Here is an 88365-nt window from a genome sequence, read left to right as displayed (position 1 = left end):
TCTTTTTATTTTATTTAATTACTAGCACCACTATATGCTACATGTCGTTTCTCAATTCTCTCTTCAATTTCTTTCATATTTTCTTTATTATTTAATAGTGATTGTTTATTTTCAATTAATAATTGTTTAAAAGATTTTCTCACTTTTTTTCTCATTTTCATTGTCCTCCTTGGGGGATGGTTTATATAAAAGATAAAGAATTATCTGTGTGTCCTTATAATAATTGATTGTTGTGAATTCTATTTGAACTTCATATGAAAATTCCGTTTATTTTCTGACAACTTTGTGAACACGAAAAAAAGACTCTCTAAAACTATGTTGAAATTAATTCACTTCATTATAAAAATTACTATTCCCCTCAACTTTTATCATTATATCTTGTCGAAACATTTATATATTTAAAATTGAGTTCGACATAATTTTATTTACTATAATACTGTTTACAAAAACAAAAAGAAGGTGTCACCAAGTCAAATTTCGACTTATGCAACATCCCTCTTTCCAAACTATTTATAGCATATTTATTAATATTTCAGGTCTTCCCCAATTCATTTCTTCACAAACAAATCTAAGTTTTTCTTCATCCATTGTGTGTAATCCCTCTTCTAGTAAACATGAAATTGGAACTTCACAGTGAATTTGTGCTAATTGCAACGAAATATTTAAGTTCTCTAAATCACTTTCAATCTTCGTACGCTGCGCTTTTGTTAATGATTCTACATTTTCTAGTACAGCGGATACTGTTCCGTGCTCTTGAATAAGCTTATACGCTGTTTTTTCACCGATACCTTTTACACCTGGATAATTATCACTTGTATCTCCCATGAAAGCTTTTGCATGGACGATTTGCCACGGCTCTACACCTTTTTCTTCCATGATTTTCTCCGGTGTGTAATATTCGTAATTTCCAATTCCTTTACGCAGAAGCATAACTGTAACGTTCTTATCAACAAGTTGAAGCAAATCCGTATCACCTGTTAAAATATAAACTTCAGCTTCATTGCAATATTGTTTTGCAAGCGTACCGATACAATCATCGGCTTCGTAGCCTTTCATACCGATAACTGGAATGGATAATTTTGCAGTCATTTCTTGCACTAAATCAAATTGAGGAATTAATTCTTCTGGTGGCGCTGCACGATTTGCTTTATAATTCGAGAACGATTCTGTTCTAAATGTCGTACTTCCCATATCCCAGCATGTAACGATATGTGTTGGTTCGATCGCTTGCGTAGCTGTTAATAAGTGTTTCATATAACCATGAATCCCGTTCGTAGGGGTTCCATCTTGTCGTTTCATAAATTGTCCGTAGACACTTGTTGCGTAAAAAGCACGAAATAATAGTGCCATACCATCAACTAATAATACTTTTTTCATAATTCCTCTCCTATTAAAAAAATAATAACCTTACGTTATCACGTAAGGTTATATAAATAGATTACCATTCTACGTTTTTGCTCAACTTTGTCTATTATACATTGTTTTTGTATATTTAGCATCATTAACACATTAAGACGTTCTACTACAACAAGTATGCAAGATACCTGAATACGTATTTTTTCCAGTAGAAACAACGATAGCTTTTGCATTTCCACTAACGATATGCGAACCTTTAAAACATACATTTTCAAGCTCAAGTGGATTATAATCTTTCATCCGTTTTAATGGAATAAATCGTTTACGTTCAAGGTGATAGCAGCTCTCAAACTTCTCTATATTCGCTTCGTTTCCCGTTAACACAGACTCATTCACTAATAAATCATCTGCATAAATAATACGTACATCAGCTGGCACAGCATCTCCAGCCGAAAGAAAAATCATATCTCCAGGTACAAGTTCTTGCACAGGTATCTCCATCATTTTCAGTTCACTATTTAGCCCTGTACTACTAGAATATTCTACTCTAGATACAGTAATCGTTTCACGTTGTAATTCATCACACACACGTTGTTTTGAAAAACCTGGAATCATGCCACCTAGCTTCATCATTACTTCCGCAAGAAGTGCTCTTTTTGAAGTTAGTTCATTTCGGCCATATACTTGAATACGTTTTTGTGCCTCTTTCATTGATAGTCCGTCTCTTGTTGTTTTAAAATATGCAAATACAGATTTTACATCTCTTGTTGCAATTTCAATTAATAAATCTTTATTTTTTTGGAGCATTGTTTGTTCTTTTATTGATTTTTTACTTAGTTTATATGACGTGTTACCCACAGTTTTGTTTGCATATAACATATTATCGTCTCCTCCTTTACAACATAGGAAGAAACGCTTTGTTTCTCAATTTATCCACTTTACTGTGAAAGTGTCTCGCGCTTTATAAACGCTACATTGTGATAAATATAGAGGGAGGAACAAATCGTTTCCTGCCTACATCATATATTTTTGATTTGAAGTATATGGGTAACGGAACCGAGTCAGAATTTGACATGCTCCTCACCTCCTCGTTTAATTTTATAGTTTATAATATGAAATTACTCATAGCTTGGTAACAAAAAAGACCCCTACCCTTAAGAGAGTAGCGGCCATTACATACACAAATAAACGATTTCTAATATAATTAGAAATCTACGGACCTCTCCCTCACCGAGTTTTAGCACTGTATAGCATAGGTACATTACCAGCTACGTTAAGAAAAACCTTAATTCGATCATTCCTGTTGACCCATTGGCGTCTCTCGACATTTTTGGGCAGTAGCATTTCTCTATACAGGAGCCTCACCTAACAGAGACTTATTTTCATTACATTGAAAATGTTACTCTTATTTAAAATAGATGTCAACCGTAGCCTACAATTTTTTCAAATGGTATGGCAAACTAACGTATATAAAGTGAAACTTTCATCAGTGGGGGTTTTGTTCATCCGCCACTGATTATTAGCCCTCACCAATCGGGCTGTCCGGCAAATAGCGGTATAAAATAAAAAACTTTACGTTTAAACGTAAAGTTTTTAATAAGTTATACAACCAGCGATTACAATCCCAATTGAAAGCGATAAAAACATAAGAAAAAGACCGACTGCTTGATTATCTTCTTCAAGACTTTTGTTTATATTAAAGCGTGGTGTAAGCCACTCAGCTAAATAAAAGACGATAATTTGAGCCAAAATCCCAACTGCTCCCCACGAAATCATATCAAGAAGTGAAATTGAATTAGCTGCTGTCGAATATAAAACGATAGCTAACCCAAGTAATCGCCCTCCAAGCACATAGCTTACCGCCTTATTCCCTTGAGCCATTAACTTAAATTCCTTAACTTTCGTTGTCACTTCCATCAAGAACAGACCAATACATAAAAGTCCAAGTGTTACTGCTAAATATAATAAAAAATTAATCATTTTTCCTCCTCCTTTTTATACCTACCGGTAAATAGTACGATTCATTTCCTGTAATCTTTTCTCCCGCGCGAATACCGATACTACTCGCTTTTCCAGCAATTAAAAAAGAACCAAACACATAGGACAGTTTCTCCATCCCCTTTTCTGTTTCCAAGGATACGACTGGCAGTTCTGTATACTTTTGAAATATCGGCAGTGCAGTTTTATACGTTTGATGTGCATTTTGAAGCATAATATTTTCATCCTTATCGCGAATCGTAATTGTATCTCCTTCTCTACCAAATGAAGGTTTTTGAACGAAAGAACCTTTTCCTAAAAATAAATCTGGTTCTAAATATGTAGGTAACATATATTCTTTAATCCACTGTTGTTCCTCGTTTGTATAAAAGACCTCTTCTTCTGCTAACCCCCAAATAAGACACTGAATCGATTTTGGCTGAAGTAAAAATGCTGACAAAGGATTTATTATAAAAAGCTTTCCGGCTTTTACAAGTTGCAGCAGTTCCACACCTACCAAATCTCCTGTTTCAGGATCTTGATCCTCAATTAAATCTTCTATCGGATATGTTTGGCGATATAAAACATCAATCTTCGCCCCATCTTTATCAACTAGAGCATCTTTTGTAATTCTAAGTTCTGACATTGGCACTACTTTATTTTCAACATGGCATAGCTGACTCAAATACATAGTCGTATTCCAATCCTCGATATGTTCATGATGTGCTGTAAAAACAACATTTGGATTGTCTAATTCCTTTGTCGCTTCCATTACAGCTTTCGTAACACCAGAAGATAGCAATCGTTCTTGATCTGAGTTTGGATCATCATAGCCTAGATTTTCACAAACTTTTCCATTCATTTGAAAACATTCCACAATAAAAGTTGGTGTATCACTATTAAACTCAAGCATTTTAATTTTGTTATCCTCTGTTACAGCAAAATCAAATCGCGAAATTACAGATTCAGGATAAAGCCCTTTCATTCTAATGAATGATAAACTCGCGGATGGAAAGCCAAGATCTAGAAGCTGTTCGTCACTTAAATTACGCAGCAGTCTAGCAGTCTTAAAAAATATTTTCCCCATTCGTTCAGTCGCTAAGTGTAATTGGTCCAAAGTCTGATTTGTTATAGAAAAAACATGAAACAAACTATACTCACATTCATATAAATCCGACCAAAAATTCGGATATTTTAAATAAAATTCTTTTCGATCCCTTATGTATTGCGACATATTTTAGCCCCCAAATCCTCCCTTTGAACCGCTTCCAATTCCACCTTTAAATTCAGCAGACGATTGATACGATTTAAACGCCGATGAATTTTTAAAAGTGGATTTATTTTGATAGTATCGCCCACCATAGAAATAATGCCCACGATAACCTGAACTACTATCATCACACTGCCATACCCCAAGTTCATCATCCCAATCCCAATCAGAACAACTATTATCATTCGGTTTTGGGGGAAGATCTTGTGCGCAACCAAATAAAGTGCCAGTCATTAAAGACGTTACGACACCACCTACTAACCATTTCGTTTTTGTCACCTTCGCACTCCCCTTTTTAAATTCTATTCCTATTATATAGGATGGCATGATAAAGTAGAAGAAAAAGGAAGAAGAGGGATTAAATGCGCTTAGAATATCGACTTAATGATGAAACGAAAGGGTATCCTGCTTTATGGAACTACGCCAATATTTCTAATTCTGAAATTATCGCACGCATGACTTGTGAATATTTTATTAAAGAGAAAAATACTTATGTTGTTACTGCAACTTCGGTTGATCCAGACGGAACAGCAGTTATTTATATTCAAAAAGAAGTTTTCGCCAATGACCCTTCAGACCCTACATACTCCCACATCGGTTTTGAAATTAGAGAACTAAGTGAAACGAGTTCAAGCTTAGTAGATAGTCAAGATGTATGGAACTACGAAGAAATTTTACCATCTCTTCATTCAGATATTATATATATTCAGCGAGACGGCATGTCTATGGAATTCTCCTTGGATTCAAGAGAGATTGATGAAGACAGAAAGTGCTACATTTATTACGGAAACTTCACAGGTGAATCAAGATAATATTAATATATCTATGCAACAAAAAAACCTTACGTATAAAACGTAAGGTTTTTATATAGCCCCACATATGCCGTTCTCTCTAGATGTCCATAAACCTGCTCTCACAGGTGGATGCCCTCACAAATGTTTGTAACTTCCTTCTTAAAAAGATGGCATGTTAGCTACATTTAAATATTGAACTTCCATATTAAACTTATTGGTTTAAGACATGCATAAGCTACGTACACCGTAGGAATTTTATATAAGGTTAGTTGAAATAAGACCCCCGCACGTGCCGCTCCTCGTAAATGTCCAAAAACCCGCTACTCGCAGGTGGATGCCCTCACAGTTACCGTACATCTTCCTCCACAAGGAAGGCTTGATGATGGTCGCTAAATATTGAGCTTCCGTATAACTAACATCGGTTTTAGACATAAATAAGTTACGCACACCGCAGGATGTATTATTTACTTGTCGTTATATTATCACATTGTTTCCAATGTGTAAAATACAAAGTTTTTCGAGCAATCTCTTGCTTGTGACCTTATTTTAATACAAATTATTTTTGCATGCAAGTGATTAATCTTCTTCTTTTGCAATTTGATTTTCTGGATAAGAAATCCAATCACTCCAGCTACCTGCATACAATTTAACATTTTGGAATCCAGCTAATTTTAATGCAAGGATGTTTGGACACGCTGTAACACCAGAACCACAATATACAATGGTTTCCTTATCTTTCGACAGGTTTTGGAATCGTTCTTGTTGCTCCGCTTTATTCTTAAATTGTCCTGATTGCAACATTCCATCCTTCCAAAAATGGTTTACTGCTGTTGGAATATGTCCTGCTTTATGATCGACAAGTTCCTCTACACCAGCATAACGTTTCGGCTCTCTTGAATCAATTAATGTAACATCCGCACCTGCACGGATATTCTCTCTGACCGTTTCCATCGTTACAAGCATATGATCTTGTATATTAGCTTTGAATGTTTTTCGTATAGCAACAGGAATTTCCGCTGTTGTCGGTAGTCCATTCTCTTTCCAAGCCTGGAAACCACCATCTAATATATATACTTTCTCATGTCCTACATAGTTACATAACCACCATAAACGAGCAGCATTTGCACCGGCTTGACTGTCATACGCAATTACTGTCGTATGTTCATCAATACCAGCCTTCGAAAGCTTGTCTGCAAACTCCTCAATATTTGGTAAAGGATGGCGGCCACCATGTTCTGCTATAGGACTTGATAAATCTAAATTCAAATCAAAATATAACGCATGAGGAATATGTCCTTCTTCATACTTTTCTCTACCCCAATTAGGATTCGCTAAATCAAAACGACAATCGATTATACGGACATTCTCATCTTCTATATGCTCACGTAACCATTCGACTGTAACTATCATCTTTAACGACCTTCTTTCTCTTTCAAACGACTTACATACTCCATAACCATTTCTTCTGTAACATATTTACGCTGCAAGGTAACACCATTTTTTGCAAGATCATTAATCTGCTTCGTTACAACATTAATTACATCAACCGAAAATTCTTTCCCATTTGACGCAAGAGATACGGCAGCTTCAATAGCTGCTTCACGCTGTGCATCTAATTGTAAACATGCTTTTACACTTTCATTTTGTTTACGAGAATGTGCTGTAATTGCTTTATGTACTTCCATCTTCTCTTCCCCCTAAATAGTTATACGTTTTTATTCAATTCCATTGCAAGGCGGATCATATCACGACATACAATTCCATTTTCAATAATCTCTTCTTCATAATGCTTCGAAAAGTAATCAAAATCAATAGAAAAAATACGAAATCCACATTTTTGATATAAAGCAAGTTGTGAAACACTAGAATTGCCTGTACCAACTTCAAGTTTTGACATACCATATCCTTTAGCAGTTTCTACAGCATGCCTTAATAGCTTCTTCCCAATCCCTTTTCCTTGCAAATGCTCTGCAACCGCAATATTCATGATTTCCATCGTCTTTGGCCTTGTTTCCAAAAGAACATATACACCGATAACGCTCCCCCCCTGCTTAGCTACGTATGTTAATCCTCTTTGTACATACGTAGCTATTTGCCGTTCACTTGGATCAGCAAGTAACAATAAAGCCTTCGGTATAGCCTCTTTTGGAATACGTTCTATTACAACAGACATAAAAAATTCCCCCTTCTCTATTGTTCTAAACCCTCCTTGTCTACCATAAATAATAGAAAGGAGGGATTCACCATGGACAACAATGAGAAAAAATGCAACGTCATCTCTATTGATGGAAAGAAGAAGAAAAGCGACACGTATTCCTATCCAAAATTAGTAGTTGAAAACAAAACATATGAATTTTCTTCATTCGTCTTATGCGGTGAAACACCAGATGGCAGACGACTCGTTCTTACTCATATGATTTCTACCGATGAATTTGCTGGATTTGTAAAATCTTTAGATACTGTACTTCAAAAGAAAATTGAACGAATCTTTTTCTCATAACGACTATATAACATAAATTTCTTTTTCAATCTCTACTAACTGCTTTTGCAATTGTTCTTTACTTTGTTCATAGAGAGATACATCGATCGTTTCAGCCAATGCAAACAATATACTTTCATAATAGTTCATCACATCTTGCTGCATCACTTTTTCGAATAAATTCCACTTCATATCCCACTCTTGCTTATAATGATGAACAAATAAATGTTTTTCATCAGCTACATAGTTTGATACGAGCGGTTCTAATACAGATTTAGCGTCTTCTTGCATAAAAGCCTTGTCATTCTTTTCAAAAAAGCTTTTCTCATTTTTAAAATGTGCCAGTGCTTTTTTGAAATCTTTTATTTCAACTGAAGGGAACGGTTCTTTATGTGTAATATCTTTGTATTCATACTCCACTGTTCCATTCATAGAAATTGATTCATTTTCTACTTTACAGTTCACTACAATTTCATCCTTTGCACGCTTCATCGCTTCGTCTATCCATTTTTCAAGGCGTAATGATGTCGCACGCATTTCTTGTAATAAATCATGCTGAATAAATGCTACTAATTCCATAACACACTGTTGCAATTGTGTTTTCACATTTCCATCCGTTCGAAGTGATGCCGGATTAATAAATTCAGTAAACACATCATTATAGCGGAGGAATAGACGCTGTTGCACGTAATAAAGCAACTCTTTCACTTCATTTTGCATCGCCTGTTCTTCAGCAAGTACACTATATGAAGAAATGATATGAAGTAGTTGATCACGCTCTGCTTCATATTTTTTCGTTTGCTTCTCTTTCTCTTCATTCCCCTGCTTTGCACCCTTTATCATGTTTACTAAAAGCTGATCTGCCCCTTGCAACGCACCATATAGAGCATGCACAGAAACAAGCATTAAATCTCTCATCATAAAGGACGTAAATGATTCCTCAAACTTAGTAATCCCAGAGTTTTGTAAAATACCATACTTCTCTTTTTCAACATTCTTTCCTTGTTTCTCTTCAAGCGCACATAAACTTGAAATTGCAAATAAACGCGGATTTCTAATACCGTATTGCAGTAGCTGATCTGCGATATAACCTTTTACCATTTCAAGTTCTTCTTCAGACTCTGCTAAATCCGCCGCATTAATTAAGAAGAACATTTTATCAAGGGCAAAAGTATCCTTTACACGACCAAGCTGAATTAAAAATTCACGGTCAGCACGAGAGAATACATGGTTATAATATGTTACAAATAAAATAGCATCTGCGTTTTTAATATACTGAAATGCAACATCCGTATGGCGAGCATTGATAGAATCCGCTCCAGGTGTGTCTACAAGCGCTACTCCCTGCCTTGTTAAAGCACAATCATAATAAAGTTCCATATACTCAACGAAGCATGATTTCTCTTCATTCGCTACATAATCAGAGAACTCTTCTAATGTAACTTTTACTTGTTCTCCTAAATAAGTAGAAACTGCATCATACCCTTTTTGTACCGCTCGTAAAAAGCTAAATGTTGTTTTTTGCTTCCCAGTTGGTGAAGGATATTTCATAACTTTATCAATTTGTGCTAACGCTTCATCTAACGTAGCAATCTCATAATGAAACAGCTTATAAACAGCTTTCATATCTTCTAATAACGCTTGCTTTGATTTAAACTGAACAATTACTGTTCCATGTGGTTTTTCCTCTGTAACCGGCAAAATTTGATTAATCGTTGCCGTCGTCGGGTTTGGTGATACAGGAAGTACTTTCTCACCGAGTAAGGCATTGGCAAATGATGATTTTCCAGCACTAAATGCCCCGAATAACGCTACTGTAAATTGTTTTGTTTCTACACGTCTTCTTTTCTCTATTACCTCTTGCTGTACATGTTTCAGCGCTGGCAATGGCTCTAATATCGTTTCAGCTTTTTTCACTTTCTCTAATATCCGCTGAATATTTAAAGCCGCCGTTCCTTTCAGCTCTTCTTCATGAATCGCTACGTTATCATTTACGATTTCCTGCTCTTGTAGTGTAAATTTCTCACTAACAATTTGCTTTTCCCTTTGCAATATCTCATCTATTTGCAAACCTTCAGGCGTAGCAACATGATCGTGCCAAACATTTCGTAAATAGTCTTCATATGCCGCCAAATTGTTATTGTATTGTAATTGTGTTTCTTTCGCCGTTTGCAACATCGTATATGTTTCAATCTCTTCTTCAATACGAGCAACTGCTTCCCTCACCTTTTGCTTTAAAACGACCGCACTTTTATCAAAAATTTGCTGTGCTTTTATAAAATAACGCTTCTTTAGTTCATTCGCTACATCCGCTGTATAAAGAAGTAAGTAATCACCTGTGAAACCTGCGCCTTGTTTAATTACCTCAGCCAACCTTTCTGGTCCGAAAGCAATTTCTAACCCATATATGTCTTTCCCAATTTCCTCCGTGAACAATCCTTCTTCTTTTAAGAAGGCTACAATAAATTCCTTCACATGAAAATCAAGCTGCGTTTCAACAGTCTTTTGAAGGGCAGAATAAAACGCCTCTACACGCCTTTGTTTTTCTTGCTCCGTCTTTCCTTTCGCAAATAGCAAACCGACTTTAAACTTTGTTAATTTCGTTTCTAAGTACGCATTTGCCAATTCTCTCATTTCAAATGGCATTAAATACGCGTTATCTAATATAGCTTGTAGGCCTTTTATAAATTCATTTCTCACATGAGACTCTTTACTTGCCTCACGATTTTTCGCTTCCGTTAACTCTTCCTTCTTTTCAACTACCTCTGAAATAGAAATTGGTGATGCTAACTCTTCCTCATATTTCAAAAGAGCTTTTTCATTTTCAGAAACAATAAACGAGAAATGTTCCCCCATTAAATATTCTGTTTCTCGCTCCATTCCAGTCCTTACATACTGCTCTTTTTCTTTCATAATAGAAGTAATTAACGTTTCTAAGCTTCCAATTTCATTATGTGGATGGTTCATCATTCGTAATGACGTATAATATACTCCATCTACTTCAATATCCCAGTTAAAGAACGATTGCTTTACACTATCTTTATAATTCTCAAACGACAATTCATTTTCTTTATGTTTATCTATTTGATTGACAACGAGATAAACCGTTTTATTACGTTGTTTCAATTCTTTAACAAATTGCAAATTCACTTCCGATTGGACGTGATTATAATCCATCATATAAAAAATTACGTCTGCTAGATGTAGCGTTGATTCTGTCGCTAATTGGTGGGCATCATCTGTTGAGTCAATCCCTGGTGTATCTACTAACATAACCCCTTCAGGAATTGGCGCATCATTCCGATAAATGTGAACACCAATTACCTCATCACCATCTTTACAAATTTGTTTTAATTCTTCAGCTGAATATGCACCGTCATACTCGTACTGTTCTCCAGATTTAACCGTTACAACAACACGATCCATTCCTTTTTCAATTTTGACAACGTTAGCGCTTGTCGGAATTGGACTTGTTGGTAACAACTGCGCTTTATATAGATGATTCATCATCGTTGATTTCCCTGCAGAGAAGTGACCACAGAACGCTATCATAAGCTGTTCTTGTTTATATTTTTGAATCACCTCAAACAACTTTAAACTATTCTCTGCATCGCCGTGTTTTTGCCACTCTTCATAAAAACAAACAAGTTTTTTCATACCGTTTGTCTGTACTATGTTTGTCATCCCCTTGTTCCCCTTTATCCAAGATGTATATACTTTTCCCCGCTATTTGCAAGCTCATAACCAGTGAGAGTTACACCTACCCATTGATTACAGTTTCACTTTACTATCATACTAAATTTTCAGCATATTCTCATTAAAAATAAAAAATCCCTTTCATTCTTTTTACAAATGAAAGGGATTTTATGTCATATCACTCATTTTGCTGTTCCTACTCCATTTAAAACATACTTCGCAATAACTGCATATACAGCGACTGTACCTGCTACTAATGCATATACCATACTTACACACCAACCTTTTTGATAATGATTATCAATTTTAAATATATTTTATCATTAAAGAGAATCATTATCAACACTTTTCATAAAGAAAGCTCCTTATAAGAAGGAGCTTTACTGCCTGTTTTGAAAAAGGTTAAAACTTGTTGTGCACTCTTATTATATCTCATCCTACATAACTTAACAGTTTAAAAAAATGGAAATATCCCCTATCCCCTCCATCTTACATTTTGTATAATAAAAGGGAATTACTTAACAAGGAGGAAAAAAATGACACAAAATATTTCACAAGGCGAGAGGATCCACTCCATCGATATTATTAGGGGAATAGCTGTACTAGGTATTTTTCTTGTGAACTGGCCTGTTATCGCTGGGATTGACTCACGTGATATTTCAGGAGTTTATGAAGGGCTAGATAGCTATATCCGTCTATTTTACGATATGTTTATTCAAACAAAGTTTTATACTATCTTTTCGTTTTTATTTGGCCTAGGCTTTTACATTTTTATGACTCGTGCTGAAGCAAAAACAGATCATCCGAAAATTTTATTTGTTCGCCGCTTACTTATTTTATTATTATTTGGTTTCTTACATTACGTTCTTTTATGGGACGGAGACATTTTACATACTTATGCGATTGCTGGATTTTTCTTATTTTTATTTTATAAGAGAGAACCTCGTACTATTTTAATATGGGCTATCGTTTTATTGAGTATTTTTCAATTCATTATGCTAATGGCTGGTATTACAGTTGCATTGGTACCAAAGGAAGAGCTAGGTTTTTCCTTACCTATCATGCCATTAGAAGATTGGCTGTCACAAATACAAAATCGTTTCCATGCATTTTACGCTGATGGAATTGGATTAAATTTACTTATGCTTCCAGAAACAGTTGGGCTGTTTTTACTTGGTTTATACGCCGGGAAAAAGGATATTTTCCGCCGCGCGAAAGAGTTAGATTCAAAGCTTAAAAAATGGCAAATTATTATGTTCCTTTTTACATTACCAATGTGGTTCTTCATGGTCCGTTACTTCTTATCAAAACCATTTTATGAACCAATTTATATGCAGGTCTTTACAATGTTTAGCGGAAAAACGTTATTCATATTCTACATTTTCACACTAATGCGTTTATTACAAAAAGAAAAATGGCAAACGTTATTACGTCCGTTCCAACACGTTGGACGAATGGCATTAACAAATTACATCTCGCATACAATTGTTACATTACTTGTATTTGGTCTATTCCTTAAAAATTATTATCCTGCTCCATTATGGGTTGGACCAATATTCTGCATTAGTTTCTACACGTTACAAATCTTTATTAGCCGCTGGTGGCTTTCACATTACCAATACGGGCCACTTGAGTACATTTGGCGTCTTGGTACGTACGGGAAAATGATGCCACTTAAAAAGAAAAGCAAGGTCTCATAACGAGACCTTGCTTTTTCACGCTTCTCTTACTGCACTTTGCATAGACACCGGCTCTTCTTCTACTTTCACTTTGCGCTGCGGCACCATATTAAATACGATATTTAAAAGTACTGCTGACGCACTTCCAAGTACAATTCCGTTATCTGTTAAAATACGAATGCTTTCTGGAAGTTGTGAAAATAATGTAGGAACGACTGTTACGCCAAGCCCAATTCCGACAGAACATGCAACGATTAATAAATTTTCTTGTTTACCAAAATCAACGCTACTTAACATTTTAATACCATATGCCATTACCATACCGAACATTGCTAACATCGCACCGCCCAGTACTGATTTCGGAATGATTGTTGTAATAGCTGCGATTTTTGGAATGAATCCAAGAACGATTAACATACCACCACAAGTATAAATAATAACGCGATTTCTTACTCCAGTTAATTGAACAAGCCCTACGTTTTGAGAATATGTTGTATATGGGAACGCATTGAAAATACCACCTAACACCATCGCTAATCCTTCTGCTCGATAGCCTTTTGTTAATTCTTTTTCACCAATCTTTTTATTGCAAATATCAGATAATGCAAAGTATACACCTGTTGCTTCTACAATCCCTACGCAAGCAACTAAAATCATCGTAATAATTGGCGTCAATTCAAATGTTGGTGTACCGAAGTAAAATGGCTGAATACCATGGAACCAATCTGCTTCTCCAACTGCTTGCAAGCTTACTTTCCCCATAAATGCTGCAACGATTGTACCGAATAATAGACCTAGTAAAATAGAGATTGAACGAATAAATCCGTCGAAGAAACGATACATAATGATGATAAATAGTAACACACCAAATGCTAATGCTAAATTTTCAAGACTACCGAAATCTTTACTTCCTACTCCTCCAGCCATATCATTAATAGCAGCTGGAACAAGTGTAACTCCAATTACAGTAACGACAGATCCTGTGACAACAGGGGGAAACAGTTTTACAAGCTTTCCAAATAATTTTGCAAAAATAACAACGAATAACCCGGCAGCAATAATTGCTCCATAAATAGAAGACACACCGTATTGTTTCCCGATTGCAATCATCGGTCCAACCGCTGTAAATGTACAACCAAGTACAACGGGAAGTCCTATACCGAAAAAGCGATTTGATAATGCTTGTAAAATTGTCGCAACGCCGCACATTAATAAATCAATTGAGACTAAATATGTTAACTCTTTTTGATTCAAACCAAGTCCACCGCCCACAATAAGCGGAACGATAATTGCTCCAGCATACATTGCAAGCATATGCTGCATACCAAGCGATGCAATTTTAAATGGATGCTGCTTCATCGTTTATTTCACCTCCGCAGTTTCTTGCTGTACAAATGTAACTGTGCCGTTATCAAGTGATGCAATTTCTGCTAGTGATTCAACACGAACGCCTTGTTCACGAAGCTTCTTTCCTCCATCTTGAAATGCTTTTTCAATAACAATTCCAATTCCTGCAATACTCGCTCCGGCTTGCTCTACTAAACTCATTAAACCTAAAGCAGCCTGACCGTTTGCTAAAAAGTCATCGATGATTAATACACGATCATTTTCATCGATATGATTTCGAGATAATGAAATTTCATTTGTTTCTTGTTTTGTAAATGAATATACGTTTGCAACGTACATATTATCTTGTAACGTTAACGATTTACGTTTTCGTGCAAAAATTACTTTTACACCAAGCTCTAATGCAGCCATAACCGATGGTGCAATGCCTGAAGATTCAATCGTCACGATTTTTGTAATGTTCTCTTCTTTAAAACGTTTAGCAAATTCTTTTCCGATTTCTTGCATAAGTACTGGATCAATTTGATGATTTAAAAAAGCATCTACCTTTAATACGTCACCAGATAAAACCTTTCCTTCGTTCAAAATCTTTTCTTGTAATACTTTCATGTTTGTTCCCCCTCTTATGCAATAAAAAAACTCCAAAAGCCGCCACCACTCGTTACAAGTGAGAGACGCGCTTTTGGAGTTTCGCAAAAAAAGAATGCTAAACAAGCAATTATATTCGTCCTCACTCATAGTCAAAGTATTTACGGTACTTCGGTAGAAACTTGCAGGCCATATCCCCGCGATTATATGAGTGTAGCTAACTATTTATTTTATAGAAGGATTATAACGTACTTTTTATGCTTTGAAAAGCATTTATCAAAAAAACACGTACAAATTTTTAAAAACCACTATCTTTGTTCGAGTTTTGCAAACTCTTTCATTCCCAATTACAACTTCGTTAAAATGATTGGCCCATCTTTTGTAATCGCAATTGTATGCTCATATTGAGCTGATAATTTCCCGTCCATCGTTCGTACAGTCCACCCATTTAAATCTACTTTAGAATATCGCATACCTATATTTACAATCGGTTCAATTGTAATTACCATTCCTTCTTGTAACTGAGGTCCTTGTCCTTGTTTCCCAAAATGAAAAATTGCTGGTTCTTCATGAATCTCTTTACCAATCCCATGTCCCGTAAAGTCTCTTGCGACAGAAAAACCTTCATTTGTTACATAACTTTCAATTGCATAGCCAATGTCTCCTACATGATTACCAATTACCGCCTGATCAATCCCTTTATACAAAGCATTCTCAGCTACTAACAACAACTTTTCTGCTTCATCAGAAACTTTTCCAACTCTATACGTCCAAGCAGAATCTGAAAGCCCCCCATTTAAGTTTACTACCGTGTCAATTGTTACAATATTACCCTCAGTTAAAGGAACATCGGCCGGAAACACATGACACATTTCATCGTTTACAGATGCACATATCGCATATGGATACCCGTTGTAACCTTTCTGTTCAGATGTGGCACCATGCTTTTTTAAATACATTTCAACAAACGTATCAATCTCTTGTGTCGTTATACCTGGCTTTATCATTTTCGCAATTTCTTTATGACATGAAGCAAGTAATTTTCCAGATTCATGCATCAAATCTATTTCATTTTTCGTTTTAATTGTAATCATACTACCTCTACCTTTCCTTGCTAAACCTACTATTTGCTACTAAACTTCTATCATACACACCCTCTACCAAAATTTCAAAAGCCTCAATTACAACAAGTAAACAATATGTATCATATATTTCTAAATCAAAATAAAAAAACAGAAGATCCTCTGTTTTTTAATCACGTTTACATATATAGTTCATTTTCAAGAACTCAAAACAACCACCATTTGTTTTCTGTATAAACGTTCCAACCGCTTCAAATCCCGCCCTTTTATACACTTTTATCGCTCTCTCATTAAATGTCGCTACTGATAGTGTTATATATTTGCATCCGTATTTTTCTTTGCTAAAAGCTAGTCCAGCATTCACGAACTGTAAACCAAATCCATTACCAGTTATATTAGGTCTCATTCCAAGTCCTATATCAACCGTTCCATTATTTATTTTACAAACCGTAAAGAACCCAATGAGAGTACCATTTTCTTTCACAGAAAACACATGATTCCCTCTACTCTCACCCTCTAAAAACTCAGCTAAATCTTCTTCATCTGCCTCTATATCGTAAAAGGAATATTCCCCTTTATAATGCCAGTTATACGCGATTTCCTCCGCTTCTTCTTGCTTCATTACTGTATATGTATACCCCATTCTCTCATCCCCTTTAATAAAAAGAGCTGCAATTAAGCAGCTCTTTTTTTACAACTCATAAATCTCTTTATATTTCGCTTCTAAATAATCGGCTAAGTAGTTTGCATTTAAGCCTTCACCTGTTACATCTTCTAAAATTTCAAGCGGCTTTTTCGTTTTACCATATTGGTGAATATGTTCTGTTAACCATTCACGAATCGGTGTTACGTTTCCTTCTTCTAATAATGCATCAAAGTTCGGAATGTCTTTTAACATTCTTTGCTTAAATTGCGCTGCATACATGTAACCAAGCGCATAAGATGGGAAGTATCCAAATGAGCCACCAGCCCAGTGAACATCTTGCAATACACCTTGCGCATCATTTTCCGGACGAATTCCTAAATATGCTTCCATCTTATCATTCCAAGCTGCTGGTAAGTCCTTCACTTGTAATGTACCATCAAATAATTCTTTCTCTAATTCATAACGCACCATAACATGAAGCGGGTATGTAAGCTCATCTGCTTCTATACGAATGAATGACGGCTTCGATTCGTTAATTGCATCATAAAACTCATCGACTGACATATCATCAAATTGACCATCGCTATACTCTTTTAATAAATCATAATTTTTCTTCCAGAATGATTTATTACGGCCGATAAAGTTCTCAAAGAATAATGATTGTGATTCGTGAATACCCATAGATGTACCACTGCAAAGTGGTGTACCTTCAAATTGTTCTGCAATGTTTTGTTCATATACTGCATGACCACATTCATGAATTGTTCCAAATACAGCCATACGGAAATCTTTTTCATCATAGCGTGTCGTAATACGAACATCCCCTCTATTTAATGTAATTTCGAAAGGATGTACTGTTTCATCAAGACGACCTGCTTCAAAGTCATAATTCAATTGCTTTAATAGTTCTAATGTAAAGTTCTTTTGTTTTTCTTTTGAAAACTGTTCCGATAAAGCACTTGTTTTTAATCCTTTTTTAGACTCAGAGATTTCTTTTACAAGCGGCACGATGCGCTCACGAAGTTGACCAAATACGTGATCTAAAACTTCTACTGTAATACCTGGCTCATACATGTCTAATAATGTATTGTATTTATATGTTTCATAACCCCAATATGTAATAAATTTCTTTTTAAATTCAACAATTTTTTCTAAGTACGGGCGGAACATTTCGAAATCAGATTTTTCGCGAGCTTCTTCCCACACACTCTCTGCTTTCGCTTCTAATTTCACATAAGCCTCATATTCAGCTTGTGGAATTTTTTTATTTCTATCATATTCTTTCTGACACTCTTCAACCATTTTCTTTGTCGTTTCAGAAAGTTTATCTTCACGTATTAAAGCTTCAAGTTCTGTTAAATAGTTTCCCATCTCATCTGAAGTCGACATAGCAAACACTTCTGACGAAAGCATACCAATTACTTCTGAACGCTGATCTACACCTTTTTTTGGTGCACCTGTTCTTAAATCCCAAAACATTAAACTTAATGCTTCTCCGTAATTCTGTATCTTCTTCACGTATGTTAAAAATTGTTTTTCTACCTCATATGTAGCAACTGTCATCGTATAAAAGCCTCCTTTTTCTACCTCAAACTTAATTCGACACGGAAACATAAATTCCTTTTATAATAGAAAAAAAGCTTGGCAAACGCCAAGCTTTCTCCTTATAATTCTTTACCTTCTACTGGCAGTACATTTTTCACAGCTGCAACTACTTTCTCATCTTCTGAATCAGATAAGAAGATTGATATAGCACCTTTATCTTCACTTGTACGAATTAAACGCCCAATTCCTTGACGAAGTCGTAAAATCATATATGGTACATCTACATCCCAGAATGGATCATTTACGTGCTTACGTTTCGCTTCAAACACAGGATCGTTTGGAGGGAATGGTAATGACCAAATAATAACGTGTGATAATGATGAACCAGGAATATCTAAACCTTCCCATAAATGAACCGCACAAAGTACAGTTTCTTCTTCATTTTGGAAACGAGAAACGAGCTGGCTAATTTCCTGATCTCCTTCATATAAGAACGGAACCGACATTTGCTCCTTACTTACATACTCTTTGAACGCTGCAAGCTCTTGCGTTGTACGGAATAATACAAGCGTACGTCCATTTGTTTTTTGTATATTTTCAAGTGTGTATTGACACTTTCTTTCCCATTCATTTTCTTTCGTATGCGATAGTAAGTTTACTGCCATTTGCTCTTCGTAATCAAACGGTGAAGCAACTGAGAATGATAAGTAATCTTTTACCCCTAGGCTATTAGCTGTAAACGCGAATGAATCATTGTTCGATAATGTCGCAGAAGAGAAAATATACGGTATTTTCTTCGAGAACACTTTCTCTTGTAATACTTCTTCAACTGCACGCGGCATAATCACTAACGTGAAGGCACCATCACCTTCTTCACCCCAAGTAATTACATTTTTCTCGTGCATGAACAGACGAAGTGAATGTTCTAATACATCTAAATGCTCATCAACAATATTTAAATCATACGTGTTTACTGTATGCATTTCACTTTCGAATACTAATGCATCTCCAACTTCACCAATTTTTGCATAAAGTCGTTTCGCTTCAGCTGTTACTTTTTCTGTCACAGTAATTTCTAAACGATCAGAACCAGCAATTTCTTTTTTGTTTTCTTGTAACACATCAAAGAATCGCTCTGTTTGCCAAATTGTTTCTTCTACTAAATGTGCAAACTCTTCACGAATATCGTTTTGTAATAATCTCGTTAAAAGTTGCTCCATCATCGTTTGCTTTAAACGATATGTTAAAGCTTTTTGAGCTGCATATTCTACAAGATGTCCTTCATCGAATACAACACAGCTACTTTCTGGTAATAACGGAATTTGCCCTTCACGCTTACGAGCATCGTACGTCCAAATATGATCCATATAGAAATCTTGAGAACAAATAATTAAATCTGCTGCTTTACGATAATGTTCACGAGAAAGAGTTTGTCCACAACGATGACGAGAATCACAAGTAAAGCAATCTTGGAAGTAATCCCAATTTACTTTTGACCATTCTTCGTCATTTAAAAGTGGAAATTCTTTTCGGTCACCATAGTGAGTAAAGTTTTGCATCGTACCATGATCAAATACGAATTGTGGTAATTCATAATATACGTCTTCAATTACTTCTGGAGCTCGTCCACTCATAACATCTTCAAGCTTACGTAAACATAAATAATTATCCATTGATTTTGCAAGTCTTACATCTACAGATAAGCCTAACGCTTCAGATAATTTCGCAATGTCTCCTTCTTCTTTCACAAGCTGCTCAATTAACGTTTCATCTGCACAAGCAATTATAGCTGGTTTTCCAGTATAACGCGCATAGCAAATTGCATATAGAAGATATACAATAGTTTTCCCTGTTCCTACACCCGCTTCTGCGAACATAACTTTCTTTTCTTGGAAAGCACGCTCTAATTGAAACGCCATAAAAATTTGTTCATCACGCTCTTCAAAACCTTTTTCCGGAAGGATGTCGTAAAACACATCTCCAATCCACTCATTCAACTTATCATAAAAATTGTCTTGTTTTCCTACTTCAAATGGTAATCTCTTCTCAGTAAACATCCTTAGCCTCCAACCAAAAAGTTTTTCTATAAAAAGATATAGTAACCGCTACTCATATGTGTGCAGCTACTTTCCCCTGTTGCCATACATATAAATACACGAAAAAAAATTTTCCTTTCGAAAAAGGAAAATTTTCTTCTATATTAATGACTTTAAATACCTTTTATCAATCGCTGTTTCATGTGAAAGAGCTGACAAATATTCTTCTTGTGCTTTTTGTATTTCATCTACAATCGCATCTTGACTATCCACTTCTTTTCCGAGCTCATCATACGTACGGTGAATAGCTTTTTGAATCATTGATAATTGGAAATTATCCATATCACTTCCTCCTTTACGCATTACATAATAGCCAGTATATGCGCGCTGGAGGAGTTTTATACTATGAATTACGCGGTGGACGTTTTCCGAAGTACTGATAGTAATCTGTACGGATAAATCCGTTAAACAGTTTACGTTTCTTCGATGCATCTTTTCCATAGCACTTCTCAAATGCTTCGTAACTTGTTAATACATACGCTGACCATGTATCTAATGGGCGGAATACTTGTCCCATTTCTTTGTACAATTGTTCAACAAGTGCTTTTTCACTTAAACGTTCTCCGTATGGAGGATTCGTTACAACATAGCCATAATCCTCTTTTGTTGTGAAATCTTTTACTTGCATTTGTTTAAATGTAATTAAATCGCCTAAGCCTACTTCTTCTGCATTATCTTGAGCAACTCGAATCATACGATGATCAATATCTGATCCAATGATTTGTAATCGTTGATCATAGTTCGCTAAATCTTCAGCTTCTTGACGAGCTTCACGCCAGTTTTGTTTACCTACCCAGCCCCACTCGTCAGATGCGAAACCACGGTTAAATCCTGGTGCGATGTTTTGTCCAATTAATGCTGCTTCAATCGGAATTGTACCTGATCCACAGAATGGATCAACAAATGGACGATCTGGCTTCCAGTTTGTTAATTTAATTAAAGACGCAGCTAATGTTTCTTTTAACGGAGCTTCCCCTTGATCCATACGGTATCCACGTTTATGAAGTCCAACACCGCTCGCATCAATTGTTAATGTTGCAATATCCTTGAGCATTGCAATCTCAATACGGAATAATGGACCATCTTCTTCAAACCAAGTTGTACGTTTATATGTTGTTTTTAATTTTTCAACGACAGCTTTTTTAACGATACGTTGGCAATCCGAAACACTGAATAATTCAGACTTTAAAGATTTACCAATAACAGGGAATTCAGCATTCTCTGGAATATAATCTCCCCAGTTTAATGCTTTCGTTTTTTCAAATAGCTCATCAAATGTTGTTGCTTTAAATTCGCCAACTTTAATTTTTACACGGTCCGCAGTACGTAACCATAAATTCGTACGACAAATCGCCTTTTCATCTGCTTCAAATGTTACTTTGCTGTTTTCTACTTGACATTCATAACCAAGATCGCGAACTTCTCGGGCAACTAACGCTTCAATACCCATTGCCGCTGTTGCAATTAAAGTAACTTTTCCCATTTGCATTCACCTCTTATGTATATTCAAACAATAATTAATAGCAATTGGTCCTATTAATCATTACATTTTACGAAAAATTTTCTCATTAACCATTTTAACTCATACTTTATAACTTCATACAAATAAAAAGCCCTCCTCTAACAAAGGAGAGCTGAGTTATTTCATAGTTGGTTCATAACGTTCTGTAAGCCATGTTCTGTTCCTTTGTACTACAAACGGCCCACGCCTCGTACTCCGGTGGCAATCATCTATCTACAGGTTATAAAACCTGTCCTTTCCCGTCGTTCATTTCCTTGGAAAAGATTCCCCTACCATTATTTGGGTTTCTCGCTCGTGGGGTTTACCTCGTTCCACTCCTATCATTTCTTCAAGGACTTCGTCACTGTGGCACTTTAAAGGTAGTCAAACCATATCCGAAAGGACTTAGGTTTTTTCCCTGCCGTTAAACCAGCCTTACAGCCAGAATACCCTAGCTTATGAATTGGCTAGGCACGAACACTACAGCCATCTCAGGCCGTGCGAGCATGGACTTTCCTCTACAACGTTGGCGTTGCAGCGATTACCCAAACGTTATGACATCCATTAGTATAGTGGAAACAAAAAGATTTTGCAACGTTTTTTTCTATGTAAAATGCTTAAACCTTTTCCCACCTTACATCATTCGTATAACTTACTTCCAAATACAGCTTTTTCTAAGTTAGATAAGCGTTTTAAAATATCCGTATTCGTGTTGTTATAAACTGGTTGTGCAACTGGTGTTTGTACAGGTTGTTGTGGAACTTGCGTTACTGCTAGTTTTTGTTCCTCTAATTCACGCTTTAAACGAGCATTTTGTTGCTTTAATTGCTCAAACTCTTTGTGGAAAGCTTCATAGTCTTTAATGATCATATCAAGAAACTTGTCTACTTCTTCTTGCTGATAACCTCTCATACCTGTTTTAAATTCTTTTTCTAAAATATCTTTCGCTGTTAATTTAATTTTATCCGAAATCATTTTCTTCACCTCAAATTTTTACCAAAACTTTCATTAACTAAATTTTTTCAGAAACAATGCTTTTTGTCAATCATATATACGAGTACTATATTACATATTTACTCTGCATTATTCCACTGTTCCTCTTCTATTATATCTTGTAAATCAGAAAAAAGAATGAAATAACTGTGATAATTTTCTATTTCTCCTTTTTTCTTTGCTGCTTCTACAATATATTTGGGACTTCCTGGTTTTTCTTCATCATATACCGCTAAAAGCGCATCACTTTTTTCAATAAAAAAGTGATTTTTTAATTTAAATTGCTCTGGACTTTCATACTTCCGTTTCGTGATACTATCAACATGGTCTGCTTGAGAAAGGATAAATTCGTAATATTCACGATTATCTTCTTTCCAATTTTCTTCTTGTTCTAAAAACGGAGTGAATACCGCTAATTTTAAATCTGGATATTCTACTTGAATTTCAAAAACAACTTCAGCAGCCCATAATTCTACACCTAATTGGCCACTTATTATAACCCACTCTAAACCATCTTCTACAAAATTGGTTAATTTACGGTGTAACGCTTTCTTTATACACTCCACCCCTGGATGATCATTTTTAAATATTCCAAGTTCAAATGGCTTATATCCTGTTACTGCAATAACTTTCATATCAACACTCCAATTACAAAAAAAGAACTAGCATTTCGCTAGTTCTAACATATCATTTACTTTTTAAACATTCCACCAACGTTTGGTCCGATATTTGGACCGAATGGTGATACGTTTGGTCCAATATTCGGTCCGAATGGTGATACGTTTGGTCCAAACGGAGATACATTTGGTCCTGGACCAAATGGTGATACGTGATGTCCATGATGTCCGTGATGTCCATGACCACACGGTCCACATCCGCCACCGAATCCTGGGTCGATTGGGTCCACAACATTTACATTTGAATTTGTTTGTGGGAAGAAGTTTTGGTTTTTAATTTGTTGATGATGTACATGTGTTGTATGTGTTGGGAAAATGTGTGGCACCACCGTTGTTGAAAAAGAGTGTGTTACGCATTGTTTCGTCGGATGAATGACAGGAGCAGTCGTACAAATAGGTCCTGTAGGCTTATGCCCTCCAAAGCAAGGATGACAATGATGCATAGTTTTTTCTCTCCTCTCTCGTTAAAAAAATCTGATTACACTTTACAGTATGAGAAAAGAGAGAAAGCCGTTTGTTATATATACCCATTTATTACAAGGAAATTTGTCTAGTCCTTTATTTCATTTACATTGTTTTTATAGACAATCCTTCAACATCACTTACCAAAAAAGCCTCCAACTTGCTTTACAATACCTGTCACTTGATTCATCGCATTCATCATTTGTCCAGCTGTATTCATCATTTTATTTACATCATAGTTACCATCTGATGTTTTAAATTGAGAAACAAAACTAGAAAACTGGCTTGGCTGTTGTTGCTTTTGCTTACCCTGCGTCGGGTACGGTTGTTTTGGTGGATAAAACATCGCTTGTTGATTAGCATACGGCGATGGTGGTGGCATATAATATTGCGAATTCATATAAGGCTGCTGCTGTTGTGGTTGTTGAGCTTGACTCACATAAGGTTGCTGCTGTTGTGGTTGTTGAGCTTGATTCACATAAGGTTGCTGCTGTTGTGGTTGTTGAGCTTGATTCACATAAGGTTGCTGCTGTTGTGGTTGTTGAGCTTGATTCACATAAGGTTGCTGCTGTTGTGGTTGTTGAGCTTGATTCATAAAGGACACTTCAAACGGTTGATAATAATTTTGATTTCCATAATAAGGCTCGAAAGGATACATATTATACCGTAAATATGTATCCGTATTATATTGGTACATATTTTGCTGTGCATATGGATTCGTTTGCTGATATACGTTAGGTTGTTGAAACATGCATTCTCTCCTCCTTCACATAAGTTTCTACATATATAATATGTACCTATAAAATAATATGTGTGATGGAATATATGTCTATTTTTGTCGGAAGTTTAAATTTTTAAAAAATTAAAAAAGAAAACCCTTCCATGCTATGATAATTAAGAAGAAGATTCTCATGGGGGAGGAATCAACATGGTATTAGGGGATTTAAAACAAGCGTTTTCTCAAAAAAAGGGGTATTGCACAGAGAATGCAAATGAATTATTAGACTTTGCGAGACATTGGTATCTCGAAGGAAAAATATGCATATCAGATTATCGAACATTAATAAAAGAATTAGAAATAAACGGCGCAACAAAACCTACAACAATGACAGAAGCATAAAAATAACAAGAGGGCTCTCCCTCTTGTTATTTACATTGCTCAACTATATTTTGCAAAGTATACGAAATGGCTTGGTGTGTTTCAAAGAATCGTTTACCTTTACCTTTATTTACAAAGCATTGCAACACATTCGTTTGTAAATTATCGTATACTTGATCAATTTGCTGTACATGTATATACTTTGGCTTTTCTTCTTTAATCCACTTATAAGCTAGTTCTTTCCACTTCTTTAATTCCTCATCTACTATATCTACAAACGGTTTCATATCCTTATAAAAGTCGTATTCAGTTAGTTCTCTTTTTTTTACATTCGCTTCATTATTATACTGCATGAGTTTTTCTGAAGACTGTATTAATGCTTCATTCTTCATTTCTTTCCCACCTTATTATGCACTCACTACGACGTTTTGAAATGTCTTCACCCAATTCCCTTTTTCTTCGTGATGCACTAATTTATTTTCCATATGTTCAATATGCATTTCTGTTATTTCTATCTTATTACATATTTTTTCACTCGCATCCTTTAACGCATGATTCATTCTAATCCCTATATTCATTTCCAGCAAATCGAGAGAACTTAACATTTGATCCATTTTTTTCATTACATCTTCTTTCTGAACCATCGCCATATACAAAACGCCTCCTTCTTTGCTTTTCCTTTGTCATGTAATTTCGCCGAATGATTCACCACTCCTGCCCACATGACAAAACTAGTTGTTATTCGTCAAAGAAATCATTTCGTATGTCATTTATAGAAATGGTAACAATACAAAAAGGAGGTGTATTACAATGGCAAAGAACAAAAATGAAAAAAAGAAAAACCAAAACAAACAACAAAATAAACCCGAGACTGGCAATCCAAAGCTAGATGGTCCAAACTTCCCTGCTACATAAAGCGAGACTTTATTACGAACATTTAAATTTCAAATCATCCTTAATCTCCTACTAGCATTACGTTTTGAAATTAAAGTTGTAGCACGCATAGCAGGATTTTTTCAAATTAAGAAGTCCCGTCTTCAAAATGGAAGACGGGACTTCTTTTTTATTATATCATGAACTCATCGATTCTTTTAGCAAAACGGTTTACGATAGATAGCCTATAGATTTGTTCTCTCTTTCTTCTATACCATTCTGTTATATTAACTTCCCCTTTAGGTTCTTCAAGTACAAATAGCACATTCATTTTCATATTTGCACAAAACCAATCTCTCATTTTTATTTCTTCATGTAAAATAACAGGATAAATATCTCTAAGTGTTGGCGTATAAGACTTTCGAGTTTCCTTTGCGTAAACTTCATAATCTTCTCTAGACCCAGTATGTGTAGTTTGCAGTGCAAACTTATAAAACGAACCATTATAAATTGGATGAAACAATAACCATGCTAATTTTTTTCCTAGTTCTATACGCTTTTGTAACGTTTCAAATTGATAAACCGAAAACCCATACATTCTCCCTTCAATTGTTGGGAAGATAACTGCACTAATATGAAGTCTTTCTTGTACTTTAAAAAGCGCAGTATGGAATACATGTTTTTTAAAATATGTGTTCTCAATGACTGGTTTTTGAATTTTATTTTGTTCATTTATAATAAGCGCTGTCATAAGTCTATTCATATCTCTTCTTTCCCAGAAAAGTAACCATTCTTTTTCCATAAAAATTGATACATTGAAGTATTGCAACAAATGAAAGAGAGGTGCATGTCTCTTCTTACTTTCCTCATACAATAATAGCTGAGGAAATGCATCTAAAAAAATAATCCAATTAGCCTGTTCGTACAGAAGAAATAAATGTTTTTTTACCGTTCTAGGTAAAACAGTAGCATAATATCTCCCTTCTAAATCAGTCATATTCCAGCCCGCATTTCTCGAAACCATACTCGCTAAAAAGGCCCACCTGATTTCACTATTTCTTAAATAATATTCTTGATAAGATTGTGTCCGAGAAATATTGTCCACATTAGCTATTTCTGTTTTCTTTTTAATATTGTGAATGATTGCTTTTTCTTCCTCTGTACAAAAATTTTTTTCTCGATTTTGTTTAATTTTCATATAATCATTCCATGTAAACATAAATAAGTCATCATACCTTTCATCAAAAAGGTCACATCTTTTTTCATTTTTTGATATAATCACCTTTGTAAGTAATTCTTAGCAAGTTGGGGGTGGACACACTATGACCATTCGTTACCCAAATGGAAAAAGGTATAATCAAGCTTCACAACCTCAAAAAACACCTATAAAAACACATACTTATAGTAATAGAGGTATGTCCCTTGAAGAGGAATTGAATGAAACAAATCAATATTACTTAACCCATAATATTGCATGTGTACATAAAAAGCCTACACCTCTTCAAATTGTAAAAGTAGATTACCCCGCTCGAAGTGCTGCAGTGGTAAAAGAAGCGTATTTTAAACAACCTTCTACAACAGATTACAACGGTGTATACAAAGGGAAATACATCGATTTTGAAGCAAAGGAAACCAAAAATAAAACTAGTTTCCCACTTCAAAACTTCCACCTTCATCAAATTGAACATATGAAGCAAGTGGTTGCTCATAATGGAATTGCATTTGTTATTATTAAATTTACACTTTTTGATGAATTTTATTTACTAGATGCAAAACATATTATTGCATTTTGGAATCGTCAAAATACTGGTGGACGCAAGTCGATTACGAAAGAAGAAATAGAAGAGCATGGATCCTTATTATCATGCGGTTATCACCCTCGGATTGACTATATCCGTGTACTAGACATGGTTTATTTTTCGTGATAGAGTCATCACTAAGGCTCTTTTTTCGACTTTTGGGGGAGAGAATGAAAGGTAGGAGAAAGTATAATGTCAGATAATTATCGTTCTCGTACAGAACGAAATCATGTGAAAAATCAAGAGAAAAAAACACATAAAGAAGAAAAACCAAAGAAAAAAGGCTCCTTTTTCAAGAAATTCCTTATAGGTTGTCTACTTCTTGGTATCGTTGGTCTTGTAGCCGGCGTTTCCGCTTTCTTTGTTATGGTAAAGGACGCTCCAAAATTAGACAAATCCAAACTTGTTAATCCTTTATCAACAAAGTTTCTCGATAAAAACGGAAATTTCTTCTATGAATACGGTGCTGAAAAACGAACACATGTTACTTATGATCAAATTCCAAAAGTAGTTGAAAATGCATTTCTTGCAACTGAGGATTCGCGTTTCTATGATCATAATGGAATTGATTTTAAACGAACTACAAAAGCAGTTATGGAAAATGTCACTGGTGGTTTCGGTTCCCAAGGTGGTAGTACGATTACACAGCAAGTCGTTAAAAACTACTTTCTAACGATGGACAAAACTGCTAAAAGAAAAGTGCAAGAATGGTACTTATCTTACAAATTAGAGCAACAATACTCTAAACATGAGATTTTAGAAATGTACTTAAATAAGATTAATTTAGGTAACCGTTCATACGGTATTGCGACAGCAGCGCAAAAATATTATGGTAAAGATTTAAAAGACTTGCAATTACATGAAGCTGCTATGCTCGCTGGTTTACCCCAAGGTCCAAACATTTATGATCCAACAAAAAAGGAAAATGTTGAACGAGCAACAAATCGTCGTAATGTCGTATTATCATTAATGAATCGACATGGTTATATAACAAAAGAAGAAATGAATAACGCCGTTAAGATTCCAGTAACTGAGGGCCTTCAACCGTCTTCAGAAGTAACTGAGATGAAGTATCAAGCATTTTTAGATGCGGTTGTAAAAGAAGTTGAAAAAGAATATCCTGATGTAAATATCGGTTCAGATGGTTTAACGATTCATACAACACTTGATCAAGATGCTCAAGATTACGCCGACAAAATTATGGATGGCAATCTTATTAAGTATCCGGACGATCAATTCCAAGGTTCATTCGTATTTATGGATACACAGTCTGGAGAAGTTCGAGCAATTGGTGCTGGACGTAAAGAAAGTAAGTCTACTTTCAAAGGTCATAATATGGCAACTGATTTAAAACGCCAAGTTGGTTCAACAATGAAACCAATTTTCGACTACGGTCCGGCAATTGAAAATTTACAATGGTCTACATACCATCAATTAAACGACTCAGAGTATACGTATTCCAATGGTAAGAAAATACAAAATGCAACAAAGAGTTACAAAGGTGACGTTTCACTACGTGAAGCTTTGAAAAAGTCATTAAACATTCCAGCTTTAAAGACAGCACAAACAGTTGGTCTTAATAAGTCAAAAGAATTTGCTGAAGGTTTAGGCATGACCTTTAAAGAAGGAAAAGTCTACGAATCAACAGCAATCGGTAGTAACGATAGTTCTCCATTAGAAGTAGCAGGTGCATATGCAACCTTTGGTAATAGTGGTAACTATAATAAACCACACTTCGTAAAAGAAGTAACCTTCCCGGACGGGAAAAAGAAAAGCTTTAAACCGAAAGAACATCGCGCAATGCAAGACTATACAGCATATATGGTTACTGACGTTCTTCGTGACGTAGTAAAACCTGGTTCTGGTGGTACAGGTCCAACAGCATACGTTTCAGGTGTTGACGTAGCAGGTAAAACAGGAACACAAAACTTTGATGAATCAGTTCTTCAAAAATATGACATCCCAGCTGATGCAAACAGAGATAGCTGGTTTGCTGGATATACGCCACAATACACAATGGCTGTTTGGACCGGTTACGAAAAAGATGGTCCAAAAAATTATGTTAGCGATCGCTCCACTAGAATTGCACAGCAAATGTTCCAAGTAATGATGAGCAAATTCGCTACAGATAAATCACGCTTTGAACGTCCTTCTTCTGTACAAGAAATAAACGGAGAGTTATACGTAAAAGGTGCGAAAAAAGATGCAATTAAACAAATTAAAGTAGATGCCCCTAGTGGTCTGAATGTCACTTTTGATGGCGCTAGCACAGTTACACTAAACTGGTCTGGACCAGCAGAAGTTGATGCATATGCAGCCAGCTATAAAGCAACTGACGGTTCAAGTGGTAGCCTATCAATAAGTGGTACGACAGCTACTCTTGGTGGTATTAAACCAGGTGTTACTTACAGCTTCTCTGTAGTAGCGAAAAAAGGTACTGGCACAAGCCCAGCAGTTGGTGCATCCTTCACTGCGCCTGGCGGAACTCCAGATGCAAAAAAAGCTGAAGAAGAGGCTAAGAAAAAGGCCGATGAAGAAGCTAAGAAAAAAGCTGATGAGGAAGCCCAGAAAAAGGCTAATGAAGATAAAGTAAAACAAGACGAAGCTAAGAAAAAGGCTGAAGAAGAGGCTAAGAAACAACAAGAACAGCAACAGCAAGAACAACAACGTAAACAGCAAGAAGAAGCTCAAAAGAAAGCTGATGAGGAAGCTAGAAGGAAAGCTGAAGAAGAAGCTAAGAAAAAAGCTGAAGAAGAAGCTAAGAAGAAAGCTGAAGAAGAGGCCAAGAAAAAAGCTGAAGAAGAGGCTAAGAAACAACAAGAACAGCAACACCAAAATCCCGGAGGAGATACACCTCACGCAGACGGTGCTGTTGTTACAACAGAGTCCTAATATACAAAAAAAGAAGTCCGTTTCTCTTAACGAGAAGCGGACTTCTTTTTTGTTATCATTTTCTTTACATACAGCTTTTCTATTTCGATATACAACTGCGCTAATTGAATATAAGAATGATAATTACTCGGTTTCTTTATAATGAATGAATATCTTTCCATAAAATTAACAGGTTGCACTTTTAATTTATTCGTATTTATTTGCATTTCATTCAAACTATGAACAGGTTGTTCATTTAGCCAATAGACAACCGATAACAAGTGAGCTGAAAAAAGAATCATTGGTCCCTCAGCCTCTTGCTTATTTCTATTTCGAAACAGTATAGCAATGTCTTCATGCTTATTTTTCCATACATTCAACATCACTGGAATGCTGTTTTCAATTTCCTTCCATGGCTCATACTGTCTTTCAATATCAAATATAAAGTAAGTATTTTGTATTATTTCTTCAAAAGAATTGTCTGTATGATACTTAATTAAATTTACACTTTCTTTAAAAAATGGTAAACAGTGAAATTCTTTCGGTATTTCTATAACTCGTTCCATCCTTTATTTCACCTTCATTCGCTTCTTTCCTTCCCGACATACTTCTAACAGTCTGCATTCCTCACATTGCGGTCGTTGTGCTTTACAATGATAACGTCCAAAGAAAATCATACGATGATGTGTAACTCCCCACTCATCCATTGGTACTTTCTTCATTAATGTTTTTTCTACTTCTAACACAGAGTCTTTCCATCTACACATAGCTAATCGTTTACTCACTCGCTCCACATGTGTATCAACAGCAATTGCCGGAATTCCAAACGCTACGGAAACTACAACATTCGCTGTTTTCCTTCCTACACCTGGTAATTTCGTAAGTTCATCTCGATCGTTCGGTACTTCTCCATTATAGTCATCTAATAACATTCGGCATAATTTTTGAATGTTTTTTGCTTTATTTCTATACAATCCGATAGAGCGTATATCTTGTTGTAATTCTTCTAGAGAAACACTTAAATAATCTTCTGGTGTTTTATATTTTTGAAATAAATTTCTTGTCACTTTATTTACAAGTACATCCGTACATTGTGCAGATAACGCCACCGCGATTACAAGTTCAAATGGATTATCATGAACCAATTCACAATGTGCTTCTGGATACATATCCGCCATTGTGTCTAAACAATAACGGATTTGCGTTTTGTTAAGCATATTTTTCCTCCTATATTACTGCTCCAACCAATTATAAAAAGGCACTTTTCCAGTAAATTTCGTCTCTTGTTTTGTCATTTGTTGTGCCCTTTGTTGATTCGCTCTAAATTTTTGACCTTGATTTTGAGCCTGATCTACCGTTTTAATTCCATTCTTTTTCCACTCAAATAAAATACGATCAATATATCGGAAATTTAGTTTTCCACTCATTACAGCTTCTCTAAGAGCCGCTTGAATTAAATTTGGATGATGTTGATCTTGGTCCTCCCACATCCCTAACGTTTCACATTCGAACGGCGAAAGTGGTCTTCCAAATTCTTTTTCAAATACTGTATATAAATTTACTTGTAGCTGTTTTTTTCTTTTTGCTCTTCCTCTATTGATTCATCCATTAAGAAATGTAATATTTTTTCCCATAACGGTTGTAAAGAATAACTTTCGCACATCATCGCTTCTGATCTTTGTCCACCTTCTAGTGATAAAAAACCTTTTTGAATCAACGTCTGAATTACTTCCATACATTTCATTTCCGTTATCGTCATCCGTTCAGAAATCTCTGAAGGAGTCGGAAACGAATTACCTGATTCTAAAAATGTGTGTACATGAAGTACAACCATAAATTCCGTCTCATTTAAACCTAATTTTTTATAATGCATCATAAGCAATTTTGGAATTGCAATGCTTCCCTGCTCAAACCACTGTAACATCATTTTCTTTTTCATCACCAAACACCTCGCTCTCTAGTATAACACACCTTTAGCTATTTCTTTTTGCCACAATCCGTCAAAAAAACCTCCCCATTAATAGGGAGGTTTTTTATATTACATGAATGAAATATAAAATTAAGCTTGCACTTTACTTTTCATAAATGTATGGATGCGCTCTAATGCTTTCTCTACTTGTTCAAGAGATGTCGCATATGATAAACGAACATTATTTGGAGCACCAAATCCTGTACCTGGTACAAGAGCCACTTTTTCCTCTTCTAATAGAGCTTTTGCCCAATCATCAACTGTTGCATATCCTGATAAAGCTACAGCTTCTTTTACGTTAGGGAATAAGTAAAATGCCCCTTGCGGTTTAATACAAGTAAAGCCAGGGATTTGAATTAATTTATCATAAATGATGTTTAATCTCTCTTCAAAGGCTTGACGCATTGTTTCCACAGGTTCTTGTGAGCCTGCATATGCCGCAATTGCGCCGTATTGAGCGATTGAAGTAGGGTTTGACGTACTATGACTCGCTAAATTCGTCATTGCTTTAATAAGCTGCTTATTTCCTGCAGCATATCCAATACGCCATCCTGTCATAGAATGAGATTTAGATACACCATTAATAATAAGTGTTTGTTCTTTTAATGCATTAGAAAGCTGGGCAATTGAAGTATATTCTACGCCACCATAAATTAATTTTTCATAAATTTCATCAGAAACGATTAAAATATCATGTTCTAAACATACTTCTCCAAGCTGTTGTAATTCTTCTTTGCTATAAATCATTCCTGTTGGATTGCTCGGTGAATTAATAATAACTGCTTTCGTTTTCTCTGTAATTGCCTCACGCAGCTGCTTTGCTGTAATTTTGTACTCATTGTCTTCTAAACCTTCTACATAAACCGGCTTACCGCCAGCAAGCTTTACTTGCTCTGGATAGCTTACCCAGTAAGGAGTTGGGATGATAACTTCATCTCCCTCATCAAGTAATACTTGGAATAATGTATATAATGCATGCTTTGCACCATTACATACAATAATTTCAGATGGATCATACGCAATACCTTGATCGCGAGTAAATTTCTTCACAATTTCTTGTTTTAACGATTGTAATCCACCTGTTGGTGTATACTTCGTATGCCCTTCTAACATCGCTTTATGTGCAGCATCCATAATATGCTCTGGTGTATTAAAGTCAGGTTCCCCTGCCCCTAATGCAATTACATCATGACCCTCTGCTTTTAATGCTTGTGCCTTTGCTGTAATTTCTAAAGTTGAAGACGGTGTTAAAGCAGCTACTCGCTTTGCTAATTTCATTTGTAGTTCCCCCTACATCTATTTTTCAATGCTATATCGTCTTAAAAATTTTCCATCTTTAAATTCAAGATAGTAATAACTATAACGATTGTCATCATCAATATATGTAACTTCCCATAGTGGTACATCATTTTCAAAGCCTAATTTCACTTTCATAATCTCTTTCGGCTTACTTTTTGATTCCTTACTTTCATTGCCGACTTGCTCTATTGTTCTTTGTATAGCCTCTTTTTCAGAAATACCTTCGCTCTTTTTCCTTACTACAGTATCCCCTTTTTTCTCAGGCACCCAAACGATAAGTTGTTCTCCCTTTTCATCTGTACCTTGCACGACTATATATGCAGATTTTCCGTTGTAATAATCAACAGATTTCACCTTTGTAAGCTTTGCTTTTTCTTTAGCAATTTCTACAAATTTCGACTCTTTTGGAATTTTCTTTCCCATCGCTTTATTATAAACATACGCCCCATATATTCCGCTAGCAACGATAACAATAATGATTGCAAAGATCCACTTTTTCATTGTATCACTACGTTCTGTAAATCGTAAATACAGCTGTTTCTTTATCTTTTTCGTCTAATGCTAGTCCGAACATGAGGTCCTGCTCTTTTAACGTACGATTTAAACTATCAACAATTTTATACAAATCCGACGAATATTTAATACGCGTCGTTGATAGTACTTCGATTTTCTTATCCATGAAAAAACTCCTCCGTTACACAAAAATTTCTAATTATAGAAGAACGCAATGCGGTTACAATAAGAGTACATTCTTTACAACCCCTGCTTCATCACCCATCTATTATAGCAGGACATGTACAGCAAAAAAAGGTTTCAAGTCGAAAACCAACACATTTTGTATACAAGAAGTAAGAAAAATAAAATTCCTCCTACCCACATTTTTTACGCCTGAAGTTTATAAGTACTTCAGGCGTATTTTTCTTCCATTTTTATTCATTTGATGGTTCTTCTAATTGTACTAACAATTCTTCTAATGGTCCTTCATAAAGAGGTACGTTAGGAATCGATTGTAGAAATCGTTTTCCATAGGAAGAACTCGTCAAACGACGATCTAACACTACTACCGTTCCTGTATCTGTATTCGTTCGAATTAAGCGGCCGAATCCTTGTTTGAAACGTAATATTGCTTGTGGGAGCGCTAATTTAGCGAATACATCTTCACCTTGATTTTTTAGCCACTCACCTTTCGCTTCCATCATCGGCTGATGAGGAGGTGTAAATGGTAGACGGACTATAACAAGACAACTTAAGGCATCTCCAGGAATATCTATTCCTTCCCAGAAACTGCTCGTCCCTAATAAAATTGATTTGTCGAACTCTTGAAACTTTCGAATTAAGCGGCTTCGACTTCTATTATTCACACTTTGGGTGAGTAATAAATAACCCTCTAATTCATCATTATTTTTTAAATTCACATACGCTTCTTTTAACATTTCATACGAAGTGAATAAAACGAGCATTCTGCCTTTTGTGGCTTTTGCTATCTTTGCAATATGTTCCGATACAGATTCAATATATCGCTCATTACTTACTTGCTTAATAAAAGGTACATCCGTTGAAACCATTAATTTCATCTGTTCATCATAACGAAATGGTGACGGAACCTTTAATGTATTTGGAGCGAAATCATGTAAACCAAGTTCCTCTTTTATATAATCAAACGTATCGTTAACTGTTAGTGTTGCGGATGTAAAAATAACACTCTTTTTTTCTGTTAAAAATTCATCAGCAAATCTTTCACCAATATGGACAGGCTGTGCGTATAGAACTGTTGAATGAATCGTCCCTTTCGTTTCAGTCTCCATCCAAGTTACATACGAATTCTTTTCTAATACGAGTAACTGTAATGATTCTGCCATCTTTCTCAGCAACTCAATTAAATGCATAAATTCACCTGTTACAACATGCATCTCCCATTCTAACTTACTTTGCAATATATCCACTTGCTTCTCAAGAGCAGTTACTACCCTTCTTAATTCATATATAAAACGATTTGTTAATTCGACGATACTATCCCACAACTTACCTTTTTCTAGTTCTGCGTTATACCTATAGATGAGCGGCATATTATTCGTTCCTTGCTCTTGCTTTGTTTGTTTAAATATAAAAGTACGTAACATTTGGAAGAGTTCATCCGCATCAAACTTAAGTTCCTTCAAACTATAACTTATCATACGGAAAGTTGAACGAGATGCTTGCTCTGATTTTTTCATCATTTTATATACTTTGGAGAGTACATCTTCTGTTTCTTAGCGTCCCAAGACGAGATATAACCAATTGAAAATACATACAAGAGAACTGTTCACCCAATGTTCTACTCGCAGCTTCTTCAATATGGTGAGCTTCATCAAAAATAATATGTTCGCATGAAGCAAACAACGGTTCTTCACTTGAAAAATCTTGAAATAATAACGCATGATTTGTAATAACGATATCTGCAAATAAAGCTTTATTCTTCGCTCGCTGATAAAAACAACGACTAAACCAATTACTTTGCATACCGCCTGGACTATACGCATCGCTACAAATACGATTCCAAAGTAACTTTCCGCCCTCAGGAATATTTAATTCGTCTCGATCACCTGTTTCAGTTTGCAATAGCCAAACTAAAATCTTCGCCTTCGTAAGTGCCATATCATAATTTTTTTCTTCCTCTTGCAAAGCATACTCAAATTTATGTAAGCATAAATAATGCTTTCTTCCTTTTAGAAGAGCTGCCTCAAATGAAAATGGCATTATTTTTTGTAATAACGGAATTTCTTTTTCTAATATTTGTTGTTGGAGTTGTACCGTTTGTGTACTTATAATGACAGGTTCTTCTTTTCTCTTTGCAAAATAAAGACTAGGAAGCAAATAAGCAAGAGTCTTTCCTGTTCCTGTACCCGCTTCAATTAGTGAAAAACGAGAATCTCTTAACGCCGTATATATCTCTTTCATCATCAGTTGTTGACTTTCTCTTCTTTCAAACTTTGGCATATGTGATTCCAATTTATCCATCGTTTTATTCAAGAAAGCATCAAACTTTGATGAACACGTTTCTCCAAGGTTTAAGGAATAGTTCCGCTTTTTCAGCGCAATATTTCGATGTATTTCATACTCCGCTATATCTTCTTTACCGTGCATTACTTTCTTTAAAATATTTTCAGAAAGCACATCAGCTATATCGCTTTGGAACACATCACTTAATTCATAAAGCGATTGCAACGTGACAAGTGGTAACTTTTCAATTTCATTTAAAAATTGTAAAAATAATTCCGCTGTTGCAAGAGCATCACTATCCGCACGATGTGGTTGATCGTGCTCTAGTTCATGCTTCTTAGCTAAATCACGTAATTTATAACTATCGGCTGTCGGCAAAAGAATTTGAGCCAATTCAACCGTGTCGATTTTCGGACAATGTATTTCTGTATATCCAGCTTGCCTTAATTCTTCATTTAAAAAATTCCAATCAAAGTGAACATTATGCGCAACGAAAGCCGCACCTTGTAATAGCTCAACAATCATCGGGGCTACATCTTGAAATAACGGGGCTTGTTTTACAAGACTTTCATCAATCCCTGTTAATTCTGTAATAAATGGTGGGATCTCTCTCTTTGGGTTAACAAAAGACGAAAAAATCTCCAATATCTCTCCATCTTCTACTACAACAGCTGCAATTTGGGTAATTTTATCCTTCCCATCTTTCCAGGAGTTCCCTGTCGTCTCTAAATCAACAACGACATAACGCTTACTCATATATGTAACACCTCAATTTCTTACCTTTCAAACAACAATAATTTATATAATGTTACTATACCACGTTTTATCTCATCTTAATGAAAAGATGCACAAAAAAGCTATCTCCGCAATGGAGATAGCCTTTCTACTTATAATATCGTACCCGCTTTTTCAGCACCTAACATTTCAATAATTTGATTATTATCGTCTAATACTGCAATTTTTGGTTCTTGTTTATGAATCTCTTCTTCCGTAACTAGCCCATAACAAATAATAATTACTTTGTCCCCTGGTTGTACAAGCCTTGCCGCAGCACCGTTTAAACAAACAACACCACTACCGCGTTCCCCTTTAATAACGTATGTCTCTAAGCGAGCACCATTATTATTATTTACAATTTGGACTTTTTCGTTTTCTACAATATTTACTGCATCCATTAAGTCTTCATCAATTGTAATACTACCTACATAATTTAAATTTGCCTCCGTTACAGTTGCACGATGTAACTTTGCTCTCATCATTGTGCGAAACATAGATGCTCCCCCTTATTTAACTGTTAATGTTATATTGTCAATTAATCTTACATTTTCAAACTTAACTGCAATAGCTAAAATGATTCTTCCTTTGACTTTCTCTACCATTGTTAATGACGGATATGCATATAAATCTGCATAATCTACAGTGCCTTTCGTATGCGTCTCAATATACTCTTTCACAAGATTTGTAATGATTTCGGGATTACGTTCACCTGCCTCAATTCTTTCTTTCGCTATACATAGGCTGCGGTATAAATGAAGAGCTTCTTCACGTTCATCTTGTGATAGGTACACGTTACGAGAACTTTTCGCTAAACCATCTTCTTCCCTTACAATATCAACTGGTACGATTGTAACTGGAATATTGAAATCAGTTACAAACCCTTCAATTACTGCAACTTGTTGAGCATCTTTCATACCGAAATAAGCACGCTTTGGCAGCGTAATATTAAATAGTTTCATTAGTACAGTTGCAACACCAGCAAAATGACCAGGTCTTTGTTGACCGCATAATACGTCCGTGCGCTTCACAACTTCTACCGTTGTTGTTTGTTCTGCTGGATACATTTCTTCTACACTCGGATAAAATAAATAATCTACACCGTTTTCTTTTGCTACATTTTCATCTCTATCAATATCACGAGGATATCGATCTAAATCTTCATTTGGGCCAAATTGTAGTGGGTTTACAAATACACTTAAAACTACAGTTTCATTTTCTTCTCTTGCCTTACGTAATAAAGTAGCATGGCCTTCATGTAAATAACCCATTGTTGGAACAAAACCAATACTCTTTCCACTTGCACGAAGTTCGCTCGTAATTTGCTGCATCTCTTGCACTGTAGTTACGATTTTCATTATTGTTTTCCTCCATATAACGCTAAGCATTCTTCCTCTTTCATTGTGAACGAATGTTTTTCTTCAGGAAATTGCCTTGTCTTTACTTCAGTAACATATTGTGAAATCCCACGCACAATCTCCTCTTGAACAGACGTATATTGCTTCACAAATTTCGGAACACGATTTACGCCGTATGAGATAAGATCATGATAAACAAGCACTTGCCCATCTACTTTTTGTCCTGCGCCAATCCCAATTGTCGGTATTGTTAGTTGCTCTGAAATAAGTTCTGCTAACTGCATTGGTACACATTCTAACACAAGCGCTATTGCACCAGCTTCTTCACATTTCTTTGCATCTTCTATTAATTTTTTTGCACTCTCCGCATCTTTTCCTTGCACTTTATATCCACCCAACACTCCTACAGATTGAGGGGTTAAACCTAAATGCGCTACAACAGGAATTCCTGCGTTCGTCAAATATTGAATCGTCGATATAACTTCTCCAGCACCTTCTACCTTCAGTGCGTGTGCCCCGCTCTCTTGAACGATGCGGCGTGCATTCACCATCGTTTCTTGTAATGATACGTGATACGACATAAATGGCATATCAGTTACAATAAACGTCTCTTTCGCTCCGCGGCGTACAGCTTTCGTATGATGAATCATATCCTCTACTGTTACAGGTACTGTTGAATCGTATCCGAGTACAACCATTCCAAGAGAATCTCCAACTAGAATCATATCAACTTTAGCTTCTTCTGCTAATTTAGCAGATGGATAATCATACGCCGTTAGCATTGTAATCGGCTCACCTTGCTCTTTCATCTTCAAAAAATCTGTTTTTGTTTTCAAAAACTACTCCTCCTTTATGCAGGAGAGAGGAGATGGCCGAAATCATATAAAAAAACCCCTCTGGCCATAAAAGGGCAGAAGGGTTGTGTGTTAGTCGGCATTATTCATCCCTCTGTCCCAGTCCGTTATTGGATCAAGGCAGAATCCAAGTTATTATTTTTCGTATGACTTCGAATCATGGTGCAGTTCGCTCTGATACTGCCCACATTCGAACTAATTATAGCAAACTACAAAAAGGAATTACTACATTTTTTCGAAAAAATAATTTTTTATTCTTATTACGGTATATGAAATTTAACAAGAGAGTATATATGCTATACAGTTTTTATGGATAATTCAATCCTGAAAAGATACATGTTTTTTCAACGCATGTTAAAAAAGTCCAAGTTAATTTTTTCTGTAATCCATTTAACTATATAGTATAACTCTTAAACTAATGATGCAGGTTAATTGAGGAAAGTACTTAACAAAGGAGAATTGCAGATGTCTATGAACAGGTGGTTATTTCGATTCAGCAGTTTGCTTGTAATGATTGTATGGTGGATGTCTTTAGGATCCTCCCAAGTATTTGCCTCAGTTCATGTCGTAACACAACCCACCGATTTAACGAAAGTGATTGAGGTTGAACTAAATGATGATTACTTTAATCCAAATGTCATCACGATTCCGCTTGAAGGATCAACAACATTACTATTGAAAAATAAAGGTAAAAACGAGCACACCTTTACAGTGAAAAAACTCGGTATTGACGTCGTAGTCCAGTCAGGAAAAGAAAAGAATATTACCGTGAAACCTAAAAATACTGGTACATATGAATTAATATGTCGATACCATCTTCTTAAAGGAATGACAGGCAAAGTAATCGTCAAATAACATGCCAGGTCAACTCGACGGAAGCTATTTTGAAATGAACTTTAAATATGAAAAGAATTTATTATCATGTTACAAATTCAACTCAAAACTATTGAAATAAAAAGAAGTTCCAAAAGAGGAACTTCTTTTACTTAATTTCGATATCTGCAGAATGAATATGATGTACTTTCCCCTCATGATCCTCCAGAAGTAATACACCATCCTCTGTGATTCCTTTTGCTAACCCCGTAATTGTCTCTCTCATCGTTCGAGCGGTAATTTCTTTCCCGATGCTCACAGCGTAACTTTCCCAAAGAATTTTAATGACAGAGAAACCATTTTGTAAATATTCTTCATATAATTTTTCTAGTTGTAAATAGATTTGTTGCATAAGTTCTGCACGAACAATCGGCTTACCTGATTCAATCGCTAATGAAGTAGCGATGTGCTGAATTTCTTCATCAAAATGTTCTTGCTTTTGATTCGCATTAATACCGATGCCCATAATGACAGCATTAATTTTATCAGGATCCGCTTGCATTTCTGTTAATATACCTACAGCCTTTTTACCTTGAATTAAAATATCATTTGGCCATTTTATTCCTACGTTTACACCTGTACATTTTTCAATTGCCTGTGCAACACTAACAGCCGCTAACAAAGTAAGTTGCGGTGCATGATGAACTGGGATTGACGGGCGTAAAATAATACTCATCCAAATCCCTGTTCCTTTTGGTGAATGCCATTTTCTGCTTAAACGACCTCTTCCCGCTGTTTGTTCTTCTGCTACAACGACAGTTCCTTCTTCTGCACCTTCATAAGCAAGTTTTGCTGCAATGTGCTGCGTTGATTCAACAGTTTCTTCAAAATACACTGTTCTACCAATCCGCTTCGTTTGTAGCCCTAACTGAATTTCATTAGCAGTCACTTTGTCTGGCTTACTTGCAATTCGGTAACCTAATCGGCGCACAGCTTCAAGTTCATATCCCTCACTCCGGAGATCCTCCATATGTTTCCACACAGCAGTTCTTGAACAACCAAGTTTATCACTAATTGTTTGGCCGGATACAAACTCGCCATCCGCTTCAGAAAAAACTTGCAATAACTGCTTTCTTATAGTAGATTGCATCCTTGCAGCCACTCCCTTATACGCTCTTTCTCATTAACTACGTTTCCTTGTACGATTGCTTCTTCGATTTTCTGAAGCATTTCAGCAACCCACGGACCAGGCTTTTTGTTTGCCCAGTTTAATAAATCATTACCAGTCACATTCATTTCTTGACGTTCCTGGATTGGCAATGCATGAAACATTAATTGTACTCGTTCAACAGATGTAGGGTCATAGCTTTCAATCATCGCTTCATATACTCTCTCTGCCATTTCAGCGATATGAATTCCCGTTTTATAAAGAAGGACTGTATCCCAATCCTTCTCCTTTCTAGTACGAATTGCCAATAAAACTGCAACAATATCTTTTATTTTTTTATTCGAAAACTTCCATTGACGTAAAAAGACAGATGGATGTTCTTCTCCGATACAATATAAGAAAAATGCCCACGCCTCAATATCCGTTTCGAAAGAATCCCATTTATACTGCGTAGCTTTTAACAGTCTCTCTTCTGACATTTGTAAATATGGCAAATGAGAAAATAGCTTCGTCTCTACTAATTCTTTGAGACCTTTCACACAATATGTACCAGTTAACAGTTTCTCAAACTCTACTGTAATACGCTCAATTGCTATATGTTCTAGCAAATGCCCATGCGTTTCAATCGCTTGCTTCGTTTTCATTTCTAATGAAAAACCTAACGTGCTTACAAACCGAATACCACGCATCATTCGCAGGGCATCTTCTTGAAAACGATCCGCAGCATTTCCAACTGTCACAATTTTTCTCTGTTGAATGGCTTCCTGTCCAGCAAATAAATCAACCATTTTGCCTTCTTCTGTCATAGCAATTGCATTCATCGTGAAATCACGACGTTTTAAATCCTCTTCTAATGAACGAACAAATTGAACACTACTAGGTCTTCGAAAATCTTCATATTCGCTTTCTGTTCGAAAAGTAGTTACCTCATAAGGCTCACCATTTTCTACAACAATTACAGTTCCATGCTCAAGACCAACAGGAACATTTCTTGGGAATATAGCCATCACTTCTTCTGGTAGAGCAGATGTCGCAATATCAATATCTCCAATCGGCCTATCGATAATAAGATCTCGTACGCTCCCACCAACAAAGTAAGCCTCATGTCCTTGTTGCTTTAATGTCTCAATAATAGAACTAGCTTTTTTAAATCTTTCCATTTTTGTCATCCCTTAGTACGTCATAGTAAATCGTTTCATATTGTGAAACAATTTTTTCTGAGCGAAATTGCTCATAAACACTTTCTCTTGCTCGTTCTCCCATATTACGGTGAAGTTCCTCGTCCTTTAATAGCTGAATAGCTTGATTTGCCACTCCTGTTGTATCGCCAACTTCACATAAATATCCTGTTTCCCCGTGTTGAATAACCTCTGGAATACCTCCAACCCGCGTTCCGATACAAGGTACACCACACGCCATTGCTTCTAATAAAACAAGACCAAAACTTTCCTTCTCTGATAGAAGCAACATTAAATCACTCATCGCAAGTAGTTCTGCAACATTATCTTGCTTCCCTAGGAATAAAACGCGATCTTCAATATGTAAATTCTTCACTATCTGTAAAATCGTACAGAATTCTGGTCCGTCTCCAACAAGAAGCAACTTCGCATCTACTTCTTTAACAATTTTAGCAAATGCCTGAACAACATCCTGCACACGTTTCACTTTACGGAAATTCGAAATATGAATAAGTACTTTTTCACTCTCACTTATACCGTATTCTTTCTTTAATTGAGACATATTACGCTTGAAATATACACGTTCGTCTATAAAGTTATATACCGTTTGAATTTCTTTACTTGGTTTTACAAGCTCATGTGTTTCGTTAATTAATGAATGCGAGACAGCAGTGACAACATCTGATTGCTCAATACCAAAACGAATTAAATTATTTAACGAAGGGTCGGAACCTAACACAGTAATATCTGTTCCATGTAAGGTTGTAACAATTTTAATACGCTCTCCGATCATTTGTTTTGCTAAATATGCACAAATTGCATGTGGTATTGCGTAATGCACATGTAAAATGTCTAAGTTTTCTCTTTGTGCAACCTCGGCCATTTTACTTGCTAACGCTAAATCGTATGGTGGATATTGAAATACAGAGTATTGATTTACCGTCACTTCATGAAAATAAATGTTTGGATATACTTTATTTAACCGGAATGGTAAACCCGATGTAATAAAGTGAATTTCATGCCCACGTTCCGCCAATTGCTTTCCTAATTCTGTTCCAACAACTCCAGAACCACCTACAGAAGGATAACATGTAATACCTATTTTTAATTTCATTTACATCCCCCTAATAAATCAGCATGTAATAAAACCGGTTTCTTACTCATAAATCCCTCGGCATACAAGACTCCAACTTCTTTTCCAAACATCTTCTCACGAGCGATTACAGTTTCAACGTAACCTTCTGTTAACGGTGTCTTAACACCATCGCTCCCTGTTGAAAACTGACTTTCATACGCTTCTAATGCTTCCACCTTTATAGAGAGGTACTCACTTATATCTATACAAAAATTCGGTTTATGAAAACCATTAATCATATAATTATAAAAAGACTCCACACGATGTGGTGAAAGTTCCGGCATATATTTACGGATTCCTGCTGAAAAAATAGCCTCTTCCACAAGCTTTGCACAATTTGCATGATCTGGATGGCGATCTTCATAGTACGGTGCAAAAACTAGTTTTGGTTTATATGTACGGATCACCTTGACAATTTCACGTATATACTCTTCTTTCATATACAAACCACGGTCTGGCATCGCTAAATTCAGCCTCGTTTTTACTCCCATTATACGAGCTGCAACCTTCGCTTCTTCTTTTCTCAACTCTATCGTTCCATTTGAAGAAAGATCAGCTTCTGTTAAATCACAAATACCTACTTCATACCCTTGCTTTGTATATTTAGCGATGGTACCAGCCATGCCGATTTCAACATCATCGGCATGAGCACCAAACGCTAATATATGTAATCCACTCATAATTGTTCCCCTCATTTTCTTAACTTACGATAATCTAAATCTCCTCGCTCTAATGCGTGCATTAACATTTCAGCACTTGCCATATTCGTTGCAAGTGGAATCGCATATACATCACATAAACGAAGCAATGCATTCACATCCGGTTCATGCGGCTGTGCTGTTAATGGATCGCGGAAGAAAATCACCATATCTAAGTCGTTCTTTGCAATCATTGCACCAATTTCTTGATCTCCACCAAGAGGGCCAGATTGATATCTTGTTACAACTAATCCAGTCGCTTCCATAATACGAAGCCCTGTCGTTCCTGTTGCAAATAATTCATGTTGTTCAAAAATTGGTTTATATGCGTATGCAAACGAAACCATATCATTTTTCTTTTTGTCATGTGCGATTAAGGCAATTTTCATCCGTTGTCTCCCCTTTAGTCGATAATATTTTCTAAACCGTACACAAGATGATCGAGGTTCATTACTGTCTCAATTGATAGTTTTACACCTGACATAAATGATGCACGATTGAATGAATCATGACGAACTGTTAACATTTGTCCATCTCCACCGAACATTACTTCTTGGTGTGCAATAAGCCCTGGCAAACGTACACTATGAATGTGAATACCGTCTACATTTGCACCACGTGCACCTGCTAGTTGCTCTACTTCTTTTGGATGACCTTGCTGCTTTGATTCACGATTTTGACGAATTAACTCTACCGTTTTTACAGCTGTACCAGATGGTGCGTCTAATTTTTGATCATGATGTAATTCAATTACCTCAACATCTTGGAAATATTTCGCTGCCATTTGTGAGAATTTCATCATAAGAACTGCACCAATTGCAAAGTTTGGAGCAATAATTGTTCCTACTGCTTTTTCTTTTGCATTCTCTGTTAAACGTGCCAATTCTTCTTCTGTAAATCCAGTTGTACCAATAACCGAACGAAGTCCACGCTCAACTGCAAGTGTAACGTGTTGTTTCCCCACTTCTGGTGTTGTTAAATCTAACAACACATCTGCTTCTACTTCATCTAAACAAGTATGTAAATCAGCGTAAATCGGTGCATGTAATGCTGGCATGCCAGGTAAATCAGAAATCTTCTCACCACCATGCTTATAATCCACTGCTGCTACTAAATTAAAATGTTCCGTTCTTTCCATAAGAAGAACTGCTTCATGTCCCATACGTCCTCTTGGTCCGGCGATAATTACTTTAATTTCTTTCATTATTCTTTCTCTCCCTCATCAATACGTGTCCAGCGATCTTTATCACGTGTATTAAATTTATTCATTACAATGTTATGTGCTGTCTCTAAATCAATATTTAAACTATTTGCCATACAAATCATAACAAATAATACATCTCCAAGCTCTTCTTCAATACTTCTTTCTTTTTCAGTTGTTTTCTTCGGTTTCTCACCATAATAATGATTTACCTCTCTTGCAAGCTCTCCCATTTCTTCCGTTAAACGAGCCATCATTGCAAGCGGACTGAAATAACCTTCTTTAAACTGACCAATATATGCATCTACTTCTTTCTGCATATCTTTCATCGTTTTTGCTTCCATACTATTCACCTCTAATCCTTCCTCTTTCATGTTAGCCAATTCATCGCGATTTGACAAATATTATTCCCCGCCAAACACCTATTTGCGACCCATTTTTGGATAGACTATAATAAAGTGAAACTTCTTTTGCGTTTTTTTGCAAAAGATTAGTTGAACTAATCGGGTTCCTACGGCTGGTTTGCCCCTCTTCTTTGCTTCATCTCCTACCAGCCGTTGGTACGGGGTAAAGTGAAACTTCTTTTGCGCTTTTTGCAAAAGATTAGTTGAACTAATCGAGTTCCTACGGCTGGTTTGCCCCTCTTCTTTGCTTCATCTCCTATCAGCCGTTAGAGCGGGATAAAGTGAAACCTTCTTTTGTGCTTTTCACAAAAGATCAGCCCACATCAATCAAGTTCTTACTATTTTCACTAGCAACTAGAAATTACTTATTATTATGTTTTACTGTTTCAGCGGAGCAATGCAATCATTACATAATTAGGGGGATTTCTATATGACATCAAAATTGAAGATGCGAAATATTATTTTTATTTTAATCGGTTCCGCTATATTTTCTTTCGGTATTGTCAATATCAATATTGAAAACCACCTTGCAGAGGGTGGGTTTACTGGTATTACACTATTATTGTATTTTTTATTTAAGTTTGATCCTTCCTACTCAAACTTAATTTTAAATATCCCTATATTTTTTATTGGTTGGAGGTTACTTGGCAGAACGACATTTTTATATACATTAATTGGCACCTTTAGCGTATCTTTATTTCTATGGATTTTCCAGCGTTACGAAGTACTCAACTTACATTTAAACTTGCAAAATGATATGACACTCGCAGCTTTATTCGCCGGGGCATTTATCGGTATCGGCCTTGGAATAATATTTAAATATGGCGGGACTACTGGCGGTGTAGATATTATCGCACGACTAGCTCACAAATATGTTGGCTGGAGTATGGGGAAAACAATGTTTATGTTTGATGCTGTCGTTATCGTAGTCTCTATTCTTACCTATTTATCATACCGCGAGGGCATGTATACGCTAGTTGCTGTTTTTATCGGTGCTAAAGTCATTGATTTTATGCAAGAAGGAGCTTATGCTGCCAAAGGAGCGACTATTATCTCAGAGAAAAACGATGAAATTGCTGCCAAAATTTTATCTGAAATGGAGCGCGGAGCAACCTTTTTAAAAGCTGTTGGATCGTATACAAAAGTGGAACGTAACGTATTGTATTGCGTTGTTGCTAAAAATGAAATCGTGAAATTAAAGAATATCATTACTTCTGTAGATCCTCATGCTTTTGTCGCTGTAAGTGATGTACATGATGTAGTTGGTGAAGGATTTACGTTAGATGAAAATAAAAACCCTTTACATAATTAAATGTAACTAGAAAAGCGCCTTAGCTTTTCTAGTTTTTTATTACAAGTCTTTTAAGCTTCTCAAAATCCTCATGAATAAGCTCCAATAAACTCCGATTATAAAAAATGGAAGCTGGATGAAAAGTCGGAAAAACATGATATTCTTTCTCTGACCATGTAAACTCTGCACTTTGCATATCCTTTAATTTTTGAATGGGCTGTTTTAATAATTGCCCGTGTACATCTGTGATTTTTTTATTTTTTCCTGTTAAACGTTGAAGACCGATATTTCCAAGCGTGACGATAAGCTTCGGATGTATTTTCTCTAATTCATAATCTAACAAAGGCGCATGGGCAACTATTTCTCCCTGATTTGGCGTTCTATTATACTTTTTTTGTATGATTTCACCATTTCTTTCTTTTTTCTCTCGCCATTTATAAGGTCTACTTCGAACAGCGCTCGTAATATATACTTCTTCCCTTGTAACATCAATACGCTCTAAAAAATCCATTAATTGTTTTCCCGCCCTCCCGCTAAACGGAATCCCATTATGAATTTCTGTTTCACCAGGCGCTTCTCCTAACAACATAAATTTGGGATTTTCAGGACCTTGTCCACTTAAAAAACCTTCTAGTTGATAAGGAGCACTGCGCTCTTGCACTTGTTTTACTAAATGGTCTGGATATTTCATTTCCCCCACCGCCTTTCCGCATTACTTCTATTATTTCTATTTGCAATACATTATATAATTCAATCCATACAACAAAAAAGACTATCAAAATTGATAGTCTTTAGTCGTCGCTACGCTGCATACCAGTATACATTAATACGAGACGTAATAATTCAAATACCGCTACAGCTGCAGCTGCTACATATGTTAATGCTGCCGCATTTAATACTTTACGAGCTTGCCCATATTCATCTGTTGATACAATACCTAACGCTTCAATTTGTTGCATTGCGCGCTTTGACGCATCAAACTCAACTGGCAATGTAACGAGCTGGAACACAACACCTGCTGCCATTAAAATGATACCTAATAACAACAAACCAGACATTTGTGCAAATATACCGATTAGGACGAAAATCCAAGACATATTCGAACCAAAGTTTGCAACTGGCACTAACGAATGACGAACGCGCATAAATTTATAATCTTTTGCATCTTGAATTGCGTGTCCTACTTCGTGTGCTGCAACTGCTGTACCAGCAACTGAATGTCCATAATAGTTATCTGTTGATAATCGAACCGTCTTAGCGGTTGGATCATAATGGTCTGATAAATGACCTGGTGTTTCTTCTACAGCTACGTTGTATAATCCATTTTCATCTAAAATTTTTCGAGCCACTTCCGCTCCTGTCATACCTGATGTTGAATAAACTTGTGAATACTTGCTATAGGCACTACGTACTCTTGACTGTGCATACAACGGTATGATCATTATGATCGCGAAGTAAATTAAATAAAACATCATGAACCTCCATTGAAGTTTTAATTATAGTACTTCTCATTCTATTTTCTTCTGCTACTATTGTCAATGAATAAACCTTACAATCCATATCTTTATTTATTGCATTATCTATTTTTAGAATGTACATTACTTTTTCTTTTTTCTCTCTCTCCTTTATACTTTCTCCATCCAACATAAGTTAATGTGAAGAAAATAAGTCCCCCAGTAATTGTCATAAACCAAATGAGAGAGGGTGCAATTTCATCTTTTTTTACTGTGTGAAATATCTTTTGCAAATCCCCTTTAATAATCCCTAATTGCATTTGGCCGCCTTTCGTTTTTAACATAACGTTACGAAATTCATCTAAATAAGATAAATGAACATTTACACGCTGAACCTCGTTTTCTGGCAAAGCAATCATTAAGCTTGGATAAATAATATTGAATTCATTTAAAAACGTATTTAACGTTTGTTGAAACTGCCCAGCATCTTCTTTTTCCATCGCTTTTTCCATTTGAGAAAAGGCATCCATTACTTTCCTTTCTCTTTCCATCCAAAGTGGTTGATATTTCGATACTTGTGCATCAACAGCAAGTTGTAATGCCAGCACATTATCAATTTTAGCTTGCTTACCTAAACCTTCTTCAGAGAGCGATTGTTGCGCCTTATCGTAAGCTAAAGAAATAACTCTAACTTGATCTGGTGTTACTTCCTGCTTCTTTTCATTCCCCTTTATTAAAAATTGCTCCGAGAAATGTTGTAATACTTGTACCGCTTTTTCATCTTCATTACGCTTCACTAACTGTAACGAGTCGTCTAACAACCCTGTTAGCTCATTCCACTCTTCAGCATATATACGTAACGGAAACATTATAATTAGAAATGCTATCAATCCAATTAATGTTCTCTTCATCCCGGTCCCCCCTATAACTACTAGTACAAAATATGTTAATTTGGACAAGAATAGAACAGAACTAGACCGAAAAATATATTATCATTTTACAAAGAAAAAATTCTCTTTAAGCAGAGAATTTTTTCTGTGACATCCTTTTCTTTTTTACGAAATATCGATATAAACTGTAACAAAGTATACTACCACCTAAAATGAATAATAAAATAGCACACGCAGCATGCATAAAGAACTCTTCTGGTAACATTAATATAATTGGATCTTTTTCAGGATCAAAAACCCAATAATCATTACTAAATAAAAGTTTATGGAATAATACAAAACTCTTTTCAAAATTAATAGCAATTGGTAACATAAGCGCTATCGGAAAAATGATTGTTAAAATCGATCCGTGCAGTAAAAACTTTTCATTTTTCTTTTTTAATAAATAAATTCCGCCTATCACTGCAATCATACTTGTCGCATACATCACATATTGAATCTTTACTAAAATATTTTTAACATCTACAAAATGAATACGGCCATTTGTGGACATATCTAATGTTGGCAAATGTAATGCTCCGTCATAAAACGGGGATAAATATGTAATAAGCACATCGTAATTTCTTTTAATTTCATCCTTCGTCATATCCGCTAAATCAGGAATATTTAAAAAATCAATTTCAAAATAATACAGCCATTTTCCATAGATAACTGCCGTTGTTGCGAGTGCAAAAATAGAAAATGCTATGCTATATGAAACAACTAAAGTAATCAATCGATCCAATATTTTTGTACCACTCTTATTTTTCTCCATGTTCTCCCCCTAAATGTTCTAACCATCATAAAGAAAATTGTTTCCTTTGCTCACGTAAGCAACAATAATATGTAATACATAGTACAGCAATACTTAACCAAAACGTAAAATAACCAATTTCCTCTACAAACAAATGCATAATTCCATATCGCGGCATTTGCCAAAATAAATAATCAATTGCATCGTTATGCAACGTCCACACAGCTGCTACTATAAAATGCCATTTTTTTATGCGATAGAATGGAGCATATAAAAATCCTTGTACTGCCATCGCAAAGTGCGAAAGCATTAACATGTAGCCCATAAGGCCAATAGGCCCTTTTACGTAAATCATAATCCCGTTTACAACAACAGCCCAAATACCATATTTTATTAAAGTTACAATCGCTAACGCTTCTATTAATCCCCAGTTTCTCTTTGCCAAAAAAGCAATTAAAACAAAGACAAAAAAGAGACTCGCCATAGGACTATCTGGTACAAACGGCCAAAATATAGGTGACGTTTCTTTCAATTGATTTCCGTACCATATAAATCCGTAAATTGTACCTAATATGTTAACAATTAATAAAAATAATAATACCGAGCGTTGTCTTAACATTGCATACAAGTACACCAATCCGTATGTCCAACACCTTTCAAGCAAAGTAATTCATTCATTAAATCCTACTCTATTATAACAAACTTCATCCAACTAAATAGAAAAGCTGACTACAAATTTTGTAGTCAGCTTTTTATTATTTTTTATTATACTTTGCAACGAATTCCGAAAGCTTCTTCAGTTCCTCATCCGTACCTTTAAATACACCTTTAGGCATTGAACCTTTTCCCTCTTTCGCAATTTTAGCAATTTCTTCTGGCTTTAAAGTTAAGTTTTGCAGTGCCGGTGCTGCTGCCCCGCCCTGTAAATTGTCACCATGACATGTTAAACAAGTATTTTTTTGCATTAATTTATAGCCATCATCATTTTTATCAACTGGCGCTGTTTTTACAATTGCTCCTTGTTTTTTTGCAGCTTCCCAGTCGTGGTGTGCTACAGATTCCCAAGTTAAAAAAATAATCGATGCAATTGCTAAAAGCATAAATCCAGTTGCCACAGGACGCTTCAATGGACGTCTTTCTGGACCTCGATCAAGAAATGGAGCTAACAGTAATGCTCCAAACGCAATCCCTGGCATAATAAATGCTCCAATTACAGTAAATGAACCGGAAGCATAAGAATACTTTAATAACTGATACAAGAATAAGAAATACCAATCTGGAAGTGGTATATATCCAGCATCAGTTGGGTCCGCCATTCTCTCAAGCGGCGACGGATGCGCCACTGTTAAACATAAATAACCGATTAAAAAAACTGCACCAACCATCCATTCTTTTAACAAGAAGTTCGGCCAAAATGCTTCTGTTTTCCCTGGGTATTCAGAATAGTCTTTTGGAATATTTGGTTTCCGAGCTACTGGTACCCGAGAATCTCCTACAAACTTCATCCCTTTGCCGCGATGCATAATCTCCCTCCTTTTGTTCTTTCCCCTTTAATTTAGCAATCTCTTATAGTGGACCGGAAATACCTTGTTTGCGAATCATGATGAAGTGGAAGGCCATTAAACCTAGAAGTGCTGCTGGTAAGAAGAAGACGTGAATAGCAAAGAAGCGAGTTAATGTTTGAGCGCCAACAATTTCGGAATGACCAGCGAGTAATGTTTTAATATAAGGACCAATGAGCGGTGTTTGCTCTGCAATTTGAATCCCTACTTTTGTAGCAAATAAAGCTTTCATATCCCACGGCAATAAATATCCGGTAAAACCAAGACCTAACATAACAAAGAAAATAAGAACACCAACAATCCAGTTTAACTCACGGGGCTTTTTATACGCACCTTGGAAGAAAACTCTGAGTGTATGTAAAAACATCATTACAATTACGAGACTAGCACCCCAGTGGTGCATACCACGAACAATTTGCCCATAAGCAACTTCATTTTGTAAATAGTAAACTGATTCCCAAGCATTTTTAATATCAGGCACATAATACATCGTCAAAAACATTCCAGATAAAATTTGAATTACAGTAACGAAAAAGGTAAGTCCTCCAAAGCAATAGACGAATGCAGAGAAGTGATGTGCCGGGTTTACATGTTCAGGTACTTCATGATCAGCGATATCACGCCATATTGGTGTAATATCCAATCTTTCATCCACCCAATCATAAATTTTATTTAACATCTACTTTGCACCCCCTCTTGGCTTCGCTTTTCCTAGATACAGCGTTCCATCTTTCACTTTAGACTCGTACACATCAAGCGGAGCAAGGGGTGGCGTACCTTTAATGTTAATCCCATCTTTTGTATAACGCCCCCCGTGACATGGGCAAAAGAATTGATTCGGATGTGCTTTGTCCGAATTCCAGTTAACTGTACATCCTAAATGTTTACATACTGGAGAGAACGCAACAATGTCTCCGCTTTCATCTTTATGAACCCAAGCCGATTTTGGTTCTTCAGACTTGTACCAACCATCAACCTGCTTCACTTTAAAATCGAAACGCTTCGGCTCTGTTGTAATATCCTTTACTTGCGCAACAGCAACCATATCTGTTCCCGCTTCTTTTCTTAACACCGGATCAAGCGCAAATCGCGTCATCGGCATTAAAATACCGGCAGCCATAAAGCCTCCTACCCCTGTGAGTGTGTAATTTAAAAATTGTCTTCTTGACACGCGATGTTCTTTGTCGCTCACGAAAATTTCCCCCCTCTATCAGAAATTGTCCCCTCGTGATAAATTATATAAAAAATAAAAACTAGGACACTATCATGATATAATACGCTCATGCACAGGTCAATATCATACTACTCATAATAATAAGAACTTTCTGTTTATTGCGAGTTTCCCCATTTCTCTTCCAACATCACCATTATATTTTTTATATGCGCATGAATAACTTCTCTTTTTGCTTGATCACTAAATTGTTCTAACGCTAATGAAGGAAACCAAAATAAATCTCCCTGTAACTCTTGCATATCCTCTTTCCATGAAAAATCACTTGTAACATAAGCAATATGCTTAAAACCTTCACTTCGTAAATGATTTGTCCATTCTTGCAAACGACCTTTTTCATTCTTTTGACTTTCTACCAAATACGTAAACGCAGGCAGTAAAAGCACTCTTCCTTTATACTCTCTTTCCAATTCCGTGCTCAACAATTCGATAAATTCACCTTGTTCTACAACCATTTTCATTTCTTTTGCTGCCGAAATTGATAACAGCGGTATTACTCCTGTATCAACATACTCTCTTGCTTGCTCAAACTGTTCTACATCTTTTACAATCCACTTCAAATCCCTTCCCTCCTTCACTTGCAAATGACAGAACTTTCACTTTATATATATTAAACCACACTAAAAGAGGTAAAAAAGAAAAACTACCCAATATAGGTAGTTTTTCTTGATAAAAGTCTGAAATTTGTAAAAATTAATTAATCCAAATAAATTCTATAAAGTCTTTAACTCTGCCGTTAATCTATGAAACGCTTCCTTATCTTGCTTATCTAACGCTTCATCAATTTGTTTCAAAAGGCGTTCTCTCCTAAACGAAAATACACTTTCTTCCAAAAACCTTTCTGCAAGTAAACGATCTTTTTCATTTACTTCAATATGCTTTGGTAAATATGGGTTTTCTTCTAATACAGCTACATAATTCGCATTTTGAAACGATGATTTAAAGTTGAGTTGAATATAAATATCCTCATCTCGATTTAAACGAATATCATGAAACGATTTTTCAGCATCTGTTGTCATAACATTTTGTTTAAAAAAGTGAAACGGTGTGTCTTTCACACAATTCGCTGACATCACTAAGCCACGCGGACAATATTTTGCATGCTCTACGAAGTGGACTTTATGCATCAATTGGTCGTGACTCATTAAATAATTCAGAATCCATACACATTCACGCTGTTTCAGTTGGTAATTATTCAAAAACCATTTTACAAAATCCTTCTTCTCGTTTACAGAAACAGGGGTATTCATAGCAATTAAGTCCCTCCTCTGTCTTTCTCTTTTCTTTTTAGATTCAAGAAGCGGCATTCAGTTTCCTTCCAACTTATGAAAAATCCTCTAAATTATATAACAACTCTTCAATATGAATTTGTGTCGGGTCTAGTTGTAATAACTGGGTAAATACTTCTTTCGCCTCTTTTCGTTTTCCTTCTTCCAATAAGAAATAACCGTACTCTTCTAAGAAGTCTGGATGATTCTTAAAAGAAGTATATGCACTTTCATAGTGTTTTAATGCATCCGAATACATTTCTAATTGTTTTTTTGCATACGCAAGATCCCAAAGTAGTTGTGTATCTGGTTCTCCACTATCAATAGCACGCTCTACAATTGCAATTAACTCTTCGTACTTTTCTTGTTCTTTTAAGATATATGCATATTTTAATGTTGCACCTAAATGCCCTGGATCTAACTCAAGCGCTTTTTGAAGAACTTCCTCTGCTTCTACTATTTTTCCTAATTTCGCCGCAATGTTCGCTAACTCTACATAAAATGGAACTGAAAGCTCATCTACTTTAATTCCTTCATGAAGCGTTTCATAGCTTTCTTGAAGCATTCCTTCTTTTTCATAGCTTTTCGCTAAATACATGTACAGTGATGCGTACTCAGGGTCTAATTCTTTTAGTTCTTGCCAAGCACCAATTGCTCTCTGATATTCTTCACCTTGGTATAATGTAAAGGCATATCCAAATAATGAGTGAATATCTTTTTGTTCCTCTAGGCCTGCTTCATAATAAGAAATCGCTTCTTCCCAGTTTCCGATCGCGCTTAACGTTTCTGCGAGGCGAAGTGCGATCACAACACCACCCATTACTTTATGTTCCGCTAATAGCGATTCATAATAAGTAATTGCCTTTTGTTCTTCACCTTTACTACTATATAATTCTGCTAACCCAAACGTAATAACAGGTTCATCAGGCATCATTTCTTTCGCCTTTAATAGTTTTTGCTCTGCTACATCATCAAAACCTTGCATTTGGAATAAATCTGCAACAAGTAATAACGATTGAACATATAAATCGTCATTTTCTGGAATATCATGAAGCACTTCAATCGCTTCATCTTCTTTATCTAGATCAATATATAATTCTGCTAAAAATACAGTGAATTCACTTTCTTCTGGATACAGTAAACGTAAGTCTTCAGTAATTGCTAATGCCTCATCTGTAAATCCAAGCGTATGATAGTAACGAGCGATATCATACTTCTCTTCATCATTCGCAATTTTTAATTGTTCTTTTAATAATTGTAATCCTTTTTCCGCTTCACCATTTTCAATATATGAAACAGCTTGTTCAAACTTTTGCATAAACGTCTCCTTTAATTCTAAAAAATATTCTCTTCTGTTCATTTATCATAAGCAACTCACTGTTAGAACGCAACCTTTAGAATGAGCATGCTTCTTCTTATACTTCTTCTTACAGAGTAGTTAATTGTTCAAAAGGTTCGGATATGACACCGATACCTTATCATCATCCTCTATTGTACCGCTTTCTTTTATGACCGTGCAAATAACTTCTCTCACTAATTATCAAGCCATACAAACCGTGGTTTACAGAATAACTTAATTAGCAGTCTTCAACCTTTATTTTGAATGCGATAAAAAAGGCTCCTATACTAGGAGCCTTCACAATCTCTTAAGAATATGTTTCTTCTTTCTGTACTTGCTCATTTACAAGCTCTTTCAGCAACTCTATAATTTCATCATTTTCTTCCTTCAAACCGACAGTAATACGAATACCATCATCGATACCAAATGCAGCACCAGAACGAACGATATATCCTTTTTTCATTAATCGTTCGAAAGCTTCATTACCCGGTATACCAAGTTTTAAGAAAATGAAATTTGTTTGAGATGGATAATAGAATACGTTATATTCTTTACAAAATGCATAATACTGATTTAAACCTTCAGCATTCTTTTGCACACAATCTTGTAAAAAGGCTTGATCTTCTAATGCAGCGAGTGCTACAGATTGGGCTACAGTTGATGTATTGAATGGTAACCTAGCTACTTCTAGCTGTCCGATTAACTTCGCATCCCCAATCGCATATCCGATACGAAAAGCAGCTAAACCATATGCTTTTGAAAACGTGCGTAAAACCATAAGATTTTCATACTTTTCAAGAAGTGGTAATGTTTGCGGATAGTCTTCTGCTTCCGCGTATTCATAATATGCTTCGTCCATAATAACGAGAGCCGACTTAGGAACTGATTCTAAAAATGAAAGTAATTTTTGTTTCTCAACATATGTACCTGTTGGATTATTCGGATTACAAATCCATACAATTTTCGTTTTCTCATCTACTTGCTCTAGCATTGCATCTAAATCGTGAATACCACCTTTAAGTGATACTTCACGAACTTCTGCTCCTTCAATAACAGCATGGTGATGATATTGTGAAAACGTAGGATTCGCCATTACAACGTTTGTTCCTTCATGTAATAACGCTCGGCTAATCATTTGAATGACTTCATCTAATCCACTACCAAATAGTAATTGTTCTGCTTTTACACCTAAATGTTTCGCTACTTTTGTCCGAAGTTCAAAGGCATATCCATCTGGATAAAGGGCATATTGGCTCGCTAAAGAAGTTAATGCTTCTGTCACACGTGCTGAGCAACCGAATGGATTTTCGTTCGATGCTAATTTCACAATTTTCGATAATCCATATTCCCTTTTTACTTCTTCAATGTTTTTCCCAGGCACATACGCTCTCAAAGTTAACAATTGCTCTTTCACTCTCATTTTTCTTCCCCCAGTCATTTCATTCAATTTGATTACAATACAGTTATAGCCCCTTACTGTAATCTTTTATCATAACCGTCACTATTACGAGAATACCTCTAAATGAGCACTTCACAACACTTCGCTATCATTTTAAACCATATCTTTTTGAAATGCCTCTAACGCAATATGAACAGTCTCATCTGAAATAGATACGACATTCACTACCCCATATTCCTGCATAAGCACCATATGAATTGCTCCTGCATTTGCTTTCTTATCTTGTTTCATCAATTGAACGAGGCGCTCTACATTCAAATCTCTTGGCATTTTTGGATAGCCGTATTTCAAGAACCACTGCTTCATATCTTCATAAGCAAGATCAACCTTGTACACTTGCTCACTTAAAAATATGGCGAATAACATTCCAACCGCTACGCCGTCACCGTGAGTAATATTCCCATACCCTAGCTCTTTTTCAAGAGCATGTCCTAACGTATGTCCAAAGTTCAAATGGGCACGTACACCCTTCTCTGTTTCATCTTGTGACACAACATTTGCCTTTACAGGAATCGCCTTCGTTAATATATGGATTAACTTCTCATCACGAAGATCCGCTAATGTTTGCACTTCTTCTTTTAACCAATGATATAGCTCCACATCACCAATAAGAGCATGCTTTATCACCTCTGCATAACCTGAACGCCACTCTTTTTCAGGAAGAGACTGTAAAAACGGTGTATGATATACAACCGCTTCTGGCTGATGGAATGCACCAATCATATTTTTACCTAACGGATGATTAATCGCTACTTTCCCACCTACTGCGCTATCGTGCGCTAATAAAGTCGTCGGAACCTGCACAAAGCGAATACCCCGCATAAAAGATGCAGCAACAAAACCAGCTAAATCTCCAATCATTCCGCCTCCAAGTGCAAGAATTAAAGAATTTCTATCTAATTTATTTTCAAGAGCTGACGTATGAGCCGCATAGAAATTTTCGAAAGACTTCTCTTTTTCGCCACTTGGTACAACAAATGAAAACGCGTCCTGCTCCACTTGTAATGCATCGATAACTGTCTGTAAATGTAGTGATGCAACAGCTTCATCTGAAATGATCATTACGTTAGATACAGCTGGCTGCATATTTTGAACGATCATTGTTAAGTTTGACAACGCTTCTTTACCAACATGTACATCATATTCTTTTGATTTCGTTTGAATATGTATGTTTCCCATTAAAATCCCCTCGCATATTCATTATGTTTCTCAATATTTTCACGAATTAGTTCCATACGATCTAATCCGAATTGTTCTATTAAAGCTGTTGCTAATTCCCAAGCCACAACCGCTTCTGCAACGACACTAGCTGCTGGCACTGCACAACTATCTGAACGTTCAATGCTCGCTGTAAAAGGCTCTTTCGTATCAATATCTACACTTTGAAGAGGTTTATAAAGTGTAGGTATCGGTTTCATCACACCGCGCACAACAATTGGCATTCCAGTCGTCATACCGCCTTCTAATCCACCTGCATTATTTGTTCTTCTTGTATATCCATGCTCCTCATTCCATAGAATTTCATCATGAACTTCACTTCCCGGTCTATGCGCTGCTTCAAAACCAATTCCAATCTCGACACCTTTAAAAGCATTAATACTCATAATTGCAGCTGCTAATTTCGCATCCAGTTTTCGATCATAATGCACGTAGCTACCTACTCCAATTGGCATTCCTTCCACAATTACTTCAACGATTCCACCAATTGAATCACCATTTGCTTTCGCATCATCAATCGCTTTCATCATTTGGTTACCAGCTTCGTCATCTAAGCAACGTACAGGAGATGCTTCTGTAATACTCTTTAATTCTTCAATTGAACTATACGTAACCTCCTTAGCTTGTACACCGCCAATTTCAATTACATGGCCCGCCACTTTAATACCAAGTTCTGCTAACACCTTTTTAGCAACCGCACCAGCAGCAACACGCACCGTCGTTTCGCGCGCTGACGAACGTTCCAGTACATTCCTCATATCTCTATGACCATATTTAATTGCACCATTTAAATCAGCATGCCCAGGCCTTGGTTTTGTCACTTTCCTTTTTATCTCTTTTTCTTCCTGCTCAGTTAAAGGCTCTGTCCCCATAATTTTTGTCCAATGGGCAAAATCACGATTTTCAACAACGAGTGCAATAGGGGAACCTAATGTTTCTCCATGTCTAACACCACTTAAAATTTGCACTTGATCCGTTTCAATTTGCATGCGTCTACCACGCCCATATCCCTTTTGCCTTCTAGCTAACTCTTCGTTTATATCATCCGCTACTAAAGACAATCCTGCTGGAACACCTTCTATAATCGTTGTAAGTTGCGGACCATGAGATTCACCAGCTGTAATATATCGCATACGTTATTCCTCTTTTCGTATATGTATTTATCTCACTATATTAACTTTTATCATTCTAAAAATATTAAAGAAATTATATCATAAATCGACCATTTTCTTATTCTATATTTCCGATAGGCCTAATTTAAATATCAATATATCATAACAGCTCAAACTTCGTAACTAATTGAAAATAAAAAAAGTGCAAGAAGAATACCCCTATTCTCCTTGCACTTTTTACTATTATCACAGTGATTAAAGCGTTTACAAATTATTTCAAAATAATTAGTAAATCCATTCATTCATTAATTTTGAGTAGTCAACTAATTCTTCTTCTTTAAAGAAAATAGCAATCTCGCGCTCTGCGCTTTCTAAAGAATCAGAACCATGAATAATATTTTTCGCAACAGTTACACCGAAATCTCCACGAATTGTTCCAGGAGCTGCTTCATGTGGTCTTGTTTTCCCCATCATGTTACGCGCTGTATCTACTACACCTTCACCTTGCCATACCATTGCGAATACAGGTCCAGATGTAATAAAGTCTACTAACTCACCAAAGAAAGGTTTTTCCTTATGCTCAGCGTAGTGTTGTCCAGCAATTTCCGGAGTGACTTGCATTAATTTTGCACCAACTAATTGAAAGCCTTTTTTCTCAAAACGAGCTACAATTTCCCCAATGAAGGCACGTTGTACACCGTCTGGTTTTACCATTAGAAATGTTTTTTCCATAAAAAATCTCTCCACTTCTGAATTATGTATGTAATTGTATATCCCCACACACATATTATCACCCTTATCACAATTGTGCAATAGTTTTGAAATAGAGAGATTATTTTATTTTTTAGAATAAACATTAAAATTTTCGTTTTCCAATATACTTTGCAACATTTTGTAATGCATACTTTGCTTTTCCACGTGGGAGTGGTTTTATTATTTCTAAAGCTTTATGTAAATAACGTTCACTAAACGCAAATGCTTGATCAATTGCTGGACTATTTTTTACAGCATCAATAATTTCTTGCATTTCACTTGCTGTTGTATTTTCATGTACAGATGTGATTTTTTGACGAAGTACTGGATCTTCCATCGCATATAAAGCAGGGAGCGTTATGTTTCCTTGTAATAAATCTCCACCAGCAGGTTTTCCAAGTTTCTCTTCTGTGGAAACGAAGTCTAAAATGTCATCAATAATTTGATAAGACATTCCTACAAAATACCCATACCAAAATAGACGATTTACTGTATCACGATTAGCACCAGCAGCAATCGCTCCCAATTGACAACTCGCGGCAATTAATAATGCTGTTTTTCGCTTTATTCTTCTTAAATACGTTCTTAAATTTTGGTCATAATTGTATTTATCTTTAATTTGTTCAATTTCACCTTTACAGACTTCTAAAATAGTATGTGATAACGCTTGATGCGCCTCTGGGATTTCGATATTTGTTATACATTCAAGAGACTTAGCGAACAAATAGTCCCCTGTATACATCGCAATACGATCTCCCCATTTCGCATTCACAGTCGCACTGCCGCGTCGTAAAAATGCAGCATCAATAACATCATCGTGAACAAGAGAAGCCATATGAATAAGTTCTAACGCAACAGCAACATGCTTAATCGCATCTAACTTATAATCTCCAAATTTCCCTGCAAGCAACACAAATACAGGACGAATTCGTTTCCCACCAGCTTCAATAAGCTGTAATGCTGCCTCTTCTACTAATGGCTGTTCAGAAGCGACTGTCTTTTTTAATTCTTTTTCTATCACATTAATATCCGATCGTAAAAAAGAGTACATAAGTTGTAACTTCATATTGTTCACCTTAACCTAAAACTTCTTTTTTCTATTTTGATTCTGGTTTAATACCTAAATGCATCGCTGCTACCCCGAAAGTAAATGGTTTCACTTGCACACGTTCAAGTCCAGCTTGCTCAAACATTTGAGCCAATTCTTTCATCCCTGGGAACGTACTAGCAGATTCTTGAAGCCATGAATATTCTTTATAACTTTTCGCAAACATCTTTCCAAATAACGGCATGATATATTTAAAGTATAAAATATACCCTTGTCGAAAACCAATCATTGTTGGTTGAGATGTTTCTAAACAGATTACTTTTCCACCTGGTTTTACTACACGTGTCATTTCTTTTAATACGTGCATATAATCCGGTACGTTACGTAAACCAAACCCAATCGTCACATAATCAAACGTATTATCTTCAAACGGAAGTTCCATTGCATTCCCATGTAGAAGTTCTACTTGTTTTAATTGTAACGCCTCTACCTTTTGCTTACCGACAGATAACATATTTTCACTGAAATCTAAGCCAACAACCTTTCCTTGTTCACCTACGGCTCCAGCTAGCGCAATTGTCCAATCTGCGGTTCCACAGCATACATCAAGCGCTTGACTACCTGGTTGTACATCCATAATTCGCATCGTTTCTTTACGCCACGCTTTATGTCTTTGAAAGCTAATTACAGAATTCATCACATCGTATTTATCAGAAATCTTTTCAAATACGTCATGTACTCTTTCTTCTTTTGATTGTTGCATGCTCGTACCTTCTTCCAATGTAAAATTGCTTATGTCTTCTATTTATTCCTTAACACAGAATTTATTTCATTTATGTCTGTGTGATTTTCTAAAAATTGTTTTTCTTTCTTTCTCAATTCCTTCATCCAACCATTAATCACTACTTCTGCTTTATCCCCTAAAGCATCTTGCATAGCTTGAAAAACAGGTGAATGTTGCTTATCAGCATACAATTGAATTTCTTTTTGAAGGCGATTTCCACCTAATACGTATGTAATAAATGGCTTCCAATGTGATAAATGAAAATGATCACATGTTTTTTGAAGGAGCGCAGACTCAATCGCTACTACGCTTTTCATTATGTCATCCGTCGTTTCATGCGCTTTTTGGTATAACATAATTTTGTGTTCATTTATCTCTTTAATTCCTTCAGCAAGTGCACGAATTAAAACAATATCACGATTCATAGACAATAAATAATAATATAGTCCACTATAGTAATCGCCTGCAAGTACTGTTAATTGACGACATTTATGGAATTCAATCTCTTCCTCGCCTGCTTTATTTGATACCCTTTCATGCGTATCAAGCGCAATTTGTACAAGCATAATTGTTACTACGTAATGCTCAATTTGTTCTATATGTAAGTTTGCACTCTTTAAAGCACCATATAACAATGCTATCTTTTCTTCATCAATAAATGGTTCTTCAATATAGTTTATAAAGTAAGGATGGCGTAATTTCTCCATCAATTTTTCTTTTATACCCGCATACCCTCCGTAGATGTCACACACAAAAAATCACCCTTGTTTTCTAATTCATAAAACTTATTATAACACATACACTCTATTTTCTATAACCAAAACTTGGCTACACCTGCCATTCATGTAAGCAATCTTTCTAATCTCACTCTGTCTAGTTAAAACTATATCATTTATTTACTAAAAAAAAAAAGAAAAAGCAGTTTCCCGCTTTTCTTTACTTCGTTTTAATAAACGATAAAATTTCACTGCGCGCTGCAGCATCATTTTCAAGCACACCACGCACTGCTGTCGTTACTGTTTTCGCACCTGGTTTTTTTACACCACGCATCGTCATACACATATGTTCTGCTTCTACTACCACCATTACACCATGAGGCTCTAGTACTTCCATAATAGAGTTCGCTACTGTTGATGTAATACGTTCTTGCAGTTGTGGGCGACGTGCAATTGTATCTACGGTACGAGCTAATTTACTTAACCCTGTCACCTTTCCACCTTGCGGAATATATGCAACGTGAGCAACTCCATAGAATGGAACTAAATGATGCTCACACATCGAATAAAATGGTATATCTTTTACTAGTACAAGCTCTTCGTGATCTTCTCCGAATACTTTATGCAAATGCTCTTTCGGATCTTCATGCATACCTGAGAACACTTCTGCGTACATTTTTGCAACACGCTTTGGTGTATCAAGTACTCCCTCACGATTTGGGTCATCCCCAATCGCCTCTAAAATAAGGCGTACTGCATGTTCAATTTGTTCTAAATTAACTTTTGCCATCCGCTAGCCCTCCCGAAAACCTAAAAGTGATACGAACACATTCTAGCATATTTATGTTTTTAAAAGCAAAAAGAAGAGTTCCCAAAAAGGAAACTCTTCTTCCCTGTTAATATGTAAGGATTATTTAACCGCATCTTTTAACGCTTTACCAGGTTTGAATGCAGGTACTTTACTTGCAGCGATTTCAATCTCCTCACCTGTTTGTGGGTTACGACCTTTACGAGCCGCACGCTCACGAACTTCGAAGTTACCGAATCCGATCAGTTGTACTTTATCACCTTGTTTTAAAGCTTCTAAGATAGAATCAAAAACAGCGTCTACTGCTTTTGTTGCGTCCTTTTTAGAAAGGGAACTTGCTTCTGCAACAGCATTGATTAAATCTGTCTTGTTCATGCCATTCACCTCCTCCCAAAGATAAGACTGTATAATGATCATAAAATGAGTCTTACTTTCATTTGTAGGCAATTTTTGCAAATTCTATACTACAAAGATGTAGATAAATCATTATCAACGCCTATATTATACGATTCTCCTTTATAATTCAATATTTTTAAGGAAATTGTTACTCTGAAAATGTGAAAATCTGATGAAACTTGACAATTTACAACAATGTATTAGATAATGACTGTTTATTTTTCTATTTTATAATCAAAAAAACAAAAAATCCCTCTACAGTGAGAGGGATTTTTTCTTATAGTATAATCGCAATTAATCCGCCAGATCCTTCATTAATAATTCTTTCTAGCGTTTCTTTTAATTTATATCTAGCATTTTCTGGCATTAAAGATAATTTCGCCTGAATTCCTTCTCGAACAATCGAGCTAAGTGAACGTCCAAATATATCAGAATTCCAAATTGATAACGGGTCATCTTCAAAATCTTGCATTAAATAACGAACTAATTCTTCACTTTGCTTTTCAGTACCAATAATCGGCTCAAACGTTGACTCTACATCTACTTTAATCATATGAATAGATGGCGCTACCGCTTTTAACTTCACACCAAACCTTGAACCGTGACGAATAATTTCTGGCTCATCTAAGCTCATATCCGCTAATGCAGGCGCTGCTACACCATATCCTGTTTGCTTAACCATACGCAGTGCATCCGCCACTTGATCGTACTCTATTTTCGCATGAGATAAATCGAGCATAAGCTTTAATAAATGATCTTTCCCTCGAATTTCTACTCCTACTACTTCTTTTAAAATCTGATCATATAATTCATCTGGCGCATATAAATCAATCTCCGCCACACCTTGCCCCATATCAATGCCAGCTAGGCTCGCTCGATCAATAAATTCATATTGACTAAACTGCCAAACAACGCGATCCACATCACGAAGACGTTTTATATCCTTCACAGTTTCTTGAACTGCTTCTTGATAACTTTGACGCAACCAATGCCCTTCATTTAGCACCATTACCCAGCTCGGAAGATTCACATTCACTTCTAATACAGGGAATTCAAATAGCGCTTCACGAAGTACATTATATACATCTGTTTCTCTTAAACTCTCCACACTCATTGCAATAACCGGGATATCATATTCTTCTGATAAACTTTGGCGTAATTGCTCTGTATCTGGATGATACGGCTGTACCGTATTAATTATCATAATGAAAGGTTTTCCTACTTCTTTCAACTCATTTACAACGCGTTCTTCTGCCTCTATATAATCTCTTCTTGGAATTTCACCAATTGTTCCATCTGTTGTAATTACAACACCAATTGTTGAATGTTCTTGAATTACTTTACGCGTGCCGATTTCTGCAGCTTCATGGAATGGAATAGGTTCTTCATACCAAGGGGTATTAATCATGCGCGGGCCATTCTCATCTTCATAGCCCTTCGCTCCAGGAACCGTATATCCAACACAATCTACTAATCGAATATTCACTTCAAGTCCTTCATCTACTTCGATAGAAACCGCTTGGTTTGGAACAAACTTCGGTTCCGTCGTCATAATTGTACGACCAGCAGCACTTTGAGGCAATTCATCCTGCGCTCTTTGACGGTCAGACTCATTCTCAATGTTTGGAATAACTACAAGTTCCATAAATTTTTTAATGAATGTTGATTTCCCTGTTCGAACAGCTCCTACAACTCCAAAATAAATATCACCGCCTGTTCGTTCTGCAATATCTTTAAAAATATCTACCTTTTCCAAGTGATTCCCTCCCTCAAAATTTTTGGGAATAATTCCGCGTTTATAGTCAACTAATACCTTCTCTAACGTTGCCTATAATATCTGATATAATATAATGGTATTCTAGAAGTTCGGACAATATATCATATAATTTTGTCCAATTTCATATGACTATTAAAAAATATCTTTTGTTTGCATCGTAAGTTGTATAACATAAAAAACCTTTCTTCTAGAACTTATTCACTAAAAGAAAGGTTCATGACTTATCATTTTAAAAAAATTGGTTCTCCGTCCTTTACTGTGTACGGTAAAGAATAAGCTGGTACAAACGGGGAACCTTTCGAAAGCATATTTCGAATATCTTCTCCCTCCGTAAACTGCCCTTCATTTCTTTTCAAAGCGTCATATAAGTCGATTCTATAATCAACAAAAACTTCTCCTTTTTCATTAATTACAAAAGGAAGTCCTTTACCAGAATATGGACTTGTCACTTGTGGCACATCTTTATATCCTAGTTTTTTGAAATCCAATTCATATACACCATCTGAAATTACTTTTTTAAAAGGTGGATATTGATGTTCATCACGATACATCCTAAGCTTTAAAGATAGTTCCTGAATTTGTTCAGCTATCCTAACATCAATTAACTTTACTGTTGGATTTGTTTCAACGTCTATTAATACGTATTGGTATACTCCTCCACTTTCATACGCATTCCCTGGCGCTTCTTGTATGTAACGCGGGGCAATCTGTTGAAAATCGATCGGATACTTTTGATAAATAGGTGTACTCATATCCCTCGTCTTAATTGGCAATATTCCATCATTTTGCTCCTTAAATGTCACAACAGCTTTTTGAACAACCTGTAGCTGATCTTCATAAGGAACCGCATTTTGCTTCATATTTTCTTTCGGATACAGACACCCAGTTAAAAGGCTCATACAACAAAATATTAAAATAATATGGAATTTTTTCACTACCATCACCTTTTCATACTAATCTAACTTGCTCCATATGTAGTATTTTCGAGACCATTCCATTTACTGCTGTACAGGTCCACTAAATACAACAAGAAAAATAACAATTCCTGACACAATCATAAGGGTGTACGCTACTAACGCTGTAATCCCTTTCAAAAATTTATTCTTTATTTTATGTCTACTTAATAAAATAAAACTTACTGCAAAAAACATAAATCCAATTGCCCCTAAAGCTAACCACATTTTCATAAGCCCTTCTGACATATACACACCCCTTTTTATTAATCTATTTTTATACTATTTTAACAAATTAAAATCTTTAAACAAATACAAAAAGAACTTTTTACTACAAATTGCGAATATGTAACTTTAATCAATAGGTTTTCCAGCATCTCTCACCAATCTAGACAAAAATAAAACCGAAGCGATTGTATCTCTCGCTTCGGTTGACCAAATATGCCCAAAAACAGCTCTATTCCCATTCTTTCATGGCTATCATATGCAATCTACAAACTCTTTGTTTCTCATAATTTATTTTTTAAACATTTTGCTTAACGAGCCAAAATCTGTTGGCATATTATTATTAATAATCGCTTTTACAATTTGATCCTCTTGCTCTTTCGGCACTTCACGTCCCGCCATAAGAGCCACTTGATGAATTAATTGACGAAGTACAGTTTCATCACGTAAATTCGCATTTTGCACGGATGATGCTAATTTAAAAATATCCTCTTTATTTACTTTCGCTTCCTTCTCAATATTATTAAAAATGTTATTATCCATTCTTTTCACCCTCTCCTCAAGTTACTCTTCATCCTATGCAAAAATGAAAAAATGGTGAAAAGACCCAAAAAATAAAAAAGCGACAGAAGTACAAATGTACTTCTGTCGCTTTTCTTTACAGTAAATCAGGTATAGCTTCCACTTCATGTTTTCGAACACGTCCCATCAATGAGCCTACCGCATCTTTTACGTTATTCCCATTGAACAGCACGTCATATAAAGCAGCTGTAATCGGCATTTCAACTTCCATTTTCTCTGCCAATTCATGAGCAGCTTTCGTTGTTCTTACACCTTCCACAACCATACCCATGCTTTCTAACACTTCTTCTAAAGAGTGTCCTTTTCCAAGCATATTTCCAGCGCGCCAATTTCGGCTATGAACACTTGTACAAGTTACAATTAAGTCTCCCATACCAGTTAGACCAGCAAACGTTAACGGATTCCCGCCCATTTTTCTTCCTAAACGAGCAATCTCTGTTAAACCACGTGTCATCAATGCCGCCTTTGCATTATCACCTAATCCAAGACCATCAGTTATACCAGCAGCTAATGCGATAATATTTTTTAACGCACCACCAAGTTCAACTCCAACGATATCTGGATTTGTGTATACACGGAAATAACTATTCATAAATAAATCTTGTACTTCCTCAGCCGCTTCCATACGCTTTGCTGCAGACGTAACTGTTGTCGCTTGTCGTAAACCGACTTCTTCAGCATGACTCGGTCCAGACAGTACAACAACATCTTTAATTAAGTGCTCTGGAATTTCTTCCTCAATCACTTCCGAAATACGTTTTGACGTACCAGGTTCAATTCCTTTGCTCGCATGAATCCAAGTAATTGGTTCAGTAACAATTTCTTTCATCTCTTGTAATACATCTCTGTACGCTTTCGTTGGTACTACTAGCAGTACTGTATTTACATCTACTAATGCTTCTTCTAAAGAAGAGTAGGCTACGATTGTGCTTGGCAATGTAATGCCTGGGAGATATCGACTATTCTCATGTTTCGTATTAATTTCATCCATAAGTTCTGGGCGATTTCCCCAAATACGTACATCATGTCCATTGTCAGCTAATACCATCGCTAACGCTGTTCCCCAGCTACCTGCTCCTACTACTGTGATTTTTGTCATAAAATCACATCCTCTCCATTAGTCTCTTGCTCTAGCGATAATGTGAATCGGCGTTCCTACGAAGCCAAATGATTCACGTAAACGATTCTTTAAGAAACGCTCATATGAGAAGTGCAATAATTCTGGATCGTTTACAAACACAACAAATGTCGGTGGTTTTACCGCAACTTGTGTTGCATAGAAAATTTTCAGACGGCTACCATTATGAGTTGGCGTCGGATTCATCGCTACCGCATCCATAATTACATCGTTTAATACGTTCGTTTGAATACGGATACTATGACTTTCATTTACCTCATCGATAACCGGTATTAATGTTTGTGTACGTTTTCTTGTTTTTGCAGATAAGAAAACAATTGGTGCGTATTCTAAGAATTGGAAATGAGCACGGATATTTTCTTCAAATGCTTTCATTGTTTTTTCGTCTTTTTTCTACTGCATCCCATTTATTTACAACGATAACAACAGCTCGCCCTGAATCATGAGCATATCCAGCGATTTTTTTATCTTGCTCAATAATTCCTTCTTCACCATCTAAAACGACTAAAACAACGTCAGAACGTTCAATCGCTCTTAGCGCACGAAGTACACTATATTTTTCTGTACTTTCATACACTTTTCCTTTTTTACGCATACCAGCTGTATCAATAATTACATAATCTTTTCCATCTTTACTATATGGTGTATCGACAGCATCACGAGTTGTTCCTGCTACATTACTAACAATTACACGCTCTTGACCAAGAAGAGCATTTACAAGTGATGATTTTCCTACGTTTGGACGTCCAATTAAAGAGAAACGAATTGTGTCTTCATCATATCCATCTTCTTCAATCTTTGGAAAATGTTGTGCAGCTTCGTCTAGTAAGTCACCTAACCCTAATCCGTGTGTACCTGAAATTGGGAATGGTTCACCAAATCCTAATGCATAAAAGTCATAAATGTCACTGCGCATTTCCGGATTGTCCACTTTATTTACTGCAAGTACAACCGGTTTATTTGAACGATATAAAATTTTTGCAACTTCTTCATCAGCTGCTGTTACACCGTCACGACCGTTTGTCATAAAAATGATAACATCCGCTTCATCAATTGCTACTTCAGCTTGTTGACGAATTTGTGTCAAAAACGGCTCGTCTCCAATATCAATTCCGCCCGTATCAATAATGTTAAATTCATGATTTAACCATTCTCCAGCGCTATAAATACGATCGCGCGTTACACCTGGAATATCTTCTACGATTGAAACTCTTTCTCCAACAATTCTATTGAAAATAGTAGATTTCCCTACGTTCGGGCGACCTACTATCGCTATTACTGGTTTCGGCATATACTTTCATCCTTTCAACTTGCTTCTGTTTATTATGTAAAAAACCCTTCTTTGTGCAAGAAGGGATTTGCATTCCAGAATATTTCTCAACGTATCAAAACACCTCACATTATAACACACGTTGCTAATGTTTCACAATAATATATACATTCTCTTGTAAGCGATGTGCAATACCATCTAAAATTGCCTCTAAATTATTTGCAACAAATTCTAGTTCCTCTGTCGATTCGCAAACGAATAAAGGAGCACCACCTGCAAATTTTTCTGGAGTCGTTGTTATAACTGCCAGAATAACACTTTCTAACATCATCTCTTATCTCCCCTTCCTTTCGGGGCTTCCGATGACATATGGACAGCACTTTCTAACGTTGGTACATTTCCTATGACACCTATCGCTTTCTCTGCATCTTGATCTTGCGGCAGGACAAAAATCCCAACCCTGCCATCCTCTAAATCACGCTTTGCTAACGGTACAAGCGCTGGTGTACCAGAATCTCTATAAATCCCTAACGCTACTGAAACATCGTGTAAAATAGCTTGTCGTTGCCCTAAATTTGAGATTGTAACCATCGCATCAATTGATTTCGGCTTTAAAATAAAACCCATACCATATTTCATAATTTCTTCTTGTCTTGCTGGCAATCCAATATTCATAATGTAAATATTATCAATATATAGCCCCGCCCCTTCAAACCGAAGCGGAACATGCTCGATATCAACAAGATCATGTAACCTTCTGCCAGACATTAATTTTTTCGCAATAAAAAATGCGATGATCGCCATAATTACTCCAGCAATCCACGAACGAAACCCTATATATGCAAACGTCGTCACAAACGACGTTAACATCGCCAAATAGTTGCGACTTTCAAAAACTAATGCAATTCCTTCAATGTATGTATTTCCACGCGGTACGAGCTCATACCCATCTAATTGTTGAAGCGTATTTCTTTCCATATTACGTACATCACGAAATTGTGTCGCTGCTAATGTAAGAAATGTAATGGCAGAAAAATCTTTTTTCAAAATAGACGGGATTGCAATCGCTCCTAAAGCAGCTGCAATTAACCCCATTGCAATATGAATAATTTTCCCATGTAGCCTCGTCGGATATTGCCGCGTATCCGTCCGAAGCATTAGCACCCTTGTAACTGTCCCCGCTATTACGCCGCATAAAATGGCTGGTGTATATTCAGTCATGTATTACCCTCGCCTTTCTTTTACGTGTTTTTCTCTTAAACCGTTCCATGTATACTGATGCTTTTGCAATCCAAAACAATATTGCCATGAATAATGTAGAAATGGCGACGATATCAAAAAATGCTAAACTACCGTAATCATATGGAAAATTCAATTTCCTAAAAATAAATGTCACTAGCAGCTCTCCTTGTAACATCCCTACATATAGAGAACATAATCGTAATATGCGATCTCCATGCAATAACACCGATGCATACACAAGAGCACTACTTAGCAGAAACACTCTATCCACCACAATCCAAATCGGATCATATATTTCTAACAGATGAAAACTTGTATATAACATTGCAATAATAAGCGCCGAAAGTAAGCTATATAATTTTTTCCAGACAGAATATAGCGTGATCCCTATAAAAGAAATAATACAAAGTAAAAGAGCATTTACTGATACCACGAATGAGGCGATCGTTACATGTAACGGAGAGCAAATTATAAAAATCAGTATACAAGCGCCTAACTTCCACCGAATAAGGTCCTTTTTCATAAAAAAGGTTACAATGATCCACCCTATCCAAGCTACAAAATAAAAAGTACTTCCATCCATCAACTTCACCTCCTATGTTTTCCATTATGGGAACTTTTTATGAAAGTTAATCCACTTTATTTACGCATAGTTTTTTCTTATAACAGCAACACTTTTAACAAGGAGGTGTTATTCATTATGGGTAAAGATCGCCAAGAACGAAAACTACGAGAATCACGCCGCGTTGAATCCGATCGTGATCAATCACTACAATATCCAGGTGCAACTGGACTTGATACACCAGAACAGGCTCGAAAACAAAACCAGCACTAATTAATGCAAAAAGACGGTTTCGATATTGTACGAAACCGTCTTTTACATAATCAGTTTAATGTTTTCTATTTATATTGAAATAATATTTTTCACACTATATCCTCCCATTACTTCTTTTTATCTTCACCTATTCCTATTAAAAATTAAGTTCTCTCCAGTAATTCGACAACACACCATCTACATTTTTCAACCCTTTTTCAATTGCAATTTTTACGAAATGATATTTTTATATAATACTAATTCCTTTCTCCACTTTATATTACGAAAAAGAATAGAACAAAAAAATCAACCGAACGGTTGATTTTTTATCTCCTACTATAATGCGCAGTATCAATACCACGCTGCATTAACCAATGATACGTTTCACCCTTTACAACAAGAGGTACAGATTGCAACTCTTCTATCGTTTTCGCACCAAGAGCTGTCATTATAAATTTCAAATCTGTATGTAGAAGCTCAATTTCATCCACTAACTTCTCGATACCATCTTGCATTAAAATACGTAAAAAGTAACCAGCAAACGCAGTTGTATTCGCCCCTAATGCGATCGCTTTCGCTACGTCAAGCGCTGTTTGTATGCCCCCAGATGCAATAAAAGAGAGGTTATTATTTGTAGAGGTTGCTTCAATAATCGAGGTTGCTGTTTGTATGCCCCAGTTATTAAAATAAGAAAGCATTCGCTGTCTTCTTTCATTTTCAACAGCAGCAAAATTCGTACCACCTTGCCCACCAATATCAATTGCTGTTACACCTACGTTCGCTAACTGCTGCACTGTTTCCTTACTCATCCCAAATCCAACTTCTTTTACAATGATAGGAACTTTACTATTTAAAACAATTTTCTCAATGCGCTGAAGTACTCCAGTAAAATCACGGTCTCCTTCTGGCATCGTTAACTCTTGTATGACATTTAAATGAATTTGCAATGCATTCGCTTCAATCATATCAACGGCACGCTCTGCCTGTTCGATTGTTGCCTCACTACCTAAATTAGCAAAGAAAATACCATTTGGATTTACCTTTCTGATCACCTTATAAGAAGCAGCTTCACTTTCATCTTTTAACGCCGCCATTTGCGAACCTACAGCCATAGCAAGGTTATGATGTTTCGCTACATATGCTAATTGCTCATTAATATGTAACGTTTTCTCTCCTCCACCACCAGTCATCGCATTGATAAAAATCGGCGAACTTAGTGAAAGTTCGCCGATTTTTGTTTCACATGTTATTGTGTCATAATTTGAATTTGGCAAGCTTTGATGCACAAAATCAATATCATGAAAGCCATGCGTACGAGACTGACCAGTAGAAAGAGCGTATTCAATATGATCTAATTTACGTTTTGCCCTTACCACTTGTACCCCTCATTATTTCTTTAATTTTTTCAGTTGTTCACCAATAATATCACTTAATTGGAAAGTAGCAGAATCAGCATTTGGCTCATACTGACTATAATCTTCAGTTACATTATTTTCCTCAAGCGCTTCTTTTATACTTAAAGAAATACGTTTCTCTGCTACGTGAACTTCAAGTACTTTCACTTTTACTTCTTGTCCCATTTCCAATACTTCATTCGGATTTTTCACGTGACGATTTGCAATTTGAGATACGTGTACAAGTCCTTCAACGCCCGGTAAAATCTCAACGAATGCACCAAATGTAACAAGGCGTTTTACTACTCCCTCACGAATATCTCCAGCTTTTATTTCGCCAGCAACGTTTTCCCAAGGTCCTGGTTGAGCTGCTTTAATTGATAAAGAAATACGTTGTGTATCAGCATCAACAGATAACACCTTTACCTTAACCTTTTGACCTTGCTCTAACACTTCAGAAGGTTGCTCTACACGTTCGTGTGAAATTTGTGAAATGTGAACTAAACCGTCCACTCCACCAACATTAACGAATGCGCCAAAGTCAGTTAATCGTTGTACTGTTCCTTCAACAACGTCCCCTTCTTTTAATGAAGAAATTGCTTCTTTTTTCTTAGAATCTAGTTCTAATTCTACTACCGCTTTATGTGAAAGGATTACACGATTTTTTTCACGGTCTAATTCAACAATTTTCACCGCTAATGTTTTACCTTTATAGTCAGTAAAGTCTTCTACATAATGTACTTCTACAAGTGAAGCTGGAATAAAACCGCGAACACCAAGGTCCACAACTAATCCGCCATTCACAATATCTTTTACAGTAACATCAAATACATGACCAGAAGTAAATTTCTCTTGTAGTTCTACCCATGCTTTTTCTGCATCAACAGCACGTTTAGATAAGACAAGATCATCTTCTTCTAATTTAATAATTTTCAACTCTAGTGTTTGATCTAATTCTACAACATCGCTTGCTTTTTCAATATGAACGTTAGCTAATTCACTAATTGGAATTACGCCATCTGTTTTGTATCCAACATTTACAAGCACTTGTTTCTCTTCAACCTTCGTTACAGAACCTGTAACAACGTCACCAACTTGTAATTCTTTTGAATCCATAACTTCTTCATTCATTTTCTCTACCATGGAAATACCTCCCTACAGAATTGACAAAGCATTTTTTATGTATATACGAAATGAAAACAAAGTTTTCATTTGCATGTTTAAGAATTTCTCATCACATACTCTTTTTCAATAACATTCACAAGAAAATATATTAAACCTATATAAATAGTATACAGCAAAACCAGCTTGAAAAAAGTATGTTTTGAAATATAATAGCGAATATATTCTGACAGTTTTATTCCTCTTTAACTAACTTCTTACAAATCAGCTCATTTGTCAAGGAAAGAGACTCACAATTCACGTATCCTTTACATTTCTATTTAAACAAAAAAAGAAAGAGGATTATCCCCTTTCTTTATTTCGCAAACACTTCAGAAACAATGCTCATAATTTTTTGGACAACTTCTTCAATTGATAAAGAAGTCGTATCTAATTCCAATGCATCATCAGCCTTTTTTAGTGGAGAAACTTCGCGTTCTGAATCTAATTTATCACGCTGAGCAATTTCTTCTTTTAGCTGCTCTAAATTAGAATCGAAACCTTTATTTAAATTTTCTAAATGCCTTCTTTCCGCTCTTTCTTCAACAGAAGCAAGCATAAAGATTTTCACTTCAGCATCCGGTAATACATGTGTACCAATATCACGGCCGTCCATTACAACGCCGCCTTTTTTCGCTAACTCTTGCTGACGACGTACCATTTCTTCACGAACAAGGCGATGTTTCGCTACAATAGATACTCGATTCGTCACATCAGGTGTACGAATTACTTCAGAAACATCTTGTCCATTTAAAAATACAAGCTGTGTATTTTCTCCTTGCTGAAACTCAATATTTACATTCTTTACAACTTCCATTAACTGCTCTTCATTTTCAATGTCTACTTTTTGTTGAAGGGCTGCATATGTAAGCGTACGGTACATTGCGCCTGTATCAATATAAACATAAGAAAGTTCCTTCGCAACAACTTTTGCCACTGTACTTTTCCCTGCAGCTGCTGGACCATCTATAGCAATTGAAATTCGTTTATCCATTGTAACACCTCATTTTTTCACTTATAAAACAAAACGAAAAGCAGGTGTTCACCCTGCTTCTTCTCATTTGCTTCGCGTCATTAAATCCTCAATTATTGTAGCATAATCCTTCATAGAAGAAAATGAAAACTACCGATTCACCTGCAAGATTTCCACTTTGTTTTTTACCATAACACCCTCATAATAAACAATTTTAGATAAATATTTCACTGATGACTTATGTATAAATAACAATTGTACAACAGAAAGACAAATGAATTGTATTATTAATATACGAATAAAAATTCTCTCCATCTTTTTCACCGTAATTTCTCCCTCCTATACTATATTTGCACATTTCGTTTCGTAATTTTATACATCGTACATATAGCAGTTAATTTTATTGTCATTTTCCAGGCATACTTTTATACATTTCCATTGTCGAATTTACTCAAAACATGTTATGTTCTAAATGTATTTTTTTACTTGAAAGGGGTATAAGCATTGAAAAGAATCCTAGTTTTACACACAGGTGGAACAATTGCAATGGAGGAAGATAAAGAAACTGGGGTCGTACAACCAGGTAAAAAAAATCCTCTTTTAAAATTCATTCCTGATTTAGAAGGCGATGTTGATTTAATCGTTGAAGATGTGTTCCATCTACCATCTCCTCATATGACACCGAGCGAAATGTTACAATTACAAGTCATCATTGATGAAAGAGTAAAACAAGACAACATTCATGGCGTAGTTATTACGCATGGTACGGATACATTAGAAGAAACAGCTTATTTCTTAGATTTAACAGTACAAGCAACTATTCCGATCGTAGTGACAGGTGCAATGCGTTCTAGCAATGAGTTAGGTGCTGATGGTCTATATAACTTCTTATCAGCTGTAAAAGTTGCTAGTTGTGATGAAGCTGCAGAAAAAGGTGTTTTAGTCGTATTAAACGACGAAATTCATTGCGCTACAAATGTAACGAAAACACATACAAGTAATGTCGCAACATTCCAAAGTCCACAATACGGACCAATTGGAATGGTAACAAAACGCGGCGTTGTCTTCCATCACGCTCTAGTACATCGCGAATCATATACGATAAATAAAGTGTCTAAAAATGTAGTTGTTCTAAAAGCATATGCTGGCATGGATGATACATTATTAGCAGCAATCGAAAATCTTCCTGTAGACGGCATTGTTATCGAAGCTCTTGGACAAGGTAATCTCCCTCCAAGAACACTACCTAGCCTAGAAAGATTATTAAATAAAGGTATTCCTGTCGTATTAGTTTCTCGCTGTTTCAACGGTATCGTTCAAGACGTATATTCGTATGAAGGTGGCGGTAAACACTTAAAAGATATGGGCATTGTATTCACATACGGCTTAAATGCACAAAAAGCACGCATTAAATTACTTGTTGCATTAGAGAATACAAATTCTCATGAATCCATTCAAAATATGTTTATGCACGAATAAAAAGGAGCTGTCGAGATTTTCCCGACAGCTCCTTTTTATTTTTCTCTTGATGCAATGGTTTGCGCAATCCCATCTCCATGAAATCTACCGTTCTCAATAAATATTTCATTTGCATTATTTCCAGCAGCAATGACACCTGCAATGAAAATATTTTCAGCATTCGTTTCCATTCTATCCTCTGTATAAATTGGACGTCCTGTTTCTTCATCAATCTGAACACCCATCTTCGTTAAGAAGCTATGATCAGGATGATAACCAGTCATCGCAAATACAAAATCGTTTTTGATTGTAAAAGCTTCACCATCAACTGTAAACGTTAATGTATGCTCAGTAATCTCTTTCACATGAGCTCCAAAATGCATTTGAATTGTACCGTTTCGTACTAACGCCTCAAATTCCGGCAAAATCCAAGGCTTTATGCTTGGTGAATACTCACTTCCACGATACAGTACCGTTACACGTGCACCAGATTTAACAAGTTCTAACGCGGCATCTACACTCGAGTTTTTCCCACCTATAACTACTACATCTCGATCAAAATAAGGATGCCCCTCTTTAAAATAGTGAGCTACTTTCTTCAATTCCTCACCTGGAACATTCATATAATTTGGATTATCATAATATCCAGTTGCTACAACAATATATTTCCCTATATACATTTCCTTACTTCCGTCACGCTTTGTCGTCTCAACCTGAAAAACTTCTCCATCTTTTTGAACTTTCTCCACTCGCTCAAAAGCATTTACACGTACAGATTTACGTTTTACTACTTCACGATAATACGCAAGCGCTTGATTTCGAAATGGCTTACGATTTTCTGTAATAAAAGCTACATCACCAATTTCTAATTTTTCACTAGAAGAGAAAAATGTTTGATGAGTTGGATAATTATAAATGGCATTTACAATGTTTCCTTTTTCAATTACTAACGGATTTATCCCTACCTTTTGCAACGAAATTGCAGCCGCTAATCCGCACGGACCGCCTCCGATTATAATAACTGTTTCTTTCTGCATACTCGTCCACTCCTAGTCTTCTACCAATGCACTATTTATAAAAACAAGAAAAAACCTACTTACAGCAGTAGGCACCTATCTTTATTGTATTCATTTTTCATATATTTGTCATCTAAACGAAACGTACATCCGATAGACATCTGCTAAAAACTGCTGAAATTTAATACCTTGTTTCCCTAATACATTCTCAGGATCAATCTTTCTAGCTGGATCAAGCGTTTTATGTGACACGATATCTTTTTTCGGATTTAAGCCAAAGTTTTGGCATAAATACGCATGATACCATGTAAAACGATTATACGCTTCCCAAAAGTTAACATCACCACCATAACAAAGTTCCACTCCAATGGCCGCCTTATTCGCGTCATAGCCATATAAGTCATTATCCGTCGGCACACCATATCGAACATGATACGCAACTTCATTTATAGGAATAATCTCCAATATTGTTTTATCATCTATAAATGTATGCGCCGAAGCTTTCGGTTGTAATTCATTAAAGTAATCTCGATTGCCTATCGCATTGCTTCCAGGATTCCCCGTATCATGGCTTACGATAAATCTCACTTTAGTCAGAGGAATCCCCGGTCGTGAACTTCCATATCCAATATAATTGCGCTCTATAGGAAACATCGCCATTGCTACCAACTCCCGCTCTAGAAGATTACCTTACTTCTTTATATATGTATTCGGTAGCAATGTCCTTATCGCATATTTCTTACGCGAAGAGAAAATCGAAAATATTTGAAGTGAACACCATAAACAACAAGATACTTACAGCCACTCCATAAAAACCGTAAAACCAAACACAATCTTCTTTCGTATCTAAACCGAAAAATTTATTTACCGATTGTAATAATGTGCCACGCTTACTTTGTTTGTTGCGTAATACTTCCACTCGCTCTACAACATCTGCTGGCATCATAAATCTTTGGTCTACTGTTATTTTCATCATTTATCTCTCCTTAAAATCATTTCCGTTTTGTTTATCTAAGGAGAGTATAGCACGTTTGTTCGTATAGAACAAGCGTTCTTTTTTATTTTTATTTTATTTTTCAGCAAGCCAAGTAAAAATTGAGATTACAACGGCAATAATCGGCCCTACTACAACCACACCAAATATCAGAAACAGTAGCCCTTCCCCGAACATCCGAACGGTACTTATTTTTCGAGCTTTCATCGTTCTTGCGAGTTCTCCCTCTAACCTCTTAACCTTTTCTTCTAATTGTTCTACTCGCTCCAGCATTTTATTCTCCATATACAACACCTCATTTAATACTTCAACAAAAAAACGTGATTCCCTCGAAAGGAAATCACGTTTTCTCAAGATATAATATTTTATACCCAACCTCTGAAGCGGCTTGCTTCAGCCATTTTACGAACACCAACCATGTACGCCGCTAAGCGCATGTTCACTTTACGAACTTGTGCTGTTTCATAAATAGAATCAAATGATCTTACCATTACTTTTTCTAAACGTTGTTCTACTTCTTCTTCAGTCCAGTAGTAACCTTGGTTATTTTGTACCCACTCAAAGTAAGATACTGTTACACCACCAGCACTTGCTAACACGTCTGGAACAAGTAAAATTCCGCGATCTGTTAAAATTTTAGTCGCTTCTAATGTTGTTGGACCATTTGCAGCTTCAACAACGATTTTCGCTTTAATATCATTAGCATTTTCTTCTGTAATTTGGTTCTCAATTGCAGCTGGAACTAAAATATCGCAATCAAGTTCTAACAATTCTTTGTTTGAAATTGTATTGTTAAATAGCTTTGTTACTGTACCGAAGCTATCACGACGGTCTAATAAATAATCAATATCTAATCCGTTTGGATCATGTAACGCGCCGTAAGCATCTGAGATTGCAATAACTTTCGCACCTGCATCATGCATAAATTTAGCTAAGAAGCTACCAGCATTACCGAATCCTTGAACAACAACGCGTGCACCCTTAATATCAATGCCACGTTTTTTCGCAGCTTCGCGAATACAAATTGTTACACCTTTCGCTGTTGCTGTTTCACGTCCATGTGATCCACCTAGTACAAGCGGTTTACCTGTAATAAATCCTGGTGAATTAAATTCATCAATACGGCTATACTCATCCATCATCCATGCCATAATTTGAGAGTTTGTGAATACATCTGGAGCTGGAATATCTTTCGTCGGTCCTACGATTTGGCTAATTGCTCGTACATAACCGCGGCTTAATCTTTCTAACTCACGGAATGACATTTCACGTGGATCACAAATAATTCCACCCTTACCTCCACCATATGGTAAATCAACAATACCACATTTTAAACTCATCCAGATTGAAAGTGCTTTCACTTCATTTTCTGTTACATTCGGATGGAAGCGAATTCCACCTTTCGTTGGACCAACAGCATCATTATGTTGCGCACGATATCCTGTAAATATTTTAACAGTCCCGTCATCCATACGAACTGGTATTTTCACTGTCATCATACGAATTGGTTCTTTTAATAATTCATATACTTCGTTTGGATAACCCAATTTTTCTAACGCTTCACTAATAACAATTTGTGTTGAATTCAATAGTTCAAAATGTTGTTCCCTTTGTTGTTGTGTTTTTGTTTGAGTTCCCTTTTCGGCTACCATAGTAAGTAAACCCCCTGTAATTTCACTTGTTTAGTAAACCTTCATTGCCTAGTATACACCCTTAAATTTGGAATGCAATAGAAAACGCTAACAAATATATACAAACTATTTTCTTTTGCAAGCGTTTTCACTATTATTATAGTCCTTTTATTACTTTTAGAAAAGTAAAATACTTAAATATTTAAATATTTTTTATTTTCATCAACCACACTCCTATAAAACTGCATATTTTATTTTCAAAAAGTATGTTCGAGTATTTACAATCATCCCTACCCTTCTCCAAATAAAAACAAAACCTCAGCTATGTTGTATTAGCTGAGGTTTTGTTTTTTCACAAAGTAATTGTGTATTTGCTCTATCGCGTTAACATCCATTAATTCTTTACCGTACTCCATGATGCGATAAATGGTTGCTGTAGACGGATTACCGTATTCCGCTAAAATAGCTATAAAATCCGCCTTTAACAATTGAATTTGTTCCTCTTCTTCCACCCAAAGATAGAAGCGCTCATCCCACGTATATAGCTTTCCGCCAGTTACACCAAGGTTATATAAGCGATTCGACAGGTTAATTACGTCATCTAGCGTAGCAAACTCATATAATATATGCTCACTTTCATCTAGAGTCACTTGCATTTCAATAAACTCGTCACGGAACTCATCATCTGTATCCATTTCTTGATTTTCTTTCGTTACAATTACAACCATCCCTTGTGCTTGTAGAGAAAACACTTCAACTGCAATCGGACCATCTGCTTCAAACCCTAATTCCTTATTTGCTTCTTGCATCATATCACGAAATAATTGCTGTACTTTCGGTGCATTTCTCCATAAATCTTCTTTCGTTAATCCTCGTTCAGATAAATCATCAAATGTTAGAAAAATTTTTATCTTATTGTAATTTAATCGTTCCAGCCTCATCTCATACCCTCCCTACGTAACCAATGCATCTAATTTTTATTATATGAAATAGAAAATAGATGGTTCTTTTCGAACAACTATTCCGACATTTTTAACCATCCATCCCATTCTTCTTTCGTATCACCAATTAAGATTGTTTCAATGTCCAACTGGTTTAGAACGCCTAGCTTTCCGATAAATCCAACAGAAAGAGATTCCCTTTTTTCTTGTAATAAATTTATAAAGTTCATCGTCTTTTTCATTTCTTGTTCGTCAGCAAAAGATATAAATACATATTTCGGCTGTATTTCCTCTACCGCTGATAACATACCATCTTCAGCTAAGCTTGTCCTAATATATATCGCCTCATATCCTTTTAAGCGTAAATAAGTTGAAAAAATAAATCCTTTCAATGCATCCTTTTCTAACACAATAACTTTGTGTAAAGAGGAAAACATTGAGGCATTGTGATACACCATCCCTAGACGCGTTTGTAAAAATGATAGTGCATATTGAAATTGCACCATTGAAATCTCATTATTATTTTTTGACGTTAATAATTTGTCTGTCACTCGAAGAACAATACTGGCAACAACCTTCTCTGTTGAATATATACTAAAAGCTTCGTTTAATAATGCAGCAATTGTAATTTCATCAAATTTTAACAAAGCTTGTAGCAAATCGTCCACTAAAACAACTTCTTTATCGAAATGTATCTCTTTTTGAACTGTACTCTGCAAACGATTTTCTTCTAATAATTGAACTGCTTGTCCAATCATCATACCGGAAGAAACTTTTTCCATTAACCATTTTAAAATTTGAATATGCTCTTCTGTATATAAACGATGCCCAGCTTGATTCCGCTTTGGGGCAATAATTTGATATCGTCTTTCCCATGCACGAAGCGTACTCGGCTGAACTCCAATTATATTCGAAACGGCTTTTATATTGTATTTCCCATTAAGAGTTGGCATCATTTCCCTCCGCACAATGTAATGATGTGTGTTTGAGCAGGTGCTCGGAAACGAAGTGGTATCAATGTTGTTCCATACCCATTACTAACAAAGAGAATCGTATTTAAATGGTTATATACGCCACCTTTTAAATATTTTTTAGATGGGAATAATCGGATTTGCCCTCCATGCGTATGTCCACTTAAGACAAGTGAAATCTGTTCATTTCCAGACATTTTTTTTATTATATCAGGGTTGTGACTAACTAGGATACGAAAACCATCTTCTTTACAATCCGCCAATGCCAAATCTAGACGATCACGGTGCACTCCAACATCATCTATACCGAGCAAACAAATTTTCTCGCCTAATTCAGACTCAAATACCACTCTTGTATTATCTAAAACTTTTACGTTATTTTCTAATAATAACGCATCTAATTCATGATATTCTATCTCATAATCATTGTTTCCCCACACAAAATATACAGGAGCTATCTCTCTTAACTTTTGAATATTCGCAGAGATTTTTGATAAAGAGACACCTTTCTCTGCTAAATCTCCTCCGATAATTACGAGATCTACTTTTCCTTTTACTTGTTCAATTAACAAATTCGAAATGACTCTTCTATGAATATCAGAAATAAAAAACACATTTACTTTTTGAAAACTTTTCGGAAATTCTTTAAATACTAAAGTATGTTCCAACACCGTATTACGCATCGCTTCTTTATACATCACAAGAAGCAATAAAATCCCCATGCCTATGAGAGTACTGAATAATATAATCCATATCATATTTTTGACTCCCCTCCTCATAAAGATAATCCTAGGCTTTTATAACAAACTGTGATCGCTTAACTCACTAGCTTTCTTGCTTTGTGGACTTATCTTTTATCGGAATTTTTAATTCTTCACCTGCACTCACTTCATCGTCTTGCAAGTTATTATACTTTTTAATTACTTCAATTCCATTTCCATCTGAAAAATATTGCTTCGCTATACTTTCTAAAGTTTCTCCCTCTTTCACAGTATGCGTTATTACTTTTTCAGAATGTTTCTGCGACTCAGATTTAGCTGAATCAAAGAAGATTACTTCAAACGCACTTTTTCCGGCATTATTACTATCACCCTTCACCTGAATATATTTATCCGTGTACCACAAAATACTAATCGGCAGCAGAATGAATAGAAATGTTAAAACCCGGACGAAAATGTGATTTATTTTAAACTTTTGTTTTTTTCTTTATTTCTATGAATTTCACTACGCGGCGGTAAACTTTCTTTTTCTTCCACTCGCTCAACTTCTAATTCCTCTTCAAAATCAGGAATTCGTTTCCTCATGTTGTTCACCACCACCTTCCATTTATTTTCTTAATTGGAGTCCCATTATAAAATCAACAAGAAAGTGTGCAAAGATTGTTATAAACAAATTTCCTGTCCATTCAAATACATAACCAAAGACAAAACTAATGAAACAGACGAAACAAAACAAAAATGGCTTTGTTATATAACGAATATGTAACACTGCAAATACGAAGCTCGCAATTACAATTCCAAAATGAGTCTGTACTACACCTCTGAATAAAAATTCTTCTGCAAAACCAATTAAGAACGTAATAACGAGTAAGTGTAGAACGGACATTCCTCGAAACATCTTATCGTTAATACCACCATCATCAAACCAAGACTCCGGAAACACTCGCATTGCAACATAATCTAATAACACAATACCAATCGCTAACAAACCACCTATAATAAGTATAGATACTGGTTCCCATTTCCATAAATTAAAGACTTCTTTTACATCTTGAAATAATATATATGCCAGTAAACAGCCAATACCGATAATAATTAACTGTGTTATATATAGATTCAGCCTTATTTCCTGCGGACTCATATCTTCAACATTATGCCTTTGAATGTTCATCATTCCTCCATCTTTTCTAGGCCGAAAAGCTTTTGTAACTCTGTTTCCCAATTATAGTCGAAATCCGATTGTTGCGCTCGTCTTTTTTTATAATCTTCTTTTATAATACCGCAATAATCGCAGCAATTAATTAACTCTTGCTCTTTCCTATAACCGAACTGTTGCAGCACATATTCACGTCTACATCCTTTAACTTGTATCCATGACTTCATATTTTCTAGCTCACTATATTTATTACGCAACCTTATTTCTACTTCAGCTATTAATCGGTTCATAATTTCATCTGACAAACCTTCTAATAATAATCTTCGTTGTTGTATAATTCCAACCTGTTCGAGATGATAACGAACGAAACGCCAATATTGCTCATTAAATCTTGCTGCATTATAACAAATTTCTTCTACATCTTCTATTGGTAATTCTTTCGTTTGAAACATTCTTTCTTGTAGTAAAGAAAATAAAAATTGTATTTGTGACTTACTTGGCAATTCATCCTCAATGATTGAAATTGGTAAATCATGATCCAACGGACTACATAATAAAATAGCTATACTCGGTTCGCCATCTCTTCCAGCTCTTCCGATTTCTTGTAAGTAAGAAGCTATATTAGTTGGATAATGAAAATGAATAATATATCGCGTATTCGCCTTATTTACCCCCATACCAAATGCACTTGTGCATATTACAAGTTGCAGTTGATCGTTCATAAACTGCTGTTGAATTAACATACGCTCTTCATGTTCCATACCACCATGATAAAAAGCTACACCAGTAACACCTTTTCCTCTCAAGTATTCCGTTAACCTTTCTGTCCACGCTCTACTTGAGCAATATACAATCCCCGGCCCTTGTAAATACATCACCTGCTCTAAAAGCGCCTCTTTCTTTTCTTCTATCGTCTCTACAAATTGCACATCCATTGCAATATTAGGACGGTCAATAGAGTATACATGTTCCGCGGCACCCTTTAAATTTAAACTATTTGCGATATCCTGCAGTACCTCTTTTGTCGCTGTGGCTGTCAATGCTAATACTGTAGGAGAACCAATATTTTCAATAACTATATTTAGTTTTTTATAGTCCGGTCTAAAATCATAACCCCATTGAGAAATACAATGAGCCTCATCAACAACAAATAATGAAATATGAATTTTCTTCAATTCCCTAATTAATAACTCCGACTGTAACATCTCTGGTGAAACAAAAATAAATTTATATGAAGATAATTTTTTCATCGCTTCTCTTTTTTCATTTAATGTCCGAAAACTATTAAATGCTATTACTCGGTTTTTCACAACATACTTTAATTGTGTTACTTGATCTTCCATTAAAGATAATAACGGTGATACAACAAGCACTGTTCCTTCTCGCATAAGCCCCGGAAACTGATAGCACATAGATTTCCCTCTTCCAGTCGGAAGCATTGCTATCACATCTTTTCCTTCTAATAAATCTGTAATAACTCCTTTTTGACCTGGACGAAATTCAGAATATCCAAACCACTTATATAAATATTCTTCAAGTTTCATTTACACCCTCCATCCGCGCTAATACAAGACGAACTTCAAAATAAGAGATCTCTTCTCCAACCGCTTGTTTCAAAACACGTAACTTCCGCGTTTGCAATGCTTCAATTACTTTTATTACTTTGTCTATCTTTTCTTTTTCCATAAACATTTCAATAGAAAAATCTTTTTCTTCGCAAAGCAATTTCAACAAAATGATCTTCTATCGTTGCAACCTTTAAATTCCGAATCGTCGCTATTTCTTCTAAAGAACGTCCTTGTCTCCAAAAATTATATGTTTTTTTCGTCGATAAACTAAATAATTCAGCTCTCTCATTTGGATAAGATATAATTTCAGCTAATAGTGGAAATTCATTTTCTTTATCACGAACTTCTTGTATAAAGAAATGCATTGTACCCCAAAATAAAAAATACACTCTGAATATATCTTGTTTCGTAATTTCTGCTAATTGTTGCAATGTACAACCAATACGTTCATAACCCGTTAGTCGATATGTTACAATCGTCGCTTCTATCGTATTGCTCTTTTCTAAAAGATTATGTACTTCCGTCCATAGTTTTCTCGCCAACTCACTTCTCTTATATGGTATTCCTGTTAGAAAACGTTTCACCCACATCATTATTTCTGTATCTTGCTGAATTGGGATAAACTTCGTATTATTCTGTTGTAAATTTGATATAGTTTGAATAATTAATGATAATCTTTTCCAAAATGTTTCACCTAATTCACCATAATGTAAACCATGCAAATGCGCCGGAAAAGCATAAACTTCCTCCCATTTATGTAACTGCATTTTACCCGTAGGTGTTAACATATATGTATTTTCATGTATTTCTTGAATAAAATTCGCTTGCAACAACTTTGCAACTTCACCATCATAGTCATTTCTATTCAATGATTTGTATATTCCGAACAAAAAAGAAATTCGGAACATATTTCCATCTTGTAAAGTTTGCGAAGAACGTTTGCCCTTTAGTAAATAATAAATAGAAGAAACGGTTCTTTCACCATTCAATTGTTTTAAACAATGCAACAAAGTATATTGTATTTGCATGACCGCTTCCACCTTCCAATCTTAACTTCATTCTTTTCAGTACAATTACACTATCTACTTTCGCTCATTAAACTTATCATATGAGAACTATATACTTGTATATATTCTATTGTATCAAACGAAATCATATTTACGTATTTTGAAAATCTTATGACATAATTCAAAAATAAGTTGACACTCTAATTGATAAGCATTATCATTATAATTTTATGTTGAAAAGTTTTACAAACCGTTTTACAATAAGGTTATAATTTTTATGGCGAGCTTTTCACATACATATTATCAGGAGGGAAAAAAGATGGCAAAATATACAATCGTTGATAAAGATACTTGTATTGCATGTGGTGCTTGTGGCGCTGCTGCACCAGACATTTATGACTATGATGATGAAGGTATTGCATTTGTAACATTAGATGATAACCAAGGTATCGTTGAAATTCCAGATGTATTAATTGAAGATATGATGGATGCATTCGAAGGCTGTCCAACTGACTCAATTAAAGTTGCTGACGAATCATTCGACGGAGACGCTTTAAAATTCGAATAGTCTTTTATTAACTTCAAAAAATGCC

The 88365-nt window shown here is 35.8% G+C and carries 94 protein-coding genes, 3 other RNA genes, 5 pseudogenes and 2 riboswitches; of the genes and pseudogenes, 12 read left to right on the top strand and 90 right to left on the bottom strand.

Annotated features, from left to right (window positions below):
• Positions 1-14: 14 nt before the first annotated feature.
• The 6 genes from HMPREF1014_RS19850 to HMPREF1014_RS19825 all read right to left on the bottom strand — a co-directional run bounded on the left by HMPREF1014_RS19850 (position 15) and on the right by HMPREF1014_RS19825 (position 4882).
• Entirely contained in the window at positions 15-155 is a 141-nt protein-coding gene (locus tag HMPREF1014_RS19850; RefSeq protein ID WP_001228048.1) for an FbpB family small basic protein, read from the bottom strand.
• Positions 156-510: 355 nt separating this feature from the next.
• Positions 511-1377: a 5'-3' exonuclease gene (locus HMPREF1014_RS19845; protein ID WP_000757069.1), complete on the bottom strand. Its 867-nt coding sequence runs from the start codon at positions 1375-1377 to the stop codon at positions 511-513.
• A 132-nt stretch (positions 1378-1509) separates the two neighbouring features.
• Positions 1510-2235, bottom strand: a complete 726-nt coding sequence (locus HMPREF1014_RS19840; protein WP_000964951.1) for a P-type ATPase actuator domain-containing protein — start codon at positions 2233-2235, stop codon at positions 1510-1512.
• A gap of 335 nt (positions 2236-2570) precedes the next feature.
• A riboswitch (M-box (ykoK) riboswitch) is annotated at positions 2571-2736 on the bottom strand.
• A 213-nt stretch (positions 2737-2949) separates the two neighbouring features.
• Entirely contained in the window at positions 2950-3336 is a 387-nt protein-coding gene (locus HMPREF1014_RS19835; RefSeq protein WP_000606857.1) for a DUF350 domain-containing protein, read from the bottom strand.
• Complete coding sequence (locus HMPREF1014_RS19830) at positions 3329-4567, bottom strand: glutathionylspermidine synthase family protein (RefSeq protein ID WP_000084935.1); 1239 nt, start codon at positions 4565-4567, stop codon at positions 3329-3331. The genes HMPREF1014_RS19835 and HMPREF1014_RS19830 overlap by 8 nt, the downstream gene beginning before the upstream one ends.
• A gap of 3 nt (positions 4568-4570) precedes the next feature.
• The gene (locus HMPREF1014_RS19825; protein WP_000169030.1) at positions 4571-4882 is read right to left on the bottom strand and encodes a hypothetical protein; all 312 of its coding nucleotides are present in this window, start codon (positions 4880-4882) and stop codon (positions 4571-4573) included.
• Positions 4883-4965: 83 nt separating this feature from the next.
• Between HMPREF1014_RS19825 and HMPREF1014_RS19820 the strand changes: the two genes are divergently transcribed.
• A complete protein-coding gene (locus HMPREF1014_RS19820) occupies positions 4966-5415 on the top strand; it encodes a hypothetical protein (protein WP_001235522.1) in 450 nt (149 codons plus the stop codon).
• Between the two features lie 54 nt (positions 5416-5469).
• On the opposite strand, the gene ssrS (HMPREF1014_RS30520) is transcribed toward HMPREF1014_RS19820, so the two are convergent.
• The 5 genes from ssrS (HMPREF1014_RS30520) to HMPREF1014_RS19805 form a co-directional block, all read right to left on the bottom strand.
• A non-coding RNA gene (ssrS, locus tag HMPREF1014_RS30520) (6S RNA) lies at positions 5470-5653 on the bottom strand.
• A gap of 21 nt (positions 5654-5674) precedes the next feature.
• Positions 5675-5857: non-coding RNA, 6S RNA (gene ssrS, locus HMPREF1014_RS30515), on the bottom strand.
• Positions 5858-5973: 116 nt separating this feature from the next.
• Positions 5974-6807: a sulfurtransferase gene (locus tag HMPREF1014_RS19815; protein ID WP_000637564.1), complete on the bottom strand. Its 834-nt coding sequence runs from the start codon at positions 6805-6807 to the stop codon at positions 5974-5976.
• Between the two features lie 2 nt (positions 6808-6809).
• The gene (locus HMPREF1014_RS19810) at positions 6810-7082 is read right to left on the bottom strand and encodes a YpbS family protein (protein ID WP_000451818.1); all 273 of its coding nucleotides are present in this window, start codon (positions 7080-7082) and stop codon (positions 6810-6812) included.
• Between the two features lie 20 nt (positions 7083-7102).
• Positions 7103-7570 (bottom strand): GNAT family N-acetyltransferase, encoded by a 468-nt coding sequence (locus HMPREF1014_RS19805; protein WP_000117686.1) that lies wholly within the window; start codon positions 7568-7570, stop codon positions 7103-7105.
• A gap of 72 nt (positions 7571-7642) precedes the next feature.
• On the opposite strand from HMPREF1014_RS19805, the gene HMPREF1014_RS19800 reads away from it, so the two are divergent.
• The gene (locus HMPREF1014_RS19800; protein WP_000369740.1) at positions 7643-7897 is read left to right on the top strand and encodes a DUF3931 domain-containing protein; all 255 of its coding nucleotides are present in this window, start codon (positions 7643-7645) and stop codon (positions 7895-7897) included.
• A 3-nt stretch (positions 7898-7900) separates the two neighbouring features.
• Here HMPREF1014_RS19800 and HMPREF1014_RS19795 read toward each other — a convergent pair whose 3' ends face one another.
• Positions 7901-11560, bottom strand: a complete 3660-nt coding sequence (locus HMPREF1014_RS19795) for a dynamin family protein (RefSeq protein ID WP_000182124.1) — start codon at positions 11558-11560, stop codon at positions 7901-7903.
• Positions 11561-12108: 548 nt separating this feature from the next.
• On the opposite strand from HMPREF1014_RS19795, the gene HMPREF1014_RS19790 reads away from it, so the two are divergent.
• Positions 12109-13272, top strand: a complete 1164-nt coding sequence (locus HMPREF1014_RS19790; protein WP_000193089.1) for a DUF418 domain-containing protein — start codon at positions 12109-12111, stop codon at positions 13270-13272.
• Between the two features lie 15 nt (positions 13273-13287).
• Here the strand turns inward: HMPREF1014_RS19790 and pbuX are convergent, their stop codons facing one another.
• From pbuX to HMPREF1014_RS19730, 13 genes are all read right to left on the bottom strand, one after another.
• The gene (gene pbuX / locus HMPREF1014_RS19785; protein WP_000809223.1) at positions 13288-14610 is read right to left on the bottom strand and encodes a xanthine permease PbuX; all 1323 of its coding nucleotides are present in this window, start codon (positions 14608-14610) and stop codon (positions 13288-13290) included.
• 3 nt (positions 14611-14613) lie between these two features.
• Positions 14614-15207, bottom strand: coding sequence for a xanthine phosphoribosyltransferase (locus HMPREF1014_RS19780; RefSeq protein WP_000866496.1), 594 nt, complete (start codon positions 15205-15207; stop codon positions 14614-14616).
• A gap of 108 nt (positions 15208-15315) precedes the next feature.
• A riboswitch (purine riboswitch) is annotated at positions 15316-15417 on the bottom strand.
• 116 nt (positions 15418-15533) lie between these two features.
• Positions 15534-16280 carry a type I methionyl aminopeptidase gene (locus tag HMPREF1014_RS19775; protein ID WP_000628417.1) on the bottom strand — a complete coding sequence of 249 codons (747 nt, stop codon included), beginning with the start codon at positions 16278-16280 and terminating at the stop codon, positions 15534-15536.
• 157 nt (positions 16281-16437) lie between these two features.
• The gene (locus tag HMPREF1014_RS19770; protein ID WP_000542516.1) at positions 16438-16911 is read right to left on the bottom strand and encodes a GNAT family N-acetyltransferase; all 474 of its coding nucleotides are present in this window, start codon (positions 16909-16911) and stop codon (positions 16438-16440) included.
• 48 nt (positions 16912-16959) lie between these two features.
• A complete protein-coding gene (ypwA, locus tag HMPREF1014_RS19765; RefSeq protein ID WP_000215066.1) occupies positions 16960-18477 on the bottom strand; it encodes a carboxypeptidase in 1518 nt (505 codons plus the stop codon).
• Positions 18478-18578: 101 nt separating this feature from the next.
• Positions 18579-20516, bottom strand: a complete 1938-nt coding sequence (locus tag HMPREF1014_RS19760; protein WP_000493700.1) for an ATP-dependent DNA helicase — start codon at positions 20514-20516, stop codon at positions 18579-18581.
• A gap of 138 nt (positions 20517-20654) precedes the next feature.
• Positions 20655-20837, bottom strand: coding sequence for a DUF3921 family protein (locus HMPREF1014_RS19755; RefSeq protein WP_000368569.1), 183 nt, complete (start codon positions 20835-20837; stop codon positions 20655-20657).
• A 61-nt stretch (positions 20838-20898) separates the two neighbouring features.
• Positions 20899-22038 (bottom strand): THUMP domain-containing class I SAM-dependent RNA methyltransferase, encoded by a 1140-nt coding sequence (locus HMPREF1014_RS19750; RefSeq protein ID WP_000521220.1) that lies wholly within the window; start codon positions 22036-22038, stop codon positions 20899-20901.
• 180 nt (positions 22039-22218) lie between these two features.
• Positions 22219-22609: RNase P RNA component class B (gene rnpB / locus HMPREF1014_RS30505), an RNA gene on the bottom strand.
• An 86-nt stretch (positions 22610-22695) separates the two neighbouring features.
• Positions 22696-23031, bottom strand: coding sequence for a cell division regulator GpsB (gene gpsB / locus HMPREF1014_RS19745; protein ID WP_000622431.1), 336 nt, complete (start codon positions 23029-23031; stop codon positions 22696-22698).
• A 98-nt stretch (positions 23032-23129) separates the two neighbouring features.
• Positions 23130-23684: an SLOG family protein gene (locus HMPREF1014_RS19740; protein WP_000862911.1), complete on the bottom strand. Its 555-nt coding sequence runs from the start codon at positions 23682-23684 to the stop codon at positions 23130-23132.
• Positions 23685-23740: 56 nt separating this feature from the next.
• Positions 23741-24169, bottom strand: coding sequence for a CotD family spore coat protein (locus HMPREF1014_RS19735; protein WP_000546268.1), 429 nt, complete (start codon positions 24167-24169; stop codon positions 23741-23743).
• Between the two features lie 155 nt (positions 24170-24324).
• A complete protein-coding gene (locus tag HMPREF1014_RS19730; RefSeq protein ID WP_000487622.1) occupies positions 24325-24939 on the bottom strand; it encodes a YppG family protein in 615 nt (204 codons plus the stop codon).
• A 177-nt stretch (positions 24940-25116) separates the two neighbouring features.
• Between HMPREF1014_RS19730 and HMPREF1014_RS19725 the strand changes: the two genes are divergently transcribed.
• A complete protein-coding gene (locus HMPREF1014_RS19725) occupies positions 25117-25308 on the top strand; it encodes a YppF family protein (RefSeq protein ID WP_000242652.1) in 192 nt (63 codons plus the stop codon).
• A 26-nt stretch (positions 25309-25334) separates the two neighbouring features.
• On the opposite strand, the gene HMPREF1014_RS19720 is transcribed toward HMPREF1014_RS19725, so the two are convergent.
• Both HMPREF1014_RS19720 and HMPREF1014_RS19715 read right to left on the bottom strand, forming a co-directional pair.
• Positions 25335-25679, bottom strand: coding sequence for a YppE family protein (locus tag HMPREF1014_RS19720; RefSeq protein WP_000786938.1), 345 nt, complete (start codon positions 25677-25679; stop codon positions 25335-25337).
• 15 nt (positions 25680-25694) lie between these two features.
• Positions 25695-25937, bottom strand: coding sequence for a hypothetical protein (locus HMPREF1014_RS19715; RefSeq protein ID WP_001252036.1), 243 nt, complete (start codon positions 25935-25937; stop codon positions 25695-25697).
• An 85-nt stretch (positions 25938-26022) separates the two neighbouring features.
• On the opposite strand from HMPREF1014_RS19715, the gene HMPREF1014_RS32500 reads away from it, so the two are divergent.
• The gene (locus HMPREF1014_RS32500) at positions 26023-26202 is read left to right on the top strand and encodes a hypothetical protein (RefSeq protein WP_001987054.1); all 180 of its coding nucleotides are present in this window, start codon (positions 26023-26025) and stop codon (positions 26200-26202) included.
• A gap of 151 nt (positions 26203-26353) precedes the next feature.
• On the opposite strand, the gene HMPREF1014_RS19710 is transcribed toward HMPREF1014_RS32500, so the two are convergent.
• Entirely contained in the window at positions 26354-27379 is a 1026-nt protein-coding gene (locus HMPREF1014_RS19710) for a DUF2515 domain-containing protein (protein WP_000495653.1), read from the bottom strand.
• Between the two features lie 103 nt (positions 27380-27482).
• Here HMPREF1014_RS19710 and recU point away from each other — a divergent pair, with 103 nt between their 5' ends.
• Together recU and HMPREF1014_RS19700 are read left to right on the top strand one after the other, a co-directional pair.
• Positions 27483-28085 carry a Holliday junction resolvase RecU gene (gene recU, locus HMPREF1014_RS19705; protein ID WP_000155598.1) on the top strand — a complete coding sequence of 201 codons (603 nt, stop codon included), beginning with the start codon at positions 27483-27485 and terminating at the stop codon, positions 28083-28085.
• Positions 28086-28151: 66 nt separating this feature from the next.
• The gene (locus tag HMPREF1014_RS19700) at positions 28152-30851 is read left to right on the top strand and encodes a PBP1A family penicillin-binding protein (protein ID WP_001283099.1); all 2700 of its coding nucleotides are present in this window, start codon (positions 28152-28154) and stop codon (positions 30849-30851) included.
• Between the two features lie 26 nt (positions 30852-30877).
• On the opposite strand, the gene HMPREF1014_RS19695 is transcribed toward HMPREF1014_RS19700, so the two are convergent.
• The 10 genes and pseudogenes from HMPREF1014_RS19695 to panB all read right to left on the bottom strand — a co-directional run bounded on the left by HMPREF1014_RS19695 (position 30878) and on the right by panB (position 40045).
• Entirely contained in the window at positions 30878-31396 is a 519-nt protein-coding gene (locus HMPREF1014_RS19695; protein WP_000442653.1) for a YpoC family protein, read from the bottom strand.
• A gap of 3 nt (positions 31397-31399) precedes the next feature.
• Positions 31400-32047, bottom strand: coding sequence for an endonuclease III (nth, locus tag HMPREF1014_RS19690; RefSeq protein ID WP_000933034.1), 648 nt, complete (start codon positions 32045-32047; stop codon positions 31400-31402).
• A 15-nt stretch (positions 32048-32062) separates the two neighbouring features.
• A pseudogene (gene dnaD, locus HMPREF1014_RS19685) lies at positions 32063-32769 on the bottom strand (DNA replication protein DnaD).
• 120 nt (positions 32770-32889) lie between these two features.
• Positions 32890-34077, bottom strand: a complete 1188-nt coding sequence (aspB, locus tag HMPREF1014_RS19680) for an aspartate transaminase AspB (protein WP_000761560.1) — start codon at positions 34075-34077, stop codon at positions 32890-32892.
• Positions 34078-34095: 18 nt separating this feature from the next.
• A complete protein-coding gene (locus tag HMPREF1014_RS19675) occupies positions 34096-34599 on the bottom strand; it encodes a cell wall elongation regulator TseB-like domain-containing protein (RefSeq protein ID WP_000758739.1) in 504 nt (167 codons plus the stop codon).
• Between the two features lie 7 nt (positions 34600-34606).
• Positions 34607-34777, bottom strand: a complete 171-nt coding sequence (locus HMPREF1014_RS19670) for a YpmA family protein (RefSeq protein WP_000358352.1) — start codon at positions 34775-34777, stop codon at positions 34607-34609.
• Positions 34778-35027: 250 nt separating this feature from the next.
• Positions 35028-37833, bottom strand: a pseudogene (gene dinG, locus HMPREF1014_RS19665) (ATP-dependent DNA helicase DinG).
• Positions 37834-37964: 131 nt separating this feature from the next.
• On the bottom strand, positions 37965-38348 hold the full coding sequence (gene panD, locus HMPREF1014_RS19660; RefSeq protein WP_000490182.1) for an aspartate 1-decarboxylase: 384 nt from the start codon (positions 38346-38348) through the stop codon (positions 37965-37967).
• Positions 38349-38360: 12 nt separating this feature from the next.
• Entirely contained in the window at positions 38361-39209 is an 849-nt protein-coding gene (gene panC / locus HMPREF1014_RS19655; protein WP_000707027.1) for a pantoate--beta-alanine ligase, read from the bottom strand.
• Entirely contained in the window at positions 39209-40045 is an 837-nt protein-coding gene (gene panB, locus HMPREF1014_RS19650; protein WP_000853122.1) for a 3-methyl-2-oxobutanoate hydroxymethyltransferase, read from the bottom strand. The genes panC and panB overlap by 1 nt, the downstream gene beginning before the upstream one ends.
• Positions 40046-40528: 483 nt before the next feature.
• Between panB and HMPREF1014_RS19640 the strand changes: the two genes are divergently transcribed.
• Positions 40529-40918 (top strand): cupredoxin domain-containing protein, encoded by a 390-nt coding sequence (locus HMPREF1014_RS19640; RefSeq protein WP_000062393.1) that lies wholly within the window; start codon positions 40529-40531, stop codon positions 40916-40918.
• Positions 40919-41045: 127 nt separating this feature from the next.
• Here the strand turns inward: HMPREF1014_RS19640 and HMPREF1014_RS19635 are convergent, their stop codons facing one another.
• Genes HMPREF1014_RS19635 through HMPREF1014_RS19605 form a run of 7 tightly spaced genes read right to left on the bottom strand, consistent with a single transcriptional unit; the run spans position 41046 to position 46600 of the window.
• Positions 41046-42026, bottom strand: coding sequence for a biotin--[acetyl-CoA-carboxylase] ligase (locus HMPREF1014_RS19635; protein WP_001192063.1), 981 nt, complete (start codon positions 42024-42026; stop codon positions 41046-41048).
• Positions 42011-43204 (bottom strand): CCA tRNA nucleotidyltransferase, encoded by a 1194-nt coding sequence (locus HMPREF1014_RS19630; RefSeq protein WP_000439324.1) that lies wholly within the window; start codon positions 43202-43204, stop codon positions 42011-42013. Before HMPREF1014_RS19630 ends, HMPREF1014_RS19635 begins: the two co-directional genes overlap by 16 nt.
• Positions 43191-44336 carry an N-acetyl-alpha-D-glucosaminyl L-malate synthase BshA gene (gene bshA, locus HMPREF1014_RS19625; RefSeq protein ID WP_000768305.1) on the bottom strand — a complete coding sequence of 382 codons (1146 nt, stop codon included), beginning with the start codon at positions 44334-44336 and terminating at the stop codon, positions 43191-43193. Before bshA ends, HMPREF1014_RS19630 begins: the two co-directional genes overlap by 14 nt.
• Entirely contained in the window at positions 44333-45037 is a 705-nt protein-coding gene (gene bshB1 / locus HMPREF1014_RS19620; RefSeq protein ID WP_000015673.1) for a bacillithiol biosynthesis deacetylase BshB1, read from the bottom strand. Before bshB1 ends, bshA begins: the two co-directional genes overlap by 4 nt.
• Positions 45038-45048: 11 nt before the next feature.
• On the bottom strand, positions 45049-45444 hold the full coding sequence (gene mgsA, locus HMPREF1014_RS19615; RefSeq protein ID WP_000684765.1) for a methylglyoxal synthase: 396 nt from the start codon (positions 45442-45444) through the stop codon (positions 45049-45051).
• 14 nt (positions 45445-45458) lie between these two features.
• Complete coding sequence (dapB, locus tag HMPREF1014_RS19610) at positions 45459-46259, bottom strand: dihydrodipicolinate reductase (RefSeq protein ID WP_000658809.1); 801 nt, start codon at positions 46257-46259, stop codon at positions 45459-45461.
• On the bottom strand, positions 46259-46600 hold the full coding sequence (locus HMPREF1014_RS19605) for a nucleotide pyrophosphohydrolase (protein WP_002108639.1): 342 nt from the start codon (positions 46598-46600) through the stop codon (positions 46259-46261). The genes dapB and HMPREF1014_RS19605 overlap by 1 nt, the downstream gene beginning before the upstream one ends.
• Positions 46601-47090: 490 nt before the next feature.
• Between HMPREF1014_RS19605 and HMPREF1014_RS19600 the strand changes: the two genes are divergently transcribed.
• Complete coding sequence (locus HMPREF1014_RS19600; protein WP_000202121.1) at positions 47091-47972, top strand: YitT family protein; 882 nt, start codon at positions 47091-47093, stop codon at positions 47970-47972.
• A 28-nt stretch (positions 47973-48000) separates the two neighbouring features.
• On the opposite strand, the gene HMPREF1014_RS19595 is transcribed toward HMPREF1014_RS19600, so the two are convergent.
• The 29 genes and pseudogenes from HMPREF1014_RS19595 to HMPREF1014_RS19455 form a co-directional block, all read right to left on the bottom strand.
• Complete coding sequence (locus tag HMPREF1014_RS19595) at positions 48001-48642, bottom strand: uracil-DNA glycosylase (RefSeq protein WP_000876871.1); 642 nt, start codon at positions 48640-48642, stop codon at positions 48001-48003.
• A 100-nt stretch (positions 48643-48742) separates the two neighbouring features.
• Positions 48743-49426, bottom strand: coding sequence for a zinc metallopeptidase (locus HMPREF1014_RS19590; protein ID WP_058839490.1), 684 nt, complete (start codon positions 49424-49426; stop codon positions 48743-48745).
• Positions 49427-49527: 101 nt separating this feature from the next.
• Entirely contained in the window at positions 49528-50316 is a 789-nt protein-coding gene (gene ypjB, locus HMPREF1014_RS19585) for a sporulation protein YpjB (RefSeq protein ID WP_000831583.1), read from the bottom strand.
• Between the two features lie 106 nt (positions 50317-50422).
• Positions 50423-51109: a lipoprotein intramolecular transacylase Lit gene (lit, locus tag HMPREF1014_RS19580; protein ID WP_000414370.1), complete on the bottom strand. Its 687-nt coding sequence runs from the start codon at positions 51107-51109 to the stop codon at positions 50423-50425.
• A gap of 25 nt (positions 51110-51134) precedes the next feature.
• Positions 51135-51725: a lipoprotein heptaprenylglyceryl N-acetyltransferase LhaT gene (gene lhaT / locus HMPREF1014_RS19575; protein ID WP_025967075.1), complete on the bottom strand. Its 591-nt coding sequence runs from the start codon at positions 51723-51725 to the stop codon at positions 51135-51137.
• Positions 51726-51843: 118 nt separating this feature from the next.
• Positions 51844-52611, bottom strand: coding sequence for a menaquinol-cytochrome c reductase cytochrome b/c subunit (gene qcrC, locus HMPREF1014_RS19570; RefSeq protein WP_000554603.1), 768 nt, complete (start codon positions 52609-52611; stop codon positions 51844-51846).
• 43 nt (positions 52612-52654) lie between these two features.
• Positions 52655-53329: a menaquinol-cytochrome c reductase cytochrome b subunit gene (qcrB, locus tag HMPREF1014_RS19565; protein WP_000932700.1), complete on the bottom strand. Its 675-nt coding sequence runs from the start codon at positions 53327-53329 to the stop codon at positions 52655-52657.
• The gene (gene qcrA, locus HMPREF1014_RS19560; RefSeq protein ID WP_001280593.1) at positions 53330-53842 is read right to left on the bottom strand and encodes a menaquinol-cytochrome c reductase iron-sulfur subunit; all 513 of its coding nucleotides are present in this window, start codon (positions 53840-53842) and stop codon (positions 53330-53332) included.
• Positions 53843-53979: 137 nt separating this feature from the next.
• Positions 53980-54441 carry a YpiF family protein gene (locus HMPREF1014_RS19555; protein WP_000871314.1) on the bottom strand — a complete coding sequence of 154 codons (462 nt, stop codon included), beginning with the start codon at positions 54439-54441 and terminating at the stop codon, positions 53980-53982.
• A 153-nt stretch (positions 54442-54594) separates the two neighbouring features.
• On the bottom strand, positions 54595-55131 hold the full coding sequence (locus tag HMPREF1014_RS19550; protein ID WP_001095925.1) for a ReoY family proteolytic degradation factor: 537 nt from the start codon (positions 55129-55131) through the stop codon (positions 54595-54597).
• A 73-nt stretch (positions 55132-55204) separates the two neighbouring features.
• Positions 55205-56467, bottom strand: a complete 1263-nt coding sequence (locus tag HMPREF1014_RS19545) for a tetratricopeptide repeat protein (protein WP_001168671.1) — start codon at positions 56465-56467, stop codon at positions 55205-55207.
• Positions 56468-56795: 328 nt separating this feature from the next.
• Entirely contained in the window at positions 56796-57908 is a 1113-nt protein-coding gene (gene hisC, locus HMPREF1014_RS19540; RefSeq protein WP_001264034.1) for a histidinol-phosphate transaminase, read from the bottom strand.
• Positions 57909-58040: 132 nt separating this feature from the next.
• A complete protein-coding gene (gene aroB, locus HMPREF1014_RS19535; RefSeq protein WP_000526808.1) occupies positions 58041-59126 on the bottom strand; it encodes a 3-dehydroquinate synthase in 1086 nt (361 codons plus the stop codon).
• Positions 59126-60298, bottom strand: a complete 1173-nt coding sequence (aroC, locus tag HMPREF1014_RS19530; protein ID WP_001269390.1) for a chorismate synthase — start codon at positions 60296-60298, stop codon at positions 59126-59128. The genes aroB and aroC overlap by 1 nt, the downstream gene beginning before the upstream one ends.
• A gap of 264 nt (positions 60299-60562) precedes the next feature.
• Positions 60563-61009 carry a nucleoside-diphosphate kinase gene (ndk, locus tag HMPREF1014_RS19525; protein ID WP_000415883.1) on the bottom strand — a complete coding sequence of 149 codons (447 nt, stop codon included), beginning with the start codon at positions 61007-61009 and terminating at the stop codon, positions 60563-60565.
• Positions 61010-61133: 124 nt separating this feature from the next.
• Positions 61134-62096 carry a heptaprenyl diphosphate synthase component II gene (gene hepT, locus HMPREF1014_RS19520; protein ID WP_000776079.1) on the bottom strand — a complete coding sequence of 321 codons (963 nt, stop codon included), beginning with the start codon at positions 62094-62096 and terminating at the stop codon, positions 61134-61136.
• A gap of 31 nt (positions 62097-62127) precedes the next feature.
• Positions 62128-62841 carry a 2-heptaprenyl-1,4-naphthoquinone methyltransferase gene (gene menG, locus HMPREF1014_RS19515; protein WP_001187674.1) on the bottom strand — a complete coding sequence of 238 codons (714 nt, stop codon included), beginning with the start codon at positions 62839-62841 and terminating at the stop codon, positions 62128-62130.
• A 38-nt stretch (positions 62842-62879) separates the two neighbouring features.
• Complete coding sequence (locus tag HMPREF1014_RS19510; protein WP_000332850.1) at positions 62880-63614, bottom strand: heptaprenyl diphosphate synthase component 1; 735 nt, start codon at positions 63612-63614, stop codon at positions 62880-62882.
• A gap of 184 nt (positions 63615-63798) precedes the next feature.
• The gene (gene folE, locus HMPREF1014_RS19505) at positions 63799-64368 is read right to left on the bottom strand and encodes a GTP cyclohydrolase I FolE (RefSeq protein ID WP_001151482.1); all 570 of its coding nucleotides are present in this window, start codon (positions 64366-64368) and stop codon (positions 63799-63801) included.
• 120 nt (positions 64369-64488) lie between these two features.
• A complete protein-coding gene (locus HMPREF1014_RS19500; protein WP_001043860.1) occupies positions 64489-64761 on the bottom strand; it encodes an HU family DNA-binding protein in 273 nt (90 codons plus the stop codon).
• Positions 64762-65059: 298 nt separating this feature from the next.
• Entirely contained in the window at positions 65060-66538 is a 1479-nt protein-coding gene (spoIVA, locus tag HMPREF1014_RS19495) for a stage IV sporulation protein A (protein ID WP_000416519.1), read from the bottom strand.
• 245 nt (positions 66539-66783) lie between these two features.
• Positions 66784-67494: a YphF family lipoprotein gene (locus tag HMPREF1014_RS19490; protein WP_000713406.1), complete on the bottom strand. Its 711-nt coding sequence runs from the start codon at positions 67492-67494 to the stop codon at positions 66784-66786.
• Positions 67495-67557: 63 nt separating this feature from the next.
• Positions 67558-67761, bottom strand: a complete 204-nt coding sequence (locus HMPREF1014_RS19485; protein ID WP_001289004.1) for a DUF2768 domain-containing protein — start codon at positions 67759-67761, stop codon at positions 67558-67560.
• Between the two features lie 267 nt (positions 67762-68028).
• Positions 68029-68280 (bottom strand): stage VI sporulation protein F, encoded by a 252-nt coding sequence (locus HMPREF1014_RS19480; protein ID WP_000369754.1) that lies wholly within the window; start codon positions 68278-68280, stop codon positions 68029-68031.
• Positions 68281-68395: 115 nt separating this feature from the next.
• On the bottom strand, positions 68396-69418 hold the full coding sequence (locus HMPREF1014_RS19475; RefSeq protein WP_000161763.1) for an NAD(P)H-dependent glycerol-3-phosphate dehydrogenase: 1023 nt from the start codon (positions 69416-69418) through the stop codon (positions 68396-68398).
• Positions 69419-69436: 18 nt separating this feature from the next.
• Positions 69437-70748 (bottom strand): annotated as a pseudogene (der, locus tag HMPREF1014_RS19470) (ribosome biogenesis GTPase Der).
• 124 nt (positions 70749-70872) lie between these two features.
• Positions 70873-71058, bottom strand: a complete 186-nt coding sequence (locus tag HMPREF1014_RS19465) for a capping complex subunit for YIEGIA (RefSeq protein WP_000979059.1) — start codon at positions 71056-71058, stop codon at positions 70873-70875.
• Positions 71055-71948 (bottom strand): YIEGIA family protein, encoded by an 894-nt coding sequence (locus tag HMPREF1014_RS19460; protein WP_000141601.1) that lies wholly within the window; start codon positions 71946-71948, stop codon positions 71055-71057. The genes HMPREF1014_RS19465 and HMPREF1014_RS19460 overlap by 4 nt, the downstream gene beginning before the upstream one ends.
• Positions 71941-72552: a YphA family membrane protein gene (locus HMPREF1014_RS19455; RefSeq protein WP_000349095.1), complete on the bottom strand. Its 612-nt coding sequence runs from the start codon at positions 72550-72552 to the stop codon at positions 71941-71943. The genes HMPREF1014_RS19460 and HMPREF1014_RS19455 overlap by 8 nt, the downstream gene beginning before the upstream one ends.
• A 117-nt stretch (positions 72553-72669) precedes the next feature.
• Here HMPREF1014_RS19455 and HMPREF1014_RS31365 point away from each other — a divergent pair, with 117 nt between their 5' ends.
• The gene (locus HMPREF1014_RS31365; RefSeq protein ID WP_000513900.1) at positions 72670-72804 is read left to right on the top strand and encodes a YpzI family protein; all 135 of its coding nucleotides are present in this window, start codon (positions 72670-72672) and stop codon (positions 72802-72804) included.
• Between the two features lie 305 nt (positions 72805-73109).
• On the opposite strand, the gene HMPREF1014_RS19445 is transcribed toward HMPREF1014_RS31365, so the two are convergent.
• From HMPREF1014_RS19445 to HMPREF1014_RS31720, 4 genes are all read right to left on the bottom strand, one after another.
• Positions 73110-74159, bottom strand: a complete 1050-nt coding sequence (locus HMPREF1014_RS19445) for a type 2 isopentenyl-diphosphate Delta-isomerase (protein ID WP_000251037.1) — start codon at positions 74157-74159, stop codon at positions 73110-73112.
• 12 nt (positions 74160-74171) lie between these two features.
• Positions 74172-75320, bottom strand: coding sequence for a 30S ribosomal protein S1 (gene rpsA, locus HMPREF1014_RS19440; protein WP_000229559.1), 1149 nt, complete (start codon positions 75318-75320; stop codon positions 74172-74174).
• 334 nt (positions 75321-75654) lie between these two features.
• Positions 75655-76332, bottom strand: a complete 678-nt coding sequence (gene cmk / locus HMPREF1014_RS19435) for a (d)CMP kinase (protein ID WP_000361256.1) — start codon at positions 76330-76332, stop codon at positions 75655-75657.
• A 129-nt stretch (positions 76333-76461) separates the two neighbouring features.
• Positions 76462-76635: a YpfB family protein gene (locus HMPREF1014_RS31720; RefSeq protein ID WP_000738057.1), complete on the bottom strand. Its 174-nt coding sequence runs from the start codon at positions 76633-76635 to the stop codon at positions 76462-76464.
• Between the two features lie 180 nt (positions 76636-76815).
• On the opposite strand from HMPREF1014_RS31720, the gene ansA reads away from it, so the two are divergent.
• Entirely contained in the window at positions 76816-77790 is a 975-nt protein-coding gene (ansA, locus tag HMPREF1014_RS19425) for an asparaginase (RefSeq protein ID WP_000822026.1), read from the top strand.
• A gap of 35 nt (positions 77791-77825) precedes the next feature.
• Here ansA and HMPREF1014_RS19420 read toward each other — a convergent pair whose 3' ends face one another.
• From HMPREF1014_RS19420 to HMPREF1014_RS19365, 12 genes and pseudogenes are all read right to left on the bottom strand, one after another.
• Complete coding sequence (locus tag HMPREF1014_RS19420) at positions 77826-78806, bottom strand: YpdA family putative bacillithiol disulfide reductase (RefSeq protein WP_001168512.1); 981 nt, start codon at positions 78804-78806, stop codon at positions 77826-77828.
• Between the two features lie 108 nt (positions 78807-78914).
• Complete coding sequence (locus HMPREF1014_RS19415) at positions 78915-79445, bottom strand: peptidoglycan recognition protein family protein (protein ID WP_001240655.1); 531 nt, start codon at positions 79443-79445, stop codon at positions 78915-78917.
• Positions 79446-79524: 79 nt separating this feature from the next.
• Positions 79525-79761 (bottom strand): DUF3961 domain-containing protein, encoded by a 237-nt coding sequence (locus tag HMPREF1014_RS19410; RefSeq protein ID WP_009327304.1) that lies wholly within the window; start codon positions 79759-79761, stop codon positions 79525-79527.
• Between the two features lie 93 nt (positions 79762-79854).
• A complete protein-coding gene (locus HMPREF1014_RS19405; RefSeq protein ID WP_000428474.1) occupies positions 79855-80064 on the bottom strand; it encodes a hypothetical protein in 210 nt (69 codons plus the stop codon).
• A gap of 80 nt (positions 80065-80144) precedes the next feature.
• On the bottom strand, positions 80145-81431 hold the full coding sequence (gene gudB, locus HMPREF1014_RS19400) for an NAD-specific glutamate dehydrogenase (protein ID WP_000225173.1): 1287 nt from the start codon (positions 81429-81431) through the stop codon (positions 80145-80147).
• 311 nt (positions 81432-81742) lie between these two features.
• Positions 81743-82351 carry a genetic competence negative regulator gene (locus HMPREF1014_RS19395; RefSeq protein WP_001235402.1) on the bottom strand — a complete coding sequence of 203 codons (609 nt, stop codon included), beginning with the start codon at positions 82349-82351 and terminating at the stop codon, positions 81743-81745.
• 77 nt (positions 82352-82428) lie between these two features.
• Positions 82429-83304 (bottom strand): MerR family transcriptional regulator, encoded by an 876-nt coding sequence (locus HMPREF1014_RS19390; protein WP_001142650.1) that lies wholly within the window; start codon positions 83302-83304, stop codon positions 82429-82431.
• Positions 83304-84080 carry a metallophosphoesterase gene (locus tag HMPREF1014_RS19385; RefSeq protein ID WP_000637797.1) on the bottom strand — a complete coding sequence of 259 codons (777 nt, stop codon included), beginning with the start codon at positions 84078-84080 and terminating at the stop codon, positions 83304-83306. The genes HMPREF1014_RS19390 and HMPREF1014_RS19385 overlap by 1 nt, the downstream gene beginning before the upstream one ends.
• Positions 84081-84147: 67 nt before the next feature.
• A pseudogene (locus HMPREF1014_RS19380) lies at positions 84148-84626 on the bottom strand (LysM peptidoglycan-binding domain-containing protein).
• A gap of 22 nt (positions 84627-84648) precedes the next feature.
• Positions 84649-85212: a CPBP family intramembrane glutamic endopeptidase gene (locus HMPREF1014_RS19375; protein WP_001025780.1), complete on the bottom strand. Its 564-nt coding sequence runs from the start codon at positions 85210-85212 to the stop codon at positions 84649-84651.
• The gene (recQ, locus tag HMPREF1014_RS19370) at positions 85212-86741 is read right to left on the bottom strand and encodes an ATP-dependent DNA helicase RecQ (protein WP_000762967.1); all 1530 of its coding nucleotides are present in this window, start codon (positions 86739-86741) and stop codon (positions 85212-85214) included. Before recQ ends, HMPREF1014_RS19375 begins: the two co-directional genes overlap by 1 nt.
• A pseudogene (locus HMPREF1014_RS19365) lies at positions 86731-87793 on the bottom strand (YpbB family protein). The gene recQ and the pseudogene HMPREF1014_RS19365 overlap by 11 nt, the downstream one beginning before the upstream one ends.
• A 298-nt stretch (positions 87794-88091) precedes the next feature.
• Between HMPREF1014_RS19365 and HMPREF1014_RS19360 the strand changes: the two are divergent.
• A complete protein-coding gene (locus HMPREF1014_RS19360) occupies positions 88092-88340 on the top strand; it encodes a ferredoxin (protein WP_001151993.1) in 249 nt (82 codons plus the stop codon).
• The last annotated feature ends 25 nt before the right edge of the window (positions 88341-88365 follow it).

The sequence above is a fragment of the Bacillus sp. 7_6_55CFAA_CT2 genome, from assembly GCF_000238655.1.
Taxonomy (GTDB): domain Bacteria; phylum Bacillota; class Bacilli; order Bacillales; family Bacillaceae_G; genus Bacillus_A; species Bacillus_A cereus.
The sequence above is the reverse complement of the archived record's forward strand: the minus strand, read 5'-3'. Positions and strand labels throughout refer to the sequence as shown.

Excerpts from the sequence above, each read along its gene's own strand:
- ypjB (WP_000831583.1), bottom strand. The coding sequence starts at position 50,316 with ATGAAGAGAACATTAATTGGATTGATAGCATTTCTAATTATAATGTTT.
- HMPREF1014_RS19675 (WP_000758739.1), bottom strand. The coding sequence starts at position 34,599 with ATGAAAAAGTGGATCTTTGCAATCATTATTGTTATCGTTGCTAGCGGA.
- HMPREF1014_RS19810 (WP_000451818.1), bottom strand. The coding sequence starts at position 7,082 with ATGGAAGTACATAAAGCAATTACAGCACATTCTCGTAAACAAAATGAA.
- HMPREF1014_RS19375 (WP_001025780.1), bottom strand. The coding sequence starts at position 85,212 with ATGAACATTCAAAGGCATAATGTTGAAGATATGAGTCCGCAGGAAATA.
- HMPREF1014_RS19410 (WP_009327304.1), bottom strand. The coding sequence starts at position 79,761 with ATGATGAAAATAACAGTAGACCAAAGATTTATGATGCCAGCAGATGTT.
- rpsA (WP_000229559.1), bottom strand. The coding sequence starts at position 75,320 with ATGGTAGAGAAAATGAATGAAGAAGTTATGGATTCAAAAGAATTACAA.
- dapB (WP_000658809.1), bottom strand. The coding sequence starts at position 46,259 with ATGAAAGAAATTAAAGTAATTATCGCCGGACCAAGAGGACGTATGGGA.
- HMPREF1014_RS19795 (WP_000182124.1), bottom strand. The coding sequence starts at position 11,560 with ATGACAAACATAGTACAGACAAACGGTATGAAAAAACTTGTTTGTTTT.
- HMPREF1014_RS19420 (WP_001168512.1), bottom strand. The coding sequence starts at position 78,806 with ATGCAGAAAGAAACAGTTATTATAATCGGAGGCGGTCCGTGCGGATTA.
- recU (WP_000155598.1), top strand. The coding sequence starts at position 27,483 with ATGACCATTCGTTACCCAAATGGAAAAAGGTATAATCAAGCTTCACAA.
- HMPREF1014_RS19635 (WP_001192063.1), bottom strand. The coding sequence starts at position 42,026 with ATGCAATCTACTATAAGAAAGCAGTTATTGCAAGTTTTTTCTGAAGCG.
- HMPREF1014_RS19730 (WP_000487622.1), bottom strand. The coding sequence starts at position 24,939 with ATGTTTCAACAACCTAACGTATATCAGCAAACGAATCCATATGCACAG.
- mgsA (WP_000684765.1), bottom strand. The coding sequence starts at position 45,444 with ATGAAAATTGCCTTAATCGCACATGACAAAAAGAAAAATGATATGGTT.
- HMPREF1014_RS19840 (WP_000964951.1), bottom strand. The coding sequence starts at position 2,235 with ATGTTATATGCAAACAAAACTGTGGGTAACACGTCATATAAACTAAGT.
- recQ (WP_000762967.1), bottom strand. The coding sequence starts at position 86,741 with ATGAAACTTGAAGAATATTTATATAAGTGGTTTGGATATTCTGAATTT.
- lit (WP_000414370.1), bottom strand. The coding sequence starts at position 51,109 with ATGGAGAAAAATAAGAGTGGTACAAAAATATTGGATCGATTGATTACT.
- HMPREF1014_RS19390 (WP_001142650.1), bottom strand. The coding sequence starts at position 83,304 with ATGCCAACTCTTAATGGGAAATACAATATAAAAGCCGTTTCGAATATA.
- HMPREF1014_RS19710 (WP_000495653.1), bottom strand. The coding sequence starts at position 27,379 with ATGTTTACATGGAATGATTATATGAAAATTAAACAAAATCGAGAAAAA.
- HMPREF1014_RS19775 (WP_000628417.1), bottom strand. The coding sequence starts at position 16,280 with ATGATTACAATTAAAACGAAAAATGAAATAGATTTGATGCATGAATCT.
- qcrB (WP_000932700.1), bottom strand. The coding sequence starts at position 53,329 with ATGTTAAATAAAATTTATGATTGGGTGGATGAAAGATTGGATATTACA.
- HMPREF1014_RS19790 (WP_000193089.1), top strand. The coding sequence starts at position 12,109 with ATGACACAAAATATTTCACAAGGCGAGAGGATCCACTCCATCGATATT.
- qcrC (WP_000554603.1), bottom strand. The coding sequence starts at position 52,611 with ATGCATCGCGGCAAAGGGATGAAGTTTGTAGGAGATTCTCGGGTACCA.
- HMPREF1014_RS19850 (WP_001228048.1), bottom strand. The coding sequence starts at position 155 with ATGAGAAAAAAAGTGAGAAAATCTTTTAAACAATTATTAATTGAAAAT.
- HMPREF1014_RS19770 (WP_000542516.1), bottom strand. The coding sequence starts at position 16,911 with ATGGGGTATACATATACAGTAATGAAGCAAGAAGAAGCGGAGGAAATC.
- ndk (WP_000415883.1), bottom strand. The coding sequence starts at position 61,009 with ATGGAAAAAACATTTCTAATGGTAAAACCAGACGGTGTACAACGTGCC.
- aroB (WP_000526808.1), bottom strand. The coding sequence starts at position 59,126 with ATGGGAAACATACATATTCAAACGAAATCAAAAGAATATGATGTACAT.
- HMPREF1014_RS19475 (WP_000161763.1), bottom strand. The coding sequence starts at position 69,418 with ATGACAAAAATCACAGTAGTAGGAGCAGGTAGCTGGGGAACAGCGTTA.
- HMPREF1014_RS19695 (WP_000442653.1), bottom strand. The coding sequence starts at position 31,396 with ATGGAACGAGTTATAGAAATACCGAAAGAATTTCACTGTTTACCATTT.
- HMPREF1014_RS19600 (WP_000202121.1), top strand. The coding sequence starts at position 47,091 with ATGACATCAAAATTGAAGATGCGAAATATTATTTTTATTTTAATCGGT.
- HMPREF1014_RS19725 (WP_000242652.1), top strand. The coding sequence starts at position 25,117 with ATGGTATTAGGGGATTTAAAACAAGCGTTTTCTCAAAAAAAGGGGTAT.
- hepT (WP_000776079.1), bottom strand. The coding sequence starts at position 62,096 with ATGAAGTTACAACTTATGTACTCTTTTTTACGATCGGATATTAATGTG.
- ypwA (WP_000215066.1), bottom strand. The coding sequence starts at position 18,477 with ATGACAGTTGCTACATATGAGGTAGAAAAACAATTTTTAACATACGTG.
- HMPREF1014_RS19395 (WP_001235402.1), bottom strand. The coding sequence starts at position 82,351 with ATGAGGCTGGAACGATTAAATTACAATAAGATAAAAATTTTTCTAACA.
- menG (WP_001187674.1), bottom strand. The coding sequence starts at position 62,841 with ATGCAACAATCAAAAGAAGAAAGAGTACATGACGTATTTGAAAAGATT.
- pbuX (WP_000809223.1), bottom strand. The coding sequence starts at position 14,610 with ATGAAGCAGCATCCATTTAAAATTGCATCGCTTGGTATGCAGCATATG.
- HMPREF1014_RS19750 (WP_000521220.1), bottom strand. The coding sequence starts at position 22,038 with ATGGGAAAAGTTACTTTAATTGCAACAGCGGCAATGGGTATTGAAGCG.
- HMPREF1014_RS19700 (WP_001283099.1), top strand. The coding sequence starts at position 28,152 with ATGTCAGATAATTATCGTTCTCGTACAGAACGAAATCATGTGAAAAAT.
- HMPREF1014_RS19455 (WP_000349095.1), bottom strand. The coding sequence starts at position 72,552 with ATGGATGGAAGTACTTTTTATTTTGTAGCTTGGATAGGGTGGATCATT.
- HMPREF1014_RS19640 (WP_000062393.1), top strand. The coding sequence starts at position 40,529 with ATGTCTATGAACAGGTGGTTATTTCGATTCAGCAGTTTGCTTGTAATG.
- HMPREF1014_RS19830 (WP_000084935.1), bottom strand. The coding sequence starts at position 4,567 with ATGTCGCAATACATAAGGGATCGAAAAGAATTTTATTTAAAATATCCG.
- HMPREF1014_RS19595 (WP_000876871.1), bottom strand. The coding sequence starts at position 48,642 with ATGAAATATCCAGACCATTTAGTAAAACAAGTGCAAGAGCGCAGTGCT.
- HMPREF1014_RS19805 (WP_000117686.1), bottom strand. The coding sequence starts at position 7,570 with ATGTCTGTTGTAATAGAACGTATTCCAAAAGAGGCTATACCGAAGGCT.
- HMPREF1014_RS19465 (WP_000979059.1), bottom strand. The coding sequence starts at position 71,058 with ATGATGTTAGAAAGTGTTATTCTGGCAGTTATAACAACGACTCCAGAA.
- cmk (WP_000361256.1), bottom strand. The coding sequence starts at position 76,332 with ATGGATAAACGAATTTCAATTGCTATAGATGGTCCAGCAGCTGCAGGG.
- gpsB (WP_000622431.1), bottom strand. The coding sequence starts at position 23,031 with ATGATTTCGGATAAAATTAAATTAACAGCGAAAGATATTTTAGAAAAA.
- bshB1 (WP_000015673.1), bottom strand. The coding sequence starts at position 45,037 with ATGAGTGGATTACATATATTAGCGTTTGGTGCTCATGCCGATGATGTT.
- HMPREF1014_RS19755 (WP_000368569.1), bottom strand. The coding sequence starts at position 20,837 with ATGGATAATTTCCAATTATCAATGATTCAAAAAGCTATTCACCGTACG.
- HMPREF1014_RS19835 (WP_000606857.1), bottom strand. The coding sequence starts at position 3,336 with ATGATTAATTTTTTATTATATTTAGCAGTAACACTTGGACTTTTATGT.
- HMPREF1014_RS19480 (WP_000369754.1), bottom strand. The coding sequence starts at position 68,280 with ATGGATAATAACATTTTTAATAATATTGAGAAGGAAGCGAAAGTAAAT.
- HMPREF1014_RS19670 (WP_000358352.1), bottom strand. The coding sequence starts at position 34,777 with ATGGATAAGAAAATCGAAGTACTATCAACGACGCGTATTAAATATTCG.
- HMPREF1014_RS19715 (WP_001252036.1), bottom strand. The coding sequence starts at position 25,937 with ATGGCGATGGTTCAGAAAGAAGATGTAATGAAAAAAATGGATCAAATG.
- HMPREF1014_RS19760 (WP_000493700.1), bottom strand. The coding sequence starts at position 20,516 with ATGTTTACTGAGAAGAGATTACCATTTGAAGTAGGAAAACAAGACAAT.
- HMPREF1014_RS31365 (WP_000513900.1), top strand. The coding sequence starts at position 72,670 with ATGGGTAAAGATCGCCAAGAACGAAAACTACGAGAATCACGCCGCGTT.
- HMPREF1014_RS19415 (WP_001240655.1), bottom strand. The coding sequence starts at position 79,445 with ATGGCGATGTTTCCTATAGAGCGCAATTATATTGGATATGGAAGTTCA.
- bshA (WP_000768305.1), bottom strand. The coding sequence starts at position 44,336 with ATGAAATTAAAAATAGGTATTACATGTTATCCTTCTGTAGGTGGTTCT.
- nth (WP_000933034.1), bottom strand. The coding sequence starts at position 32,047 with ATGCTTAACAAAACGCAAATCCGTTATTGTTTAGACACAATGGCGGAT.
- HMPREF1014_RS19385 (WP_000637797.1), bottom strand. The coding sequence starts at position 84,080 with ATGATATGGATTATATTATTCAGTACTCTCATAGGCATGGGGATTTTA.
- HMPREF1014_RS19845 (WP_000757069.1), bottom strand. The coding sequence starts at position 1,377 with ATGAAAAAAGTATTATTAGTTGATGGTATGGCACTATTATTTCGTGCT.
- HMPREF1014_RS19590 (WP_058839490.1), bottom strand. The coding sequence starts at position 49,426 with ATGATGTTTTATTTAATTTACTTCGCGATCATAATGATCATACCGTTG.
- panD (WP_000490182.1), bottom strand. The coding sequence starts at position 38,348 with ATGTTTCGCACAATGATGAGAGCAAAGTTACATCGTGCAACTGTAACG.
- hisC (WP_001264034.1), bottom strand. The coding sequence starts at position 57,908 with ATGAGAGTGAAAGAGCAATTGTTAACTTTGAGAGCGTATGTGCCTGGG.
- aroC (WP_001269390.1), bottom strand. The coding sequence starts at position 60,298 with ATGCGATATATTACAGCTGGTGAATCTCATGGTCCGCAACTTACAACG.
- HMPREF1014_RS19485 (WP_001289004.1), bottom strand. The coding sequence starts at position 67,761 with ATGTCAGAAGGGCTTATGAAAATGTGGTTAGCTTTAGGGGCAATTGGA.
- HMPREF1014_RS19500 (WP_001043860.1), bottom strand. The coding sequence starts at position 64,761 with ATGAACAAGACAGATTTAATCAATGCTGTTGCAGAAGCAAGTTCCCTT.
- HMPREF1014_RS19545 (WP_001168671.1), bottom strand. The coding sequence starts at position 56,467 with ATGCAAAAGTTTGAACAAGCTGTTTCATATATTGAAAATGGTGAAGCG.
- HMPREF1014_RS19630 (WP_000439324.1), bottom strand. The coding sequence starts at position 43,204 with ATGGAAAGATTTAAAAAAGCTAGTTCTATTATTGAGACATTAAAGCAA.
- panC (WP_000707027.1), bottom strand. The coding sequence starts at position 39,209 with ATGAAAATCGTAACTACAGTGCAAGAGATGCAGCAAATTACGAGCGAA.
- gudB (WP_000225173.1), bottom strand. The coding sequence starts at position 81,431 with ATGGTAGCCGAAAAGGGAACTCAAACAAAAACACAACAACAAAGGGAA.
- HMPREF1014_RS19780 (WP_000866496.1), bottom strand. The coding sequence starts at position 15,207 with ATGAAAGTATTACAAGAAAAGATTTTGAACGAAGGAAAGGTTTTATCT.
- HMPREF1014_RS19360 (WP_001151993.1), top strand. The coding sequence starts at position 88,092 with ATGGCAAAATATACAATCGTTGATAAAGATACTTGTATTGCATGTGGT.
- HMPREF1014_RS19815 (WP_000637564.1), bottom strand. The coding sequence starts at position 6,807 with ATGATAGTTACAGTCGAATGGTTACGTGAGCATATAGAAGATGAGAAT.
- HMPREF1014_RS19460 (WP_000141601.1), bottom strand. The coding sequence starts at position 71,948 with ATGACTGAATATACACCAGCCATTTTATGCGGCGTAATAGCGGGGACA.
- aspB (WP_000761560.1), bottom strand. The coding sequence starts at position 34,077 with ATGAAATTAGCAAAGCGAGTAGCTGCTTTAACACCGTCTTCAACTTTA.
- HMPREF1014_RS19735 (WP_000546268.1), bottom strand. The coding sequence starts at position 24,169 with ATGCATCATTGTCATCCTTGCTTTGGAGGGCATAAGCCTACAGGACCT.
- HMPREF1014_RS19605 (WP_002108639.1), bottom strand. The coding sequence starts at position 46,600 with ATGGAAGCAAAAACGATGAAAGATATGCAGAAAGAAGTAGATGCATAT.
- HMPREF1014_RS19800 (WP_000369740.1), top strand. The coding sequence starts at position 7,643 with ATGGACAACAATGAGAAAAAATGCAACGTCATCTCTATTGATGGAAAG.
- HMPREF1014_RS19720 (WP_000786938.1), bottom strand. The coding sequence starts at position 25,679 with ATGAAGAATGAAGCATTAATACAGTCTTCAGAAAAACTCATGCAGTAT.
- HMPREF1014_RS19820 (WP_001235522.1), top strand. The coding sequence starts at position 4,966 with ATGCGCTTAGAATATCGACTTAATGATGAAACGAAAGGGTATCCTGCT.
- folE (WP_001151482.1), bottom strand. The coding sequence starts at position 64,368 with ATGGCAAAAGTTAATTTAGAACAAATTGAACATGCAGTACGCCTTATT.
- HMPREF1014_RS19550 (WP_001095925.1), bottom strand. The coding sequence starts at position 55,131 with ATGAATACCCCTGTTTCTGTAAACGAGAAGAAGGATTTTGTAAAATGG.
- HMPREF1014_RS19740 (WP_000862911.1), bottom strand. The coding sequence starts at position 23,684 with ATGAAAGTTATTGCAGTAACAGGATATAAGCCATTTGAACTTGGAATA.
- HMPREF1014_RS19405 (WP_000428474.1), bottom strand. The coding sequence starts at position 80,064 with ATGGAGAATAAAATGCTGGAGCGAGTAGAACAATTAGAAGAAAAGGTT.